The sequence below is a fragment of the Thomasclavelia cocleata genome (assembly GCF_900102365.1).
Taxonomy (GTDB): Bacteria; Bacillota_I; Bacilli_A; order Erysipelotrichales; family Coprobacillaceae; genus Thomasclavelia; species Thomasclavelia cocleata.
Genome location: NZ_FOIN01000002.1, coordinates 1 through 115,343 on the forward strand (window position 1 = coordinate 1; position 115,343 = coordinate 115,343).

General features: G+C 29.4%; 91 protein-coding genes (1 of these 91 running past the window's edge). 18 read left to right on the forward strand and 73 right to left on the reverse strand.

Annotation, left to right across the window (positions count from 1 at the left end):
* From BMW96_RS01325 to BMW96_RS01350, 6 genes are all read right to left on the reverse strand, one after another.
* Window positions 1-4,660, reverse strand: a 4,660-nt coding sequence (locus BMW96_RS01325) for a discoidin domain-containing protein (protein ID WP_143050693.1), incomplete at its 3' end; no start/stop codon positions are given.
* 383 nt (window positions 4,661-5,043) lie between these two features.
* Window positions 5,044-6,042 (reverse strand): WYL domain-containing protein, encoded by a 999-nt coding sequence (locus BMW96_RS01330; protein ID WP_092351722.1) that lies wholly within the window; start codon window positions 6,040-6,042, stop codon window positions 5,044-5,046.
* Window positions 6,043-6,052: 10 nt separating this feature from the next.
* Window positions 6,053-6,688, reverse strand: a complete 636-nt coding sequence (locus BMW96_RS01335; protein WP_244881235.1) for a hypothetical protein — start codon at window positions 6,686-6,688, stop codon at window positions 6,053-6,055.
* A 514-nt stretch (window positions 6,689-7,202) separates the two neighbouring features.
* A complete protein-coding gene (locus tag BMW96_RS01340; protein ID WP_092351726.1) occupies window positions 7,203-8,372 on the reverse strand; it encodes an aminotransferase class I/II-fold pyridoxal phosphate-dependent enzyme in 1,170 nt (389 codons plus the stop codon).
* Window positions 8,372-8,863, reverse strand: coding sequence for an Lrp/AsnC family transcriptional regulator (locus BMW96_RS01345; protein ID WP_092351728.1), 492 nt, complete (start codon window positions 8,861-8,863; stop codon window positions 8,372-8,374). Before BMW96_RS01345 ends, BMW96_RS01340 begins: the two co-directional genes overlap by 1 nt.
* A gap of 210 nt (window positions 8,864-9,073) precedes the next feature.
* On the reverse strand, window positions 9,074-11,446 hold the full coding sequence (locus tag BMW96_RS01350) for a fibronectin type III domain-containing protein (protein WP_092351730.1): 2,373 nt from the start codon (window positions 11,444-11,446) through the stop codon (window positions 9,074-9,076).
* 1,581 nt (window positions 11,447-13,027) lie between these two features.
* On the opposite strand from BMW96_RS01350, the gene BMW96_RS01355 reads away from it, so the two are divergent.
* From BMW96_RS01355 to BMW96_RS01365, 3 genes are all read left to right on the forward strand, one after another.
* Window positions 13,028-14,065 (forward strand): lactonase family protein, encoded by a 1,038-nt coding sequence (locus tag BMW96_RS01355; RefSeq protein WP_092351732.1) that lies wholly within the window; start codon window positions 13,028-13,030, stop codon window positions 14,063-14,065.
* Between the two features lie 6 nt (window positions 14,066-14,071).
* Complete coding sequence (locus BMW96_RS01360; protein ID WP_092351734.1) at window positions 14,072-14,746, forward strand: TIGR00266 family protein; 675 nt, start codon at window positions 14,072-14,074, stop codon at window positions 14,744-14,746.
* Window positions 14,747-14,855: 109 nt separating this feature from the next.
* Entirely contained in the window at window positions 14,856-16,022 is a 1,167-nt protein-coding gene (locus tag BMW96_RS01365; RefSeq protein ID WP_092351736.1) for an AraC family transcriptional regulator, read from the forward strand.
* Window positions 16,023-16,143: 121 nt separating this feature from the next.
* On the opposite strand, the gene BMW96_RS01370 is transcribed toward BMW96_RS01365, so the two are convergent.
* The 3 genes from BMW96_RS01370 to fba all read right to left on the reverse strand — a co-directional run bounded on the left by BMW96_RS01370 (window position 16,144) and on the right by fba (window position 30,953).
* The gene (locus BMW96_RS01370; RefSeq protein ID WP_143050694.1) at window positions 16,144-22,347 is read right to left on the reverse strand and encodes a glycoside hydrolase domain-containing protein; all 6,204 of its coding nucleotides are present in this window, start codon (window positions 22,345-22,347) and stop codon (window positions 16,144-16,146) included.
* Window positions 22,348-23,291: 944 nt separating this feature from the next.
* Window positions 23,292-28,718 carry a discoidin domain-containing protein gene (locus BMW96_RS01380; protein WP_092351743.1) on the reverse strand — a complete coding sequence of 1,809 codons (5,427 nt, stop codon included), beginning with the start codon at window positions 28,716-28,718 and terminating at the stop codon, window positions 23,292-23,294.
* A 1,386-nt stretch (window positions 28,719-30,104) separates the two neighbouring features.
* Window positions 30,105-30,953 (reverse strand): class II fructose-1,6-bisphosphate aldolase, encoded by an 849-nt coding sequence (fba, locus tag BMW96_RS01385; RefSeq protein ID WP_092351745.1) that lies wholly within the window; start codon window positions 30,951-30,953, stop codon window positions 30,105-30,107.
* Between the two features lie 186 nt (window positions 30,954-31,139).
* On the opposite strand from fba, the gene BMW96_RS01390 reads away from it, so the two are divergent.
* The gene (locus BMW96_RS01390) at window positions 31,140-32,462 is read left to right on the forward strand and encodes a class II D-tagatose-bisphosphate aldolase, non-catalytic subunit (RefSeq protein ID WP_092351747.1); all 1,323 of its coding nucleotides are present in this window, start codon (window positions 31,140-31,142) and stop codon (window positions 32,460-32,462) included.
* Between the two features lie 386 nt (window positions 32,463-32,848).
* On the opposite strand, the gene BMW96_RS01395 is transcribed toward BMW96_RS01390, so the two are convergent.
* From BMW96_RS01395 to nagA, 3 genes are all read right to left on the reverse strand, one after another.
* On the reverse strand, window positions 32,849-38,239 hold the full coding sequence (locus BMW96_RS01395) for a beta-N-acetylglucosaminidase domain-containing protein (RefSeq protein ID WP_092351749.1): 5,391 nt from the start codon (window positions 38,237-38,239) through the stop codon (window positions 32,849-32,851).
* Window positions 38,240-38,400: 161 nt separating this feature from the next.
* The gene (locus BMW96_RS01400) at window positions 38,401-38,940 is read right to left on the reverse strand and encodes a hypothetical protein (RefSeq protein ID WP_092351751.1); all 540 of its coding nucleotides are present in this window, start codon (window positions 38,938-38,940) and stop codon (window positions 38,401-38,403) included.
* Window positions 38,927-40,078, reverse strand: coding sequence for an N-acetylglucosamine-6-phosphate deacetylase (nagA, locus tag BMW96_RS01405; protein ID WP_092351753.1), 1,152 nt, complete (start codon window positions 40,076-40,078; stop codon window positions 38,927-38,929). The genes BMW96_RS01400 and nagA overlap by 14 nt, the downstream gene beginning before the upstream one ends.
* A gap of 237 nt (window positions 40,079-40,315) precedes the next feature.
* On the opposite strand from nagA, the gene BMW96_RS01410 reads away from it, so the two are divergent.
* The 3 genes from BMW96_RS01410 to BMW96_RS01420 are packed head-to-tail and all read left to right on the forward strand — an operon-like array spanning window position 40,316 to window position 42,228.
* Window positions 40,316-41,503, forward strand: a complete 1,188-nt coding sequence (locus BMW96_RS01410) for an SIS domain-containing protein (RefSeq protein ID WP_092351755.1) — start codon at window positions 40,316-40,318, stop codon at window positions 41,501-41,503.
* Between the two features lie 5 nt (window positions 41,504-41,508).
* Complete coding sequence (gene agaF, locus BMW96_RS01415) at window positions 41,509-41,943, forward strand: PTS galactosamine/N-acetylgalactosamine transporter subunit IIA (protein WP_092351757.1); 435 nt, start codon at window positions 41,509-41,511, stop codon at window positions 41,941-41,943.
* A 3-nt stretch (window positions 41,944-41,946) separates the two neighbouring features.
* Window positions 41,947-42,228 carry a preprotein translocase subunit YajC gene (locus BMW96_RS01420; RefSeq protein ID WP_092351759.1) on the forward strand — a complete coding sequence of 94 codons (282 nt, stop codon included), beginning with the start codon at window positions 41,947-41,949 and terminating at the stop codon, window positions 42,226-42,228.
* 95 nt (window positions 42,229-42,323) lie between these two features.
* Here the strand turns inward: BMW96_RS01420 and BMW96_RS01425 are convergent, their stop codons facing one another.
* The 5 genes from BMW96_RS01425 to agaV form a co-directional block, all read right to left on the reverse strand.
* Window positions 42,324-42,977: an HAD family hydrolase gene (locus BMW96_RS01425; protein ID WP_092351761.1), complete on the reverse strand. Its 654-nt coding sequence runs from the start codon at window positions 42,975-42,977 to the stop codon at window positions 42,324-42,326.
* 20 nt (window positions 42,978-42,997) lie between these two features.
* The gene (locus BMW96_RS01430) at window positions 42,998-43,645 is read right to left on the reverse strand and encodes a hypothetical protein (protein WP_092351763.1); all 648 of its coding nucleotides are present in this window, start codon (window positions 43,643-43,645) and stop codon (window positions 42,998-43,000) included.
* A gap of 96 nt (window positions 43,646-43,741) precedes the next feature.
* Window positions 43,742-44,650: a PTS system mannose/fructose/sorbose family transporter subunit IID gene (locus BMW96_RS01435; RefSeq protein WP_092351765.1), complete on the reverse strand. Its 909-nt coding sequence runs from the start codon at window positions 44,648-44,650 to the stop codon at window positions 43,742-43,744.
* Complete coding sequence (locus BMW96_RS01440; RefSeq protein ID WP_092351767.1) at window positions 44,640-45,461, reverse strand: PTS mannose/fructose/sorbose/N-acetylgalactosamine transporter subunit IIC; 822 nt, start codon at window positions 45,459-45,461, stop codon at window positions 44,640-44,642. The genes BMW96_RS01435 and BMW96_RS01440 overlap by 11 nt, the downstream gene beginning before the upstream one ends.
* A 43-nt stretch (window positions 45,462-45,504) precedes the next feature.
* Window positions 45,505-45,981 carry a PTS N-acetylgalactosamine transporter subunit IIB gene (gene agaV, locus BMW96_RS01445; RefSeq protein WP_092351769.1) on the reverse strand — a complete coding sequence of 159 codons (477 nt, stop codon included), beginning with the start codon at window positions 45,979-45,981 and terminating at the stop codon, window positions 45,505-45,507.
* Between the two features lie 596 nt (window positions 45,982-46,577).
* Here agaV and BMW96_RS01450 point away from each other — a divergent pair.
* A complete protein-coding gene (locus BMW96_RS01450; RefSeq protein ID WP_092351771.1) occupies window positions 46,578-47,063 on the forward strand; it encodes a QueT transporter family protein in 486 nt (161 codons plus the stop codon).
* Window positions 47,064-47,114: 51 nt separating this feature from the next.
* Here the strand turns inward: BMW96_RS01450 and BMW96_RS01455 are convergent, their stop codons facing one another.
* From BMW96_RS01455 to carB, 3 genes are all read right to left on the reverse strand, one after another.
* On the reverse strand, window positions 47,115-47,384 hold the full coding sequence (locus BMW96_RS01455; protein WP_092351773.1) for a DUF1905 domain-containing protein: 270 nt from the start codon (window positions 47,382-47,384) through the stop codon (window positions 47,115-47,117).
* A 141-nt stretch (window positions 47,385-47,525) separates the two neighbouring features.
* Window positions 47,526-48,023 carry a DUF6568 family protein gene (locus tag BMW96_RS01460; RefSeq protein WP_092351776.1) on the reverse strand — a complete coding sequence of 166 codons (498 nt, stop codon included), beginning with the start codon at window positions 48,021-48,023 and terminating at the stop codon, window positions 47,526-47,528.
* A 238-nt stretch (window positions 48,024-48,261) separates the two neighbouring features.
* On the reverse strand, window positions 48,262-51,480 hold the full coding sequence (gene carB, locus BMW96_RS01465) for a carbamoyl-phosphate synthase large subunit (protein WP_092351778.1): 3,219 nt from the start codon (window positions 51,478-51,480) through the stop codon (window positions 48,262-48,264).
* A gap of 301 nt (window positions 51,481-51,781) precedes the next feature.
* Between carB and BMW96_RS01470 the strand changes: the two genes are divergently transcribed.
* Complete coding sequence (locus BMW96_RS01470; protein WP_092351779.1) at window positions 51,782-52,252, forward strand: DUF1003 domain-containing protein; 471 nt, start codon at window positions 51,782-51,784, stop codon at window positions 52,250-52,252.
* A 53-nt stretch (window positions 52,253-52,305) separates the two neighbouring features.
* The gene (locus BMW96_RS01475; RefSeq protein WP_092351781.1) at window positions 52,306-53,181 is read left to right on the forward strand and encodes a glycoside hydrolase family 25 protein; all 876 of its coding nucleotides are present in this window, start codon (window positions 52,306-52,308) and stop codon (window positions 53,179-53,181) included.
* Between the two features lie 50 nt (window positions 53,182-53,231).
* Here BMW96_RS01475 and ilvA read toward each other — a convergent pair whose 3' ends face one another.
* The 33 genes from ilvA to BMW96_RS01640 all read right to left on the reverse strand — a co-directional run bounded on the left by ilvA (window position 53,232) and on the right by BMW96_RS01640 (window position 88,818).
* Window positions 53,232-54,434: a threonine ammonia-lyase gene (ilvA, locus tag BMW96_RS01480; RefSeq protein WP_092351783.1), complete on the reverse strand. Its 1,203-nt coding sequence runs from the start codon at window positions 54,432-54,434 to the stop codon at window positions 53,232-53,234.
* Between the two features lie 96 nt (window positions 54,435-54,530).
* Window positions 54,531-54,710 carry a DUF4250 domain-containing protein gene (locus tag BMW96_RS01485; protein WP_092351785.1) on the reverse strand — a complete coding sequence of 60 codons (180 nt, stop codon included), beginning with the start codon at window positions 54,708-54,710 and terminating at the stop codon, window positions 54,531-54,533.
* Window positions 54,710-55,528, reverse strand: a complete 819-nt coding sequence (locus BMW96_RS01490; protein WP_092351787.1) for a Cof-type HAD-IIB family hydrolase — start codon at window positions 55,526-55,528, stop codon at window positions 54,710-54,712. Before BMW96_RS01490 ends, BMW96_RS01485 begins: the two co-directional genes overlap by 1 nt.
* Before the next feature lie 143 nt (window positions 55,529-55,671).
* A complete protein-coding gene (locus BMW96_RS01495; RefSeq protein WP_092351789.1) occupies window positions 55,672-56,109 on the reverse strand; it encodes a DUF188 domain-containing protein in 438 nt (145 codons plus the stop codon).
* Window positions 56,097-56,678 carry a rhomboid family intramembrane serine protease gene (locus BMW96_RS01500; RefSeq protein WP_092351790.1) on the reverse strand — a complete coding sequence of 194 codons (582 nt, stop codon included), beginning with the start codon at window positions 56,676-56,678 and terminating at the stop codon, window positions 56,097-56,099. The genes BMW96_RS01495 and BMW96_RS01500 overlap by 13 nt, the downstream gene beginning before the upstream one ends.
* Window positions 56,679-57,479, reverse strand: coding sequence for an immunoglobulin-like domain-containing protein (locus BMW96_RS01505; protein WP_092351792.1), 801 nt, complete (start codon window positions 57,477-57,479; stop codon window positions 56,679-56,681).
* 349 nt (window positions 57,480-57,828) lie between these two features.
* Window positions 57,829-59,268, reverse strand: coding sequence for a glutamate--tRNA ligase (gene gltX, locus BMW96_RS01510; protein ID WP_092351794.1), 1,440 nt, complete (start codon window positions 59,266-59,268; stop codon window positions 57,829-57,831).
* Between the two features lies 1 nt (window position 59,269).
* On the reverse strand, window positions 59,270-59,752 hold the full coding sequence (gene ispF, locus BMW96_RS01515) for a 2-C-methyl-D-erythritol 2,4-cyclodiphosphate synthase (protein ID WP_092351797.1): 483 nt from the start codon (window positions 59,750-59,752) through the stop codon (window positions 59,270-59,272).
* Window positions 59,753-59,824: 72 nt separating this feature from the next.
* Complete coding sequence (locus BMW96_RS01520; protein ID WP_092351799.1) at window positions 59,825-60,526, reverse strand: DUF2238 domain-containing protein; 702 nt, start codon at window positions 60,524-60,526, stop codon at window positions 59,825-59,827.
* A 186-nt stretch (window positions 60,527-60,712) separates the two neighbouring features.
* Window positions 60,713-62,317: a CTP synthase gene (locus BMW96_RS01525; RefSeq protein ID WP_092351801.1), complete on the reverse strand. Its 1,605-nt coding sequence runs from the start codon at window positions 62,315-62,317 to the stop codon at window positions 60,713-60,715.
* Between the two features lie 406 nt (window positions 62,318-62,723).
* Window positions 62,724-63,977 carry an HdeD family acid-resistance protein gene (locus tag BMW96_RS01530; RefSeq protein WP_092351803.1) on the reverse strand — a complete coding sequence of 418 codons (1,254 nt, stop codon included), beginning with the start codon at window positions 63,975-63,977 and terminating at the stop codon, window positions 62,724-62,726.
* 80 nt (window positions 63,978-64,057) lie between these two features.
* Window positions 64,058-66,706 (reverse strand): bifunctional acetaldehyde-CoA/alcohol dehydrogenase, encoded by a 2,649-nt coding sequence (gene adhE / locus BMW96_RS01535; RefSeq protein ID WP_092351805.1) that lies wholly within the window; start codon window positions 66,704-66,706, stop codon window positions 64,058-64,060.
* Between the two features lie 179 nt (window positions 66,707-66,885).
* Complete coding sequence (locus BMW96_RS01540) at window positions 66,886-67,575, reverse strand: glycerophosphodiester phosphodiesterase (protein WP_092351807.1); 690 nt, start codon at window positions 67,573-67,575, stop codon at window positions 66,886-66,888.
* Window positions 67,576-67,584: 9 nt separating this feature from the next.
* Window positions 67,585-68,526, reverse strand: coding sequence for a calcium/sodium antiporter (locus tag BMW96_RS01545; RefSeq protein WP_092351809.1), 942 nt, complete (start codon window positions 68,524-68,526; stop codon window positions 67,585-67,587).
* A 120-nt stretch (window positions 68,527-68,646) separates the two neighbouring features.
* Entirely contained in the window at window positions 68,647-69,438 is a 792-nt protein-coding gene (locus BMW96_RS01550) for a Cof-type HAD-IIB family hydrolase (protein ID WP_092351811.1), read from the reverse strand.
* Between the two features lie 53 nt (window positions 69,439-69,491).
* Window positions 69,492-69,965 (reverse strand): superoxide dismutase family protein, encoded by a 474-nt coding sequence (locus BMW96_RS01555; protein ID WP_092351813.1) that lies wholly within the window; start codon window positions 69,963-69,965, stop codon window positions 69,492-69,494.
* A gap of 69 nt (window positions 69,966-70,034) precedes the next feature.
* Window positions 70,035-70,787 carry a hypothetical protein gene (locus BMW96_RS01560; protein ID WP_092351815.1) on the reverse strand — a complete coding sequence of 251 codons (753 nt, stop codon included), beginning with the start codon at window positions 70,785-70,787 and terminating at the stop codon, window positions 70,035-70,037.
* Window positions 70,788-70,789: 2 nt separating this feature from the next.
* Window positions 70,790-71,098 (reverse strand): PadR family transcriptional regulator, encoded by a 309-nt coding sequence (locus tag BMW96_RS01565; protein ID WP_092351817.1) that lies wholly within the window; start codon window positions 71,096-71,098, stop codon window positions 70,790-70,792.
* 5 nt (window positions 71,099-71,103) lie between these two features.
* A complete protein-coding gene (locus tag BMW96_RS01570; RefSeq protein WP_092351819.1) occupies window positions 71,104-71,844 on the reverse strand; it encodes a hypothetical protein in 741 nt (246 codons plus the stop codon).
* A gap of 140 nt (window positions 71,845-71,984) precedes the next feature.
* The gene (locus BMW96_RS01575) at window positions 71,985-76,976 is read right to left on the reverse strand and encodes a discoidin domain-containing protein (RefSeq protein ID WP_092351821.1); all 4,992 of its coding nucleotides are present in this window, start codon (window positions 76,974-76,976) and stop codon (window positions 71,985-71,987) included.
* Window positions 76,977-77,328: 352 nt separating this feature from the next.
* Window positions 77,329-78,756: a C40 family peptidase gene (locus BMW96_RS01580; protein WP_092351823.1), complete on the reverse strand. Its 1,428-nt coding sequence runs from the start codon at window positions 78,754-78,756 to the stop codon at window positions 77,329-77,331.
* Window positions 78,757-79,392: 636 nt separating this feature from the next.
* Complete coding sequence (gene nusG / locus BMW96_RS01585; protein ID WP_092351825.1) at window positions 79,393-79,950, reverse strand: transcription termination/antitermination protein NusG; 558 nt, start codon at window positions 79,948-79,950, stop codon at window positions 79,393-79,395.
* 1 nt (window position 79,951) lies between these two features.
* Window positions 79,952-80,140, reverse strand: a complete 189-nt coding sequence (gene secE / locus BMW96_RS01590; protein ID WP_092351827.1) for a preprotein translocase subunit SecE — start codon at window positions 80,138-80,140, stop codon at window positions 79,952-79,954.
* A gap of 11 nt (window positions 80,141-80,151) precedes the next feature.
* Complete coding sequence (gene rpmG, locus BMW96_RS01595; protein ID WP_092351829.1) at window positions 80,152-80,301, reverse strand: 50S ribosomal protein L33; 150 nt, start codon at window positions 80,299-80,301, stop codon at window positions 80,152-80,154.
* A 48-nt stretch (window positions 80,302-80,349) separates the two neighbouring features.
* On the reverse strand, window positions 80,350-80,964 hold the full coding sequence (locus BMW96_RS01600) for a sigma-70 family RNA polymerase sigma factor (protein ID WP_092351831.1): 615 nt from the start codon (window positions 80,962-80,964) through the stop codon (window positions 80,350-80,352).
* Between the two features lie 17 nt (window positions 80,965-80,981).
* Window positions 80,982-81,707, reverse strand: a complete 726-nt coding sequence (gene rlmB / locus BMW96_RS01605; protein WP_092351833.1) for a 23S rRNA (guanosine(2251)-2'-O)-methyltransferase RlmB — start codon at window positions 81,705-81,707, stop codon at window positions 80,982-80,984.
* Between the two features lie 37 nt (window positions 81,708-81,744).
* The gene (locus BMW96_RS01610; RefSeq protein WP_092351835.1) at window positions 81,745-82,122 is read right to left on the reverse strand and encodes a Mini-ribonuclease 3; all 378 of its coding nucleotides are present in this window, start codon (window positions 82,120-82,122) and stop codon (window positions 81,745-81,747) included.
* On the reverse strand, window positions 82,122-83,459 hold the full coding sequence (cysS, locus tag BMW96_RS01615; RefSeq protein WP_092351838.1) for a cysteine--tRNA ligase: 1,338 nt from the start codon (window positions 83,457-83,459) through the stop codon (window positions 82,122-82,124). Before cysS ends, BMW96_RS01610 begins: the two co-directional genes overlap by 1 nt.
* Window positions 83,460-83,719: 260 nt before the next feature.
* Entirely contained in the window at window positions 83,720-84,241 is a 522-nt protein-coding gene (locus BMW96_RS01620) for a hypothetical protein (RefSeq protein WP_092351840.1), read from the reverse strand.
* A 77-nt stretch (window positions 84,242-84,318) separates the two neighbouring features.
* Window positions 84,319-85,098 (reverse strand): Cof-type HAD-IIB family hydrolase, encoded by a 780-nt coding sequence (locus BMW96_RS01625; RefSeq protein WP_092351842.1) that lies wholly within the window; start codon window positions 85,096-85,098, stop codon window positions 84,319-84,321.
* 44 nt (window positions 85,099-85,142) lie between these two features.
* Window positions 85,143-86,570: a glycogen synthase GlgA gene (glgA, locus tag BMW96_RS01630; protein WP_092351844.1), complete on the reverse strand. Its 1,428-nt coding sequence runs from the start codon at window positions 86,568-86,570 to the stop codon at window positions 85,143-85,145.
* A complete protein-coding gene (gene glgD, locus BMW96_RS01635) occupies window positions 86,570-87,679 on the reverse strand; it encodes a glucose-1-phosphate adenylyltransferase subunit GlgD (protein WP_092351846.1) in 1,110 nt (369 codons plus the stop codon). Before glgD ends, glgA begins: the two co-directional genes overlap by 1 nt.
* 14 nt (window positions 87,680-87,693) lie before the next feature.
* A complete protein-coding gene (locus BMW96_RS01640; RefSeq protein WP_092351848.1) occupies window positions 87,694-88,818 on the reverse strand; it encodes a glucose-1-phosphate adenylyltransferase in 1,125 nt (374 codons plus the stop codon).
* A 224-nt stretch (window positions 88,819-89,042) separates the two neighbouring features.
* Between BMW96_RS01640 and BMW96_RS01645 the strand changes: the two genes are divergently transcribed.
* The 3 genes from BMW96_RS01645 to asnB all read left to right on the forward strand — a co-directional run bounded on the left by BMW96_RS01645 (window position 89,043) and on the right by asnB (window position 91,785).
* Window positions 89,043-89,465 (forward strand): cell wall hydrolase, encoded by a 423-nt coding sequence (locus tag BMW96_RS01645; protein WP_092351850.1) that lies wholly within the window; start codon window positions 89,043-89,045, stop codon window positions 89,463-89,465.
* 12 nt (window positions 89,466-89,477) lie between these two features.
* A complete protein-coding gene (locus tag BMW96_RS01650; RefSeq protein WP_092351852.1) occupies window positions 89,478-89,825 on the forward strand; it encodes a spore coat protein GerQ in 348 nt (115 codons plus the stop codon).
* Window positions 89,826-89,964: 139 nt separating this feature from the next.
* Window positions 89,965-91,785 (forward strand): asparagine synthase (glutamine-hydrolyzing), encoded by a 1,821-nt coding sequence (asnB, locus tag BMW96_RS01655; protein ID WP_092351854.1) that lies wholly within the window; start codon window positions 89,965-89,967, stop codon window positions 91,783-91,785.
* Between the two features lie 68 nt (window positions 91,786-91,853).
* Here the strand turns inward: asnB and BMW96_RS01660 are convergent, their stop codons facing one another.
* The 18 genes from BMW96_RS01660 to BMW96_RS01745 all read right to left on the reverse strand — a co-directional run bounded on the left by BMW96_RS01660 (window position 91,854) and on the right by BMW96_RS01745 (window position 107,497).
* The gene (locus BMW96_RS01660; RefSeq protein ID WP_092351856.1) at window positions 91,854-93,014 is read right to left on the reverse strand and encodes a bifunctional folylpolyglutamate synthase/dihydrofolate synthase; all 1,161 of its coding nucleotides are present in this window, start codon (window positions 93,012-93,014) and stop codon (window positions 91,854-91,856) included.
* A gap of 92 nt (window positions 93,015-93,106) precedes the next feature.
* Window positions 93,107-93,769 (reverse strand): uracil-DNA glycosylase, encoded by a 663-nt coding sequence (locus BMW96_RS01665; protein ID WP_092351858.1) that lies wholly within the window; start codon window positions 93,767-93,769, stop codon window positions 93,107-93,109.
* Window positions 93,759-94,589 carry a Cof-type HAD-IIB family hydrolase gene (locus BMW96_RS01670; RefSeq protein ID WP_092351860.1) on the reverse strand — a complete coding sequence of 277 codons (831 nt, stop codon included), beginning with the start codon at window positions 94,587-94,589 and terminating at the stop codon, window positions 93,759-93,761. The genes BMW96_RS01665 and BMW96_RS01670 overlap by 11 nt, the downstream gene beginning before the upstream one ends.
* Window positions 94,589-95,410, reverse strand: a complete 822-nt coding sequence (locus BMW96_RS01675) for a Cof-type HAD-IIB family hydrolase (RefSeq protein WP_092351862.1) — start codon at window positions 95,408-95,410, stop codon at window positions 94,589-94,591. The genes BMW96_RS01670 and BMW96_RS01675 overlap by 1 nt, the downstream gene beginning before the upstream one ends.
* Before the next feature lie 52 nt (window positions 95,411-95,462).
* A complete protein-coding gene (locus tag BMW96_RS01680; protein ID WP_092351864.1) occupies window positions 95,463-96,239 on the reverse strand; it encodes an alpha/beta hydrolase in 777 nt (258 codons plus the stop codon).
* 39 nt (window positions 96,240-96,278) lie between these two features.
* Entirely contained in the window at window positions 96,279-96,563 is a 285-nt protein-coding gene (locus BMW96_RS01685) for an FtsB family cell division protein (RefSeq protein ID WP_092351866.1), read from the reverse strand.
* Window positions 96,515-96,943, reverse strand: a complete 429-nt coding sequence (gene yabQ, locus BMW96_RS01690) for a spore cortex biosynthesis protein YabQ (RefSeq protein ID WP_092351868.1) — start codon at window positions 96,941-96,943, stop codon at window positions 96,515-96,517. Before yabQ ends, BMW96_RS01685 begins: the two co-directional genes overlap by 49 nt.
* Window positions 96,943-97,239, reverse strand: a complete 297-nt coding sequence (gene yabP, locus BMW96_RS01695) for a sporulation protein YabP (protein ID WP_092351870.1) — start codon at window positions 97,237-97,239, stop codon at window positions 96,943-96,945. The genes yabQ and yabP overlap by 1 nt, the downstream gene beginning before the upstream one ends.
* 48 nt (window positions 97,240-97,287) lie before the next feature.
* Window positions 97,288-97,806, reverse strand: a complete 519-nt coding sequence (locus tag BMW96_RS01700; protein WP_092351872.1) for a GrpB family protein — start codon at window positions 97,804-97,806, stop codon at window positions 97,288-97,290.
* A gap of 362 nt (window positions 97,807-98,168) precedes the next feature.
* Entirely contained in the window at window positions 98,169-99,536 is a 1,368-nt protein-coding gene (locus BMW96_RS01705; RefSeq protein WP_092351874.1) for an aminopeptidase, read from the reverse strand.
* A 109-nt stretch (window positions 99,537-99,645) separates the two neighbouring features.
* A complete protein-coding gene (locus tag BMW96_RS01710) occupies window positions 99,646-99,912 on the reverse strand; it encodes an RNA-binding S4 domain-containing protein (protein WP_092351876.1) in 267 nt (88 codons plus the stop codon).
* Between the two features lies 1 nt (window position 99,913).
* On the reverse strand, window positions 99,914-101,554 hold the full coding sequence (locus BMW96_RS01715) for a putative manganese-dependent inorganic diphosphatase (protein ID WP_092351878.1): 1,641 nt from the start codon (window positions 101,552-101,554) through the stop codon (window positions 99,914-99,916).
* Window positions 101,555-101,563: 9 nt separating this feature from the next.
* Window positions 101,564-102,229, reverse strand: coding sequence for a helix-turn-helix transcriptional regulator (locus BMW96_RS01720; protein WP_092351880.1), 666 nt, complete (start codon window positions 102,227-102,229; stop codon window positions 101,564-101,566).
* 192 nt (window positions 102,230-102,421) lie between these two features.
* Window positions 102,422-103,294 (reverse strand): helix-turn-helix domain-containing protein, encoded by an 873-nt coding sequence (locus BMW96_RS01725; RefSeq protein WP_092351882.1) that lies wholly within the window; start codon window positions 103,292-103,294, stop codon window positions 102,422-102,424.
* A gap of 409 nt (window positions 103,295-103,703) precedes the next feature.
* Window positions 103,704-104,288, reverse strand: a complete 585-nt coding sequence (locus BMW96_RS01730; RefSeq protein ID WP_092351884.1) for an NAD(P)H-dependent oxidoreductase — start codon at window positions 104,286-104,288, stop codon at window positions 103,704-103,706.
* Window positions 104,289-104,457: 169 nt separating this feature from the next.
* Window positions 104,458-105,846 carry an NADPH-dependent glutamate synthase gene (gene gltA / locus BMW96_RS01735; RefSeq protein ID WP_092351886.1) on the reverse strand — a complete coding sequence of 463 codons (1,389 nt, stop codon included), beginning with the start codon at window positions 105,844-105,846 and terminating at the stop codon, window positions 104,458-104,460.
* The gene (locus BMW96_RS01740; RefSeq protein WP_092351888.1) at window positions 105,846-106,694 is read right to left on the reverse strand and encodes a sulfide/dihydroorotate dehydrogenase-like FAD/NAD-binding protein; all 849 of its coding nucleotides are present in this window, start codon (window positions 106,692-106,694) and stop codon (window positions 105,846-105,848) included. Before BMW96_RS01740 ends, gltA begins: the two co-directional genes overlap by 1 nt.
* 218 nt (window positions 106,695-106,912) lie before the next feature.
* Complete coding sequence (locus tag BMW96_RS01745; RefSeq protein WP_092351890.1) at window positions 106,913-107,497, reverse strand: accessory gene regulator B family protein; 585 nt, start codon at window positions 107,495-107,497, stop codon at window positions 106,913-106,915.
* A 183-nt stretch (window positions 107,498-107,680) separates the two neighbouring features.
* Between BMW96_RS01745 and BMW96_RS01750 the strand changes: the two genes are divergently transcribed.
* The 4 genes from BMW96_RS01750 to BMW96_RS01765 all read left to right on the forward strand — a co-directional run bounded on the left by BMW96_RS01750 (window position 107,681) and on the right by BMW96_RS01765 (window position 111,787).
* The gene (locus BMW96_RS01750) at window positions 107,681-108,385 is read left to right on the forward strand and encodes a LytR/AlgR family response regulator transcription factor (protein WP_092351892.1); all 705 of its coding nucleotides are present in this window, start codon (window positions 107,681-107,683) and stop codon (window positions 108,383-108,385) included.
* A gap of 125 nt (window positions 108,386-108,510) precedes the next feature.
* Window positions 108,511-109,647: a tRNA guanosine(34) transglycosylase Tgt gene (gene tgt / locus BMW96_RS01755; RefSeq protein ID WP_092351894.1), complete on the forward strand. Its 1,137-nt coding sequence runs from the start codon at window positions 108,511-108,513 to the stop codon at window positions 109,645-109,647.
* 1 nt (window position 109,648) lies between these two features.
* The gene (gene queA, locus BMW96_RS01760) at window positions 109,649-110,674 is read left to right on the forward strand and encodes a tRNA preQ1(34) S-adenosylmethionine ribosyltransferase-isomerase QueA (protein ID WP_092351896.1); all 1,026 of its coding nucleotides are present in this window, start codon (window positions 109,649-109,651) and stop codon (window positions 110,672-110,674) included.
* Between the two features lie 204 nt (window positions 110,675-110,878).
* Complete coding sequence (locus BMW96_RS01765; RefSeq protein WP_092351898.1) at window positions 110,879-111,787, forward strand: PD-(D/E)XK nuclease family transposase; 909 nt, start codon at window positions 110,879-110,881, stop codon at window positions 111,785-111,787.
* 199 nt (window positions 111,788-111,986) lie between these two features.
* Here the strand turns inward: BMW96_RS01765 and BMW96_RS01770 are convergent, their stop codons facing one another.
* The gene (locus BMW96_RS01770; RefSeq protein ID WP_092351900.1) at window positions 111,987-113,498 is read right to left on the reverse strand and encodes a hypothetical protein; all 1,512 of its coding nucleotides are present in this window, start codon (window positions 113,496-113,498) and stop codon (window positions 111,987-111,989) included.
* Between the two features lie 166 nt (window positions 113,499-113,664).
* On the opposite strand from BMW96_RS01770, the gene BMW96_RS01775 reads away from it, so the two are divergent.
* Window positions 113,665-114,294, forward strand: coding sequence for an epoxyqueuosine reductase QueH (locus BMW96_RS01775; RefSeq protein WP_092351902.1), 630 nt, complete (start codon window positions 113,665-113,667; stop codon window positions 114,292-114,294).
* Between the two features lie 40 nt (window positions 114,295-114,334).
* Here BMW96_RS01775 and BMW96_RS01780 read toward each other — a convergent pair whose 3' ends face one another.
* Window positions 114,335-115,343: the 3' portion of an FAD-dependent oxidoreductase gene (locus tag BMW96_RS01780; protein ID WP_092351903.1), read on the reverse strand. The gene runs 356 nt beyond the window's last position; only the last 1,009 of its 1,365 coding nucleotides appear in the window; its start codon lies beyond the right edge, outside the window — the gene reads right to left on this strand; it ends in the stop codon at window positions 114,335-114,337.

Consider the following 115,343-nt stretch of genomic DNA (forward strand, 5'->3'; position numbering starts at 1 on the left):
TAACATCATCTAGTACTGCATTTGCTTCTACTAATGCTTCTTGCAATGCTGACCATGATTCAGGTGTATAGTTTCCTGCTACTAAATCTGCAGTTGAATCTACTAGGTCTTGCAATTCAGTTTTATCACCTTTTAAGAATTCTAACATATGCATTGCTACTGATAATCTTGCAAATGATGCATCCACTTCTTCTTGTGTTGCATTATCATTAGCTAAGATAGTTCTTGCTTCTTCTAATGCTGCATTGAATTCAGTTACTACTGCTGGTACTACTTTATCTAATTGTTCTTCTGTTACAGCACTTGCCAAATCAACAGCTATTTGTAATTTTGTCTTGCTTACATCTTTTACTTCTTCAGTTAGTACTAATTTAACCATTTTTTCTATTAAATTACGTTTAGTAATTTCAATTTCATTAGCATCAGGATTTTGAGAATTTGTAAGCTCTTTAGCTACTAAAATTTGATTTTGAAGAGCAGTCCATGATTCTTCACTATATCCTGTATTTTTAATACTTTCTGCTTTTTCAATCAACGCATTTAATCCATCAACATCAGCTGGAACATCAGCACGATGTAACTTGATTTCTGAAGCACTACCATTATTGTTTACAGCCTTAACATAAACAAGGCGAACAAATTTAGTTGTAACAGTATCAAACTCAATCACTTTAGTGCTAGAATTAGAACTTAAAGTTCCTGTTTTAATTGTATTCCAGTTTTCACCATCATCACTAATTTCAATTCTATATTCAGTTAAATTACCATTAGAACCAGTTTGACGAGGTGTATAACTTAAACCATTAATTGCTGTTGGTTCATCAATTTCAAGTGCAATCCAGTGAGGCATAGTTGTAATTGACCAATCTGTATGCCACATTGTTCCAGTATCATTGTCTAATACATTACTTGGATTAGATCCATCACGTTGATAAGATGATGCTGTAGCTGTAAGTTTAGAATTATCAACATAATTTACATTAAGTTGTGCTTTTAATTCTAGATTTGCTAAAGCATTAGCTAACTGAATAACATAACCATCAACAGTTTCTTGCATTGAAGCTGGAAGATCTTCACGAATACTATCAATTACATTTTGTAAACGTGCTACTGATGCATCAGTAAATACTGATAAATCATCTAACACTAAATCCAAATATTTATTTACACGACTATAATCTGCTTTTGCATAATCAATTGTTTTAATAATATCATTAATTTGAGTAGTTAAACTTTCAATTTCTTCACTACTTGGATCATATAATTCAAAAATTACTTTAGCTTGGTTAACTAATGTTTCTAACTCTACATTATTTTCTTCTTTTAATAAGGCATTAGCTGTTAATACCGCATAATCAAGATTCATTGTAGAATTAAATGTTTTATTTTCACCAATACGAACATCATCTACATAACCAATGAAAGCATTTGTTTTACTTCCAATTCTTTCAATTGGGAACATTGTTGTTGCAAGTAATGGTCTTCCTTCAACTTTTTCACCATCACCTAATACATCAACTAATTTACCATTAACATAAAGTGATGTTACATTATGTTCATTTTTAAACTCAAGTTCAACCCATTCATTAACAGGTAATTCATAATCAAATGAATAATCATGATTTTCTCTTGAGAATCCAACTTTTCCAGTATCTTTTTGAACAGCTTTAATTGTACCATAGCTGCTTTCAAATAAAACTTGTTCTTCACTACTGCTTGATGTACGTTTAACTTTTACTCTTAAATCATTTCCTAACCCTGCTGTAGCAACTGGAGAATTTACATAGCTTTCACTACCATTTAATTTAAGAGCTTTTTTTCCATCTACAGATGCAATAGAAGCATTATTTCCAGCTGTTAAGTCACGATTATTTTCACTATTTTCTACTAGTGAATTCATTGGATAATTTGCAATAATACCATCTTTACTGTCTACATCATATCCAAAATTAGTTCCAGGAGCATCACCCAATGTAGCTCTAGTAGTATTTGCTTCATTTAATGATTTAGTTCCTTTACCCCATAGTTTAGCACCAAACAATGGAATTGCATTTTCAATACGATCATAAACATCATATTCACTAACACCATTTTCTAGATAATCTGTCATATCATTCCATACTGCAAATGCTCCACCAATCATTTGTTTATCACCTGCAGGAATAGTAACACCACCAATAGTATTGATATCAAGATTATAAAGAGTATTGTCATTTAAATAATCATAGTAATATCCTGCATTAGGAACAACATAATAATTTCCATCATTACAGTTGATCAAATCATAACCTTGTTCATACATTTCATCCATGTTAGCATATCCAAAGTTCCATAAATTCATTTGAACGCCTTCACTTCTTACTGGAGTTGTTCCACGACATTGTGATAAACTTCCCCAAATACGAGCTGTACGTCCAGTATCTTGAACAAATCCTAACATATCATCTGAGAATTTACGATATGCTTCTTTATCAGCATTATATTCATCAGCACCAACATGTACAATTGTTTGATCATCAAATACTGGATTATCATCGGTCATATATTCGTTAAAAATATCCTTAACAAATTCGATACATTCATCATATTTATCACGTAATGCTAAATGATCATTGTTTCTTCCATTTGTACCATGACGTAAATCAGGTCTTACTTTAGTAAGAGCTAATGAGTGGGCAGGAGTATCAATTTCTGGTACGATATCTACACCATAAATTCTAGATTCCTTAATAAAATCTCTAAATTCATCTTTTGTATAGAACATATCTGTACTAGTTAAATCCGCTTGATTTAATCCGTTATTACCACCTGCTTTAACATCAGACTCTAATCTAAATGCTGAATAAGCACTCATTGGATCAGCAACATTTTCTAATCCAATCAAGTTATCATTTAAATGTACTTGAAAATCATTCATCTTATACCAAGACATTTGTTTAACAACTTGTTTTAAATAATCTAATGTAAATGTTTTTCTACCTACATCTAAAATGAAACCACGAACTTTATACAATGGATAATCTCTTGTAGTACCACAAGGGATATCATTTGTTTGTTTTAAACTTTGTAAAATAGTTCTAGTAGCCCAATAAGCACCAGTTGTAGTTTCTGCTTCAACTTCAACATATTCATCAGTAGTCATCAAATAACCTTCGTCTTGAAGTCCTTTACTTGTATCATCAGTTAGAGCAAAATAGAAATCACCACTTTGTACATCTGATTTACTACCCTTAACAACAGTTAATTTTTTACCTGTCATTTCTTTATAATCAGCAGCTAATGCATCTGCAACATCTTGCAATTCATCACCAGCTATAACAATACGACTATTGCTTGAAACAACAAAGCTTCCTTCTTCACCTTTCCATTCGGCTAATTCAGGTAAAATATTTGGAGCCTCATTATCACTATTTTCAACTTCATATTTACCAGGTACAGTAATTTTAATTTCTTTGAATTTGTAATCATTTGTTTCTTCATCAGTAACCTTAAATGAAACAGATACTTCTTTATCAACTACTGGTTGATAAATAGTTAAATCATCATCAATTACTTGCTCAAAATCAGTACCATTGTACTCAACTTTATACCCTTCAACTTCAGGTAAATTAACTGATAACTTCTCATCCCCTTTTTCAGGAGTATCTACAGTAATAGCATTCAATACTTCACCAATTGCTGGTTTAATATCTGGATTTCCACCATACACTTCAATTTCATAAATAGAAACAGTGTTCCATGCAACTCCCCCATCAGGGTCTGCAGATGTATGTGAATCAATCAATAAGCGTACATAACGAGCTTTATACACTTGATCTAATACAATTTTTTCATCTATAGATGCTGGACGATCATTGAACTCTTTAACAGTTGTCCAATCATCCTCACTCATTGGATCACTTAATTCTTCAGCAATTTGAAGCTTATAGCTAGTTGCTTTTCTATTTTCCCAGAAAATTTTAACAACATTAACATTTAACTTTTCACCCAAATCAACATAAATCCAATCTGGTCCATCACCAAGATTACTTCCCCATCTTGAACTTCTTGAAGTCGTATCTCCATCAGTAGCATTAGCAGCTCTTACAGAATCTGCCTCAATTGAACTAGCAACAGCTGTTTTATTTAAAGCAACATTTTGAGTTGGATCTTGATACTTTTCATCAGTATTTAATACCTTGAAATCACGGCAAGAAACACTAGGATATCCTTTTACCTTTGTTACTTCAAGTTTAACATAGCGTCCACTAACAGCTTGAGCTAAAAGATCTTCAGAAGTCTTACTATTATTCTCAGTTCTAACAACAACCGCACTACCCCAATCATTTATGTCATTTGATACATAAATATTGTATTCTTGAGCATAAACTGAATCACTTTCCCAAATCATCTGGAACTTGTTCATTTCATATTCTTGTCCTAAATCAACATATGCCCATTGTGTTGCATCTCTTTCTGTTGACCAACGGCTATCTTCATCAGCATCAGTTAAATTAGATGCTGGCATCGTACTATATTCAGCACTAGCAACAACTGGCTTGTTTAACGCAAGATTATTACTAACTTCTTCAGCTGATAAGTTGATACTTAAAGAAAATACGCTTGTAAGACATAAAACCAAAGCGATTAAACTCTTGCAAACCTTGTTCATAACTTTCATCGTTTCTTTCTATCTCCTTTCTTTGAAAAATGATTACATATAAGTTTCCATTTTCCCTTTAAGAACTAATTAAATATCTGCTCGCTATAATTTTTAATCTTTAAAATATTTAAAATATTTCTAAAAAACAGTATACAGAACCTTAAAAATCATGTAATCCCTTTCACCTAAATTATCTATTATTTAATGAAAAATTACAAGTTATTTTATCTACAAAATTATTTATATTGTGTGATATCTAAAATAGTCATTACTATATAATCATTTATTTTTTTAGTACTTCAACTTTAAAAACTGCCCCTATTCAAATTTACTTATAAGTATAATGTTCCCTTGATAATACTAACAACACTCATTCCCCTCTTAGATTAAAAACAGGAAACTTACTCAGTTTCCTGTTCATACATCTTTAACATTAACTTTAATCTTTTTCTAATCATCTCTTTTAATCCAAGTGGTAATATTACTTGGATATTTGTCTGTAGCATCATCAGCCAACCTACTAATCCATCAGATAAAGCAACATTTTTTATTTCTGCTTCAATTTTACCATCATAGGTTTTACTTACAATAATATCTTTACCAAATTGATTTACTACCTCTTTTAATACATTTTGATTAAATCTAATTTTCAAATCAATTCTCTTTTTACTTATATACATATTTACAATCTTATCAAACTCTTTGGCCATATCAAATTGTTCTCTTATTTCCTCAAACTTACTATTATGATTTCTAACCAAGCGCATTCGATCGACTCGATAAACACTTAAACTATTTTTTCTTTTATTAAAATAACCAATAAGATAATAATTAGAACCTTTTAAAATTAATTTATAGGGTGAAATTATATATGTTTCACTATCATGATTACCATTATTATGATAAACTTCTACCAAACAATTATCATCAATATCATAACTTATATATTTAAAAGCAATATTTTTGTGATTATTAACAGCCTTAATAATAGTAGTAAGACTTATTAAAGGATCATAAGTTAAAATATTATTATTTCCATCTTCAATATTTAAACGTTTAATTTGTTTATAAGAGCTTAATAATGATAACTTTTCAACCATTATAGAAGCTGAATTTTTATCTAAATTAGGATTAAAAATAATACTATCCATTAATAACTGTAACTGACCGTCATCAAAAAACTCATCCTCAATAACAAAACCGCTTCTTCTAATAGTTTTTATTAGATATTTACCTGTTAAACAATGATAAAAATCATTAATTCTTTTAATAAGGCTATATATCGTTTTAATATTAAGATCATATCCATACTGTTGTAAATACACTAGTATCTCTTTACCCTTAATCGGCTGATCACTATCATTTATGACTTTATAAATATAATACATTTTTTCACCCATAAAATTACTCCTATATTAATATTGAATTTAATGGCATATCGACTTTTTTTAAATATTTATTATATAAACGTGGACTATAATTATAAAGTGCTGGTAAAAAACGCTCAAATTCTTGATCAATAATAACATACTCTAAATGCAAATATGCTTTTTTATAGTTTTTCTCTAATAATAAAATATAACAAGTTAAATAATGATAACGCTCCATACTCAAGTTTAATCGATTTGCTAGAGCATCAACAAATGATTCAATAACTTTTTCATTAAATTTAATTAAATGTCTAAGCAAACAATATGTTTCAATTGAAAAACCACCATTATCAATAATATAGTTTAATAAATTATATTTATATACCAATACAAGCCGATAATACGAACTTAACAAAATATTCATAAAAACCAAATGATTTTCCATTTCACTTAAACTAACACTCTTATCAATTAACTTTTTTATTTTACTAAAAATTACCAACTGTAAATCTTTTCTTTTATTAATCTTTTTCTTAATAATCTTTATATCCATACTCTTATTAACAATATCATGAATATCTTGCATCCAATAACTTTCACTAATATCTAACAAATACCTTTTAACATCAACAATATCCTTATCAATAACCTTTTCATAACTTTGTGTTTTCATCATCAATCACTCCTTTAATTACCTATATTATAGTTAATTAAAAATATTTATGATTTGATTTTTTTAATTATAACACCGTTTTTTCGGTTTTAAAATTAAATTATTGAAAAAAATAAAAATAAACCTACTTTAATAATCCAAGTCTATTAAATATATATTCTTCGAATTATATAATAAATCCTTCTTTTAAGAAAAAACTATAAACAAAACTAACCATATAAATTAAATCATATCTAATACTATATATTATTATTCATACAAAGCCATCTAATTTTAAAACCAGTGATACTATCATTATTGTACTGCCAAATACTTTACACCATTCTAATAAAAATACCTAATACGTAAAATTGAATAATATAATTTGAAACATCTGTTTAAAAGCATCACTTCTTTAAACCTCCAATAATTATTTTTTCGATCTATAACATGACAAATTTTAATCTATTAAAAAGTTCAAACATAAAAAGCTTATTCTATAAATAAATTCTATAGAACAAGCTTTAAAATCAACTCATCAGTTATTTAATTTATCTAAAAACCTTTTAATCCTTGTAGTTGCTTCCTTAATCTGATCAATTGAATAAGCATATGATACTCTTATATACCCTTCTCCAGCTTCACCAAAAGCAGTACCTGGTACGCAAGCTACTAATTGATCTTTTAATAACTCTTCACAGAATTGTTCTGAAGTCATACCAGTGGATTTAATACATGGAAATACATAAAATGCCCCTTGAGGTGTAAATGTATGTAATCCCATATCATTAAATGCTTTAACAATATAATTACGTCTTAACATATATGCTTGACGCATTGTCTCAATTTCATTATCACAATGACGCATTGCTTCAATAGCCCCATACTGAGCACCTGTAGGTGCTGACATAATTACATATTGATGAATTTTATTCATTGCTTTAGTAAGTATTTCATTAGCTAAAACATATCCTAAACGCCATCCTGTCATCGCATAAGCCTTTGAATAACCACTAACCAAGATTACTTGATCTTTGATTTCATCAAAAGATGCAATAGAACAGAATTTTTGTTCATATGATAATTCTGCATATATCTCATCAGTTATGACAATAATTTCATGCTCTTTTATAATTGGTACAAGTTTTTCATAATCTTCTTGTGTCATAAAACCACCCGTAGGATTACTAGGATAATTTAATAAGATTGCTTTAGTTTTTGGAGTTATTGCTGCCTTTAACAATTCTGGAGTTAATTTAAACTCATTATCTTCTTTAAGTTCAATATTAACAACTTTACCACCAGCCAAAGCTACACCTGGTGTATAGGCAACATAACTTGGCTGCAATAAGATCACCTCATCACCAGGATTAATAATTGCTCTAAAAGCTAAGTCAATTGCTTCAGATCCCCCTACAGTAACAATACACTCTTTATCATAATTATAATTCAAACCAAATCTTCTTTTTTGATAACGACAAATTTCTTTTCTTAATTCAACTAAACCCTGATTAGCAGTATAGAATGTCTTTCCTTGTTCAATTGAATAAATAGCTGCTTCTCTAATTTTCCAAGGTGTATCAAAATCAGGTTCCCCAACTCCTAAAGATATAACACCTTCCATTTCATTTGCTAAATCAAAAAATTTACGAATTCCACTAGGTGGTATATCTCTTACGATATTATTTAATACTTTATTAAAATCCATTATGGTGTTACCAACAATCTTTCAGCAGCTTCTTTGTCATTATCATCAAAACTTATTCCATTATTTTTATATTGTTTTAATACAAACATTGTTGCAGTACCAGTTACACCTTCCAATGGCGCCAATTTAGAGGCAACGAAACGGGCGGCTTCTTGCATTGTATGTCCTTTAACAATCGCAACGAATTCAAAACTTCCACTTAATAAATACATTGTATCTACTTCTGGAAAAGCATAAATCTTTTTAGCAATACGATCATAACCATATTCACGTTCAGGAGTAGCATTAATTTGAATCAATGCCATTACATTATCTACATTAGTACGATCCCAATTAATAATCGTATGATAACCACAGATAACTTTATCCTTTTCTAATTGGTTGATAGTTTTGACAACATTATCTTCTGTTTCATTTAATGCCATGGCAAGATCTGTAACTTCCATTCTTGCATTATTATGAAGTAATGTTAATAATAAGTTCTCATCCATATTTCTGTCCTCCAATTTATTTTGTTTATTATATAACATTTTAAATATAAGGTAAAGATGAATGATATATAAATTAAAAGAAACACATAAAATAAATATGACTATTTTTTCAAAATAAAAGAACATAGACTATTATATACCATAATAATTTATGTTCCTTTTATCCTATTTATTAACTACTATATAAAAAACATTCAAGTTCCTTATTCATTAGTCTTCTTTTCTTCTATAGTTTACTAGAACTGCAGTCACACTTAATAACCCAAGTCCTACTAATCCTCCAATTAAACTATTATCACCAGTCTTAACTGATCCCTTAGCTTCTTCATCTTCTGTCTTCAATACCAATTGACTTATTGCCTTTGTTAATGATGCTTCTACAGCTTTTATTTCTGCTTCACTTGCATCTGGATCTTCAAATACTGCTTTTGCTTTTAATACTTCTTCCTCTAAAACTTTCCATGTCTTTTCTGTATAATCTGCACCATTTAATCCATTTGCTTTACTAATCAAACTAGCTAATAAATCCTTACTTGATTTTAAATTTTCTGCATCAGGTGTACCTGCAATACTTGCTGTTGCACCAGCACCACGACTATTAACAGCACATACACAGAATGAATATTCTGTACCATTAATCAAGTTATTAAAAGTATAACTATTATCAACAGTATCTATCCATGTTATACCATCACTTGATATTTGATAACCAGTTATAGCACTACCTCCATTAATTTTTGGTGTTTCCCATGATAAGGTTGCAGTTTTATCTCCAGTAACAATTAATAAATCCTGTGGTTTTCCAGGTGCTTGAGTAATATCTATTTTTCTATAAAGTGAAAATTGCTTACCACTTGCATAGCCACTAAATATTCCTTTACTAGAATCACTTAGCTGATAATTAGTATTGTTATCTGTCAAATATAGTCCACTCATACCATCTGTAATCTTAATTACATGATCAGCAGCTCCATTTAAATTAACATCATTACTTGTAATACTTAAAACCCCTTTGTCACAACTTATTACATAATTACCTTCCAAACTAGTAAATGTCCATTCATAACTACTATAATCACCAGTAAGATAATCAACATCACTATTTAATCCAACATCTTTTGGTACTAATCCTGTTCTTCCAGCATTAGTCATAACTTCAGTCGATACAACGTTATATTTAGGTAATGTATTTTTAGTATCAGTAAATACCATAAAATATTTATCACCACTTACAATATCACTAACTTTATTGACTAATGTGTAAACATCACCATCAGTCACATCTACAGCAGTTGCATTGAAAGAAGCTTTAATTACAGTTGAGTCACTTCCATCAGTTACATTTAAATTAATTGTTGCATCACCCTTACTTGCTGCACAAACTAAAACAGTGTTTCCATTACCCTCAACAGATAAAATATCAGGATTACTGCTTGACCATTCAAATGTTGGATTTTCTACATTAGAAACCTCTGCAGTTAATGAAATTGCACCACCAACTGGAACAATATCCATTCCATCATTTATAATCTTAACAGATGGTCTAGCCTTAACTTTATTTAAATCAATATCATCAGGGCTTGTAATAATACGAGTATCTAAATCATATCCACTTTCATTTTTATAACTGTTTCTTACCCCTTTACTCTTAAGGTTATATTTACCACTTGTAGTATAACGATTTACTTCTACTCTATTTTCATAAATTGTAAACATTGTCGAAGAAAGTATATCCTCAGCACTAGTATTAACCTGATTATAATAACCAGTATATCCTGGATTCATATATGTAAAGTTTAAAGTTTCAGCTTTCCATTCTGTACGACTTGATTGAGCGATATTAATACTATCTCCTTTAGCAAGATATATACAAGAACCTCCAAGATAATCATCCCAACCATTTGAATGATCATGTCCAAATAGGAAAATAATATTTAATCCCTCAGCACCAGCTTCATTAAGTACATCAAATAATAAATTCGCATATTGAGCATCACCATCATTACGAGTACGCATACTATAATGTAATGGTAAATGAGATACTACAAAAATAGGTTTACTATAACCCCCAACAAGTTTATCATCAAGGTAACCTTTCAAATTATTTGCTGTTCTTTGAATTGTTCCCCTATCATTGTTAAACCACATATAATCAGATTCATTAATAACAAATACACCATAATCCTTGGCATCATTTGCACCACTTGAACTAATTCCTGGTGTACTAGCAGGATCATGGTTTCCCTTTGCAAATACCATATTATCCTCACTAAGAGATGACCATTTTGAATTAAACACATTTTTGATAGAATTTATACCATGCGATGTATCACTTGGCATATTATAATCGTAATCCCCTGCATATAATGCACCATCTACTGTTGTATGTCCATCATCTATCATAGTATCAATGATAGATCCAAGTATTCCTTCCCCTTCAGCATCACCTGTTTTTGCTTGATAATCAGAAGCCGCAAAAACTCTTGTTATCGGTGTATCAGCAAATATTGGTGTAACTGTACTCATGCAAAGCATGAAAATTAATGCAATAGATGTAATAAATTGAAATCTATTACGTTTCATAAGTTGTACTTCTGGTATATTATAAATAACTTTATTATACCTTTTCCTTTCTCTAAATTTTTCAAATTACGAAAGTGATGTGTACAATGACTTATTTTTATTATAAGTTTGAAAATTTTTGAAAGAGTTTCATTACTGTTTTCAATTGAAAACAGTTAGTTTAATTGCTAACCTTACATTTTTCATTAAATCTTATTAATATTTATCTACTATTATATTTAGACATAATTTAAGAACATATTATTATATTTTATTTCTACTAATTTTTATGATATTATTTTTTCTTAAAACCGCAATAAAAGATTCAATGTTTTTTAAATTATAGAAATATGATAAATTACTATAAATAAAAAATCTATTAGTAAAAACAGTAACATTATAACCCTAGAATCAAAACTTTATTAATAGTGTGGATAAAAAATAAGGAAATCAGCTACTAGTATCAGCTCTCTTATTTAGACCCTTTTAGTATAATTATCTATACTAAAATATATAATTCAAATGAAACTAATAATATACAATACTTTATTACATAAAAATCATTACTAATCTAAATATTATAAACACTCTACCATTCATTATCAAAATTAAAATCCCAATTAATCCTTCAGTAAATATTTATAATATAATTTTAACTCCCAAATAACTATTATAACTCAAACATTCATAAGATCTTACAATAAGAAAGTTATTAAAAGTAACTTTTATATAATTTAGTGTAATAATATTAATCAATACTACTAAAATTATTATTCTCAGTGTACACTTTTATTCACTTTTTAAAACTATAAATACTAGCCAATCTTATTTAAATATCATTAATTAAAAATTAACAGTGTCAAAAAAGTTATCATTTTTACAATAAATCCCATTATATTTCTATTTCTTTATTTAACATGATTTTTTCTAAAAAAACATATAAACTTAACAATCTCTTCCCATACAAAAATAATATCTACTACAATTATTATTAACCAAACATAAATAACAAGAAACACATTATTAAAATCATATTATTTTTATTAATTAGTTATATTATTCAATAATTAATACCATAAACTAAATATAAATATTTTTGAATAAAACATAAAATCATTCAATCTATAATATGCTTTCTAAAAATATTTTCTTTAAAGTTATAAACTTTTCTTAGAAATACTATTAATTATAAAATATTTACCATAAACATTTTAAAATCTCACATATAATAAAGAACAGTCCAAATAAAATTTATTCGTATACCTATTCTACTATCTATATGCATCAATTTTTCTAAAAAAATATAACCCTAAATTATAAACCCTTCTTATAAAACTAAATTTTCATAACTATATTAACACTATCCTATATATTAACTTATTTATCACATATAACAAAATCCACACATTTGTAAATGACATAGTTATATATATATTTAATTATAGCACGAAAACGCTTACATAACAATGATAAAACATATGATGATTCTAAAAAACATCAAAAATTAGCCTTAATTAAATGCATAAAATCTTTTAAAAAACTCATGATACACCTCCTTTTATTTCATATTTGTGTTAAAATAAGATTTAGGGAGGTTTGAATATGATAACATTTTATGTATCTAGTTATGGTAAAAATGATGATAAAGGAATTTATATTATTAATTTAAACGAAAAAAAACAAGAGTTTTCTCTTGTTCAGCACATTGTTACACAAGATTATCCATCTTATATGATCACTAAAAATAATACTTTATACATTGCTTACAAAAATGCTAGTCGTTCAAATAATAGTGGTGGATTAGGGACTTTTTCAATTTATAAAGATGAATTAATAATTAATAATAATTATAATTCTAATGGGCGTTCATATACCCATTTATGTGTTAGTGATAACTCACGTTATCTCTTTGCTGCAAACTACCTCGTTGGATCAACTGCTTCTTATTTATTAGAAAATAATTATATTAAAGAAAAAATAGGTGCTATTCATCATACTGGCCTAGGACCTGATCTACTTAAAAGACAAACGGGACCTCATTGTCATTGTGTAGGAATCACACCTGATAAAGAATTTATCTATGCAGTTGATTTAGGGGCTGATAAAGTGATAATGTATTCTTATAAATATGGTAAATTAGAAGAATCACCAAATCATAATTTAAATATTGTTCCTGGTTCAGGACCTAGACATATGATTTTTTCTAAAGATGGGCGTTTTGCATATCTTGTTAATGAAATAGCTAATAATATTATGGTTTTCAAATACTATGATAAATATTTTAACCTAATTCAAGTTATTCATACTACACCTCGGCATTTTCATGGATTTTCTAGCGCAAGTGCTATTCGCTTAAGCAAATCTGGAAAACATTTATTTGTTTCCAACCGTGGACATAATAGCATTGTTTTATATCGAGTTAATCAAGAAACAGGTAAATTAACATTGCTATACATGGTTCACACTGGAAAAAATCCACGAGATTTTAATATTCTTGAAGATCAATATCTAATAATTGGTGCTCAAGATGATAATGAAATTGAATTATTTACATTTAATGAAGAAAGAGAAGAACTGGTAAGAACTGCTAATACCCTAGCAATCCCTTCACCAGTATGTATTACAATTAAGGAGGAATAAATTATTATGAAATATGAAATTAAAGGGGATAATCTTCCCATTGTTATTTGCCATCTTGTAGAAGGAGAATCAATGATAACAGATAGTGGTGCAATGAGCTGGATGGAACCTGGAATGAAAATGGAAACAATTAGTGGGGGCATATCAAAAGCTTTTGGTAGAATGTTTAGTGGTGAAACAATATTCCAAAACCGTTATACAGCTACAAATGATGGAATGATTGCTTTTGCCTCATCTTTTCCTGGAAATATTAAAGCAGTTGAAGTAAAACCAGGTCAAGAAATCGTTGTTCAAAAATCTTCATTTTTGGCTGGAACTAGTGATATCGAAATGTCTGTATTTTTTAACAAAAAATTTTCATCAGGTTTCTTTGGGGGTGAAGGTTTTATCATGACTAAAATCGGAGGTACTGGTACTGTCTTTTTAGAAATTGATGGTTCTGCAATCGAATATGATTTACTACCTGGTCAACAAATGATTATTGATACTGGTTATCTAGCAATGATGGATGCAACCTGTTCCATTGAAATTCAAAGTGTAAAAGGCATAAAAAACAAATTATTAGGCGGTGAAGGCTTTTTCAATACTGTCATTACTGGCCCTGGAAAAATTATTTTACAATCAATGCCAATTAGTGCAGTAGCATCTAGTATAATTCCATTCCTACCTACTGGAAAATAAAATAATTTTATATAAAATATTTACAAAAATCACCACTGAAAGTATATTATATATGTATATATTCTAGTTATGTATAATTAAAATATCTAATTATACAAGGAGGTTTTCTATGATTAATAAGACATCAAGTATTGAATTCAAAAAATATGGTTCTACTTATGAAGAACATTTATCATCTAAAGACAATAATCTAATATGTAGAAAATTAAATACATCTAGCCAAGTTATTAGTCATATGTACTGTTTTTCTTGTGAAGTATATATTGAACTTACAGAAGGAATTGCTTCTATTTTAATTGGTGATAGCTTAGATCCTGAAAAATTAGAAACATTTGCGATTCACCATTATTTAAAAATAGAAGCTAACAAATATTTTAATATTATTCCTCTATCCCAAGAAATTGAAAGTTACCTAATAACTCCTTCAAATTATAACCTAAAAACTGAATTTTTAAATCCTCCCTATGTTTATAAACCAATTGTATCTAAGTTAAAAATTAAAGAAATTCTTGGTTATTATTATGTAATCAAAAGTCCAAATTACCGATTTAAAGGAGAAACCCATAAACATTATGAATTAACATATGTTGATCACGGAAGTCTTGATACAACTGTTGAAGGTACAACATACACATTAAATAGCTATGATCTAATGTTATATGGACCAAATCAATTTCATACACAACAAATTACAATCAATAAATCATGTTCATATTTAACTGTTATATTTGATATGAAGATAATTGAAGATGATATGATCCTCAATCGTGTTTTTCACTGCGACAATGAACTTCATAACATATTTAATAAATTTGTTAAAGCTAGTTCTAATTCATTACCATATTCTAAAACATTAATGTTATGTTATTTACAAGAAATTATTATATTACTAACTCAACACGATTCTTCTATTGATCTCAAACATATCTCTACTGGCTCAATGCAGCATTTTCAAGATGAATTATTACAAGAAATCTTAGACTATATGAATTCAATGATTACTGAACCACTAACAATCGAAGAAATTTGTCATAAATTTTCTATTTCACGTTCATCTTTACAAACATTATTTAGAAATAATTTAGAGATTTCTCCTAAAAACTATATGGTTCAAATAAAATTAAAAAAGAGCAAAGAGCTTATTCGTGAAAATAAATATACTATTAGCGAAATTGCATTTATGCTAGGCTTTAGTTCAATACACTATTTTTCAAGAACATTTAAACAACATTTTAATCTTACACCAAGTGAATATGCTAAAAAAATATATAAATAAATTAATAATCTTTACCTATAGTCTACTTAGTTTTATATATAGGTTATATTTTAAATCTAAAAAATGGTCAAATACTGTTATACAGCTTTGACCATTTTTTTATTTAACTCTATTTATCCTTTTAATTAATTCTCTTTCTTTTTTTACTTCCATAGACTCCTAATGAAGCAATTGCTAAACCTAGTAATGAATACATCATATTTGTTGTATCTCCAGTTTTTACACCTCCTGGTTTTACTAATGTACTAGTATCTACTGTACTTCCAAGTTTCGCTTCTAATCCAAATAATGCTTTTGTTAGAGCTGCAACTGCAACTTCTACTTCTTCTTTTGTTGCTTCTGGATTATTTAATACTTCATTTGCTTTTACCATTACATCATCTACTGCTTTTAATGATGTTGATGTGTAGTTTTCTCTATTTATTCCATTTGCCTTGTTGATTAAATCTTGTAATAAATCTTTATTTGGTTTTAATCGTAGATTGACAAATGCTTTTACTAACTCTGTATATACTTCATCTACTTCTTCCTGCATTGCATTTTCGTTACCTAATACACCTTCTGCTTTTTCTAATACTGGTAACATTGCATTCCATGTAGATTCTATGTATTCACTTGCTGTTAAGTTTGCTATTTGATCTACTATCTTTTGTAATGCTGTTTTATCTCCTTTGAAGAATTCCAGCATATGCATTACACTAGCTAGTCTATCAAACGCATTATCTACCTCAGCTTGTGTAGCACTAGCATTAGCATAAATAGTTTGAGCATTTTCTAATGCTGCATTGAATTCTTCTACTACTGCTGGTACTACATTTTCTAAACTTGCACTTTCTGCCATTTCTATTGCAATAGCTAATGCTGTTTTATTTGTTGTTTTATCTACAGATTGTAAGTTATTATATGCCACAACTAATGTTTCTAGTGCATCATCTACTTGAACTTGTTGCGAAATACTATCAGAATTAATTGAAATTGCTTTATCTAAAGCTGCTTTAAATTTAGCAAAACTTTCCTTTGTATAAAGACTACTATCTGTATTTTCTACTTTTATAATAAATTCATTTAAAGCATCACGATTTACTAAATTACTAGCATTTTCAATTTCACCCAATTTAAATTTAGCTTGCTTAATATAACATAAATCAGTAGTAACTCCATTAGGCCAACTTAATGAGAAATCTTTATCCCAATGACCATAAGAATTCATAATAAAGGTTCCATCTTCTAAAACCACTACCCCAGCATAACCAGTATCACCTGATTTAGCATTATTAGCCCAATCTTCAGCTAATAAAATATGGTACTCACCATCATTTTGCTCCATTAAATCCTCATAAGTTCCTACCCAAGCTATCCAATCACCACAAGTCCAATCATTATATCCATCAAACTGATTATTACCATTTAAATCATATTTAATTTCTCTAAATGTAATTACTAAGCGTCCACTAATTGGATCATATGAAGCTTTATGTCGTTCACCAGCCAATGATCCTGGTAGATCCATTGGTTCACTCCATGTTTCTCCTTCATCATCAGAATAAATTAACGTAGCTGGATTATTATGAGATTGACTTCTTGCAAGACCAACTATACGTTTTCCATCTGGTGATCTAAACATTCCAATTTCACACATTTGATAAGTTGATTCAATTGAACGATACTCATTTAAATAAGGAACTGGATCCGTCCATTGCTCATCACCATTTTCATCAAACGTTAGATATGTTTTAAAGTTTACATAATTATAACTATGATAAACACCCATCCATTTTTGAATATAATTTCCATCTTCGTCTTTTAGTTGAACTAAGCTTGCCATAGCAACTATCACATCATTATTAGCATTATCATAACTTCTTCTTGAATACCAATGATTATATTCATTCCATGTCTCACCATTATCATCAGAATAACTTGTATTCCATCCATATTGATTACCATCATTGTCTGTTCCCCAACCTGGACATGCTGTAATTAATAAAATTCTTTCAGTACCATCAGCTAAATTTAAGATATACATAGTTGGTGTTTCCTGAGACCCTATCCATGATGATGGTGTATCAGTTTTTTCCGTCCATGTTTCACCATTATCATCACTAATTCGCATGATTAATGGTCCTTTTCCATGTCCTTTAGGATATGCTGTAATTAATCTACCTGTTTTTGTGCGTACCATATCTGGCTGTCCTAAATATTGTCGATCAGTATTAGGAGCTTTTTCAATATCAGATAAGTTATTTTCAGATAATTGATACATTGGTATTTTACTTGTAATTGAAATATTTTTCTTTACTGTAATTAGTACTTCTTCTCTATATCCACCAGCTTTATTTTCTACAATAATTTTTACTGTTCCACGTTTTAACGCAGTAACAACTCCTTGTTCATCTACAGAAGCAATTTGTGGATCATTTGATGTATATGTAATACTTTTATCATCATTATCGCTAATTAAATTAGTTTCGATTTGATAAGTATCATTAATAAACATTGTCTTACTAGTTTCTGTTAAATTCAAACCATTCAATAACATATTTGCATTAATTTCACTAGTATTTAACACTCGATTATATACCTTAATCTCATCAATATATCCAGTAAATCCAGTACCACCAATAATATCTAATGGCAACAATGTTTTATTTGTTTTAGTCCAAGCATTAGTATTTACTAAAGTACCATTTACATACATTGATAGACCATCACTTTTACTTTGAGTCCAAGTAATATTATACCATTCATTTTGATTAAAATCATATGTAAAAGTTAATACATCTCCACTATTTTTTCCAACATGATACCCTGCACTACGATCACTAGCTAATTTTAAATCAAATGAATAATCTTTATTAGAATCCATTAAAACTGAAATACGATCAGTAATAGGTGCAGTTGATTTTACCCAATAACTTATTGACCAAGAATCATTTTCTCCAACACCTGAACCACTATTAAATGTAACATTTTTATTTTCTTCTTCAATATACAATGCATTACCTGATTTACCTTTAGCAAAATCAGCCCCATTCACTGTACCATTTCTACTACCCCAATTATCAGTTGCATCATTATCATCAAATGAATAATAAGCTACTCGAGCAATTTCCTCAATTTGAGGTGCAGTAACTGTAACTGTAATAATATCCTTTTTAGTTGGATCTTGATTTGATACTGCTGTAATTATGGCACTACCCATACCATTTGCACTAATTAATCCACTATTTGATACACTAACAATATTAGGATTTGAACTACTCCAATCAATTTTTGTATTAAGTACATTTGATGGATTTACTGTTGCATGAAGTTGTTTTGAATTTCCAAGTGCAAGTTGTAAATCATTTTCCAAAATATCTACAGATTCTACTTCATCTGTACCACTTTCTTTTAAAATTAAATACTTTTCTGTTAAAGCATCAAGATCATTTTTAAATATACTCATTTCTTGAGCTAATTTTGTAACATTTGCTTTACTTAAATATTGTCTACTTGTATTAGCAGTTAACGTTAGCTTCGCATACATAGCATCAACATCATCTTGTAATCCAGGAATAGCAGCTACCATTTGTTTAATTTTATTAACATCTCGTATCCCCTGAGCCATTTTCTCTAAACGAACTGAACTCTTTGAAACTGGATTTTCAGCATCTTTTAAATCTGGATAAATCAAGAAACAATCTCCAGGTTCAAAAGCATTATGAGTAGCATCATTTAATGGATCAACTACCCAAGCATCATATGCCCAACGCAAGAAACCAGCAGTTTCCAGACCAGCATTAATAATTGACCAATAACTTTCTACTGGAGCACTTAAAGAAAAGTTTCCAGGCTGATGTTCTGTACATGAATATAAAGTTGTTCTATATCCTAATGCTTCACGATCTTTAACTAATTGTGAAAATTCTACTGGATGCGCATCTGCAGCTGTATCACCAACATTTAAATCAGTAACTCTTAACGCTAAATCATGTTTGTTTACAAATCCATCCATAGCCCCTGCTGTTTTTAAAGGCTGATCATGAATATTTCTTACTGAATCAATCAAATCAAAAGCAACACTGCTAAATCCTCTTTCATCAATTCCTATATATGACTCATCAAACCACCCTTTTTCCATTAAATGATCAATAAGCTTTCTTAAAAAATCTGTCCAAACTTGATTATAACGAGCACTACCTACTGTATATCTTTCATATACAAGTTGGTCATTTTCCCAATATGTAAATGAGTTATGCCATGGTGCAATACTGTATAGTACAATTTTATCACCTATACCTAAATCCTTATTAAATTGTACCCATTTATCAAAGTCAGTAAAATCATATGTAAAGCTTCCATTTGCTTCTTTTGTCCATTTGATCATTGAAGGATAATGCACATCATTTGCACTGTATGTTTGACCAGCCCAAGCTTCCTCACTAATTGTAGTAGTAATTGCATGTCCACCTATATTCTTATAAATTTCCATTCCAGAACGCATAATATTTAAATGTTCTTCTGAGAATGGTTCAACATTATAATATTCTGCTGAACTATATGGATATTGCCATAATTCAATATCAAAAGTATTTTTATATGTTGAAACATCGTTTAATATTTCGTCTTGAACATTTATAACATATGTAAATTCTAATGGTGCATCTAAACCATCTGCAGTTACTGTTATAGTTGTTTGGTAACTTCCTGCTTTTGCATCACTAGGAATAGTAATTTCTACCCAAACTGGTTGAACTTTATTAAATTCAATATTAATAGGGTTAGTTTGATATAAAATATCAGAACTTTCTGAACGATTCGTACCATTATCAGCTGGAATCTCACGATTTGGATCACCATATCCTAAATATGAACCATTATAAGCCTTAGTAGACTTAATAAAAGTTGTTTTTACATTTTCTTTATCAATAACATTGTCACCATCTACAAGATCTCCTGAAATAATAGTAACATTCTTTAATTTGCAATCTTTAGATATTAAAGCAATTTCAGAAATTGCTTTATCATTTTTCCATACTGTTAATTCTTTAGAAATAGTACCCATTTCCTTAACTTCATTGTAACGATCTTGAGTATATTGAGTGTCAGTATCAACAATACTTCCTCCCATATTAGCAACCGCCTCAGTTACTGTAACAGTTACTGTTTTAGTAATATTAAATTTAGGTAAATAAACTGTAATTACCGCTGTTCCTTTACCCTCTGCTAAAATTATCCCCTCATTACTAACACTAGCAACCCCATCATCACTCGAAGTATATTCAACTTCATTTACAACTGCATAATCAGGTGAAACAGTATAATTAATTTGTTGTTTTGCACCTTCCATTAATGTATATGAAGAAGATTCTAATGTAATATCTTCAACAGTATATGGAGCATGATATACAATAACCTTTGCACAATCAATTAATGAATTAGTTGAATTTGTATCTCTTTTTCCAGTAGCAACAGCCTTAAAAGTATGTGGCCCCTCATCCAATCCATCAAATGAAGTTATAAAAGTAGAATTAATATTGCTTGAATTATACAAGCTGTACTCTCCCATTTCTACATCGTCAATATAATACTTTACCATTCCCATTGGTCGATTTTTTCCTGCATAAACATCTATTTTATGACCAATAAAATCAACCTGATACCAGATTGCTTCTGGATTATTTACAGATGGTGTATCTGACCAAATATGTTCACTATTTCCCCCTGAAGACCACCCTGTATCAGAGAAAGTAAATTTATTTGTTGTTCCAGTTGTTTTAGTATGTGGTATAACTAATCTTTCAACTTCTCCCAATCTTGAACCAAAAACCTTTGCATAACTAATTTGTAGTCCTTTTTGATTTCCATCATTAGGTAAAGTAACAGTTACTGTATGTTCACCATATACTAAATCTTTTCTAGAATATAATACAGATTCCTTTTTTCCAGTTGTTTCAATCGCTAAAGTCTGAGCTGCTTCATCATCCAACTGGAATGTATTTTTATCAGAACCTGTTGGTGTGATTCCAATTAATTCTACACCTGTCCCTATAAAAGTAAAACAATAACTATGTTTACTTGCTTCTGTATTATCTGTAGTCCAAACCCAATGCTGTGTATTTAATTCACCTGTACCATAATTAGCATCACTATTCGACCAGCCAGTAGCACCATCTACATCAACTCCAGCAGAGTAAGTAAAATAATTATCTTCTGTATCAGAAGTTACAGAATCATCAATAATTAAAAACTCTTCATTTGCTGATACTTTTGATGAAACAGGAGCAACAATACTCATTACCATCATCAAACATAGCATTAACTTAAAAAAATTATTTTTCATTCTTATCCCCTTTCCAAAGCCATTAATCATCAAAAAATATATTTACACCTCCTCATCTTATATAAAATATTTTTATCTTTACTATATATTCACATACAACACAACAGAAGTAAATAATATCAGAAATTTTTAAATATAGTCCATAAAATATTATACCTATTTTTGTGTTTATTACCTTTTAACCAAGTCTTTGCTTACTATTTGATTTATTTTTCACCTTATCATTATTATCAAAATAAAATTCGAAATTTAATATTATTTTTCAATACTATGCTCTTATATACTAATTCTTAATCTAATATACCCATTACTTTAAATACAATAATATTCCTATTTCCTATGAACATATATTCTTTAATCCCATTACATATTTATTTATATTTTTCAAATTCCATATCACAATGAACTCTCTTAATATTGGTTAATGGTTAACAATTGCGATATTACCCCACAATAAACTTTCATCCCTAGATATACCCGATAGGGTATTCAGTGATTTATTGCCCCTCCCATTGAACTGTACGTATGGGCTCTACATTTATATCGCTATCACAAACTCTTAAGATAGTAGTTAAGGGGATGGACTAATCCTGGTCTATCCCCTTTTCCTATGCTTAGAACTTTCGGTGATAATATAAAGTTTACGACATCCATGCCACTTCTTCTATACCACCCTAATCTTGTATTTGCACATTTATAGATTTCTTCTTCACTAAACCTGCATCGACATGCTTTGTTTAGCCTCATCAGATTTCTGTTCGTAACCTCGAAGATTTTGTTACACCACTTCCTTCACCCATAACATCGCTGTTAACGGCTTGTGATTCACTACACTTGGCGGTAAATACCCGTGGTTGGACTTTCACCAACTAGATGTATGCCATGCTCGGCACACTTAAAAAAACGATTATGAATAAGATTCATTCATAACCGTTTAATCATTATTAATCTTCTTTTTTTCTTAGTAAACTTAGCCCAGCTAAACTTAACATTGTTAATCCTGCAAAGACTATCATTAAACCATTATCTCCAGTTTTTATACTTGTTGTATCTCCAGCTTTTACTGGTGTACTAGTATCTACTGTATTTCCTGGTTTTGCTTCTAATCCTTCAAGGGCTTTTGTTAATGCTTTCTTGGCTGCTTTTACTTCTGCCTCACTTGCTTCTGGATCTTCTAATACTGCTTGTGCTTTTATTACTTCATCTGCTACTACTGCCCATGTATTAGCTGTATAACTTGCAGCATTTAACCCATTTGCCTTATTAATTAAATCCGCTAATAGATCTTTATTTGGTTTTAATCTTAAGTTCAAGTATCCTCTTGTTAATGCATCACATGCTTCATCCACTTCTGCCTGTGTTGCTTTTTCATTTCCTAATACTTCTTGAGCTGCTTCTAATTCTGGTAACATTGCTTGCCACGAAGATGCAACATATTTATCTTCTTCTAATCCTAATACTTTATTTACCATTGCTTCCAATAATGATTTATCTACTACTTCCACTTCTTCTAAACCATTTATTGCTACCTGTAAATTATCATATGCTTCATCTACTTCTTCCTGCATTGCATTTTCATTGTTTAATACTGTATTTGCATTTGTTAATGCCTCTTGTAATGCTGACCAGCTTTCTTCTGTATAGTTTCCTTCTACTAATTCAGATGTTGAATCTACAAGAGCCTGTAATTCAGTCTTATCGCCTTTTAAGAATTCTAACATATGCATTGCTACTGATAATCTTGCAAATGATGCATCTACTTCTTCTTGTGTTGCACTATTATTAGCTAAGATAGCTCTTGCTTCTTCTAATGCAGCATTGAATTCAGTTACTACTGCTGGTACTACTTTATCTAAATCTTCTGTTGTTACATTACCTGCCATTTCAACTGCAATTTGTAATGCCGTTTTGTTTATGTCTGATACGTCAACTGCCACTAAAGCGTTTTTAGCATCTATTAATATCTGTTTTATTTGATCAACATCATCTTGAGAACTATTACTATTATCAGCAATAATAGCTTTAGCTACATTTAAAGCAGATGTATAAGTTACCCAAGACTCAGCTGTATAATCACTTTCTTCTAAATCATCATATTCATTAACTAATGCTACTAAACTATCAATATTACCACGCTTAATTAATATATTTTCAGCATTCATTAATGATTCTAACATATCATCCACTTCTTCTTGTGAACCTAAATTAGCTACTAAATCCTTAGCCTCTTCTAATAATTCCTCAAAAACTTCAACACTTGATACTGTAAAATCAGTTCTACTAATAACATCTAATTCTTCTATTTTTGCCACTAAAAAGCTAATATCAATTTGCTCTTCACCATAAACTTTAAATTCAGCTGCCGTTACAATTGTATTAGAAGCCTCAGGTCGCCAATGATATGTACTAGTTCCACCTAAACGTACATATCTAGCTTCAACTCGAGAATCTAAAATTATATCTGTTATTCCATGACCAGTTCTAGCTGTAGCCCCAGTTGCAACTTGATTCCAATTTTCTCCATCCATACTTATTTCAATAATATATTCTAAAATATTACCTGTGCAATTTATACCTTGAGTTTGATCATATCGTGGTATATATTGAAATTTATTTAAAATATATGAACTTCCTAAATCATATGTTAGATATTGTGGAATTTCAGTATTGTTCTCATTTGCAGAACTTGCCCAATACGTATTTGTATTATCATCGTTAGCCCTATCTGGTGTTGCACTTTCACCGCTATCATATGATGTTGCAGTTGCAGTAATTCTATCTTGTGGAATCAATCCACTTTCTTCATTAGTTACAAATTCGTTATATCCTAACGCAGTATCTAATACTTTTAATCCAATTATTCCTTCAAATCCTTCACTACCAATTACTGTTTTACCAGCATCAATTACATAAGTCTTATTTTCTAATTTATATGCAGAACTTTGCAAATTTCCATCTACATATAACTTTAAAATACCATTATTTTCTTTAACAGCTTGAATTTTATGATTTTCACCATTATTAACAACTGCTTTTGATGTAGCTGTTACACCATTTAAAGTAAAATAAGCTTTTCCATCCTCATTGATCCCTACTTTGTAACCATTTGTTTGCTTAGCTAAAATCTTATTACTATTTGTACTATTAATATCTACAAGAACACTAAAGCCATTATTATCACTTAATGAGTTAGTAGTAGTTCCAACTGTTTTTTCTCCAATTAAAGTATCAGTTTTAACTGTCAAAGCTACATTATTTTTATGATATACAACGGTTTTTTCTAAATCCTTAATTACATTTCCATTTAAATCAACAATATCATTTGCTTTTACAACAATTTCCTTACCATTTAATAGTTTATTTGCTAAAACAATTTCATAAGTTATTTGATCAACACTCTTATTAACTTGTTCAATTTCAACTTCTTCACCACCAACTTCAACAGAAAAACTATTTCCAACTACTTTTTCATTAAATTTAGCTATAAGTGTTTTATCACCATCAGTTGCAAGTTTAACATAATCTGGTGCAATCACATCCTGAGTTGTTGATAAAGACCAAATTCTTGTTTCACCTGGTTGTAAAGTAACAGTTACTTCATCACCATAATTAAATGTTTGGTATACATTGTTTCCATTTTCAGGCATACTATAACTATGAGTTAATGTATTATATAATGTTTTTCCTTGAATAGATTCTGATAAACCGATATTTCGATCTAAAATAAATGTTATTGTCTTAGCTGTAGTATCTGGATTTCTCATTGAAATAATTCCATCTTCACCATCCCAAGCTGAAAAACCATAAGTATCATAAGTTGTCGAAGACCCAATGCCACCTAACTTAACACCATTAGCTGGATTTCCACCAATCATTTTTGCATTTTGTAAAATATGGAAATTTTCTTCAGCCCAAGCTAAAAATTCAGCATTGACCTCATATTTACCTTTAGTCATAATTGAATCTGAATAATATAATTCCCAGAATCCTGTTCCTCTAGTTGACATCATGTATAAATAATTTTTAAATTGTTCATCTGTCATAGAATTAATATTAATACCTGTACCCTCTACGCCATATACAGGATCATGATTGTAAAGATTAGCAAGAGGAAATTGAAATTCATGCGATTTAATAAAATCATAATATACAGCTTCACGATATGTTAACATTGTATCCATTTTATTATTAATAGGTCCAGTATCTCCTCTATCATGTGTACATTGAATCCATACACTGTTAGCCCATTGTAAATACCAAGGACTAGGATTTACATAACAAGTCAAAGAGATCCATAAATTATTAATATTATCGTCCTTTTCACTTTGACGAACAGCTTCCATTAAATCAATCCATGCTTCCCACAAATCAGTCACATGATACATATTTTTATATCCACCTGTCATATGATTATTTGCATATCCAGGTACTCCCTCAATAGCTGGAAAAGCATTATATTGATATGTATCTGCAAAACCATCCCATTTCCAATAGTTTACCTTATATTCTTTTTGCCAATTAATTGCCATTTCTTTAAAGTTTTCTACGTACACTCTATCAGCAACATCAATTGAACCCCCAGCCTTACTACCTGTTCCATTCTTGGTTAAGATATCAGCTAAGCTGCCATAGAAATTATATCCACCACGTGGTCCAATCCAAACTCCAAAATTACTTCCAAAGTTATTAACCAATTCACTTGATGTAGTTAAACCATTAGGAAATTTACTATTAAATTCCCAAAAACCAGTAGAATTTAATGTAGTTCCTGAACGTGCCGCATCAACTACTCTTGTATCATTATAATTATTCCATCCATCATCAACAACATACGAATCTAATGGTCTAGTACCTGTTGCATTTAATTCACGATCTATCTCAATAAAAGAGTTAAGAATATTTTCATCATCAATTAACATCATATTATCAAACCATGAATTATACTGTATTCTAAATTCTGAAGGTGTCGCAATAGATTTAATATATTCAAAAAAATCACTTTGAATTACAGCATTTTCAGTACTTCTTGCAGCACCAGCAACAGTTTGCCAAGTCATATAATTAATTTTACCATCAACATTAGCTGCTTGATTATCTTCAACTAATTTGTTAAAAGATTTTCCTGAATAATATCGCATATATCCATTATTATCTATAATCTGTGTATCAGCTACTGGAAATTCACATCCCATAAACATTCCCTGAATATAAATTGGCTGTCCTAAATTTGCTTTAAATTCATCCATCGAAACAACTCCACCTTTGCCAGTTGGAATAGTCCAAGTAACATCATTTTCATTTATATCAAAAGATTCTAAATCAATATAATCAATCACCGCATTTTCTGCTTGATTTTCAGGAATACTAATTTCCATATACTTACGCATGAAGTGATCTCCCTCATACATAACAATTACTTCATTAATTGTATATTCAACATTTTTAAACTCACATGGTTCAAAAGAAAAAGTTACTTTTTTACCAACTTTTTCAACTTCATTAATAGTTGCTGTAGTATCTTCAACTTTTACACCATCATCTTTTAATGTTAAATCACTAGCTTTAAAAGAACGATCATCTACTATTTCTGGAGCCTTATCTTTATGTAAATTAAATTCAGCACCACCTGCAAAAGATGCTCCATTATTTGCAGAAATTGCTACTAATTTAATTTGTGTAGCTGTAGTTTCTTGCGCTAAATTAACATAAATCGGATTAACTCCATCATAAATAAAATTACCTTCAGCAACCTTTTGCCATTGGTTAGAATCAAAAGCTAGATCTTCAGTAATTGTTCCATTATAAACCCAAAGCTCATAACCCTTAAGATTTCCATTTGTTGCCTCACCATTTTGCCTAGGTGTATAGGAAAATGATTGAAAAGTTGTTTGATTATGTAAATTAAATAATACATTATATGGGAAATTTCTACTACCTGTTCCCCCACCATAATTACTATGCCAAATCGAATCAAGATTACCATCAATTAAATTAGCTGCTGGTCCATCACTAGGCCCAGAAACATTTTGATAACTATCTGAAAAAGCAGACCAGTTAGTACGATCAATCGCTTCTAAAGAAATTAGATCTCTTTCTTCTTTAACTGTTTTAATAATAAATTCTTCACTACCATTAGCAGGTGTAAAAACTGTATTTCCACTTTCAGTTCGCTTATTTATTATATTTGTTGTTTCTAGCTTATTATCAGCAATTGAAAACTGTCTTTCAATATACTCATTTCCAATAACAACTTGATTATCTGTAGCTGTTACATTAACATTACTTGATAAAGCCTCGATTTTATTATTTGTTAAAGGAAAACAAGATAATGTAAGTACCACTGCCAATGTGCTCCTTAAAAACTTATTCATTTATTTTCTCCTTTTATATATTTATAGTGTCAAAATAACCTCAATTACAATCTTATATATCTAATTTGTCACTATCTAATATAAATAAATTTTCTATTTATATAACACCCCAACTATCTATATATACTTATTTACAAAACTTATTATCTTTTAAAAAATACTATTTTATAAAATACAATAAATTATATATTCGCACCACCTTTCCTGAATAACAACAAAATTATTTAATAAACCTATCAAAAAAACAATCTCTTATTATTTCAATTCGTTTTACTTTAACCTATACATATCAATATCTCTTTAAGTTAACTTTTCATTACTAAACTTAAATATTATTCAATAACTATTAGAATATTTTTTATATATAAAACAGCGAATTTACTAAATAATTTATAACTATTCTATCTTTTCCATAACCTAACTAAAAAAGATAATATTTCATTCAAAATGTTATTTAAAAATCATATATTTAATTTATAGAAAAGAGTAAAAAATTTAAACATATACATTTAATTAACATAAAAATACTATCCTATATAAATTATAATATATATCGAAATTATTAAAACTATCAAATATCTGTAAATGTTAAAAAAATAGTAACACTTAAACTTATATGTTACCTTATAATAAACATTATTATATAGAGGGAAAATAATTATACTTTAGCACCCCTCATTACACTTTATGTATGGGTCTTGTATATGACGCTACATTTATATGTTAATACAACTTTACTCTCTTGAATACCTCATCTAGATTTTCATCTCTTAAAATTTTTTTAATTAATCCCATATTGCTATTTCTCCCACCTTTTGTAAATCTATTTAGAATCATTCTTTCTACCTTTATTCCCATAAGTTTATGATTCTCATTTATGAAACTATCCTTGATTTCAAATTATCCAAACATTGCTCATAATAAGAATATACCATACAAACAATAAGTCCTTCAGGATTAGATACCTAATACAACCTCAAATAACTTCTTGTGATTATCTTTTTCGTCCAATAGTATCATCACTGTTTTTAAAATTTATTGGATTACATCATCTCCAAGACCTCCCAGGTATAATTTATGAATCCTATTTCTTTCACAATGTCTTAGTTTTAGGTTTACCTTTTAGACTTATATTCGTGAGACAACCCCATCGACCATTTAGTCTTATATCAAGTTTCTTTTCATACACTCGAAAAAAATCGCTACACCATTTCCTTCATCCTCAATATCACTATTAACAACTTGTAGTTCACTACACTTGACGATAACTGCCTATGATTGGTTTATCTCCAACTAAATTAGCACATCTTCAAATAAAAACAGCACAATTACTTGTACTGTCTTTAAAATATTATCACACCATTTTAATATAAAATTAAATATTTATTAAGCCTTATTCACACTTCCAACAACATGCATTTTTGACATTACATACTTTTTAACTTCTTCCTGTCCAACACTACAATATTTCTTTGGATCAATAGCATCAGGATTTTGAGCTAAATATTCTTTGACTCCTTTTGAAAAAGCAATTCTTAAATCAGTTGCATAATTAACTTTACAAATACCACGTCTAACACATTCACTAACTGTTTCATCAGGTACTCCTGAAGTACCATGTAATACTAATGGAATAGAAACAACTTCTTTAATTTCACTAAGACGATCTAAATCCAACTTAGGTTCTCCTTTATAAACTCCATGAGCTGTTCCAATTGCAACAGCTAATGATCCAACACCTGTTTTTTCTACAAATTCTTTAGCTTCTAAAGGATCAGTATATCCACCATCTCCTCCATCTAAATCATCTTCTTTACCACCGACTTTACCTAATTCAGCTTCGACACTTACCTTAGAAGGTGCACAAGCATCAACAACCACTTTAGTAACTTTGATATTATCTTCAAATGATTCATGTGAACCATCAATCATAATTGAAGTATATCCAACTCTTAATGCCTGCATTGCAAGTTCAAAACTATTTCCATGATCTAAATGAATAGCAACTGGTACACTTGCTTTTTGAGCTGCAACTTTTGCATTAGCATAAAAGTAATCTAAACTAGCATATTTTACTGTTGATGGTGTTGTTTGTAAAATTACTGGTGATTTTAATTCCTCAGCAGCGGCAACAACAGCCATAACCATCTCCATATTTTCTACATTAAAAGCTCCTATTGCATACTTATTTTTTTGAGCATCTAATAAAATTTTTTCTGTTGTAACTAATGGCATAATTTATTCCTCTTTTCTTATAAATTTTCTATTCGATTATAACATAATTTTATTATTTATAATAATATTTTGCTAAGATATTTAATATATCTTAAATCCATGTAAAAAGTGCAAAATAATTTTTAACAATTCTAAATACTATTCAAAATATAATTGCTATTATATTGGCGAAAGGAGATGGAAATAATGAATACTAATCCATTAAAAAAACTTGTAACTCTTCAAAAAGAAGGTAAAACTGTCGGAATTTATTCAGCATGTAGTGCCAATAAATATGTAATTGAAGCTACATTAAAACGTGGGAAACAAGATGGTTCATGTGTATTAATTGAAAGTACTGCTAACCAATGTGATCAAAATGGTGGTTATACAGGCATGACTCCATTAGATTTTAAAAACTTTGTTTTAAAAATTGCTGAAGAAGTTGGTTTTGACAAAAATAAATTATTCCTTGGAGGAGATCATTTAGGGCCTCTTACTTGGACTGATCTTAATGAAGAAGAAGCAATGAAAAATGCAACTGAACTAATTAAACATTATGTAGGTGCTGGATTCACTAAAATTCATATTGATACAAGTATGAAAGTTAATGATGATAATCCTGATACTCGTCTAAGCGATGAGACTATTGCTAGACGTGGAGCATATTTAGCTAAAGTCGCTCAAGAAACTTATGTTGAGTTATTGAAAAAAGACCCTAATGCTATTGCTCCTATTTATATTGTTGGTAGTGAAGTACCAATCCCTGGTGGAGCTGTAGGTGCTGAGGATAATGGTGTTGCAGTAACAAAAGTAGAAGACTTTAAAGCAACTGTAGCAACATTTGAAAAAGCATTTTTAGATAATGATTTACAAGATGCTTGGGATAATGTTATTGCAGTTGTAGTACAACCTGGGGTTGAAGAAAAAGACTCTGGATGTACTGAATATGATCGTGAAAAAGCTAAAGAATTAATGGCTTCAATTAAAGATTATCCTAATTTAATTTTTGAAGGTCATTCTACAGATTATCAAACAAAAATCAAATTAAAAGAATTAGTTGAAGATGGTGTAGGTATCTTAAAAGTTGGTCCAGGTTTAACATTTGCTATGCGTGAAGCATTATTTGCATTAGCACATATTGAAAAAGAACTTTTATATGGTATGGATGTAGAAACAAGTAACCTAATTGATGTTTTAGATAAAGCAATGTTAGAAGATGAAAAATATTGGAAAAAACATTATCAAGGTACTGAATTAGAAATTCGCTTAAAACGTAAATATTCTTTCTCAGATCGTTGTCGTTATTACATGCCTTTGCCTAATGTAAATGATGCTATCAATACAATGATTAATAATTTAAATACTTATGGGATACCATTAAATCTTTTAAGCCAATTTATGCCTATTCAATATACAAAAGTACGTGAAGGATTACTTGAAAATAATCCTGAAGCATTAATCATTGATCGTATTATTAATACAATTGATGAATATTTATATGCAACTAATCAAAAAGAACTATTATAATAATTTTATTCCTTACAACAACATTATAAATTATCAATAATAACTCTTTATAATAGTTCATAATATAAAAGAGCTAGATGACTTAACCTCAATCCAGTTAACATCAGCTCTTTTGTTTAACACAAAACTTTGAATAATTTTACAACAAAATATATAAAATTAATTTTCTTTACCAGGTGATATGAATATCACCTTTTTTGTTGTTAATAAATAACTTAAAAATATGTTATTTTACAACTTTGCAGTAAATACAGTGCTAAAACCTTTTAACCAAAAACACTTTTTCACTATTTTAAAAAAACTTACTAAACATAAAAGTTATACCAACTATCACTACACAAAAAAACAAGACCCATTAATGGGCCTTGTAGAACATAAAATTATATTTATTTATGTTTTCTTTTTTTATTTCCATAAACTCCTAATGAAGCAATTGCCAAACCTAGTAATGGATACATCATATTTGTTGTATCTCCAGTCTTTACACCTACTGTTGTATCTCCTGGTTTTACTGGTGTACTAGTATCTACTGTACTTCCTGTTTTTGCTTCTAATCCAGATAATGTTTTTGTTAGAGCTGACACTGCAGCTTCTACTTCTTCTTTTGTTGCTTCTGGATTATTTAATACTGCACTTGCTTTTTCTACCTCAACATCTACTGCCTTTAATGATGCTGATGTGTAATTAGCTCTATTTATTCCATTTGCCTTGTTGATTAAATCTTGTAATAAATCTTTATTTGGTTTTAATCTTAAATTAATAAATGCTTTTACTAATTCAGTGTATACTTCATCTATTTCTTCCTGCATTGCATTTTCGTTACCTAGTACTTCATTTACACTTGGCAATACTGCTTGTAATGCATTCCATGTAGATTCTATATATTCACTTGCTGTTAAATTAGTTATTTGATCTACCATCTTTTGTAATGCTGTTTTATCACCCTTGAAGAATTCTAACATCTGCATTACACTAGCTAATCTATCAAATGCATTATCTACATCAACTTGTGTAGCATCAGTATTTTCATATACTTCTTTTGCATTTTCTAATGCTGCTTTAAATTCATTTGCTACTACTGGTACTACTTTATCTAACTGCTCTTGAGTTACAGCTTCAGCCATATCAATTGCTATTGATAAAGCAACTTTATCTACCTCAGTTACCTTTTGTTCTAAACTATCTTTAGCACTAGTTAATTTATCTAGAGCTTTAATAAATACATCAGGATGTACTGGAGTTATTTCATTATCTAAAAGCAGCTGTTCAAGTTCAGTTTTAGCATCTAGATAATTTTGCCATGATGCTACAGTATAGATATCTTCTGGATTTGTTATTGAAGCAATGAACTCGTTTTCACTTTCAATTGTAATAATAGCTTCTTCTTGATTTGATGGATTAAACACTAACCCATTACGAGCATGATTAAGATTATTAATCAATACTAAAATATCATTTTCTGATGTATTATCTGCATTTTCAATAGCATTTCTAACTGCGTTAATTGCTTTATTGTAAACTAACCAGGTAGAAGCTGTATAATTATTTTCATCAGTTAAAGCATTATCAAGTAAATCTTGTAATTCTCTAATATCACCTTTTAATAATTTATTTGTGATTACATTATTTATTGCTTGTATTGCATTATCAACTGTTGTTTGTGATACATAATTACTTTCAAGCACAGCTTTACCAGCGTTATATACTGCATTGTAGGCTTCAACAGATGCCATGATCCATGTTGATGTATTTTCTTTATTATCAATTAATGATTGTAAATTATCTTTATTAACATCACTAAATGATGATTGATATGTTGATAATTCTGTAATATTTGGAATTACATCACCCCATTCAATCTTTACATCAAATAAAATCGTATCCTCACTTAATACAAATTCATTAATTGCTTGACTTAGTGTTCCTAAATTGATCCACTGAGAAGCTCCTGTATTATCTAATACTCTAGCTTGAACAGTAGCATTAGAAATAACAGCAGCATTTTGAATAATCTTTATAGTATTAACATTGTTTTTAGTTGATAAAGAATAATTTACATAACTATTTGCATCCTTAGGGATAAACATTGTTGATATATCCCCATCAGTCATATAACTAAATAAACCATTCCTTGTTTCTTGAGTATTTGAAGTAAATGTAGGATTATTTACAGATGGTATATATTCTCCATCATTTATTTCTAATTCCTGGAATCTAACCCATTTATCTGCTCCAACTTTTGTTCTAGTAATTTCAAATTTTAAATATCGTGCTTTAACATTTAAATTAGTTACTTTTTTAGTATTATATGATATTTCATGGTCTGGTAAAACAAATCCAATTTCATCAGTATTTTCAGCTTCACCAGGATTAACTTCATTTTGATTACCTAAAGTCATAATATCAACCCAGTTTTCACCATCTACAGACACTGAGAATTTACCATGACGAGGATAATCCCACTCACTATCTGTACATACAGCTTTAAATGAAGTCATATCAATTTCTTGACCTAAATCATATACAAAATACTTACCAGCATTTTGTGAACTTTGATAAGCAGTTGCTGTTGTCCAATCACCATCAAATACATTTAATGGATCAGCTACTGAAAAATTAGTACTGCTAATTTTCTTTTCACCAACTTCAACTGTATTAACAACAAATTCATTGATATTAAAAGTAACACTCATATCTTGATTATTAATAATTCTAATATAGCGTGCATCTTTATAGATATCACCAGTTGTTACTGTTTCCCATTCGTAATTATTTTTAGAAACCTGAATAATAACATCATTATTAGTTAAATCACTAACAATATTTTTAATTTCATGAATACGATCTAATTTTAATCCAATATACTCATCTTTTGCTAAAGTAATATCTTGAACTGGTGTAATATTAGCTGTATCGTCAAAATAATCAGCAGTTAAAGTGTTATATTCACCAACATTCGTAAACACTTTACCATTATGATAAACTTTTGCATCAACACTAAATTCTCTAATTGCAAACCAGTTATTTTGATTTTCAGTATTAACTAAGCGAACATATTGAGCTGTAATATTTTGATCTGATAAATCAACTACTACATTGATTGTATTTCTATAAATATCTCCAACATCAATCCAATCTTCTCCATTTAAAGAATATTGTAATTGAGCATTTTTCATATAATCATTATCACTATCATTGCGTCCTTGAAGAATATTAATTTTTCCTAAAGTAATTGGTTTTGATAGCTTAATTCCAATATAATCACCTGGAATCATTGAATTAGTTGCATCAGGATAACCTGTTTGTCTTACATTAAAATGTACTGAAGAATCTAAATTACCATCAATAATATTATTTAATTCACTTTGACTTGCAGTCCATCCATCTTGAGTATAAATTACTTCTTTGGTAAACCCTTCTTCTTGTACAGGTTGCGTAATTACTGTAAATTCTCGCATTGCTGGCCATTTTCTACCACTGCTAGTTTCTGTACAAATATAACGAACAGCAACTACATTTTCAACTTCTATATTAGATACATTTACTTGTGAAGCATATTCTCCATATACTTCATTATTTAAATCTTGGAATGTAGTTCCATCAGTAGAATATTGTATTTTAGCAAATCCAAATGTATCTTGTGGTTTATTAGTAGTACCATTTAAAATATCAATACCATAAATAGTAGTTGGTTTACTTAAATTAACTTGAAAATATTGTCCAACTGTCTCATAACCATCATGCCATGCTGCTGTTGAGTTATTTCCATCAACAATATCCTCAATTTTACCAGAATACCAAGAAGTAATATTTGATGATGCACTAATAACTAAAGGTTGTTCAACCTCACCACCTGCTACATAATCATTAATTGGTCCTGATAATTTTTCTTGTAATGTTTGTGCTAAAGGAATTAAATGAGTTGAGCCAGGACTAACCATAGCTGTACCATTTAATAATTTACGTACATGATTTTGACTATTAATCAAACTTGATGATGCATTAGAATACTTATTAAAAGCTGTAACCATGTCATTTTTTTCAATCGCAATTGAAGATTCTGTAAAATCTTTGATTGCAGTAGTCAAATCTTTTAAAGAATTTGTAAAAGGCAATAATTCTTCCTTCAAATTTTCATTTTTACTATTTGCATGGAAACCATCACAAGCATCAATAATTATATTCATTTCATTAATCAACTGATTTCCGATCTCAATTATTGACTCATTATTAACTAATTTATTTTTAAATTCATTAATTAATGGTTGTAATTCCTCTGATTCTGCCAAAACCAAACCATGTCCATTTGGTTGTGGATTAGACATATGTTTAGCTAATGTGTGTAATTCTTTATTAGCTTCCTTATCTATATATTTAAATGAATCTGCCCAACTTTGATCATCATCAAAATCTTTAACATTCCATGAATAATCAGCTACTGCAAAAATTGCAATTTTAGAAGCTTCTGCTTCTTGCATTGGATTAGTTACTACTCCATTTAAATCTTCAATATTAATATCAGTATGCAATAAGCTACCTTTACCCATCATTAAACGACTACCATTAATATCATTAACTGGCCAATTTAACCAAAATAATGGACTTCTTCTTTTAGATGCACCCTCTGGAAGAAGATAATCCCTAAAATGATCTAGTGTTCTCTGTTCAACTGGTTGACAAACTGCTTCTCCAGTCCAAAAAATTTGAACATCATCTGGAAACTCAGTATCATAGTCATTTAATTCAGAATAATTTCCTTGCCAAGAATGGTTATATCCCGCTGGACAAAATACAGAATCATAAACGTCTCCTTTTTCTTTAGCCCAATTAGATACAGCGTTCATCATTTTAATTACTACACTACGATCAAGATTACCAACATCATCACCTAATACTCCAAATTGACGTACACCAGCATCATATAATTGATCAAATTTATTAAGTAATGCTGCAATTTCTTCATCATCCCTTGAAGCATCAAAACCTCCCATAAATGGGTGAGCTGTCCATACAAAACGACATTTTGAATCAATTCCTACTTGTACCATTTCTTTAATAGCATTAAGTTCTTCTTCTGGATATAATTCACGCCATAACTCCTTATGGTATGAATCATCTTTTGGTGCAAATACATATGAAGTCATTTTGAAATCGCCACCAAATTTCATCAATGACATTCTATCTTCATTTGACCATGGAATCCCATAATACCCTTCAATAAAACCACGTGTATTGGTATCAGCATAATCTTTAATTTCAAAGTTACGAATAGTAGATCCATCCATTTGATTAAAGATATGCTTCAATGAAGTAATTCCATAAAATGCTCCATCTGTATCTTTTCCTAAAATAATGATTTCACCATTATTTGAAGCTACAAAATTTGCTCCAAACTTATCAAATAAACTTTCTTCAACATTATAATTGGCTTTTACATAATTATCTACATATCCATTCGAATTATGTGTACCAACTAAAATATTTGTCTTTCCAACTACTTTTTGATTCGAAGTACTAATTTGTTTATTTTTTAATTCTAATACTTCTGTCATTCTTTTTCTAGTTGATTCATCAATTTCATCTTCAAATACCACATTTACTTGCGAACGAATAACATAGTCATTACTATTGTAAATTAATTCGTGTGGAGTTGGATAAATTTCGTACTTTACTTCTTCAGCTTCAACCTTAATGCTTGGTGAAACTAAAAATAGTGTACTAAATACCACCAACAGTGCTAATGAAGACTTTAAAGCCTTATCCAAAAATTTTATCATTTTTCTCCTCCATAAAAATTTTATAAATGAATTAATTAAAAAACCGACATACAGTAAAAAAGCTGTATATCGGTCTTGCCTAATCAAATAGTAACAATCCATTTACCCGGAGAGTTTATCATAATAAGCATTATAATGTCAATAAAAGGTTTATAAACTTTTTATTTCATTTTAATTAATGCAATTACATTTATAACTGCACAGTAACTAGCCACAATACATAAAAGGATACTAACAGTCATAATAGCTAGATCTGCTTTTATCATCAATGCATTAACAACAATTAAGATTGCAAAAGCACAATACAAGACAACTCTTAAAAGGGCTTTTCTTGGTTCATTAGACTCAATAGTCGCTAATAACATTGTTTGACGTTTTCCACGATCAAATTTTTTTGTTTCTCGTAATCCTCTTAAAAATTTGAATCTAAAATATAATTCTGTAAAGATACAAATCGCTATCCCTGTAATAGTCGCTTGTACCCAACTACTAAAATATTCACCAAATAGTATTATAACAATCGCAACTAGGAAAAAACGATTTTTTAATAGATAAAACTTACTTTCAACTTTACTATCAATTATATATCCTTTTTTTGTTAAAACATCATAAAAAACAGTCTGTCCATGATTATCTAAATAAATATTTCTACCTGTGATATTTCCACTGTTATTATTTTTTCTACTTTTATTTTGTGCCATTAATCATTTCCTTTCCTTTACAATAGGTTTGAATCACTTCATAATCTTTATCTAAAACAACTAGATCACCATCATATCCTACTCCAATAGCACCTTTATGATCATCTACTTTTAAACATCTAGCAGGATTAATTGTACATGAGTTAATTGCAGTATTAATAGGCACTAAAGCTTCCTCAATCAAAATTCTTAAACCTTGATTTAATTTTAAAGTAGATCCAGCTAAACCACCTGTACTAGTTAAATGAGCACTTCCATCTTCATAAATTTCTATTTCATTTCCACCAAAAATAAATTTAGAACCTGCAGGAGAACCTTTTGCCATTAAAGCATCAGATACCATAATACTATAATTTGGCCCCTTAGAAGTAAAATAATTATTTAATGCAGCCAAAGTAGAGTGGTTACCATCACAAATAATTTCTCCATACATATTTCTAATTCTATATGCCCCACCAACTAATCCATTAGCTCGATGATTAAAAGGTGTCATACCATTATATACGTGTGTCATTGAACGAGCTCCATATCCATAAGCCCTAACTGTTTGTTCATAAGTAGCCGCAGAGTGACCAATACTTACAACAACACCATTTTCAACACAATATCTAGTAAGTGCAAAATCATCATCTGTTTCAGTAGCCATAGTAATGTATTTAATCAACCCATTAGCTGCTTCTTGATATCTTTTAAATTGTTCAATTGTTGGTTTAACAATATGTTGTTCAGGTTGTGCACCTTTATAAACCATATCAAGATAAGGTCCTTCAAAGTGGATACCTAAAACTTCTGCACCTTCATAACCATCTTTTACTACTTTAGCAACATTAGCTACTGCATTTGTTAGTACTTCTTCACTTTGAGTAATTGTTGTAGGAAGCAAAGCAGTAACCCCTTCATTAACGATATTTTTTAACCAATATCTTAATCCATCTTCCTTGGCATCATTTGTATCAAAGCCATAAGCTCCATGACAGTGTATATCAATGAATCCTGGTAACACCCAATTATCACCATAATCTCTATCAACAGCTTTTTCATTATAATCATAAATACCAGTAATTTTTCCATCTACAACTTCAACTTGTCCAGACACAAATTGATCTGCTAACCAAATCTTCTTACTTTGAATAATCATCTTTTATTTCCTCCTATTTAAGATTTGAAGCTCTTAACTTCAAATTTATTTTTTTAACAATTCTATTATATCACTTTATTTATTATTTTTTAGCTTAAATGGTAAATATTTTAATATTTAATAAATTTTGTAATTTTCAACAAACTAATTATCACTTTTAGTTTAACTATTGTTTATTTGAATTTGCTTGATATAATGTGAGTTGTAAACAATACAAAATAGAAAAGGAGAAGAAAAATGACAAAAACAATTTTCGATATTAACGAAACTCAAATGAGTGAAACAAAAAGTACTTACACTCTAACTGAAATTTATCAACAACCTGCTACTTGGAAAAAAACTTGTCAACAAGTAGCTTCAATGAAAGACGAATTAAAGGTATTTATTAATCAAGTAATCACTCAAGATGATTTCGATGTTATCCTAACAGGAGCTGGAACTAGTGAATTCGTAGGAAATACATTATTTTCATATTTAAACAAAAAATTAAATTATAAGGCTAAATCATATGGAACTACAGATTTAGTAGCTACTCCAGAAAACTACTTATCTAGAACTAAACCTACTTTATTAATTAGTTTTGGTAGATCTGGTAATTCACCAGAATCAGTTGGGGCTATTGATGTAGCTGAAGAAGTATGTGATAACTTATATCATTTATTTGTAACATGTAATAAAAATGGTGCTCTATCTAAAAAAGCAGCTGATAGTGATAATTGCTTTGCAATTAATTTAACTGACGAAACTCATGATCAATCATTTGCTATGACATCTAGTTTCTCAAATATGTATTTAGCAACTTTCTTAGCATTCAATTTAGATAATCTTGATGAAGCTATTGCTGAAGTAGAAAAAGTTGCTGCTGCTGGACAAAACTTCTTAGATAATCAATATGCTATGGCTAAAAACATTGTTGAAGGATATAACTTTAAACGTATTGTGTACCTTGGAAGCAATGCTTTAAAAGGTATTTCTCAAGAATCTGCATTAAAAATGTTAGAATTAACTGCTGGTGAAGTTGTAACTATGTATGATACTCCATTAGGATTCAGACATGGTCCTAAATCAATTATTGATGATGACACTTTAACAGTTGTATATATCAGTGATAATGAATATTCTCGTCAATATGAAATTGATTTAATCAAAGAAATGAGCGGTCAAAGAAAAGGAAATAAGATCGTTGCTGTAATGAATGGTGAATGTGATGAAATTAAAGATTTAGTAGATTATGTAATTACATTTGACATTGATGATAAATTTGATAATATATTATTAGGTTTTGATTACATCATTGCTGCACAAGTAATTGCTGTATTAAAATCATTATCTATGGGTAAAACACCTGATAACCCTTGTCCAACAGGAGAAGTTAACAGAGTTGTTAAAGGTGTAACATTATATCCATACAGTAAAGGAGAATAGGAAAGATGTTGGGATTAATTGTAACAGGTCATGGAAATTTTGCTACAGGATTACAATCTTCATTAAGATTGATTGCTGGCGAAAAAGAAAACATGTGTTTTGTTGATTTTGAAGAAAAAGATAGCGTTGAAGATTTAGCAGGTAAATTATCTGTTGCTATCGATTCATTAGCTGATGTTGATGGAATTTTATTCTTATGTGATTTAACTGGTGGTTCACCATTTAAAACTGCTGTAGAGCTTTCTGTAAAAAATGATAAACCAATGGAAGTTATTGGTGGTTCAAATTTACCAATGGTTATAGAATTATCTATGGCTAAAGATTTTATTGATTCTTTAGAAACATTAACTAATATGGCCATCTCTACAGGAAAAGATAGCATTGTTAAATTTGCTTTCACTGCTCATAAAGAAGACAATAATGATGAGGATGGAATTTAAAGAATGAATTGGGAAGTCATTTTATGGACTTGTATAACTATCAGCGTTCTACTTCTTATTTGTGGAATTGTAATTATAATCTTTTCTACTGTTAATATGAAAAAACGTCGTGAAATAGTTAGTGAGGTTCACACTACATTAAAAGTTGGAAGCAAAGTTATTTTTGCTGGTGGTCTTTATGGTCGCGTTGTAAAAATATCAAAAGATGACACAATTGATGTAGAAATTAGTAAAGGAAATATTGTAAAAGCTTCAAGATACAGTATTCAAAGTATTGAAAAATAGAATTTACTAATTATAACTTATAAAACGAGGATAACTTCCTCGTTTTTATTTACATAAATATAAAAAAAGGAAATGATTCCTAGTCACTTCCAAAATTATAAATATTCACCACTATCAAACTCAGTAAAATCAGTAATACAAAAATCCGCACCATATTTAGATAACACCTCAAAATCACTACCAATTCCAACAACCAAACCAGCACCAACTTCTTTTGCATATCCAATTCCAGTTTTACTATCCTCAAAAATAATACAATCTTCAATTTTGACATTTAAATTTTTTGCAGCATCATTAAACATACTAATTTTATTAACATGATTTCCATCATCATAAATAATTTTATCAACATTAAACCACCTATCTAATCCAAATGTCTTAACAAAAAAATCAATGTTCTCTTTAATTGACGCACTTGCAATAGTAAATGGAATATTATGTTTCACTAAATAATTAAAAAACTCTACTGCACCTTCTAATAAATGTAATTTATCTGGATGTTCCAAACAAATATCACGATATACTTTCTCCTTATATTTTGAATAATAATCATTATTCTCTTTAGACATATCTGCTTGAATACAATACAAAATATCTTTATTATTTTTTCCATGCATCTTAATTCTTAATTCATCATCTAAATCCTTACCAGTTATTTCTTTAGTTATCCTTTGCCATGCAATATTATGAAATGGAGTATCATAGAACAATGTCCCATTAAAATCAAAAATAATTCCTTTAAATTTCATTTTATTCCCTAAAAAGCATTCTACTTTAACATTTCAATATGCTCTTTCGCTAATTTAACATATCTTTCTTTTGGATTAAAACAAACAATAGCATTTTCAAAATATGTAATAGCACGTTTATTTTCACCCAATCGTTCATATTGAATAGCAATCATATATAAGATAACTCCTAAAGAAAAACCATAGAATTTCTTTGAATCAATCTGTTTATCCATTTCCTCTATCAAATCATTACGCTTATTAATCATAACTTCGTAAGCTTGTTGATTATACTTAACAATATTTTCATCCTTATTTTTACAAATCTCATTTAATAAAATATCAGCATACTTTTTATTTTCCTTAAGAATAAAAATATGATAATACAAAATTAAAAAAGACTCTTTATCATCAGGATTCTTATAATCTGTATTAATGATATGCTCTAACATTTTATCGAACTTTTCAACATTTTTATCCAAATAATAAGCCTTTACTTTATATAAGTCACAAGTATAATCACCCAAAAATAATCTTGATAGTGGCATATCAGATAATTTTTCGGTTAAAGAAAAATCCTTTTTATTAATCGAATTATCTAAATTACTTAATTGAAACTTCTTTAAAAGCTGGATAATAAAAAAAACAAGGAATAAAATGAAAATAACTGTCATTGTAATTGCATTCATACCAATAATTCACTCCTTTTATAAAACAAAGGGCTACGGATCCAATTGAACCATAACCCCTTTTTGTTCTTGTTGTTAAATATTTTACAATTTATTTTATTCTTCAGCAGGTAATTCATACCATTCAACAAGTGGAGTATATCCACCAGGAATTGTATTTCCTTCAGCATCCATAGCTTTAGAATCACCAGCAAAGATACCAAATGCACATCCAACGATACCAACAACTAAGATTAATAAGATACATTTAACTGGAGTCCATCCTTTTTTAATTAAAGCATAGATTCCTAAAGTGATTAATAATGGTAATAATTTTGGTAAAATACCATCTAATAATCCTTGAATGTTAATTGCTGGATCCCCAACAACAATACGTAAACTAGTTGTACCATAGTTTGCAATTAATCCACCTACAACGAAAATACCTAAGATACTAGCTGCACGTGTAAATTCTTTTGCATTAGAAGTAAGCATAGTAACTGCTTTTGTTCCAAGTCCATATGACCAGTGCATTAGCCACCAACGAACAGCAAATTGTGCTACGTTGAAAATAACTAAGAATAAGATTGCCCCAAGGATTGAACCATCCATAGCAATATTTGCAGTTAAACCTGCAGTAATTGGTACTAATGTTAACCAGAATAATGCATCACCGATACCACCTAATGGTCCAGCTGCAGAAATACGTACTGAACGAATTGTACTTGTTTCAGCTTTATTTTGTTCTAATGATAAAACGATACCCATAACGAATGTTACTAAGAATGGGTGAGTATTAAGGAAATCTAAGTTATGAGCCATAGAAGCTTTTAAGTCTTCTTTATTAGTATGAATTTTTTGAAGACCAGGTAAAATACCCCATAACCATCCACAAGCTTGCATTCTTTCATAGTTGAATGATGCTTGTAAGAAACATGACAACCAAACCATTTTGTTTAGAGTCTTTTTATCCAACTGTGGAGCTGGTGTTAAATCTTGATATCTTTCAGGAATATTATATGCCATCAGACTCACCTCCTGTATTTGTTCCTACACTGTTTTTAAGTTTTGTATGGATTAAGAAGTCATAGATAGCAATTGCAACACCTACAAATGCACATAATAACAATGTTGCACTAGCAGTAGTTGGGTTAGCACTACAGATAATTGACATTGCAAAACCTGCAAGTAAGAATCCCCACATTTCTGATGACATCATAACTTTCATTAAGATAGCGAATCCTACGAATTTCATAGCTCCACCAGCTGCATCTAAACCAGCCATTACCCATGAATAATCGAAAGCGAATTCTTTTAAAGTAGTTCCTAAAGCAGTACCACCATATAAACCAGCTACAGCTAAAACACCAAATAATGTACCTAAGATACCCATTTCAATAAAGTTGATGTTACGGATACCTTTTACATCAGCATTTTCTGCACATTGATCAGCTTTAGCCATCATACCTGACATAATTGTAAATGTTAAAGTTACAGCATATTGTCCAAATACTGCAAATGGAATAGCTAACCCCATTGCGGCACCTACACCATCAGCAGTTGCTTCCATGTTTAAAGAAATTGCGAAAACTGTTGCCATAATTCCACCTAAAATCGCATTTGGTGGTTGAGCTCCACCGATTGGCATACTACCAATCTGAATTAATTGATATGCACCACCAACTACAATACCTAATTGGAAATCCCCTAAGATTGCTCCAATAATAGGACATGTTACGATTGGTTGATACAATGATTCCAAGAAGCTGAATTGGTCAATCCCCATAATAAATGCAACGATAAATACCAATATAGCTTGGATAAAGTTTACATCCATCTTCGTTCTCCTTTCAATTGTCTGTTAATACAGAATCTTTTTCCTATTTAAATAATTTGTCGATGCTTTCAGCAGGTGTATCTGGAACACGTTTAATTTCCAATTCAACTCCTAAATCCATCAATTTCTTAAAAGCTGCTACATCAGCGTCATTAACTGCAACAGATGTAGCTACTTGACGTTTTCCTTCAGCCATATGCATGTTACCAATATTTAATTTTTTAATTGGTACACCACCTTCGACTAATCTCAAAACATCATGAGGGTTGTCACAAATGATAAAAATCATTTGTCGATCTGCTGCCTTATGAATCGTATTAATTGTTTTTTCAATTGTCCAATAGCGTGTTTGAGCATAACTTGGTGCAGCCATGTCCATTAACCCTTGTCTAAAAGTGTCTTCAGCAACTTTATCATTGGCAACTAATAATAAATTTGCTCCAACAACTCCAGACCATTGAGTAGCCACTTGTCCATGAATCAAACGTTCATCGATTCTTGTTAGAACTATATTAGGCATATAAATTCCTCCCTTCGCTAGACCTAATTGTAAGCCCTTTAATCTTACATCATATATTTTAACAATATCTGTTAAACTAGTCTTTGTACTTTTTATTTATGTTTTTATCTTTTTAAACATTTCCACTTATATAAATCCATAAAACATTAAATATTTTATTTTTTTATATAAAATATTTTTGTATAAAACTAAGTTTAATAATTTTTGTAAACATAGATGTATATTTAAGACTTATTCTGCCAACACTTATAATTATAATATTTTTTTTCAATAATTCATAATAAAATTATAAATTTTTTCAAAATTTTATTTTTTTATTATATTTATAAATTTTTTTACTTTTCTCAACATTAACATCACCGGCTAATTATCGTAATTACACAACATATATATTACAGATACTAGTGTTTAATACCATATAAACAATTATTTAATTCACTTTTTTTATTTCTGAAACTATTTACTACAGATTATATCAAAATTTATAAAAAATATTTTTTTAAATCTAGTTATTTTATAAAAAATCATATATAATATTTCTGTTTTCAATGAGGTGACATATAAGTGAAAATAGTATAACGAAAGGAAAAAAACTAATGAATAAACATATTTCAGTAAAACTAATTGTGATCAATGCAATGATTGCAAGTATTTATGCTGCACTCACTTTAGTAATCTCACCTATTGCATACTCAGAAATTCAATTTAGGCTATCAGAAATCATGGTCTTTTTAGCTTTCTATAACAGAAAATACATCCCTGGTTTAATAATAGGATGTATTGTAGCCAACCTCTTTTCACCCATGGGATTACTTGATGTAATCTTTGGAACAATTAGCACTATAATAGTTTGCATAGCTATGTACTTAATCAAAAATAGATATTTAGCTGCTATAACTGGCGCACTAATAACAGGTATAATTATTGGTGGTGAACTTTGGTATGCATACCAAATCCCTTATTTAATTAATGCTCTTTATGTAGCAATAGGTGAATTAATCGTCCTAATTATTGGTGCATTTATATTTAATGTATTAGAGCATAATAACCGATTTATGAATATACTTATAGATCACATATAAAAAAGCTTATTTGTATTGTATTATTAATCAATACATAATAAGCTTTTTTAATCATTCTCTTTCCTTAATTGTAACATGTACCATATCACCAGGCTGTTTTTTTATAACTTTTCTAATATCTTTGCGTAATCCTATAATATGATTAGGAGTTTTCATTTTCACCAAACTTCCTTGGTACTCAACACCATCAAAAGTAGCAATTACTTTAACACGCCCTTTATTAAATTCCTTCTTTACATCAAAAGGAAAATCAACATATGCACCATCAATATCTGGTACCTTTTTTATTATTGCATCAAATTCATATACCTTTACATTCATTGTATCACGCCTCCTTAAATAATTATAACCTGCTAAAAAAGAAATAATTCTACATTTTTTCTAAACCCATAATCCATTTCAACAAAAACATATCTTTTTATCGAAATATTATAAAAAAACAGCTGAAAAACAACTGTTAATTTATTTTTTATCAAGTTTATATTTTTGTACCCACTCATCAATAACCGTTTCATTCATACCAGATACAGAAAAATTCAAATAATTTTTTTCTTTACCTTTTTCTGCATAAAAAACTCCAGGGGTTGTGGTAAATTCAGGAAAATATTTTTTTATAATTGCAAGATTCTCTTGTTCACTACGATCTTCATTATCAAGAATAACTTCATACATAACTACATGGTGTGTTTTAATATATTCATCAAATACTGAATGAAAATCACGACAATATAAACAATAAGTAGTAGAAAAGATAATTGGAAATGATTCTTTCTTTTTCAATTTAGATTCCATCTCTTCTAATGTAATATAAATTATTTCTCCAGGGGTTGAATCTCTTTTATATTCAGTAACCTCCTCTTGATCCTTATCCTTTTTATCAGGTTTTTCATTAATATTTTTATTACAAGCCGTTAATCCTATGATCATTAAACAGATCATCACTATTTTCATAAACTTCATATCTACATTGCCTCCATTATATAAATCATTTACATATTTTAACACTTTTTGCTACAACAATAATATATTATAAAACAAATAATCAATTATTGATATACTTTTTAATATTTTATTATATCAATAAACACATATTAATAAAAACTCTTATAAAGAAAATAATAACAATTTTGATAACTAATACTTAAATACATTTAAAACTAAACAAAATAAAATACAGCCTTATGCTGTATTTTACTTATTATTTAATTGAAGCATGATAATCTTGTAACGATTTAACCTCATGGCTACCATGAATCTTCATTTCCATAATCCCCTCAAGCGAAGCTTTAGCAGCAGCAATATTTGTCATATATGGAATTCTCATCTTAATAGCTGATTTACGAATATAACTATCATCATGTACACTTTGTTTACCATTAGGTGTATTAATAATCATTGCCAAATCTCCATTAGTTAATGCATCAGTTATATTTGGGCGACCTTCATGAATCTTTTTAATCTTTTCAACAGGTATTCCGTTTTCCTTAATTAATTCATATGTCTTACCAGTTGCAACAATTGTAAACCCTGCATCATAATACCCTTGCGCAAGTGCAACAACTTCTGGTTTATCCAAATCACTAACACTCATTAATACTTTACCTTCAGTTGGTAAAATAGATTTAGCACCTTCTTCAGCCTTATATAGGGCTGCTCCATATGAACTTGCAAGTCCTAATACTTCACCAGTTGAACGCATCTCTGGTCCTAAAATCGGATCAACTTCAGGGAACATATTGAATGGGAACACTGCTTGTTTTACCCCAATATGCGGAATTTTCTTTTCTGTTAAAGATAATACTGGTGAAGGACGTCCTGTCAAATCACTAGTAATAATATCTGTAGCAATTTTAACCATATTAATATTACATACTTTTGATACTAGAGGTACCGTTCTTGAAGCTCTTGGATTAGCTTCTAATACATATACTTTATTATCAGCAATCGCATATTGCATATTCATTAAACCACGAACATTCATTTCTTTCGCAATTTTCTTTGTATATTCTTTAATTGTTTCTAAATGACGAATTGGAATATGTTTAGAAGGTAAGATACAAGCTGAATCACCTGAATGAATACCTGCTAATTCAATATGTTCCATAACAGCAGGAACAAATACATTTTCACCATCACTAATTGCATCAGCTTCACATTCCATTGCATTATTTAAGAAACGATCAATTAAAATTGGACGATCTGGAGTAACACCAACCGCAGCATTCATATATTGTTTAAGACTTTCGTCATCATAAACAACTTCCATTCCACGTCCTCCTAATACATAAGAAGGTCTTACCATTAATGGATAACCAATTCTCTTAGCAATATCTAATGCTTCTTCAACATTTACTGCCATTCCTGATTCAGGCATTGGAATTTCTAATTTTTCCATCATTTCATTAAACAAATCACGATCTTCTGCCATATCAATTGTTTCTGGAGTTGTTCCTAAAATATTCACACCATTTTTCTTTAATTGTGCTGCCAGATTCAATGGTGTTTGTCCACCAAATTGAGCAATAACCCCAACTGGTTTTTCTTTTTCATGGATACTTAAAACATCTTCTAAAGTCAATGGTTCAAAATATAATTTATCAGAAGTATCATAGTCAGTAGACACTGTTTCTGGATTACAGTTAACGATAATTGTTTCAAACCCTAATTTCTTTAATGCTAGAGCAGCATGAACACAGCAATAATCAAATTCAATCCCTTGACCAATACGGTTAGGTCCACCACCTAAAATCATGATTTTCTTTTTATCATGATGGATATCACTATTATCTTTGGCATTATATGTTGAATAATAATAAGCACTATCTTTTGTTCCACTTACATGTACTGGTTCCCAAACTTGATTAATATCATTAGCTAGTCTTTCTTCTCTAATAATATTTTCTTCAACATTTAAGATCTGGCTTAAATATTTATCTGAAAAACCATTTTGTTTTGCTTGTTTTAATACATCAACTGGTAAATCTTTACCTTGATATGTTTTAATATTTTCTTCTTCTTCAACCAACTCTTTCATTTGTTCAATGAAATAATGTTTAATTTGTGTTAATTCAAATAATTCTTCAACTGTGGCCCCTTTTCTCAACGCCTCATACATAATAAATTGTCTTTCACTAGTTGGTACAGTTAACATATGTAATAATTCTTCTTTAGATAACTTATTAAAGTTTTTAGCATACCCTAAACCATAACGTCCAATTTCTAATGAACGAATTGCTTTTTGAAAAGCTTCTTTATAAGTTTTTCCAATACTCATTACTTCCCCAACAGCTTTCATTTGAGTACCAAGTTTATCTTCAGCTCCTTTGAATTTTTCAAAAGCCCAACGTGCAAACTTAATTACAACATAATCACCATCAGGTACATATTTATCTAAAGTCCCATATTTTCCACATGGAATATCTTCCATCGTTAAACCAGCAGCTAACATTGCTGATACTAGTGCAATTGGGAATCCAGTTGCTTTAGAAGCCAAAGCAGATGAACGAGAAGTTCTTGGATTAATTTCAATAACAACGATACGATCACTTACTGGATCATGAGCAAACTGAACATTAGTTCCACCAATTACACCAATTGATTCAACAATTCTAAATGCTTGATCTTTTAAACGATCTTGTACTTCTTGGCTAATTGTTAACATTGGTGCACTACAGAACGAATCTCCAGTATGAACTCCCAATGGATCAATATTTTCAATAAAGCATACTGTAATCATATTGTTATTAGCATCACGAACAACTTCAACTTCTAATTCTTCCCAACCTAAAATAGATTCTTCAATTAAACATTGACCAACTAAACTAGCCTTTAACCCACGAGATACAACTGTTGTTAATTCCTCAACATTATATACAAGACCTCCACCGGCACCACCCATAGTATAGGCAGGGCGTACAACTACTGGATACCCCAATCGATCAGCAATCGCTAAAGCTTCTTCAACTGTTGTTGAAATTTCACTACGAGCCATTTCGATTCCTAATTTATCCATTTCTTTTTTAAATTCCAAACGGTCTTCACCACGTTCAATAGCATCAACTTGAACCCCCAATACCTGAACGTTATATTTATCTAAAACACCAGCTTCATTTAATTCAGAACATAAATTTAGTGCTGATTGCCCCCCCAAGTTAGGAAGTAAAGCATCTGGTCTTTCTTTTTCAATAATCTGAGTTAATCTCTCTACATTTAATGGTTCAATATAAGTAACATCAGCTGTTTCTGGATCAGTCATAATTGTTGCAGGATTTGAATTTACTAACACAATTTTATAACCTAATCCTCTCAATGCTTTACAAGCTTGAGTTCCAGAATAATCAAATTCACAAGCTTGACCAATAATAATTGGACCTGAACCAATTACTAGTATAGTATTAATATCTTCTCTTTTTGGCATTTTTGTTCCTCCATATAATCTTAATCAATGTCATAAAAAAACATATCAAGTAAATGATATGCTAACTATAAAAAATAGAAATATAAAAGAATTGAAAATGATTCATAATAGTTCTAACAGTCTGTTTAACAAATACTTTAAACATCATAATCTCTCCTTTATAACTTTATCTTCACTATTATACATAAATCCATTACTAAATTCAACATTTTTTATAAATATTTATTATCATGAAAAATCTTCATATTTAAATATGTCTAAAAATAAATAAAACTGTTAATAATTATCATAAGGTGATTTAATGAAAAACTTAACACATAACAAAATTATTAAAGAAATTATTGAAAATGTTCGTGATGATATGCAAGATGAAGAAATCATTCACCTTGTTCTAGAAAAACCAATTTCAAGCAACAAACAAGAAAAAGAAACTTATGGTCAAAAAATAGCTGATAAAATTGCTCATTTTGGTGGAAGTTGGCATTTTATTATTATTTTTACAGTATTACTAATTTCCTGGATGGTATTTAACCATTTTATCAAAGATAGCATTGATCCTTACCCCTTCATCTTATTAAATCTTATCCTTTCTTGCATCGCCGCCATTCAAGCTCCAATTATAATGATGTCCCAAAACAGGCAAGAACAAAAAGATCGGCAAAGAAATGAAAATGATTACAAAGTCAATTTAAAAACCGAAATAATTATTCAAGACCTTCACAATAAATTAGATTTAATTTTAGAAGAATTAGAAAAAATAAATCAGGAATAAAATATCGCCATATATCGACAACTATGCTAAAATCTAGTTGTCGAGGTGATATCATGAAGAAAAAAAGATACTTTAACAAAAAAAATATTTTATATTTATCATTAATAAGCAGTATTACTTTTTCATGTTCGCTATATTATAAGAGATATCTACCAGATTATTTAATTCACAGCATTGTTATATTTTTAGTTATTTTATTTTTCTATTTTTCATTTTTATTAAACAAATATAAAAAACAACACAATTTTATTAAATCAATTTCAATAATAATATCAATTTGTTTATTCATTTCTAGTATCATGATTTTTAATCATAATGATAAATTATCTAAAGATGGTATCTATATTGGCATTGATATCTCCAAATGGAATGAACAAGTTGATTTACAACTAGCCATTCAAGAAATTGACTATGTAATTATTCGCTGTGGTTATACCTCATCAACTGATGGAACAAAAACTATCGAAGACCCTTATTTTAAAAAAAATATTAGACAATGTGAAGAATTATCAATTCCTTATGGTATTTACTATTATTCACTTGCCCGTGATAATATTCAAGCTAAAAAAGAAGCACTTTTTGTAAATTCTTTATTAAAAGATAAAACTCCTGATTTAGGTGTCTTTATCGATTTAGAAGATGAAGAATTTCAAGGAAACCTTTCAAATGATACCCTAAGTTCCATAGCTATTAATTTTTTAGAAAATATTCCCAATTACAATAAAAAAGGTATTTATGCTAATCACCACTGGTGGACAACAAAATTAACAGATAACAAGTTAAATACCTATATAAAATGGAAAGCCAGGTACAATGATACTCCTACCATCGAAAAAGACTATCACATTTTACAATATAGCGAAACAGGAAAAATTAAAGGAGTAATTGGAGATGTTGATTTAAATATGATTTCAAATAAATATTGGTAACTAAAAAGGTAAAATTTTCCTTAATTTTACCTTTTTAAAATACTTCTACATTAATTGATCTTAGTAATCTTATAACCCAATTTATCAAATTCATTAATAATCATATCAATATGAGAATTACCATTTGTTTCCACTGTAACTCTTAACTCTACTTCAGAAAAACGAGCAAAATTCTTAAACTGGTTATGATCAACTGCAATAACATTAGCATTACACTGATTCAAAACCTTAGATACCAACTCCAACTGCCCTGGCTTATCTTGTAATTGTACCGAAAAAGTAAAAATTCTTCCTCTTGAAATTAACCCCTTATTAATCATTGAAGAAATAGTTAAAACATCTATATTTCCTCCACTAATTAACGAAACTACCTTTTTATTCTTCTCATACAATTTCTTCAATCCTGCTAACGCTAAAATTCCAGATCCTTCAGCTACTAATTTATGCTTTTCAACCAATAATAAGAAAGCATCCATCAATTCATAATCATCAACAGTAATAATACCATCAACATATTTTTTAATATATTCAAATGTTTTATTACCAATTGTCTTAACCGCTGTCCCATCAGCAATTGTATTAGCCTCAGCTAAAGTTACTACCTGATCTTCATGAATAGAGGCCAAAGCACTTGCAGCACCTTCAGGTTCAACACCATAAATCTTAACATTTGGATTTATTTGCTTAGCAGCACAAGCAATTCCAGCAATTAAACCGCCACCTCCAATTGGAACTAAAATTACATCTGCATCTGGTAACTCCTCTAAAATCTCTATTGCAATTGTTCCTTGTCCTTCAATAACATCTTCATCATCAAAAGGATGTACAAATGTATACCCCTCACTTTTTTGTAATTCTACAGCCTTAGCATAAGCTTCATCATATACCTCACCATATAAAACCACATCTGCACCATGTTGCTTTGTAGCATCTACCTTTATTAAAGGTGTATGGGCTGGCATACAAATAGTTGCTTTGACTCCTAATTTTTTGGCAGCATATGCCACACCTTGAGCATGGTTACCTGCTGATGATGCAATCAACCCTTTTTTCTTTGCTGTATCATCAAGTTTAACGATTTTATTAAAAGCCCCTCTAATTTTGAAAGCACCTGTTTTTTGTAAATTCTCTGGTTTAATATAAACATCATTTCCACATTCACTAGAAAATGCATCACTATGAATTAAATGGGTTTCTTCAATTACTTCATCTACTCTTTTTTTTGCTGTTTTAAAATCCTCTAATTTTAACATTCTTACTTCCCCCTTAATCATACACCATTATATCACCTCTAATCTAAAAATAAAATAATGTTTGTTCTTACACTTAAAAAAGCAGAACAAATTGTCCTACTTAACTTTTATTTGATTACTTGCTTTATCAAAAATAAATCCATGTCTTTGTAGACGTTCCATAACCATATCAACATCTGCATCATTTATCTCCAATAAATGTTCTAAAGACATATCATCATCACGAAGTTTTGTATTTAAAAAACTCACTAACATATTAATATCATTTGGCAACATCAAATCTCACCCTTTTCATTTAATAATTTTAAACATTCATAAATGCCCTCATCATCATTAGATAATGTAATATAATCAGCACATTGTTTCACCTGGTCAACAGCATTTTCCATTGCCACTCCCATTCCAGCAAATTCAATCATACTTAAATCATTGTAACCATCACCAAAACTAATTACTTCTTCTTGTTTTATCCCTAGACGTTCAATCAAAGCCTGTAATGAGGCTGCTTTATCAATCCCTTGCGCCATAACTTCAATAAAAAAAGGTGCTGAACGATAAATACTCAAAGAATCACCATAAGGCTCTTTAAACTCATCAATAATTTTTTCCACATACTCAGGTTTCCCTGTCAATAAAACCTTATTCACTGAAAAATCAACTGTTTCTTTAAAATTCTTTACTAACTTAATTGGCAAGTGATTAATTTCACTTTCAATAATTACATATTCATCATCTATATCTTCTGTAATAATCACTCCATCAGCATAAGTCATTACAGCAAGACCATACTTTTTAGCACGATCATAAACATCATGCGCTATTTTTGCATTATATACTTTTTGATAAATAGTTTCCTTAGTTTGATAATCAACCACTTTAGCTCCATTAAACGATAAAAGATAACCACCTGTTTCATTTAACTTCAGTTCATCGGCTTCTTTATACAAACCAGCAGTTGGTCGCCCTGAGGCTAAAACAATCACTACCCCTTGTTTAGCTAACTCTTGTAATATTATTTTTGTCTTAGGCAAAATTTGTTTATTAGTACTTTTTAATGTACCATCTAAATCTAATGCAATTAATTTATATGTCATTTTTCTACCTCTCAATATATACAAAGTTTATTAAAAGATAGTTATTTTGTCAAATATTATTAAAAAAGATATTTGACAATCTTATTATAACCTAATAATCTAAAATTTATTTTATAACTTTAAAAATACTAGTTCATCAAAAACTAGCATTTATTTATAATCAAATTCTTTAATTGTCTTAAAAAATAATCCTGCATTTCATTAGTTCTCTTTGTAGGTCCTTTACAACGCTTACCAGCCCGTCTTTGCTTTGCACCAAGATATCTATCCATTAACAATTGATTAATATTATCATTGGTAATTATTTTACCTGATGGATGCAATACACCAGCACCTCTAAGTAAAACAAGACTAGCTAAACCATAATCCTGACTTATTACTAAATCACCTTTTTTACATCTATCAACAATCGCCTGGTCAACACTATCAACACCTATTTCACAAAAAACAACTTCAAAATAATCATCCTGTATCAAATGAGCATAATCCACAAAAACAATCATTTCAATCGAATGATATTTAGCTATCTCTTTAATCTCCATTAATCCTGGACAACCATCACCATCAATTAAAATAACCATAATTTACAACCAATTAAAATTGTCATTGCTAAAAAACCTCCAACTAACCCACCTAAATGTCCAGCCTTAGAAACCTGACGATTAAAAAAAGTAAAAGCTATATTTATAGCAATAATATACATATATGATTTAAGCAGCACATAAAAACCGCCTCCAACAAAAACCCCAAGTGATATCATAGCTCCTAAAAAACCATAAAAAATCCCACTAGCACCTAACGTTACTGTATCATAAGCATTAATAAACTTTTTACCTTGATAATAACAAGCCCCACTAGTTGCAATACAACTAATTAAAACTAAATAAAGATACTGCCCAGTTCCTAAAAGAGGTTCAAAAAACTGCCCTCCTAAATAATATATACTATAAACATTCATAAAAATATGTACAATATCAACATGTACAAAATTTGCTGTTATAAAACGCCAATATTCCTTTCTCACATCAACTCGCGGCATATAAAATGCCCCATATTTAATAGCTAAAGATACTTTATCATCACTCTTATCAATAAAATTAATAATCAAAAAGACAATTATGGAAATAAGTATAATCATATTTGTTATCATTTAACGCCCTGCCTTTTCTGACTTTACAACTGTTACTCTTCTAGTTCTTTGTAAAGTACGTCCCTTATCATTTGTAACTGAATAAATAACTTCATACTCACCTATTTCATTAGTGTTAACATTATTTTTCAATATTTTTATTTTTGTAGTAATATTATTACCATTACCATCAGTAGCCACAACTCCATCCAATGGATCAAAAAGACTCCCCTTCAAAATTTCCATATTATCTATCCCAGTTAAAGTTGGTTTATTACCATTTTCACCAGCAACAATTTTAACTCTTAATGTCGCAGACTGGTTCCCAGCCTTGTCTTCTACCACGATCCATTCTACATAAGAACCTTTTTCCTTGAAAATTTTATATGTGTTTTTTTCTCCGTCATCATCTTTAAAATATGCTGTAATCTCTGAATTATCTTCCACTTTTTCAATCAAATCAATTGCATAAACTTCAGTGTTTAACATCACATTAAATATTGAGGCTTTTAAAGTAACAACAGGTTTCGTAGTATCAACAATTCTTATATAAAAAGGATAATCTATTCCTAAATATGTTGCAGACACTTTATAAAGCCCTATTTCATTCTTTAATTCCGAAAAATTTAAAACTACTTGTGACAAAATAGTTTCATTAGCATTTATGTAATGCTGTGGAGCTGTTGATATTTCACTACCATATTCATATATAAAAGTATCTCGTTTAATTGTTAAAGGGGTAATATTAAAAGCACAAATAATCATAATCGCATTAATAAAAACAAAAAATACTAATACAACTGCAACTATCCGATTCTTCATAAAATCACCTACTCCCTATAACTAATTATAACATCTTTATATAAAAATTGCGTCAATTATGCTAATGAATATTCACGAACTATATTATGCCTTTTATCCATAAAAATCAATCACATTTAAACATAATTAATAAATTTTAAAAATATAAATTATCAAGAAAATTGTTTATATCTTACCAATATTAATAATCTGTTATTTTAAACAATCCACACTCAAAAAAACAACAAATATTTACTGTTATATCCCCTTGTTTCACAAACATATTTAAACTTCAGATCTGGCTTTGACGAGCATCATACCAATTACAATTCATAATACCCTTATATTAACAATCATCAAAAAAGAACAGTTAAAACTGTTCTAATCTTGATAACACTTTTTCTTTACCTAATAAACAAATCGAACTAGCCAAATCAGGACCATGCATAATACCTGTTGTTGCTATTCTTAATGGCATATATAGCATTTTACCACGTACCTTAGCTTCTTTTTGTGTTGCTTTTATACACATTTGAATACTTTCTTTTGTAAACTCATCCAAGTTAGCTAATTGATTTTTAAATACTTTCAAAGTATTTGGAATACTTTCATCTTGCATAAATTCTTTTGCTTCGTCATTTAAATTTAATTCATCATTAAAAAATAAATCAACTAATCCAACAATTTCTTTTCCATAAGATAATTGATCATGATATGTAGCCACTAACATATTTATCCATTCATCACTTCTATTTGATAAATCATAAGCTTTTTCTAAAAATGGTTTACATAGATCAATTACATTTTCTAATGATCTATCTTTAATATAACGATTATTAACCCATGTCAACTTATCCTTATCAAACATTGAAGGTGATTTAGACAATCTATTTTCACTAAATTCTTTAATTAGTTCTTCCTTAGTAAAAATCTCTTTTTCCCCCTCTGGTGACCAACCAAGTAACGCCATAAAATTAAACATTGCATCAGGTAAATATCCCTCATCTTTATATTGAGAAACAAATTGCATAATACTTTCATCTCTCTTTGACAATTTCTTTCTTTGTTCATTAACAATCAAAGTCATATGTCCATATGTAGGTGGTGTCCATCCAAGCATTTCATAAATCATCATTTGCTTAGGAGTATTACTTAAATGCTCCTCACCTCTAAAAACATGTGTAATATCCATTGTATGATCATCAATAACTACTGCATAGTTATAAGTAGGAATGCCATTAGCTTTGACTAAAACCCAATCACCTATATCATCTGATTCAAATGAAACATGACCACGAATCATATCATTAAATTCATAAGTTTTACCAGCAGGAACTTTAACTCTAATCGTATAAGGTATACCAGCAGCCTCTTTTTCCTTCACCTCTTCTGGGGTTAAGTCTCGACATTTACGATTATACATTGGTGCTACACCAGCATTAACCTGACGTTCATGTTCTTTATCTAACTCTTCTGGTGTACAAAAACATTTATACGCAAGACCACGATCTAATAATTCTTGTGTATATTTTTGATAAATATCTAAACGCTCCATTTGACGATATGGCGCATATTTTGGATTAGGATTTAATGGCGATTCATCTGGAACAATCCCTAGCCATGCCAGATTATCCAACTGACTAGCTTCGCCTCCATCAATATTTCTTTCCACATCAGTATCTTCTAAACGAAAAATGAAATCTCCTTGATGATGTTTTGCAAATAAATAATTAAATAATGCTGTTCTTGCACCACCAATATGTAAATGTCCAGTAGGACTAGGCGCATATCTTACTCTTACTTTTTCCATTTTAAAATCCTTTCTTTTTTAACATAACCACGCATTGACTAACCACACCCTCTTGGCGTCCAATAAAACCTAGTTTTTCACCACGTGTCGCTTTAATATTAACATCAGCAATATTACATTTTAAAATATTACTAATATTTTCTTTCATTTTCTGAATATGGGGTGCCATTTTAGGTTTTTCAATTATAATAATTGCATCAAGATTATTTATCTCATAGCCATGTGCTGACATCATTTCATATGTTTTTTCTAATAAGATTAATGAACTTATACCTTTATACTGGTCATCTGTATCACTAAAATGTTTTCCAATATCGCCTAAGCCTAAAGCCCCTATAATACTTTCAATAATCGCATGACATAGAACATCTGCATCACTATGACCTAATAATCCATACTCAAAATCAATTTCTACCCCACCTAAAATTAGTTTTCTATTTGCCACCAATTGATGAATATCTATTGACTGTCCAATTCGATACATTTTCTCACCCCTTCACGCCATATTCTAGCACAATCGCCTTGTATATTCTAGGGAATTTTAAAAGAACTCTTTTTAACCGAGTTCCTTTTTTACCTTATTCTTACGTCGATCTTCTTTTAAATACTCAGCCATCCCTACTATTGAAGCACCAGCTAAATCTAACATTAAATCCTTCATTGTATCATTTAAAGCCTCATGTCCTAACAACGGCTCATCTTCTTTACCATATAAAGTTCCTCTAGTCGACTTCATATACTGCTGATTATTTGTACCAAAAATATCATCAACCAAATATTCACCAATTTCCCATATGGCACCTAAAGCCAGTGAAAACAGTACTACACTTACACAAATATACATATGGCCCATTGACAAATTAATACTATCTCTCTTAACAAAATAATCTATTAATACAAAACCAACATATGCCAAAATAATCCCTGAAAAAGCATGTAGAATTGAATCCCAAACAGGAATCTTTTTATAAAAATCAAAAACATCCCCTAAAACAAAACCACAAAACGCAAATATTGTTAAAGATGTCTCTAACATGATTGGTATTTTTAACCCTAATTTATCTTTAAGGTGATCTGGTAAAATAATTATTCCCATCATCAATAATAACTGTACAATCGAAAATATTAAACGTCTAATTTTTTTACTATCATCGACAATAAACAAAAATACTATAGCCGCAATTAACATAATCATCGTTAAAGTACAAATAATAGTTTTTATTATTTTAAGCCTTTTAGTTGATTTAGTCTCTAACATCCTAATATCCTCCATAATTTATTGTATTATAACAAAATCTTTTAAAAAATCCCATTAATAAATAATAAACAAGTTATTAATTCAATAAATTATATCTAAAATATCAATCTTTATTACCATGAATTCATTATAAATATATAAATTTTTTTAATTCCTTTCCAATTCTATATAAATATAGATCTAAACCTATCTTTGATACTTACGATTACAAGCAGCACTAATTAATCCTTGAAACAATGGATGCGACCGATTGGGACGACTTGTAAACTCTGGATGAAATTGACAAGCAACAAAATATGGATGTTCTTTAATTTCTATAATTTCAACCAAATCTCGTTCCAGATTAACCCCTGCAACAATTAATCCATTTTCTATCAACAACTTCCTATAATCATTATTAAATTCATAACGATGCCGATGACGTTCTTTAATTTTTGATGTTCCATATAATTCTCTTGCTTTACTACCTTCAAATAATTCACAATTATAATCACCTAATCTTTGAGTACCTCCCATGTCTGTTAATAACTGATCTGTCATTAATGTAATAACAGGCTGTTTTGTTGACTCATCAAACTCTAACGAACTAGCATCTTTCAAACCACAAACATTACGTGCATATTCAATTGTTGCCAATTGCATTCCTAAACAAATTCCTAAAAATGGAATTTTATTGATTCTAGCATATTTGATAACATCTATCATTCCATCAATTCCACGATTACCAAACCCACCAGGAACAATAATCCCATCTGCTTCTCTCAACTTTTTTTCAACATTATCACTAGTTATATCTTTTGAATCAATAAAATCAATATTTACAATACTATTTTCAAAATATCCTGCATGTCTCAATGCTTCATTAACAGACAAATATGCATCTGGTAGCTGGGTATATTTACCAACTAATGCAATCGTCACTTCATGTTCTAACCCTTTTATACGTTCGATTAAACTTTGCCACTCTTGCATATCTGCTTTTGATGCTTCAATTCTTAAATGTTCTAATACCAAATCATCCATATGTTGTTCTAATAACATCATTGGTAATTCATATAATATTTCCACATCATAATTTGAAATAACATTTTGAATAGGAACATTACAAAATAAAGAAATCTTCTCTTTTAGTTCTTTTTCAATATATTTTTCACTACGACAAACAATAAAATCTGGTTGAATTCCTAACCCTCTAAGTTCTTTAACACTATGCTGAGTTGGCTTAGTTTTTACTTCATGACTTGCCCCTATATAAGGCAATAAAGTTGTATGAATATATAAAGTATTTTCATATCCCAAATCTAAACGAATTTGACGAATTGCTTCTAAAAACGGCAGACTTTCAATATCGCCTGTTGTTCCACCAATTTCTGTAATTACAATATCAGCATCAAAACTAGATGCCCCAGCATAAATTCTTTCTTTAATTTCATTAGTAATATGTGGAACCACTTGTACTGTTACACCTAAATAATCACCATGACGCTCCTTGGAAATAACCTCTCCATAAATACGTCCAGTTGTAATAGACGAATTGTAGTTTAATTTTTCATCAATAAACCTTTCATAATGGCCTAAATCCAAATCTGTTTCTGCACCATCTGCAGTAACGAAAACCTCACCATGCTGATATGGAGACATTGTTCCTGGATCAATATTAATATATGGGTCTAATTTTTGCATATATACTTTCAAACCACGCTGTTTTAAAATTCTCCCTAATGATGCTGCTGTTAACCCTTTGCCTAATCCTGACACAACTCCACCTGTTATAAATATGTATTTTGCCATTTTCCATTCTCCTTATGTTTTATATCAAAATAAAAACGCCTTCTTTTAGAAGACATTTAATTGCCCTCTTACATTTTACCAACTTTTTATTATCTAGGCAATAATTTTTTTTCATCATAATATAAAATAAAAGAAGGCGTGGGGAACACCTTCCATATGTATAGGTCGTTCTTGGGGAAGAAGGGGGGGTGACCTATACTTATATATTATCTTGTCTTGACGACATATGTAATAATATAAAATAAATATGAACGGATTATGAACTTTACAGTAAATTGTACAAAAAAAGAAACAATTTCTTGTTTCTTTTTTGGCATAGGTGATTATATGGGAGAGGGGTCACCTATGCAAGTATTATTGTCTTTCTTTTACATAACCATAATACATATATGAATATACCTTATTTTCATTTAATTGTCAATATATTATAAATATTTTTAGTAATAATTGTACCATTAATCCTTTGGTATTCTTTTTCCAGATAATTCTGGTAAGTCCCTGGAGAAATTATACCATTCAAATCAATTATATCCATTCCAGCTTTTCCCATAATCGTTTCTGCAAGCTTTACACAATTAGATCCTAAAACAAAATAAGTTTTAAAACGCCCTTTTTTAAATTTATAAAATTTTGTTTTAGTACGTAAATATAATTTACTAGCATAATCATTACAATCATCTTTATTTTTATATGAATGTGGATACCATTGATAAGTATTCTCAAATATTTTTCTAATCTCTGCCTTTACACTTTCTAATTGTTTTGCAGTTAAACGTACACCATAACTAAAAATAGTTTTTTTATCTACTTCTATACAAAAAGGAATATAACTTTCTCTTGGAGCAACAAATATAACACCATCACCAATTGATTCACACAATCTAATTGAATCATAATCATAATTACCATATGAAATAACATTATTATCAATACAAATATCACAATGCCCAATTGTTCCAAACCCATCTGGACTAACATGTATAAATATCTCTACATTTGCATGATCATGATCATCTAAAAACTTTTCTTTAGGCTCTACTGCTAAACGTTCATTAATATAATCCATCATTACTTTAGGAATAATTGCTGATATAAAAATTGGAACAGGTATCCGAATTCTACGCTTTAAACTATCCTTATGTTGCTGTGGAACTACAGTAAAAACGCCATCAATAACATAGTTTATTCCTAAAAATAAACCATATACACCAATAAAAATCATCATTACATTCGCATCAACATATCGCCCCAAAAACAATGCTAATCCATATATTATTAAAAATATCGCTCCACATAAAACTGGAAAACGTCGATCAACTTTATCCTTTTTATAATTAAGATAAGTGATAAACTTAACAACTCCGTTTAAAGTAATATATAAAGCAAAAATTGCAAATAATAATCTTATTGGAATAGTTGTATAAATAATAATAAAAAAACCTATCACAATATTAATAATAATATTAAATAAATCCCCTTTTAAATGCCTCTTAATAAAAACCCCTAATCCATGAAACCCATTTATAATTAAAATCCATCCTAAGACATCAAATACACGCATTAAAAAATTATCACGTTGAATAATCGCCATAGTTGAAATAACAATCAGAATTAGACCCAAAACACAATAATAAACTGAATTGTAAATATTTCGTTTCACCTAATCCCTCCTTTGATATATTATATCACATAGCAAAAAAAGAGACTACTCATAATGAGTTGTCTCCTTGATTATAAAAATTATTTATCAAATTTATTTTTGTAATCCCAAATAGTTCTTAAAATTGCTTCCATATCATGTACCATTGGCATTCTTGGGTTTGCTGGAGTACATTGATCTTCATAAGCATTCATAGCCATTCTGTGAATTGCTTCATCCCATTCTTTTTTATCAATTCCTTGAGATTCAATATTAGAAGCTAATCCTACTTTATGACATAATTCTTCACAAGCATCAGCAAACATTTGAACACCTTCTGCAGGAGTTTTTGGATTTAACCCGATTAATTGAGCTAATTCCATATATTTAACATCAGCTTTATAATTTTCAATTTTTGGCCAAATATTTAATTTAGTTGGGATAGTTCCATTATATTTAATTACATGTGGTAATAAGATACCATTTGTACGTCCATGTGGTACATGGAATTCTCCACCAATTTTATGAGCTAATGAGTGGTTCATACCTAAGAAAGCATTAGCAAATGCCATACCTGCAATTGTAGCAGCATTATGCATTTTTTCTCTAGCTAAAGGAGTTCCTTCTTTAACTGATTCTTCTAAGTAATCAAATACTAATTTAATAGCTTGTTTAGCCCATCCATCAGTGAAATCAGAAGCTAAGATAGATACATAAGCTTCAACTGCATGAGTTAATACGTCAATCCCTGTATCAGCTGCAATACTTGCAGGTAAAGACATAACAAATTCAGGGTCAACAATTGCTACTGTTGGAGTTAAAGCATAGTCAGTTAAAGGATATTTTTTGTTACAAGATTTATCAGTAATAACTGAGAATGGTGTAACTTCTGAACCTGTACCTGAAGTTGTTGGGATACAGATTAATTTAGCTTTCTTTCCTAATTCAGGGAATTTGAAAGCACGTTTTCTAATATCCATGAATTTTTGTTTAATATCATCGAAGCAAACTTCTGGGTTTTCATATAATAACCACATAACTTTTGCTGCATCCATTGAAGATCCTCCACCTAATGCAATGATTGTATCAGGTTGGAATTTATTCATTAATTCAAGACCAGCTTGAACTGTATCGAAACTTGGATCTGGTTCAACATCAAAGAATAATTCTAAATCTACTTGATTTCTTCTTCTTCTAATTACATCTTCAATTTTTTCTACATAACCAAGATTGTACATACCTCTATCTGTAACAATCATGGCTTTTTCCATAATTTTCATATCTCTTAAATATTTAATCGAATTTTTTTCGAAATAAATTTTTGGAGGAAGTTTAACCCATTGCATATTGTTATTACGTCTCCCTATTCTCTTAATATTGATTAAGTTAACAGCACTTACGTTATTAGATACAGAGTTATGTCCGTAAGAACCACAACCTAATGTTAATGATGGAATAAATGCATTGTAAACAGAACCAATACCACCGAATGTAGATGGAGCGTTTTCGATAATACGGATTGCTTTACAAGCATGTCCGAATTTTTTAGAAATTTCATGATCTTCTGTATGAATTGCAGCAGAGTGACCTAAACCATTAAATTCAACCATTTGAGTTGCTTTTAAGATACCATCTTCTGTACTTGTAGCTTTTAACACAGCTAATACAGGAGATAATTTTTCTCTTGTTAATGGCTCATTAGGACCAACTTCTTTACATTCTGCACAAATAATCTGAGTATCTTCTGGTACCTTGAATCCAGCTTGTTCAGCGATCCAAGTTGCAGGTTTACCAACTACATTTGGATTTAACTTAGCAGCATTAACATTATCACTATATGATACTGCTCCAAACATAAATTGTTCTAATTTAGCTTTTTCATCTTTATTTACAAAGTATACTTTAAATCTTTTGATTTCTTTCATGAAAGCATCATAGATTTCAGCATCAACAATAACAGCTTGCTCAGAAGCACAAATCATACCATTGTCAAAAGATTTTGATAATACAATATCATTTACAGCTCTTGGTAATACACAAGTTTTTTCTACATAAGCAGGAACGTTACCAGCCCCTACACCTAATGCAGGTTTTCCACAAGAGTAAGCAGCAGCTACCATTGCATTACCACCAGTTGCTAAGATAGTAGCAACACCTGGATGTTTCATTAATGCAGTAGTTGCATACATTGATTTTAAATCTAACCATTGAATACAATCCTCTGGAGCTCCAGCAGCAATTGCAGCATCTCTAATAACTACAGCAGCCATTACAGAACATGCATGTGCACTAGGATGGAATGAGAAAATGATTGGATTTCTTGTTTTTAAACAAATCAATGATTTAAAAATTACTGTAGAAGTTGGATTAGTTGTTGGAACAATACCACATACAACACCAACTGGTTCAGCAATTTCAGTTATACCTAAAAGTGGATCTTCATTAATAATCCCTACAGTTTTTAAGTGACGTAAATTGCTTGTTACATATTCACAAGCAAATAAGTTTTTAACTGCTTTATCTTCAAATACACCACGTCCAGTTTCATTTACTGCCGCTTCAGCTAATGTACCATGAGCATCTAGTCCAGCTACAGAACATTTAGCTACAATGTAATCTACTTGTTCTTGAGTAAATTCTTCAAATTTTGATAAAGCTATTTGAGCTTTTGCAACTAGTTGATCAACATGAGCATCAATTTCTTCATTAGTTGGTTCAACTACTTTGTTAACAGCTTTTTTTTCTGCCATTATTTCTTCCTCCAATTCATTGTGAAATATTTAATTTGTTTCCATTGATAGTGTAACCCAAATCAACAAAAAAGACAAGCAATATTGTGCATATTTTCACAACAAAAACCCTACATTTACATGAAAACGCTAACATCCAATTAAACCCTTTTATAAAAAAATCTAAGACAAAATTTATCTTAGATATCACGATTAGTAATTATTACCTTAACTCCTTCTTCAAATAAAAAATCTTTAATTTCATCATTATTAACAGTCCATGTATTAACATCTATCCCTTTACTATGATAATCATTGATTTCTTTTTCATTTAAAAATACATACTTAGGATGAGCTGCATTAAATTTATACTCAAATACTTTTTCTTTATTTATTTCATAATTATCTTCAAATAAATAACCTAAATATAATGTCTTATCTATTTCTCTAAGTTTTAATAAGCTTTCTAAATAAAATGAAGAAAAAATTACTTTCTGCAATAAACCCTTTTGTTTAACCAAATCATATGTCATTTGCTCAATATTCTTATAATGAATCTTATCTGTCTTAATCTCAAGATTTAATATAACATCCTTTTCACTACAGTAATCTAGCAATTCTTCTAATAACGGAATTCTTGCTTCAACATCTTTGAAGTGATAATTAAAATTAAACTTACAAAGTTCATTATAAGTATAATCTTTAACATATCCCTTTCCATTAGATGTACGATTTATTTTTTCATCATGAATCAATACTAATTTGTTATCTTTAGTTAAATGAATATCTGTTTCTATCCCATCAAAATTACCTTCAATCGCTTTTTTAAAAGCAATCATTGTATTTTCAGGATATTTTTCACTATAACCTCTATGTCCTAATTTAATCATTATCAGCCTCTATAAAACACTTATAAAATAAGCTATATATCCTATCAACATTATTACAGCACCGCTTTTCTTTAAACAATATCTATTATCAATAAATGTATACAATAAAAATAAAGCCCCTATCGCTACAATTCCATCTATAATAAAACCACTTTCAAATATTATTGGAGCAGGTGATATTAAAGCAGTTGTTCCTAACACAAATAAAATATTAAAAATATTACTACCTATGATATTACCTATTGCTAAATCACTTTTTCCTTTCCATGCTGCTGTCATTGAAGTTACCAGCTCTGGAAGAGAAGTACCAAATGCAATAATAGTAAGTCCTATTAGTCTCTGACTAATTCCAATTTCTTTTGCAATATATGTTGCTGAATTAATTGTCATATTACTACCTATTACAATTGCTCCTATTCCTAAAATAATCATTAGTCCCAAACGAAACAATGTATCTTTTTCATCTAATTCCTCTACTTCGTCAATTGGAACATCCTCCCCCCTTTTAACAAGACGATATAAATAAAATAAAAACAATAAAAACAAGGCCCATAAAATAACTCCGTCAAGTCGATCAACCGATCCTCCAAATTTCCCCAACATTAATAAAATAAGCGTTATTACCATCACAAAAGGAATTTCATATCGATATGTATTATTATTTACCTTTAACTGTGCTATACACCCAGAAATCCCTAAAATAAGTAAAACATTCATAATATTACTACCTATTACATTTCCTATAGCTAAATCAACATTACCACTCATCGCCGAAGTAATTGAAATTGCAGCCTCTGGAGCACTTGTACCAAAAGCTATAATTGTAAGTCCAATTACAATTGGCGGAATATTTAATTTCGCAGCTAACTTTGAAGCTCCTTCAACAAATATATCGGCACCCTTTATTAACAGGATAAAACCGCCAATTAAATAAGCTATCTGTATTAACATATTTTTTAATATATTCTCCTTCCTAATTTAAGTTTATATCAATCTTATAATTTTAGTCCTATCATATCACCAATTTTATAAAAAAACTATAACTTACACATAAAAAGCAGCACTTGGCTGCTAAATTAACTCAAATTTCTTTAAAGCTTTCTGTATACCATCATCTTCAATTCGAGCAGTTTCATAATCAGCTACTGCTTTTGCTTCAACAACAGCATTTCCCATCGCAATGCCCAAACCAACCGCTTCTAACATTTCAATATCATTTCGTCCATCTCCAAAAGCAATCGTATCTTTAATATCTTTATTTAACTTTCTTACCAGCTCACTTATCCCAACTGCTTTAGAAACTCCTCTTAAAGTCAAATCAAACGAACAATCACTTTGGTGCCTTTGAACATCAAAATAAGGACTTAATGCCTCTACCATCATTGGGATATCTTCCTTTTGATTAACCACGATCATTCCAATATATGTTTCAATTTCATCAGGGTCAAATTTATCAATTACTGTTTCTGGTTTCATACCCCAGGTTTTACAAAACTCAATGTGTTTTTTATCACTACTATCACGAACATAAATATAATCAGTACTTTCAAAATAATAGTTAAAATTGTGTTCTTCACAAAACTTCATCGTTGCCTTAATTGCTTCACTAGGAATAATTGCTTTATAAACAGATTGTCCATTATATTCAACATAAGCACCATTACATGTTACATAACCACTAAACGGATAACTCATTACCCCATCTGTAATAAAACATTTACATCGTCCTGTCGCTAAGAATACATCATGTCCATTTTGTTTTAATTCATCTAAAGCTTGTTTTGTACTATCAGTAATTGAATATATACCTAAATTACATTCTATCAGAGTTCCATCAATATCGAAAAATAATAATTTACTCATAAAATACCTCCGCTTATATATTGTAACACAAGTTAAATATATTTAGGCTTAGTTTATTGGTATAATTCAATTATTTCTCCACATGCTATCATTTTACCTGCATTTCCTGATGGCTGAGTCGTAAAATCATCAGCTCTTTCATGAATAATTATTGTTCTTCCAATAATTTGCTCTGGTACAAATTTTTGAATATATAAACTCATCCATGCTTGACCATTCATCGAAAATAAAGGAGGCAGATCACCACTATGATAAGGATGTGGACAATCATTCATACTAAAATGACTCCCTGCATCACTAAAAGGATTTTCTTTTGTTCCTGTACACGTTGCACCTTCATGGATATGCAAACCATGAACCCCCTGATTACAATCAGTATCTGGCAATCCCTGAGCCTCAACAACCAGCACACTTCCCTTATCATAACTATAAACTAGCAGCATTCCTTCTACACCATTTCCTTTAATAATAGCATATGCTTTTGGAGCATCATTATATAATATATTAATAATTTCAAATGTATTCATTATCTTCCTCCAATATTTAATATATGAAGATCATTAAAAAAAATGACAGCCCACCTATATTAGATGAGCTTATATTTTATACACTAAAGTAGAATATAAAGTAATAATTATAATTACTATTTTATAAATATTTAAATATTGGATTTTTTTCAACATAAAAGATTCATCACGAATTATATCAATTGAAACAAGAAACGTTATTAATTCAAAAAACATCGATAAATAAAATGGAAAATAACTGAAACAAAATGCCACTGCATAATTAATAAACAAAACCTTTAATATCTGATCAGATATTAATTGTTCATGTTTAATCCTCCAAACACTTATAACAATAATATATATTAAAAATACTGATTGATAATAAAAGCTTTTAGAATGATTATCAAAGATAAAAATTAATAATGTTAAAACAAACAAAAACGTAATTATTCCTAACCATTTTTTATACAATTTTAAATTATTATCATAATCCTTTTGCTCTATTTGTTTATATTCTTCATCCAGAAAAAAAGGTGTTGATTCTTTAACATCATCATGAACCCATATACCAATACCATCAGTAAAACACTGCAGCTTCCAGCCAGAAAGTTTTGCTATATCAAAACGTTCATTATCTTTATCAAAAAAACATCTATTACGTGTATATAACATTGAATAATCAATTCCATAGACATATTCACTAGAACTTTTTATAAATTCTGCTTTTTCCTTTTTAAAATCAATTGATTTAACAATATACCCTTCCTGTTTCATATTATCTAAAAATTGATACACTTTTTTATACTCAGTTGGATAAAAACAGCAAGATTTATATACCATTTTTATTTCTCCAAAAAATCAGAATCATCTATTTGCTGTTTTAATAATCGACGTTCCTGTTTTAATAATTCTAATCCCTTAGACGTTATCTTATAATATTTTTTTCTCGCTTCTACACCTGTTAATTCTATGATTCCATCATTCATAAAACGATCCAACAAATTATACATCGTGCCATTTCCAACTTTAACCCGATTATGAGATAACATTTGAATATCCTGCATCATTGCATAACCATGATTTTCTTCAATTACTGTTAACAACAAATAAAACATCGGTTCTGTTAATCTTTGATATTGTTCTCTAGCCATTTAATTTAACCTCCAAATACAAGTTGTAAGACAAATAAAATAATCCAAAAAATTAAAAATAATCTAAATAATACTTTTTTTAATATCAATGAATTATTCTTTAAAATTAAAAAACAAGCAAAAATACACATTATTTCAATTATCATTGCATATATAAATTCTATTTTTGATACTAAATACATTGATGATACATAACATTCACTAACAAACACAATCACCAGTTCTGGACACTTATCTTTACTATGTATTATACCATATATCAAATAATAATATATCACAAGAAATGGCATTCCATAAAACACATCAAGCCCGCCTTGCGAAATAAAGTGAAATAATCCTAAAATCAATAACAAAGTATTAAATATTGCAGTTCGTTTAATTGAACGCATTCTTTTTTGATAATCCTCTTTTTCCATCCTTAAATATTCTTCTTCCAAAAGAAATGGTACTGCATTTTCAACATCCTCATTTATCCATATTCCCATTCCCTCAGTTATAAACTGTAATTTCCAGCCATTTAACCTAGCAATATCAAAATATTCATTTTCATTACTGATACTATTATTATATAGATTTGAATAATCAATTGAATAAACAAAATCTTTATCACAACTTTCAAAAGTAGCACTCAGCAATCCTCCATCAAATTCTAAATCCCTTACTACATATCCTTCATTCTTTTTTTGATTTAAAATTTCAATAAGTTTAGTCCCTTCGCTTTTGTAGCAGCTAAAAATCTCTTTCATTTTATCACCCCTTTATCCAATAACACATATGTCAACTATCGTCATATATATTATAACAAAAGTTCTTATATTTATCAATTATCCTTATATCAATAAAATAAAAAGATTAGCTATAAATAATATAACTAATCTCATTAAATTTATTCTTTACGTGTCTTTTTACGATTAAACAATAATCCAATTAAACCTAGAACTGTTAATCCAGCAGTTGCTCCAATTGCACTATCATCACCTGTTTTTACACTTACTGTTGTGTCGCCAGATTTTATTGTTTCTACTGGTCTTGCTTCCAATCCTGCTAATGCTTTTGTTAGAGCTGATACTACAGTTTCTACCTCTTCCCTTGTTGCCTCAGGATTATTTAATACTGCTTTTGCACTTAATACTTCATTTGTTACTGCTGCCCATGTTTTAGCTGTATAACTTGCACTATTCAATCCATTTACCTTGTTGATTAAATCTGCTAATAAATCTTTATTTGGTTTTAATCTTAAATTAATAAATGCTCTTACTAATTCTGTATATACTTCATCTACTTCTTCCTGCATTACATTTTCATCTGCTAATACCCCATTAGCTTCTTGTAATGCTGGTAGCATTGTGCTCCATGTAGATGGGATATATTGTTCTTCTACTAAACTATTAATTTGATCTACTAGTTTTTGTAACAATTCTTTATTTCCTTTAAAGAATTCTAACATATGCATTGCATTTGCTAATCTAGTAAATGCATTATCTACTTCAGCTTGTGTAGCACTAGCATTTGCGTTAACTGTTTGAGCATTTTCTAATGCTGCATTGAATTCTTCTACTACTACTGGCACAACATTTTCCAAACTAGCACTTTCTGCCATTTCAATAGCGATTGATAGTGCTGTTTTATTAACTGTTGTTTCTTCTTTTCTAACTAAGTTTTCTTTAGCATTAATTAACTGATCTTTTACTCTATCTACATCTGCCTGAGAACTATTACTATTATCTGCAATGATTGCAATAGCATTATCAAGAACTTGTTTATACACATTCCAAGAATCTACTGTATATTCATTTTCTACCAAACTGCTGTAATCTTTTACCAAAGCATCTAATTCATTTACATTTCCGCATTCTACTAAACCATTCAAGAATTTTTGAATTTGATTACAGATTTCAAATAAATCGTCTTCACCAGCAGCTTCATTATTAATCACTTCATCAGCTTTTGATAACAAATCATCCATCACTTCTTGATCAAATGATGATGCTGTATAATCATTTTCATCTAATTGATTAACTGTTGTAATTAATTCCATTAATACTGTTCTATCAACTTCATTATTTTCTTCATCAACAGATGCAAAGAAACTAAATTCTGCAGCTGAAGCAAATTTATTGACTGTATCACCGTGTGAACCAGTGATTACCATACGAACTGATTTAACAGTTTTTGAATCAAATTTTACTGTTTTTAATGAGCTATCACCATTCCAAGTATAGTTTTCAATAATTTTAGATTCAATGTTATTTTCATCAGTTATATATAAATCAAATTTTGTAATATTACCATTAATTCCATTTTGACGTGGTAAATAATCCAATCTTGCTACTTCTGTTGGAGTATCAAATGTAAATACTACTTCAATAGGTAATGTTATTGAACTATCATGCCAATCTGAATGCCAAATTGTATTTGGATTATTATCTAATGTATTAGCAATCACTTCACCATTAGTAGTGTTTTCTGTTGATGCTGATGCACTTATAATACCATTATCTATTTTACCCTTTTCTTCATTACTACGAGCAATCTTAATATTATCTATTTTACCTTTAATTGCATTTGTTTTAGAACCAATTCGATCTAATGATAAAGCAAAACTACTATTAGTAATACCTGTCTTTTTAACCATATCGTTATGAACAAATTGTCCTGTTGCATTACCCACAAATCCACCATTTACATATAATGCTGTTTTTAAATCTGATGTTTTAATTGTTAAATTTGTCCATTTATTTAAAGGTAATTCATAATTAAATTCATAATTATACAATTCTCTTGTAAAACCTAGTTTACCATTTTCAGTAATACGAATATCATGACTACCATAAGCACTATCTGTTTCAAACAAAATTTGTCCTGGTTTTATTTCTTCTAATTTTAAATCAAATGATAATTCATTTCCATCACCTAATTTATCAAGTGGAGTTTCAACATAACTGATTCCACCCTCTAATTTAATTGCATTAGAAGTTTTTCCTTTTGTATATGTAACATTTGTTGCATCAGATAAATCACGATCATTAGCAGAAGTATCATTTAATTCATCATTTTCTTCAAATGTATAATTTGCATAAACTCCATCTACGTTTGATTCTTCAAATAACGGATTACTGTTAGGAGCTAAACCTACTTGATCACTAGCAGCTTTAACATTAGCCAAACTTCCTTTTTCTTTACCATTTGCCCATGTTTTTTCCGCAATTACTGGCAACGCATCTTGAAAACGTTTATACATATCAGCTTCACTTAAACCACTAGCACGTTTATCAATATTATCATTCCAAATTGCAAAAGCTGCCCCTAAGGTTTGATCATCACCAGCTGGAATATTCTTCCATCCTGATTTAGTACTAACAACATTAGGTTCAAAATTATTAAATAAATTATTAGTATTTAAATAATCATTATATGATCCTTGATTTCCACTACCATTAGGCACCATGTACATATAAGTATCTATTGTATTAATTACTTTATAACCCATATCATACATTTCAATTCCATCAGCCCAATCACGTGACCATAAATTCAATTCTACATTTTCAATTGCATCCTTATTTATCTGTGTTTCAGGATTATCTTTGATCCAAGTCAATCCTCCCCACATTCTAACCGGATTAGTTTGTTTTACATGTGGCACAAAGTCATTAATAAAATTACGATAAGCAGTATAATTTGCTAAAAACTCATCTGCTCCAATATGTACTGTTGTTTGGCTATCAAAAGTTGCGTTTTCACCATTTGTATATTCATCAAATATTTCTTTAACTTTTGCTATTGCTTCAGGTTTACTAATATCAATATGATCTATCAAAGGTCTTCTTGCAGCTGTTGAAGAAGTCTGATCTTTCACCATAATTTCTGGAAATACTTTAGTAAATGAATTTGCATGGGCAGGAATATCTATTTCAGGTACAATATTTACCCCAAATTTTCTTGAATCCTCAATAAATTGTTTAAACTCTGCTTTTGAATAAGCATAATCCTTTGCAGTTGCCGATTCACCCTGAGCATTTTTAACATTAGATTCTAATCTAAATGCATCATATGCTTTAAACCCTTCATTTTCAGTATCATGAACTCCATAATCTTCTAACCAAATATAGTTATCACTTAAATGAACTTGAAAATCATTCATTTTATGCCAAGCCATATTTTTAGCAATATCTTTTAATATATCCATTGAAAAAGGTTTACGAGCTACATCAAGTACAAATCCTCTAACCTTATATTTTGGATAATCTCTTGTTTGCCCATATGGTAAAACATTTTTATCATTACTTTGAGTCAATATTTGTAAAATAGTTCTTGTAGACCAATAAGCACCTAATTTATTAGTAGCTGACACATTTACTTGATCATCTATATTAATAAAATATCCTTCATCACCCATAAAACTATCAGTACTATTTAAGGTAAAGTAAAAATCGCCAGGGTTAGCACTATCATTATAAACTATATTAATTTCATGACCTGTAATATCTTTATAATCATTTTGAAACTCTTTTGCCATGTATTCTAATTCTGATTTAAATACAGGATCAATTACAATTCGACTACTTTGGGTAGCAACAAAACTTTCATTACTATCACTATACCACTCTGCTAATTCTGGAGAGACAACTGGTTTTTCATTTCCAACATTTGATTCATAAATACCTGGAATTATAACAGAATAATCACTAGTTATCTTTTCTTCTCCAGTAATATTATTTTTAATCTTTAATGATATTTTAACTTCTTTATCTAAAAGCGGTCTAAAGACATTAAAATCTTTATCAACTATTTGTTCAAAATCAGCACCATTATTTTCGATCGTATATCCTGCCACTTTTGGCACCACTACTTTATTCATTTCTGCATCATAGCTTGGACGTACATCGTCAATAGTAATACCAGTTTCTGGAGTCACTTCACTAAAAGGATGATCATATAACTCAAATTCAGCAATTCCTCCATTATCCCAAACACTACTCTTATGAGTTTTTGTCACTTCCACTCTAACATAACGACCACTAACACTTTCATCAAATAGATGTGTACTTAAAATAGTTTCATTATCCATAGTTTCAGTAATTGATGGATCATTTTCATCAAAAACTTCATCTTTTGAAACAGTAACCTTATATTCCTGAATATTATTTTTTGGAGCATCTCTTCGATCCTCTGCAAACATTCTAATATACTTAATATCTTTTTCTTCCCCTAAATCAATATCTAATATAGGCTTTGTATTCCTGCCAGATGCTAACTTAGTGGTATAATCACCATCTATTGCTTTATCATATGTATTACCATATCCTTCTGTGTTTTGACCTGTTGCTGTCGCACCAAGTGATAAATTAAATGGTTTTTCATACAATTCAAATTCGCAAATCCCTGCATTATCCCAAACAGAATCGTTATGTGTTTCCAACACCTCTAATTTTACATAACGAGCAACTATTGTCTTCGATAATAATACATCATCCCTACATGTACTAGAATCAAGCGTTCTTTCAACACTTGCCTTTCCCTCTGTAAAATTTTCATCAGTTGCAAAAATCACTTTATAACGTTTAACATTATTTAAAAGACCATCTTTTCTTTCTTCTAAAAATAACCTCATAAAGCTTATTGCTTTTTCTTCCCCTAAATCAAGCACTAAAGTTGGTTTTGTATTTCGTGATGATGACAAACGTGTACTATAATCACCATCTACAGCTTTATCATATGTATTTCCTTGTCCCTCTGTATTTGTGCCATCAACACTTGCATTTAAAGCAAAATTGGGATTTTCAGGTGTTGTAGCTATTACTGGCATAACAACATTAGATAATGCCATAGTTAAAACCAATTGTCCCGCACATATCTTTTTAAAATAGTTATTCATTTTTCTTTTTCCTTTCCTAATACCTTTATTTTAAAATCAAAATAAGCATTACTTTATCGATAATTCTTAAAACACTAAAAAACAAGACAAAAAAGACTTTATTTATTAGTGTCTTTTTGGTCTTGCCTACTTAAAGTAACAATCCTATTACTATAAACATTTTAACATATAATTATCAATAAAGAAATTTATTGTGCTTAATAAACATTATAAATATAATTTATATATTTTAACTAAACTAAAACACTAAAAAAAGTGTAGTTTTTATCATTTATAAAACCTGATTGCCTTAATTTTTCTCAAACAAATAAAAAAGGTATTAGACTTAAAATCTAATACCCGATAATAAATTTTATAAATATCTTCTTGCTGTAACATAGTTTTTATGAAGCGAAGATACCTTTACTACATCACCTGTTTGAGGTGAATGTACCATTTGTCCATCCCCAACATAAATTCCTACATGAGTAATACGCCCTGCACTAGAACCAAAGAAAACTAAATCCCCTGGTTGAAGATCCCCACGCTCAACAGGTGTTCCTCCTTGAGATTGAGACTGAGCAGTTCTAGATAATGATATCCCATGTTGACGATAAACCCAAGATGTAAATCCAGAACAGTCAAATGAGTTTGGTCCAGTAGCTCCCCATGCATAAGGACTACCTAATTTTGTATAAGCAGTTTCTAAAATTTTTGTTCCTGGTGTATAAACCTTGACATTTAATGTTGCAACAGACTTATTACCTAATGTATCAGCAACAGTGTAAGTTACTGATTTATCACCTGTTGAACTAGTATCAATATTACTAATCATAACATTAGCTGTAACATCACCATCTTTATTGTCAATCGCAGAAACTAAATATGAACGAGGATCAAATGAATCTCCTTTAACCACTTCTGTATTAGTTGTAGTTAAATTAATTTGAGGACCACTGATATCCTTAACAGTGAAGTTCAATATAGAAACCACTTCATTTTCAGCTTCATCTTTTGTACTAACTTTTATAGTTTGAACTTCATTTTCTTTTCTAGTATCAACAGTACCAGTAACAACATTAGTTACTGTACCCATATCATCACTAGCTACTAAGTAATTATCTAGATTAAATTCACTACCATAATCAATAACAATATCCTTACCTTGTGTCAAAACAACACTTGGTGGTGTCAAATCAGAAACAGCAAATTCAAACATTTTTTCATTCACATTCCCAGATGAATCAGTTACTGACAATGTGATATCTTGAATTCCAGGTTTAGTGGCATCTAATTCTTTATCAGTTTCAATAAACGGTGATACATCACCATCAACATTATCAATTGCTGTGATATAACTTGTAACATCACTACTTCCATTAATCGGAACTTGAACAACATAACCTTTATCAGCCCCAACAATTTTAAATTCTGGTGCCTCATCATCTACTACTTCAACAGCAATTGTTTTAGTAGTTTCGTTTAATGAACAATCAGTAGCACTAACTGTTAATTCATATGTACCTAACTGCATTACATTAACATTATTAGCTTTAATATCAACGATTAATTCATCTCTTTTATCATGATTATCTGTAATATCAATAACATTTAAATCTAACTTTTCTCCATATGCAACCTCAATTCGATTAGAAACTATAATTGGAGATTCTTTATCGACTGCGGCATAACCTACTAACATAAATACTGATACCCCAAGGATTGGGATAAACATTGCTTTCCGTTTGATAATATTTTCATTAATAAAACTATTCAATTTTTTGTTAAGTTTTTCTTTCATTAACTCACTTCCTATCTAAAACGTACATTCGAAGTATAACATATATTAATAATTAATGCAAATTTGGTTGATTTAATCAATTATTTTTAAATTATTAAAGAAGATGTTTAATATATAAAACATAAAAACCACTATTATAAGAGATAAATTTTAATTTATAATCCTATTTTTACCCATTTTCTTTTCAATAAACATAATCCCATAAACTTACAAGTATTTATCCCTAATTTTTAACATAATTTTACTATTATCAGCTAAAATAAATCCTTTCTATCAAATAATAAATCATCATAAATAATCTATCATTCTTGTTATACATTTAAATAATGATTTATTTATAAAACATCTTTCCATAACCAAATCAGAACTTTTCATTTGTAACAATAAATATACTATTTGAAGATATTATTAAAATTAAACCAGATAGAAAATCATTCATCTATCTTCTCACACTCTTTTTAAATAAAAATTTATTTTCATCATTTCCTAATAAATTTTTATGATTGACTCTTGAACTTTCCTGCATTGGCTCAACTCGTTTGCTTAATACTTCTCACTATTCGATTCAGATACTTTAATTTTATTACTAATTATCATCATAAATGCAAAAATGCCATGTTTTACAACATGACATAATTATAAATCTACTTTTTCTAATTGAACTAATTCAATTTCCATTGGTGTTAAATTCCCTAAAAAGTCAATTAATACTTTAGCAGTTTCTTTTTCTGTATCAATTGATTCAACCTTACCACTTTTACCAGCAAAAGGACCACTAATTACATTCACTTCATCACCAACTTGATAATCTATACTAACTCCTATACTACTCAAGCCCATCTTTTTCAAAATCGGATCTAATTCACTTTTTTGAAGCGGAAAAGGTTTTGCACCCCCACCTGAAGAACCAATAAATCCAGTTACACCAGATGTATTACGTACAACATACCAGGCTTCATCAGTCATAATCATTTCGACTAAGACATATCCAGGAAACATATTCTTTGTTTTATTGATTTTTTTACCATCTTTAATTTCTGTTTCCACATGTTCAGGAATAACAATTTGAAACAAAACGTCTTGTAAACCCATTGATTCAACACGTTTTTCCAAATTCTCTTTCACCTTATTTTCATGACCTGAATACGTATTGACAACATACCATTGTCTACCTTCATCATTCATTCCAGTCATCTTAGTTCATCCCCAATGCTTTAAAAATAAATGCAATGATTGCATCACCAGCAAAGAAATACACTCCTAAAACAAAGCAGAACAACAACACAATTGCAGAGTTCTGTGCTAATTGTTTCTTACTTAACCAACTAACTTTTTTAATTTCACTACGAATTCCTTTTAAACTGAACCAATCTTTAAATTTCACGCCTATACCTCCTACTTCGTTTCTTTATGCAGAGTATGCTTCCCACATTTTTTACAATATTTGTTTAATTCTAATCTTTCAACATTTACACGTCTATTTTTGGTAATTGTATAATTTCTTGATAAACATTCACTACAAACCAAAATTACTTTTTGTTTCATATAATCAGCTCATTTCTACGCTATTACAATTTATCACAAATATAGCAACTAGTCAATTAATTTTAGTTTAGACATCTTTTTTTGAATTCGATAATTAGCATTATATACCTTTTTAACATCTAATTCTAATATTTTAGCTAATTCAATGTCCTTATATCCACATTCATGACCTTTAATTACAGATTGTTCAAAAGGTGAACATTTTTCTAAAATATACTTTTCAATATCTTTTTTATGTTGTTGCTGTAATACCTGAATATCAGGTTGATATTCAATACGATCATCTTTAACAACATCCAAATAACTTATTTTACAATCTTCACTGCAATAACTATTTAATGAAAAACAAATAATTTTTTCCTTTATTAATTTTCTTTTTTGACTAACTAAAATAGAGCTAATCGCCCGCTTAATAATCAATGACAAATAACTTCTAACTAACATTCCCTTATCTGGCCGATAACTATCCAAATTTTTAACACATCGTATAACAACATCTTGAATACAATCATCTCTTTCGTTTCGATAATTTTCATTATAAAAATAATATGCAGGTAACATTAGCTCTACTTGCCAATAACAATATTTGATTAAAAGAGCCTCAGCAATAAGACTACCTTGTCGATACAAATAATACAATTCTTCAATATCGTAACCATCCATGGTTACCTCCTTCCTGCTTATAAAGGATTACGAGAATTGTATACCTGGTATAAAATTACTGCTGTCGCTACAGACGCATTTAAAGATGTAACATGTCCTACCATTGGCAAAACAACATTAAAATCACAACTCTTTTTTACCAGCCTAGATATTCCAAAACCTTCAGAACCTATAACAATCACTAAGGGCAAATTATAATCAACTTGTCGATAATCTTGCGATTGATCAAGATCACAACCCACTATCCAAAAAGAACGTTTTTTCAAATCTTCTAAAGTTCTAGTAAGATTTGTTACTTGAGCAACTTTTACATAATCAATAGCACCAGTTGACACCTTAGCAACTGTTCCATTTAAGCCAACGCTTCGATTCTTTCCAATTATCACACCATCAACACCCAAAGCATCACACGTCCTCAATATTGCACCCAAGTTATGAGGATCTTCTAATCCATCAAGCATCAATAGCAGTGGAGTTTTTCCCTCAGGAATACTGTTAAGTATCTCATCAATACTATAATAACGATATTCCTTTACCTCTGCCATAACCCCCTGATGTTTTACATTACCTAATTTCTTGATAAATTCAGACTTATCAACCAATTCAAAACGTACTTTTTTTCTTTTGCATAGTTCAATAATCTTGTTATCTTTTAAATTGTTTTGGATATACACAGTATACACACTCTTCTCTCCCCTTAAAGCCTCTAATATTGTGTTTTTACCATATATATATTGTTTCATATTTTTCACCTATTTTCGTCTCAAATTTATCTCAAATTTATTTACCATTTACATATTCTTTATAACGATTAAAAATCATTTCTAATCTTTCATAATTCTCTTCTAAATATAAAGTCCCAATAATTGCTTCAAAACCTGTTGAATGTATATGATCAAGATTTTCCTTTTTACTTTCCTTAGTATTGCGACCTCGTTTATATATACCAATTTCTATATCACTAAAAAATCCTTCATCCATCATCACATGCATAAATTTTGCATGTGATGAAGCCGAAACATACTTAATAGCTTCTTTTTGAAAATCATTAAGTTTTACTAGTCCACTTTCTTTAACTAAATAATCTCTAACCATCATTTCAAAAACACTATCTCCTAAATACGCTAAAACAGCTGCATTAATTAATTCTGGACGCATTAAATAATCTCCCATTTAATTAATTCCATTCGTAACCTATCTGCTGTTTCAAAATCTTTAGCTTCTTTAGCACTTAACCAGTTTTGATACAATTCTAATTCCTCCATTGTTAACTGCCGTGACTCAAAAACAAAACCAATTACAGCTGTCATTTTAAGAAGAGTATTATAATTTCTTAAAATAGTTTCATTATTTTTTTCTTTAGCTCTTATTAACTGATTTAAAGATTTAACCTGATTTAAAATTTGTGTTAACGCAAGTGATGTATTTAAATCATCTTGTAACGCCTCAACCATCGTATCAACTGTTTCTTTACAATAATCATCACCTGAAACACCATTAGTTTGTAAATATAGAGATGTTGATTTAACTACATTATCAACCTTTGCAACCTCTTTCTTCACACTACCAAGTACTTCATCAGTTAAATTCAACGGATTACGATAATGACTTGATAACATAAACCATTTATAAACATTACATCCCAGCTCATGAATCATATCTTTAGCCCAAACAACATTTCCTAAAGATTTAGACATCTTTTGATTATCAATATTAATCATTTGATTATGCATCCATGTATGAGCAATAGGATGGTGATGACAAGCCATAGATTGAGCAATTTCATTTTCATGATGTGGGAATTTTAAGTCTTGTCCTCCTCCATGAATATCAATTTTACCACCTTCAAAAATATCATTTATCATAACAACACATTCAGTATGCCATCCTGGACGTCCTTTAGACCATGGACTATCAAATTGAATTCCTTCATCAGTTTTTTTCCATAATGCAAAATCAGTTGATTCTTCTTTCTTATCATTTTCATCAACTCTTTCACTAGCACCTGCAACCAAATCCTCTATTTTAATTCCTGATAATTGTCCATATTCTTTTATTTTTGAAACCTTAAAATACACATCTCCATCAACTTCATATGCATATCCAGTTTTAACTAAGCTATCAATAAAACTAATTATCGCATCCATAGTATTTGTTACTCGAGGTGCATAAGTAGGAAACAACAAATTCAAATCATTTCGTACATCTTCATAAGCTTTAATATACTTATCAGTTAATTCTTTTTCACTAACACCTTCTTGTTTTGCTGCTTTAATGATTTTATCATCTACATCAGTAAAGTTTGATACAAAAACCACTTTATATCCTACATATTCAAACATCCTTCGTAAAACATCAAAAACAATCATTGGGCGAGTATTTCCTATATGAACATAGTTATATACTGTTGGCCCACAAACATAAATACTTACTTCACCTTCACGTATTGGTTTAAACTCTTCTTTTTTGTTTGTAAGAGTATTAAATAATCTCATAGTTACCTCCATAAATAAAAAAGCATGATATTATCTGGACACATATTGTGTTCTTCCACCTGATAATAGATGCTTTAAAATCACCATTAACGCTAGTTCACGTTCTTTCTTTTCAAAAGACTCAGATAAGGGCATTTCAACCATTTCCATTTAGCCATTTCCACCATCAAGCTATCTCTATAAATTTCTAATAATTTACTTAACTTATCTATAATTTAAATATATGTACTATCTTAACAAAATAAAACTTAAAATACAACTTATTTGCCTGTTGACTTTGAAAAACTTTGTAAATAAACACTCATATCTTTTTTATTAGCATCAAAATCATCTTTTGCAGCTCGATAGCCATAAATATATGTATGATTCTCACCAAAGTAAACGATTTCCATCATTTTAATTCCTGTATCGCTATAATTAAAAAGATATTGATATACACTCAAACCACTATCTAAAGCCGGCCTTGAAACTTCTATTGAATTAGCACCGCTTTGTTCAAGTTCTCCTGTATATAATTCATCTTTATCTTCTACAACATTATCAGTTTTATCATCAACAACAATAAAATACAATGTATTATTATTCTTTGAAAATTCTACTGTTTTTGTATCTTTAGAATTCAAATTAATTACAAAATCACTAGGATAGTAAAAACTAACCCCCTCATCAGTGTTATACTTTTTCCCTGTTTTTTCCAAATTAACTTCTTGATCACGTGCTCCACAAGCAATCACAAGGCCCAAACATAAAGTTGTAACAATTATTAGAATTATCTTTTTCATTACAACCACTCCTCTACTAATCTAATTTTACACAACTCTAACTATTATTACAACCTTAATTAACAAACATTTTTTATCTAAATTAAACTAAAATAATCTAACGCTGTCACAATTCCATCTTCATCAACACTTTTTGTTATAAAATCACTAACTTTTTTTGCTTCCTTATGTCCATTTCCCATACAAACTCCAATACCTGCAAGCATCAACATTTCAATATCATTATGTCCATCACCAAACGCCATTATCTCACTTTTATCAAATCCATAATATTCCAACATTGCTTTTATCCCCTCATGTTTACCACCTGCTTTAGGTATAACATCATAACCATATTCATACCATTGGGTATACTTACAATGTTTAGTTAGTGCCATAATATTTTTAATTTCATCTGATGTTACAAAAGGATCAATCTGATAAATATCATTATTTAATACCCTAGTTATATCCTTAACCAGTGGCAGAGAAGTATTTAAAAATATTTGTGCCTCAATAACCAAATCATCAATTTTATTTAAATACATATCATCAGTTTCAACAAAACTACAAGCCAAATTATGTTCTATTGCATATTCAACAATTCTAATAACATCATCTTTATTAATTGGATTACTGTAAATCGCTTCTTTATGATTAAAACAGTATCCCCCATTCAAAGTTAAATATCCATCAAAAGTAAATTGTTTATTTATTCCTAATTTTTCTAGTTCAATATAATGACGTCCTGTAGCAATAAACAACTTAATTCCTTGTTCTCTAAGTTTTTTTAACACTTCTATAACACTATCACTTATATATGATCGTTTTCTTGATATCAATGTACCATCAACATCAAAAAAAATACCTCTAATCATAAAACCCTCCTTTTTAAATACGAAAAGACAGATTCCTCTGTCTTTTACCCCATTAATGAATTAAATACTTTTAAATATTGATCCGCACTAGCATCCCAATCCAATTTAGCATTCATTGCTCTAATCATAATTTGTCTCCACGCTTTAGAATCATCATATACTTTTAATGCATAATCAATGGTTTTCATCATTTCGTGAGCATTATAATTAGCAAAACTAAATCCCGTACCAGTATTAGCATATTCATTATATGGTTGAACACTATCTTTCAACCCACCTGTCTCTCTTACAATTGGAATCGTTCCATATCTAAGCGACATCATTTGTGATAATCCGCATGGTTCAAACAACGATGGCATCAAAAACATGTCACAACCAGCATAGATACGACAAGATAAACCAAAGTCATATTTTAATTGTAAAGATACTTTATCTGGATGATGGTATGCAATACCTTTTAATGCATCTTCATACACATGATCACCAGCTCCTAAAATCACAATCTGGACATCTCTACTACACATTTCACTAAATTGATTAATTATTAAATCCAATCCTTTTTGTTTAGTTAATCTAGTTACTATTCCAATTAAAGCAACATCCTTATTCTCAGGTAATCCTACTTCTTTTTGAAGTGCTAACTTATTAACAACCTTATCATCAAACACTGTTTCAATATTATAGTTTTTAACGATTTGTGGATCAGTCTCAGGATTTATTACATCATAATCAACACCATTTAAAATACCATACAAATCATACTTACGCATTTCTAAAATACTTTGTAAACCTTCTCCATATTCAGATGTCAATATTTCTTTAGCATAAGTTGGTGATACTGTTGTAACAATATCACTATAAAAGATAGCTGCCTTCATCATATTTAAACATCCATCGTTACGACAATTACCATTATAATATAAATAATTATCTAACCCAAATAATTCACTTAATAACTTAGGATCAGCTTTCCCCTGGAATGCAATATTATGAATTGTAAAAACGATCTTAATATTATCATAATGTTCATAATAACAATATCTTTCTTTATACAACATTGCAATCATTGCAGTTTGCCAATCATGTAAATGAATAATATCAGGTTTAATATCTAAATGAGAAATTAATTCAAGAACTGCAAAATCAAAGTATGCAAATCTTTCATAATCATCATCATAACCATACAATCCTGGACGACGATAGTACTGTTCATTATCAATAAAATAGAAACGCACACCATCCACTACATAAGTAAAAACTCCACAATATACTTTTCTCCATCCTACCCAAATATCAAAATTAGTCACAAATTCAATTTTATCTGCTAATTTCATATCTTGATATTTTGGTAAAACAACAATACTTTCAACACCCTTCTTTACCATTTCCTTTGGTAAAGAACCCAATACATCAGCAAGTCCTCCAGACTTAATGAAAGGAGTTGCTTCTGATGTTGCAAACAAAACTCTCATTAAACTACATCTCCTTCTTTGATGTACAATGGTGTATAACTACCACCTTTAAGTTCTAACTGTCTTTGTACTTTAGAAGTTTTATCCATAATTACATTTTCAAGATTAGCATTTGCATTAACAACTGCACCTGACATCAAAATACAATTTTTAATAACTGCACCACTACCAATTACAACATTACGACCAATAATACTATTTTCTACAGTACCATTAATCATTGCACCATTTGCAACAATACTCTTTTTGACATTAGAACCAGTCAAATATTTAGCAGGTGGGGTATCATTAGTAATTGTATAAATTGGCCAATTACTTTTAAATACTGCTGATGAGATATCCAAATCTAAAAATTCTAATGAATATTGATAATAATGTTCTAAAGAATCCATACAACGTGCATATCCTTTATATTCATAAGCATTGATTTGCTTTTCATCACATAAATAAGCTAAAACATCTCTCAAACTAAAGAATGAACTTATTTTTACAGCTTGTTTCATGACCTTTAATAAAGTCTTTGTATTAATAACATAAGTCTCCAAAGAAATACTACGATCTTTTCGACTACCTTTATTACGTTCCACTTTAGTAACTACTTTATCTTTTATAGTTAAACAATCACATCCAATATACGCCTCATTTGCATCATGTACTTTTTTATAAACCATAGTAATATCAGCATCAGCTTTTTCATGGCATTCAATCACATCACTATAATCCATTGTAGTAATAATATGTGCTGGAGCAATTACTACATAATCAGCACTATTAGCTTCTAAAAATGCGATATTTTCAATCAAATTGTTAATATCGTGATTATAATTAGGGTTATTAGCATATCTTTCATTATACAAAAAAGATACACCTCCAGCTTTAGAGTTAAAGTTCCAAGAATTACCACCAGCTAAATGCTTAAATAATGAACGTGGTTTCTTTTGAATCAAAACCCCAACAGCATCAATAGTTGAATTAGACATATTTGATAAAACAAAATCAATCAATGCATATCGTCCTAAAAAACTAACTGATGCTACAGGTCTTCTTTCTGTAAGCCCTACAAAATCTACATCAGAGTGTAAATTAACCAATCCTATTGCTTTTACCATCTCTATTTCCTCCCCTACTTATTATCACTTATTAAAGCGACTTTTTTAGCCTCTTCATTAATTTTACTTTTTGCTCTAATTACTACCCCTTCATCAACGATAGCTTTATATACTTCTGCACCTTCTTCAACCAGTACCCCTGGCATTAAGACAGAATCAATAACTTTGGCACCTTCACCAACATTAACATTATTAAATAATACAGATCCCTCAACCTTACCATTAACTAAGCATCCCTGAGTAATCAATGAATTCTTAACTTCTGCTTTATCACCAATGATTTGTGGTTTACCTAAATTATCCTCAGTATAAATCTTCCAATCTTTTTTAATATTATATAAATCTAATTCTTTATCTTTCAATAAATCCATATTAGCTTGCCATAAACTTTCTACAGTTCCAACATCTTTCCAATATCCATCAAATTCATAAGCAAATAATTTCTTATTATCATTTAACATATCTGGAATGATATTCATACCAAAATCATGTTTACTATCAGCTTTTTTCGCATCATCAATCAAATACTTACGCAATTGTTTATAAGTAAAAATATAGATACCCATTGATGCTAATGTTGATTTTGGTTTTTCAGGTTTTTCATCAAACTCATAAATACTTCCATCTTCATTTGTATTCATAATTCCAAATCGGCTTGCTTCTTTTAATGATACATTTAATACAGCGATAGTTGCATCTGCTTTACGTTGTTTATGTGCTGTAAGCATTTTATCATAATCCATCTTATAAATATGATCACCAGATAAAATTAAAACATATTCAGGATCATATTGATCAATAAAACTTATATTTTGATAAATAGCATCTGCAGTTCCTGCATACCAGGTAGCTCCTACTTCCCCTCTTTCACGTGCAGGCAAAATAGCTGCTAAAGACTGTTTACCATCAAGCCCCCATTTTGTTCCAGCACCAACATAAGTACCTAATAATACAGATTCATATTGAGTTAATACTCCAACAATATCAATCCCTGAATTCGCACAATTACTTAATGGAAAATCTATAATTCTATATTTTCCTCCAAAATGCACAGCTGGCTTAGCTACTTTAGCTGTTAAGGCTTCCAAACGAGTACCTCTACCTCCAGCTAAAATCATTGCGACAATCTCTCTTCCCATTTCAAATACCTCCTTGTCTGAATGTAAGCGCTTCAACTATAATTTAATTCTATCACAATTTAGAAATAAATTCGAGTTTAATTATCACAAAATATAATTATATATCTTGTCATATATTATACTCTAAAAAATTTTTTTATTAAAACAATATCATAATAACTTTTTAGATGATAAAACATCATAATCTTTTTAATTTAAACATATATATAGAAAGAGGTGAAAAAATGAGTCCACGGATAGCATATAATGATAAAGAAGTAGATTTATTAGCCCGATTAATAAGATCAGAAGCTTTAGGTGAAGGACAGGAAGGAATGCTATTAGTTGGTAACGTTGCAGTAAATCGTGTCGCTGCAACATGTGATGTCTTTAGAAATGTTACTACAATTACTGATGCTATTTATCAAAGGAATGCTTTTGCAGGTGTAAACACACCATTATTTAATGGCCCAATCAATGCTCTTGAAAGAGAATTAGCTTTAAGAACCATTAATGGTTATAGAAATGCTCCTGCCACATATGCTCTTTGGTTTAAAAATCCAGGGAGAAATGTAGTTTGTCCAGAAGTATTCTATGGTTATTTAGCTGGGCGCTTTGGAAATCATTGTTTTTATGATCCTGGCGAAGATCTAAATTGTCAATTTTAAAGGAGAGATATTATGGATTATTTTGATGACTTAAACCCTTATATGGTAAGACAGCAAGAGGGTGAATCCCTTACAGGAGAGGCTCCAGTAGTACCGCCTGTCAACCCAGGAATTATTGGACAAGCATTTCTTGGAAATGTTATAAAATTAAATATAGGAAAGTTAGGAACTTTTTACTTCAGTTACAACGGCAGTGAAAAATGGCGTGATAAGAGTTATGTAGGAATTATCGAAGATGCTGGTCGTGATTATTTCATAATTAAAGAACCTAATAGTTCAAAGCGTTTCTTATTATCATATGTTTATTTACTATGGAGTGAATTTGACGAAGAATTAAATTATCAGTTTAGCTATCAATAAGGACTAAGTCCTTATTGATTCTTATTTTGTCTTAGTACATCTTAATTTTACCTTATATATCTTAGCATTATTTAATAAAACTTAACTTTCATTTTTTCTATAATTTCACATATTATAATACCTGCATGGAGGTATTTATATGTGCGGAATTCTTGGATATACAAACTGTATTACAAATAATCAAAACGTTATTGAAAATATGTTAAAAAAAATTACACATCGTGGTCCCGATGATCAAGGATACTATCAAGATAACCATATCTCACTTGGGATGCGACGTTTAAGCATTATTGATTTAAACTGTGGAAAACAACCAATATTTAATGAAGATAAATCATTAATTCTAGTTTTTAATGGAGAAATATATAATTATCAAAACTTAAAAAATAAATTGATATCTTTAGGTCATATTTTTACTACTAATAGTGATAGTGAAGTAATCATCCATGGCTATGAAGAATATGGCAACAATGTCGTTAATCATTTAAGAGGGATGTTTGCTTTTGCGATATATAATTTACATACAAATTCTCTGTATATTGCCCGTGATATTTTTGGAATCAAACCATTATTCTATACAATTGTAAACAAACAACTGATTTTTGCTTCAGAAATCAAAGCATTATTTGAATATCCTGGTATAGAAAAAATATTCAACGAAGACTGTCTTGCAAGCTATTTAGCTTTTCAATATAACCCTTTAACAGAAACTTTTTATAAAGGAATCTTTCAACTATTACCAGCTCATTATTTAGAGTTTAATGATACGCTAAAATTAACCCACTATTTTAAACTCAAATATAATATCAATTCACATCTAAGTGAAAACAAAGCAATTAGACTTATTGAAACAACAATGAAAGATTCTATCGACAAACATCAATTAGCTGATGTTGAAATGGGAGCTTTTTTATCAGGAGGAATTGATTCATCATATCTCACTGCTAATAGCCAAGTTAAAAAAACTTTTAGTATCGGCTTTGAAAATCCTCAATGTAATGAGCTTCCCTTAGTTAAAGAATTTAGCCAACAGTTAAAAATTGAAAATTATCAAAAAACAATTACCAAAGAAGAGTTTTGGCAAAGTGTCCCAACTATTTTAAAAATATTAGATGAACCAGTTGCTGATCCCTCAATCATTCCCTTATATCATTTATCAAAATTAGCCAGTCAACATGTAAAAGTAGTATTATCTGGTGAAGGTGCAGATGAATTATTTGGTGGTTATAATATTTATCAAACACCTTTAACTTTAGCCCCAACAAAAGTAATTCCTTTTTATATTCGAAAAAAAATCAAAAATATTCTCTTAAAATCCAATTACAATTTTAAAGGTAAACAATATTTAATTAGAGCTGGTCAAACAGTTGAAGAAAGGTTTATTGGTAATGCCTTTATTTTCCAAAACAATGAATTAAATAAATTAATCAAACCTCAACATCATATCTATCAACCTCAAATCCTAACAACCCCTTATTATCGAGAAGTTGCTCAATATGATGACATTACTAAAATGCAATATATTGATTTAAATTTTTGGTTACGTGGTGATATTTTACGTAAAGCTGACCATATTTCAATGGCTAATTCACTTGAGGTTCGTGTTCCTTATCTAGATAAAGAAGTCTGGCTAATGAGTTCAACTTTACCAACTCAATTAAGAGTTAATAAAAAAGCTACTAAATATATATTTCGCAAAACTGCTGCAAAATCTCTCCCTCCTAAAAATACCCAAAGAAAGAAACTTGGTTTTCCAGTTCCCATTAATGAGTGGTTGAAAGAAGAACAATATTATCAACAAATTAAAGAATTATTCAATGGTCCAATTGCTCAAAAATATTTTAACTGCGACTATTTAAACGAACTACTTGATAATCATTTTCAAAATATACATAACAATGCTCGAAAAATCTGGACTGTCTATATTTTTATAATTTGGTATCATTACAACTTCAACTAAAAATTCTTATTATAATATCATATAGTATTTGATATTATCTTAAATCATTAACAAATCAACCCTCCAAATCAATCCTGGAGGGTTGTTAAAATATATTTACGAACAATGCTAATAAAATGTAAAGAACCAGTAATAATCAGATTATCATATTGTTTTAAATTATCTTGTATCACTTCTTTAAAATCAGTTCCATGTAATTGTAATCGCTCATCTAAAAATGTTGCCTGAATCAAAGGATAATCACTTAACAAACTTTTCATCTTATCAATATCTTTATCACCCAAAGCACTAAAAATAATTAACGGATTCTTTATATTTTGATCATGTAATGTTTTAACTAGAGCTTTAATACCATCAACATTATGAGCCCCATCTAAATAAATTTTACCAATTTTTTCAAATCGCCCTGGCCAACTAAATGTATCTAATGCCACTTGTACTTTATCATGATCTAAATTTATTAAATGATTACACAACGTAATTGCTAGTGCGGCATTATTAACTTGATAACTGCCACAATTACTCAAATGATAACTATGACCAAGACAACTAAATGTATATGGATACTGATAATCAGATTCTACAACCGTTTTAACTACATGACTATTTTTTATTTGAGCAGCTGTTTCAAATATCTTGACTAACTCATCATTTGTTTCACCAGTGAAACAAATCTGATTTTCTTTAATAATCCCTGCTTTATGATAAGCTATTTGTTCTAATGTATCCCCTAGCATAAACTGATGATCATAACCAATATTCGTGATTGCACTACAAACACTATCAATCACATTAGTCTTATCATTTAATCCGCCAATCCCAGTTTCAATGATTCGAAAATCTAAATCCTCTTCATTAAAATAACACAACATAATCAAGGTATCAATTTCAAACATTGACAATTGTTCATTATCAATCATTTCCAATAAACTATTTATAATTTCTAGCAGTTTTTCATCATCAATCATTTTTCCATTAATACAAATACGATCATTATGACAAATAAGATATGGCGAAGTAAATGTTCCTACTCGATAACCATGCTCTATTAAAATATTTTTAATAAAATTTGTTGTTGATCCCTTACCATTTGTCCCTGCAATATGTACCATATTTTTTTGATGAACATTAAAACCATACTTTTCAATCGTTTCTTTGAATTGTTTTAAAGATCGTTTAACTCGTCTTGATTCGATATATTTTAAAGCACTTTCAATATCTCTAAACATCATTTTCTCCTTTAATTATTATAATAGCTTTCAATAAAATTCAAAAAGGTTGTATTATCAGTATGATTACTGTTTAATACAACCTTTTATAATTATTTAATATTATCTATTTGCCAATCAATTGGGGTCATATTATTTTTAATTAAAAATTCATTTGTTTTACTAAATGGCCTTGATCCAAAAAATCCCCGATGAGCTGAAAGCGGTGAAGGATGAGCACTTTCTAAAACTAAATGCTTTGAAGTATCAATAAACTGCTTCTTACTACGAGCATTATTTCCCCAAAGAATAAATACCATTGGTTTTTCACGTTTATTTAACGCCTTAACAATATTTAATGTAAAAATCTCCCAGCCGATTCCTGCATGACTATTAGCTTTTCCTTGTTCAACTGTTAAAACATTATTAAGTAATAATACCCCCTGTTTTGCCCATTTAGTTAAATCTCCATTATTAGGTATAAAAGTTTTAACATCATCACTCAATTCTTTATAGATATTTACCAAACTTGGCGGAATTCTAACCCCAGGATAAACACTAAAAGCTAAACCATTAGCCTGATGAAGCTCATGATATGGATCTTGTCCTAAAATCACCACTTTTACATCTTCATAATCACAGAGATTCAAAGCTCTGAAAATATTTTGACGTGGTGGAAAAATAGTCTTATGAATATATTCATTTTCAACAAACTTATGTAATTTTTTATAATAATCTTGTTCAAACTCTATAGCAACAATATCTTTAAATTTCATTAAATATATACCTCTCAATCAACTCAGCTACAACACCTTCATTATTATTAGCTTGAGTAACATAGTCACAAACAGCTTTTACATTATCCACTGCATTATTTGCACCAACTGCTAAACCTGCCACTTTCAACATTGACAAGTCGTTATAATTATCTCCAACTGCAATTGTATCTTCAATATCAATCCCCAATTTATTTACTAGATCAATTAACCCCTGACCTTTATCAACTCCAACAGCATTGAATTCCATATATCTATTTGATGAATAACTAATAGCCACACACCCATCAGTAATCGATTTTAATTTATCTTCTAGACTCATTAAATATGGTACATCAATATTTTGATAAAGTATCTTTGCAATTGGTACATCCTTTAAAAAATCTACATTATTTTCTTTTGGATAAATAATATCTAATTTCAGATGTGCTAGTCTCTTCTTTTCTGATTCACTTAAATTAAAAACATATAGTTTATCTGGCGTATAAATATGTTGACAAACATCAAAGTTTAATCCCATTTCAAAAATTTCTTTCATCTTTTCAAATGGTAAACCATTAAATTCAATAATACGATTACTCTTATTTTCACTTAATGCTCCCCCATTAAAAGAAATTACATACTCACCTTCAAGATCGTTTAATTCTAACTCTTCGAGTACTGATTGAATCTGCATGAATCCTCGACCTGTTGCTGGTACAAATTTAACTCCATACTCTTTTCTTGCTTTTAATATTGCATCATGATTTTTCTTTCCCACAATATGATCATCACTTAATAATGTTTCATCCAAATCACAAGCAATCAACTTATATCCCATTATTTCTCCTCCAAAACAAATTTTTCTATAACTTCTTTAACCGCTCCTTGATCATAATCTAATTTCGTTACATATTGAGCATTTGCTTTAACATCATCATTAGCACTAATAACACATACACCAAGATTTGCTGCCTTAATCATTTCTACATCATTATAATTATCACCAATTGCAATTGTTTCCTTTATATCAATACCTAAATAATCCGCTAACCATTTTAATCCATAACCTTTATCAACACCTAGAGCATTAAATTCGAGATACCGATTTGATGAATAACTAACAGCTGCTTTACCTTCAATAACCTTAGCCAGATCTTGTCCAATCATCTTTAAATATGACATATCACTTTTTTGATATATTATTTTAGCTATTTGTTCATTTTTTAAATGATCTATACAATAATTATCCATTACTTTAAATGGAGCATTTTGAGCAATTTTACGTTTTACTTCTTCTTCATTAGCATTATATATGTAACACATATCCAATGTAAAAACCAGTACACAGACATCATAATTCTTAGCACTTTCAAATAATAATTCTGTTTGTTCAAAAGAAAGACCTTTAAAGTTTAAAACCCGATTATTTTTATTTTCAACAATCAATCCTCCATTAAAACAAATTGAATATTCTCCTGCTTGTTCATAAGTGCCAATTTCTTTTAAAACATCCAAAATCATATTATATGCCCTTCCTGTTGCAGGGATGAACTTCAAACCATTATGACGTGCCTTTTTTATTGCCTCAATATTAAAATCTGGTACATGATGATCAATTAGTAACGTTTCATCTAAATCCGATAACATTAATTTATACATAACCCCTCCATAATTATAATAACATAATTTACTTTAAACCTCTGCTATTTTCTTATCTATAAAATAATTCCATAAAAATTGGCACTCTCATTCTCCATTGTTCTTCATTATGACAAGCTTCTTCAAAAAAACGACCTTCAATTCGATCACTTTTTTCAATCAGTTTCTGATAAATAATTTCATTACTTTCATAATAAATCCGACTTATATCTTCATCACCATTTCCCTCATTACCGCCTAAGTCAAGGTAAAAACACTCTATGTTATTTAAATTACTCTGCTCAATCAGTTCACAAAATTCATCTACATAAAACCAATAAGCAGTAGAAAGAGAGGCAGTTTTTTTAAATATATCAGCATACTTTATTCCTGCATAACTAGTAATTATTCCTCCCATCGAACTGCCAACCATTGCATTATCATCTTTAATAGTAGGAAAATGTTCATCAATATATGGTTTTAATTGTTCAATTATAAACCTAATATATTTTTCACCTTCTCCTCCAACATCTATACTATCATCGCCATATTCTAATTGTAAGATTTCTTTACCTATCGACCATGGCCCATATTCATCTTCTCGTTTATTTAATCGATTATTGCAAGGAATCGCAACCATAATAATATCTAAATTTGTTTCTTTTACATAATCATAAAATCCCCAGCTAATTCCCATATAAGATTCTTCATCAAAAAAAGCATTTTGACCATCATTAATATACATAACAGGATAACGTTTATTACTTGTCTGATAATCATCAGGAGCATAAATCGTAATTTTTCGCATTCTTCTTAATGCATTCATGTAAAATTTTTTTTCAATAAACACTTTTTAACCTCCATAACAAAAATAAGCACTAGGTGCTTATTATTTAACTCCAGGAATAATTGAAACTTGTTCTCCATCACGGGTAAAAACATAATTTTCACGAGCATAACGTGCCACATAATCTTCATCATTCAATAAATCTATTTCATTTTCTAATGCCTTTTTTTCTTTAACAACAGCTGCTTTTTGTTTTTTTAATGCAACTACCTCATCTTGATGTTGATAGACCATTATCATACTGTTAAACAAAGTCAACAATAACCCACATCCAACAATCATGTACAAGAATCCTTTGACTGTTTTGAAAATTTTTCTTTTGGCCATTTCATCACCCTCTTTACCCGTTTCATTATACCATTAACTTTTCTAAAAATAAATATTATTGGCCTTAAAATATACTTTATCATTCGAACAATTAACTCAATCAGAAAAAACATATAATAGCTATAATAATTAAGATATAAAATATACCCAATCAACATACTAATAAAAAAATATAATCTGATTACGCCATTATTGATCCTCAACAAACCAAGATAGTAAATATACCCAAAAATAATACCAATAATAATCTGTAAAAAAAGTCTAATGATGCGCTGGTGGTATTTATACAACAAACGGTTGATAAGACTATAAATAAAAGTAAAGACAAACCCAAAAACAAATGAATAACTGATTCCTTGAATCTGTTTAACTAAATCCATTATTTAAGTAATTTATTAAATACACTTTCTTTTACTTTAGGGTTCTTTTTATTTGAAACATAAGAAAATGAATCAATATTCCCCTTAATACTAACTTCACATTTTTCTTGATCAAGTCTTGTCAAAGAAAGATCACTCCCCTTAATATTTAAAAAACCTAGTGATGTTTCAATTAAAAATTCTAATGAATCAAAACTTTCAATATTCTTAACACCTGTTAACTCAATATTTTTGCGATCCTTTAAATAAACATTATGATAAGGGGTATGCTCAAAACGTATACTATTATTTTCCATATTATTACCTCCAATAAATAATATGAAAAAACTTTAAAATAAGAACAATTAAGCAACATGAATATTTTTACTTTTATACCATAAACAAGCATCTATTTCAATTTCATTAAAAAATTTTTTCTTTTCCTGATAATACTTATTATTTAAATAACTTTTAATATATGTATCCTTAACCTTCATATATTCAGCAGCTATTTCATGGTGTTCTTTTAAATAAAGAGAAACTGCAAGATATTTTTCAATTTCAGATACCTGATCTTCATAAAATACATATAAACAAAAACTATTATCTTTCTTTTTTAAAGAATAACATCTTGTATTATCACTTTCTTTACAATAATTATAATCCAGCTTTTCAAGCTGAGTTACTAACTCATCAATAGATATAGTCTTTTTAACTACAATTAATATATCAAGCATTTCCCTTGCTCTTATTTCTTTTATCGCAGTTGAACCAATATGATAAATAGAAATAAGATTATTTATAACAGCATTACGAATCTCATTTGCTTCAACAGCATATTTTAATGGCCAATTTTCATTATAATCAACTATCTTAATTATCACCTTTAATCACCGCCTTGAACATTATTATAACACAAATTCATTAATATAAAAATAAGCTATAATTACTAATTAGCACTAACAAATAAATTTTATTAAATTACATTTATCTCTACCATATCTTTATCAATTATCTGTTTTCTAGTTCATTATTCACTTGTATATTATATATCCTTGAGATTTTTAACAGTAGTTTCTTGGAATAATTATTAACAGTTTCACCATTCTACTTTATCGCTATTATCGACTTGTAGTTTGCTACACCTGGAGGAGTGTGCAATTAGACTTCCACTCATTAAATCCAGGCACAAAAAAAGCGTTAATAAAATCAAATAATTGACTTTACCAACGTTTTTTACATTAATCTAAATTTTTTGTAAAAAAGTTCGATAAGCTAAATATGCCTCATAAACATCAACTTTGCTTACAATTTCCATTGGTGCATGCATATTTAATACAGCTACCCCAGCATCAATCACGTTCATATTATAATTACCCAAAATATAAGCAATAGTACCTCCACCGCCTTGATCCACTTTACCAAGTTCTGCAGTTTGATAATTAACATTGTTTTCATCAAGAATATTTCTAATCTGTGCCATATATTCTGGGTTAGCATCATTAGAACCGCTTTTTCCACGTGCCCCTGTATATTTATTAAAAACAATTCCTCTTCCTAAATAAGCAGCATTCTTTTTATCATTGACACTCAAATATAAAGGATCTACACCTGCACTAACATCACTAGATAACATTTTTGAATTAGCCAATGCCTTTCTAGTCTTCACAAAACTGTCAACACCTTGTTTAGCCAATAATTCACTAATTGTATTTTCAAAGAATAAAGACTGAGCTCCAGTAGCTCCAACACTACCAATTTCTTCCTTATCCACTAAAATAGCACAACTTGTATATTCAGGATCATTAATATCTAATATTGCCATTAATGAAGTATATGCACAAACTCGATCATCATGCCCATATCCAGCTACCATACTACGATCTATTCCGTAATCACGAGCTTTTCCACTAGGTACAATTTCAATCTCAGCGCTTAAAAAATCTTCTTCTTCAAAATCATATTTTTCCTTTAGAATTTTTAAAACATTAGCTTTTACTGAATCTTTTTCATAATCTCTTAATGGCATACTTGCAAAAGTTACATCTAAATCTTCTCCTTCAATTACTTTTGCTGCTTCTTTTTTCAGTTGATCAGCAGATAAATGAATTAATAAATCACTAATTCCCACAACTGGATCAGTTTCATCTTCACCAATATTTACATTAATCACAGTACCATCTTTTTTTACTACTACTCCAATTAGTGATAATGGAATAGTTACCCATTGATATTTTTTTACTCCCCCATAATAATGGGTATCTAGTAATGCAAAACCTTCACTTTCATATAATGGATTTTGTTTTAAATCCAATCTTGGCGAATCAATATGTGCTCCTAAAATTCTAAGGCCTGCTTCAATTGGCTTTTTACCAATCACAAATAAAGCTACATTTTTATTCATATTTGTTACATACACTTTATCCCCTGGTTTTAAAATATCTACATCTTTTAGATCTTTATACCCAGCTGCCATTGCTTTTTTTACAGTTTCATTAACACATAATCTTTCAGTCTTTCCTTTAGTAATGAAAGTTTTGTACCCCTCATTAAAATCCATTATTTCTTTTATTTGTTCATCATTATATTTTTCCCATGCATTTTTTGCGTACATAAAATTCTCCTTTCAACTCTCCATATATAGTATACCAATTTACCTAATTTCTCAATCATTATGAATGTAAAAAAATTATACTTTTAATTATAAAAAAGATATCTAATAACTAGATATCTCGTTCAATTCGTTCTTCTTTGATTATTTCATATAACATTGCACTATCTTCTTTTAAAACATGTTCACGAAGTTCTTTAACTTTTATAGTTAAAAGACTACGACCAAATTCAATTTCAATCTCATCTCCAACATGAAGTTTAGTACTAGGTTTTGCAACTTTTCCATTTACCTTAACACGTGAACTTTCACTAATTTCCTTTGATAAAGTACGACGTTTAATTATTCGTGACACTTTTAAAAATTTATCTAATCTCATCTTATTTACTCATCACTGCAGTAATTGCAGGAACTACTTGTTTTTTACGAGAAATTACTCCCTTTAAAGTTGCCTGATGTTCATTTAATTTAATATTAAATGCTTCTTCAACTAAATATGATTTTGGACCTGCTACAAAGATTTCACTATTAGCATTAATTACATCTGTTAAAAGCAATAGTGTAAAATCCAAACGATTATCTTCTGCAAATTTATTCATATATTCAAGCATATCTGCTTTATAAGGCATAAAACCTTCAATATCCATAGAATTAACTTGACCTACACCTACTGTTCCTTGCTCAAATGGAAACTTTTTAAAATCTTGATTAAAAATCTCTTCAACCGTTTTACCAGCTAATGATGTTCCTGCTCTAAACATCTCCATAGCAAAAGTTTCTATATCAACATTTGCAATTTTAGCTAATTTACGTGCCACTTTAGTGTCAATAGGTGTACATGTTGGTGATTTGAATAATAATGTATCTGAAATAACCGCTCCTAATAATGCTCCTGCAATTGATTCAGGAATTTCAATATCGTTTTCTTCAAAAATTCTTGTTACAATAGTTGCTGTAGAACCTAACGGTTCTCCTCTAAACAATAATGGTCCAATCGTTTGGATATCAGCTACTCTATGATGATCAACAATTTCAAGAATATCAGCTTCTTCGATTCCTGGTATTGATTGTCCTCTTTCATTATGATCAACTAAAACGACTTTTTTTCTTAAACCTTTTAATAAAGCAAATCTAGAAATACTTCCAACACAACGATTATTTAAATCAAGCACAGGATAACTACGATATCTTGTTTCACTCATGACTTCTTTAACATGATCTAAAGTATCATCTGTTGTAAATAGCTTCAAATCACCTTTTTGCATAATATACTCTACTGGAATAGCTTGAATTATCTGTTGTGAAGTTAAATAAGTGTTGTAAGGTGTAGAAATAACACTAATACCTTTTTCTTTTAATTTATCTAATACATCAATTTCAACATCTAGAGATCCTGTTAAAATAATCAATGATACATTTGCTTCAATCATTGAGCTAACAGCATCTTCACGATCTCCACCAATAATAATAATATCACCTGGTTTTACACGTTTTTTTGCCTCTTCACCACGCATTGCTGCAATATGTAAATCACCCTCAATGAATTTTAAATCATGGTTTAGATATAACACTGATGCCTCTAATGTATCAACTACATTTTCAATTGGAGTATGTGCATCCTTTAATAAACTACTATTCCATTTTTCCATATAACCTTCAACAATATTTGAAGTTGATAATAACCCTAATAATTGTCCATGATCATCTAAAATTGGTGCTGACTTCAAATTTTGTTGTTTCATCAAAGACCATGCTGTCTTTAATGTCAGTTCTTTAGAAAAAACAGTTACTTTATCATAATTTAAATCTTCTACCTTTTGTTTAACTGTTTTTAAAAGCACTGGTATTTCTAAATGAAATTTTTTTAAAACAAACTCTGTTTCTCGGCTAATTTCACCCAATCTAACTGGAATAGCATTATAACGATCAATCGCTTTTAATAAATAAGCATATCCAATCGCTGAACAAATCGAATCAGTATCAGGATTTTTATGACCACTTACATAAACCAATTCTTTCATTTTATCCTCCTATTTTTCCATCTTTTTTAAATAACGATATACTGTTGGTTCTGAAACTGCTAACTTTTCAGCAACTAACACAATTGCACCCTTAACTTTAAAAGTTCCTTTTTCCTGTAAATATTTTACTACTTTAATTTTCTCATCAACATTTAACCGTTCTGCTAAAAAATAACTAGGGAAGCCCATTTTCTCAAGCGACTCCTTAATATACATATCAATCATTTCCTCTAAAGGAGAAGACAAAATCTCAACTGGATTATCCATCTTGAATTCAATATCCTTTTCATCTTTAATCCCTAAGATTCTTTTTATCGTTGAAGTGAGATACTCTAAATCTGATATATTTACATTAACACATAACATTCCTACAGGTACTTCTTTACCATTTTCTTTAATAAAATATGTAGCCGAACGCATTAATTTCCCATCTGCCCCTGTCGTTTTATAATTTAACACATAATCTTTATCTAAATATTGTTTTTCTTCTAAATAATGTAATGATAAATTAGATAACTTTGCACCTATTTCTCTTCCTGAATTATGATTATTAACAATAGCAACAATTTCTTGTTCCTCTGAAGTTAAATCATGCAATGCAATCTCTACATTATCTCCTAAAGCTTTTCCTAAAAATTCCGTCATTGCAGCATATGGTTCTAGATACTTATACATTTTTATTAATCACCCCTTTATTGCAATTATACACGAACCGCAATAAAATTAGTAGTATTTTTTATCACGATAATAAAAAAGCTAGATTTTACTAAAAAAATTATCATTATAATAATTACGACATAATCTCATACTATTAATTACTATCATAACATTTTAATAAAAAATAATAATATCAAGTATTCCATTAATTTATTCTTCTTTACCCTCAAAAATCAACCAAACTATACCACAAACAATTCCCCCTATTGGGTAAACTATCCAAGAAACACTCCATGCATTAGTCACAAATGACCACCATAAATAAATTATTGTTATAATCATCATAATGATTCCACAATACATAAATACTTTCTTATTCTTTCCCTCTTCAATAATTTTATTACGATCAACACGATCATATTTACTCTTAAGCACTCCAAAATACACAAAAATTCCAGTTGCCATTGTTACAAATATCATAAACAAGCCATTAGCTAAACTCTCATTATATATATTATCAACCAATACCTGAACAACCACTCCAAATAAAATCAATCCAACACCTACAGCAATAGCTAAAGAATATGTCTGATTAAAACTCACTCGTTCATTTTCACTATAAAAATCATCAAATTCTATTTTACGTTCTTCAAAATGAGAATCAATCATCCCAAAATAAACAAAACTAATCACCCCTATTAAAACAAAGAATAAAAACAAAATTTGGGGAATAAACTCATATTTAGTATTTTCCGGGAAATAAATTTCCGTAAACAAATACACACAAACACCTGACAAAATAGAAACAATTCCAAAAGAGTATGCCTTAGCAATTAAATCATAATGTTTTTCATATATCTGTTTAACAGTTGGATCATGATCTGTTAAATCTTTTTTTAACAGATCATCAATAGTACATTCAAATATTTCACTTAGGATAATCAGTGAATCCATCTCTGGCATCCCATTATTAGATTCCCACTTAGATACAGCTTGTCTTGATACATTTAATTGCTCTGCCAATTGCTCTTGAGACAATCCTTTCTGTTTTCTTAATACTTTTAAATTTTCACTTAAACTCATCATTATCACCTCACTATAATTTTAAATGAGCAATTATATTTTTACTACCAACAAACTGTTGCACCCATTAAATTTTTAGCAACTTTTCGTTGCAACCATATAATATCAACATTTTTTAGTAATATCATGTATTTTTAATTACATTCTAAAGTAAGTTTTATTCTATATGATCATGTTCCAGTAAATAACCAAAGCTTGCCTTATTATTAGTTTCATTCCCCTTATTCAATACATAGATCACAATCTTTTAAAATAAGTATATATGTACCCAAACAATCAAAATAATAACTTTCAACAACTATTGTTTTGAGGTTACCCCATTTCAGCAAAAGTATTTTATATACTACATCAACATCATTCCGCTTGAACCTTTTCAATCAGAATATTTTTAAAATACTTTTTACCCATTTTAAAAATCCTTTCCTATTTGATAAGCACGCTTTAAATTATTATTATAATTATTTTCTCTTTCAGGATAATCACGTGACATTCTATCAAATACGATCATTTCTTTCATTTTAGCTCTTTTTCCAATACGATCACCTAACATCACTACTTTCATCGCTTCTACTTGCTGCCGACGAATCGTTTCGTTTAAATCACCGCCCATAGTTACAAGCATTAATACTTTATATAGCTGTTTCATTTCAGCCTTTTTACCATATGCAAAACCATATGTCCAAACTCGCTGAAACCAGCCCACCAATTTACTTGGAGCCTCAGTCCAAAAAACGGGATAAATAAATACTAAGGCATCACTTTTATTAATTAAATTTTGATGTTGTTTAATATCTTCTGGTATTTCTAAATTATCATTATAAAAAGCTTCTCTTAAATATTCTTTTTCACTAAAAGTTTCATTAAATTCTAAATTATATAAATCCAATACATGGTATTCATGATTACTGTCATTCAACCCTTTAATAAACTCATCTTTCATATTAGCAGTAAAACTATCATCACAAGGATGACAATATATTATTAATACTTTCATAATAATCTTCTATTCCTTTCTATCTAGTATTACGATATTTCTAACAAATAACTTTTATTTTTTAAGTTATTAAAAAATTCATATACTAATAATATTCTTATCACAATCAATAGTAAAGTATTTCTATAAAATATGAATAATGCCTAAGCAAACGCTTAGACATTATCTATTATTTTGTTGAAAGATATTCATCCATTGCCTGAGCTGCTGTTTTACCAGCACCCATTGCAAGAATTACCGTAGCTGCTCCAGTAACAACATCACCACCAGCATATACACCATCTTTACTTGTTTTCATCGAAGCTTCATCAACTATGATTCCACCCCATTTTTGAGTCTCTAACCCTGGTGTAGTCTGTCTAATTAATGGATTTGGACTTTGCCCAATAGAAACAATTACTGTCCCTGTTTCTATTATGAAATTTGACCCTTCTTTAACTACTGGTCTTCTTCTTCCGCTTTCATCAGGTTCACCAAGTTCCATTTCAACACATTCCATTGATTTAACCCAACCATCTTCACCTTCAATTTTAACAGGATTTGTTAGAAGTTTAAAAATAATTCCTTCTTCTTTAGCATGATGTACTTCCTCAGCTCTTGCTGGAACCTCTTGAGCCCCACGACGATATACAATATAAACATTCTTAGCTCCCAAACGTTTAGCTGTTCTAGCTGCATCCATTGCGACATTACCAGCACCAATTACACATACTGTATCAGTTATTTTAATTGGTGTTGGATGTTTAGGGAACTCATAACCCTTCATTAAATTAACCCTTGTTAAAAACTCATTAGCAGCATAAACCCCATTTAAATTTTCACCAGGGATATTTTGGAATCGTGGCAATCCAGCTCCACTTCCAATAAAAATACCTTGATATCCTTGTTCTTGAAGTTCATCAATTGTAATTGAACGTCCAACAACTACGTTTGTTTCAAATTTAACACCTAAAGCAGCCACACTATCAACTTCTTTTTGGACTAAATCTTTAGGTAATCTAAACTCTGGAATTCCATAAGATAAAACCCCACCTGTTTTATGAAGCGCTTCAAATACAGTCACCTGGTATCCTTTTTTTGCTAACTCCCCAGCACAAGTGATTCCTGCAGGTCCTGATCCAATTATCGCAACTTTAATACCATTACTTTCTATTTTTAATTCTGGAGCATTTCCATGTGCCATATGATAATCTGCAACAAATCTTTCCAATCGTCCAATTCCTACAGCTTCTCCCTTGATTGCTCGTACACATTTACCTTCACATTGATTTTCTTGTGGACAAACACGACCACAAATAGCAGGTAAAGCATTTTCACTTGTAATAATCTTATATGCTTCTTCAAAATTTCCTGTTGCAACTTCCTGAATAAATTCTGGAATTGGTACCCCAACTGGACATCCATTTTTGCATGGCTGATGTTTACAATTTAAACATCGTGTTGCTTCCTCCATTGCCATTTCTTTAGTATAACCAAGAGCAACTTCATCAAAATTTTTATTCCTTACATCTGCTTTTTGTTCAGGCATAGTAACTTTTGTCAATGACATATTTGGCATTATTTAGCACCTCCCATTAAATTACACATCCGATTTGCATTTTCATTTACTGTATGTTCTTCTTCCTTAAACATTCTTTGACGCATCATTAATTCATCAAAGTCAACCTGTAATCCATCAAAATCCGGACCATCAACACAGGCAAATTTTATTTTACCATCAACACTAACACGACAGCAGCCACACATACCTGTACCATCAATCATAATTGGATTTAGTGATACTGATGTTTTAATATTTTTAGGTTTTGTCACATTGACAACTGCTTTCATCATCGGTACTGGACCAATCGCTATTACTTCATCTATATTTTCACCTTTTTCAATCAAATCACTTAATACAGTAGTAACAAATCCTTTAGTACCTAAAGATCCATCATCTGTTGCTATATAAACGTTTTTACAAAATTTTCTAAACTCATCAGCTAATAAAACATACTGTGCTTCACGTCCACCAATAATCACATCAACTTCTACACCACGATTAGCCAACTCACGAAGCTGTGGATATAATGGTGCACTTCCAACCCCACCAGCTACACCTATTACATGTTTAACCTCATGAAATTTAGTAGGTATTCCTAAAGGTCCAACAAAATCAGTTAATTCATCACCCTCATTTAATTTAGCTAACTCTCTTGTTGAATACCCAACAACCTGATATATAATTGTAATTGTTTCTTTATCTCGATCAAAATCTGCAATTGTTAAAGGAATTCTTTCACCATCCTCACCTACTCGTAAGATGATAAATTGCCCTGGCTCACATTTTCTTGCTACATATGGAGCATGAACTTCCATTAATTCAACAACATCATTAAGTACTTCTTTTTTCAAAATCTTGTACATACTATTTCCCCCTACATTAATTATTCCTACCCATTGTAGCTTGCCTAAACAAAAAAAACAATGCTAATTCAATATTTTTGTATACAATATTATAATAATACTTCTACAACAAGATAATTCCTACTCTAATTTTCATAAAATAATAAAAAACATTTAATCATTTAATAATAATCAAATGTTTATAGTATCTATCTAATTTATTAATAATATTTTAAAAATTAATTTACATAATTTAATAATTCAATTTTATCAATTACTTTTTCACCAACCATTAAAACAGCAACTAAAGAAAACGAATATATTAGAATCGTATATAATGAATTATTCAATAACTTTAATATTAGACATGTAATACTAATTAGAATAGACAATGTAATACTACAGAGGTGATACTTTTTTTGTTCCAATTCATTTAATATTCTATTATTAGACTGGACCGGTGAAAGGTAAACGATGATTCCTTCGATTATCAAAATGATTATACATAGTACTACTGTCGAAAAGTTAAAATAATCTTTCATTATTAAATATAATCCAAAAAAAGCTACATATGTACTTATATTACCCAAATGTGTTATACAACGATATCCCCCTGTATATTTTCTTAAAACAAGAAAAATCACATTGTATATAAGAGCTTCAAAAAAACAGTCTAGGATAAATCCAATTATCATTATTAATAATATTTCTACAAGAATAGATATTAAAATTTCTATTCTAAATTTATAAATCGCACGATTTTTGGATATTATGTTTAACGATTCTAATATTTGTATTGTTTTCTCTGCTAAGAATTCAAACAAATATTATCACCTCCTAGTACCTAAAATAGCATAAATATAATATATAATCTATATTTTTACAAATTCGGTCATAAATCCAACATATTTGGTAAAAAATATTTTTTAGGCCAAATTCAACTATGTTAGACAATCTCCTTATTGTTCGTGTATAATATATAAACACTTAGTAAAGGAGGAAAAGTTTTGTACAATATTGCCATTATTGATGATGAAACCGAAATTCTTGAAATAATCTATAATAAAATTAAACATATCTTTAATAATGAAGGTATCACTCCTATATTTACATGTTTAAACAATCCTCAACAACTAGAAATGAATAAATATTATGATATTTTATTTTTAGATATTGATATGCCTAGCATAGATGGTATTAATTTAGCACAAACCTATTTACAGAAACATAACAATACTATTATTATTTTTATTACTAATAAATATGATTTAGTATTTAATGCTTTTAGTGTTCATCCATATGATTTCATCAAAAAAGAAGATCTTGATGTTGGACTAATTCTACCAATTAAACATCTAATTTCTAAACTTAATAAAGAAAATAAAATTATATCTATTCGTGATAAAAATAATATTATTAATATAAACTGTAAAGATATTGTTTATTGTGAAAGTTATGGTCATAAATGTTATATTCATACGATTAATAATACTATTGAAACTACTAAATATAAATTATCTAACATTGAAAGTATTATTAATTCTCCAGATTTTTATATGATCAATCAGTCATATTTAGTTCATTGGAAATATGTAACTCAAATTGAAAATAAAAATGTAATTATAAAAAATAAAACTAATCTTTTAATAAGTAAAAGAAGACTAAAAGAATCCTTAGCATCTTATCAAAAATATATAATGAGAAATTTATAAACTACTTTTTTTATTTTAATAAAATACAGCTAAAAGCAATCTTTAGCAAGATAGTTTATTTTTAAACAAAAATTGTATTTATAATAATATTAGGGTATAATAATGCTTGCTTTAAGGAGGATATTATGGCAGCAATAAGTTATGAATTAAAACATATTTGTAAACAATCTGGTGCTCGCTATGGAATTTTGCATACTCCTCATGGTGATGTTGAAACACCAATGTTTATGCCAGTAGGAACATTAGCTACTGTAAAAGGAATTTCCCCAGAAATGTTAAAAGAAATGCATTCGCAAGTCATTCTTGCAAATACCTATCACTTGTGGTTACGCCCTGGTGAAGATGTAATTGCACAAGCTGGCGGCTTACATAAATTTATGAATTATAATGGCCCCATGTTAACTGATAGTGGTGGATTTCAGGTTTTCTCATTAGGAAAAACACGAAAAATTGAAGAGGAAGGTGTAAAATTTAAAAGTATCATTGATGGCAGCTCACTTTTTTTATCACCAGAAAAAGCAATTGAGATCCAAAATAAATTAGGAGCTGATATTATTATGTCATTTGATGAATGTGCTCCTTATCCTTGTACTTATGAATATATGAAAAATAGTATGGAAAGAACTCTCCGTTGGGCTAAACGGGGAAAAGAAGCTCACAAAAACACTGATAAACAAGCACTGTTTGGAATTGTCCAAGGTGGTGAGTTTCCTGACTTAAGAGAACATTGTGCTAAAGAATTAGTTGCAATGGATTTTCCTGGATACTCAATTGGAGGAACTAGTGTTGGTGAACCAAAAGATGTTATGTATAAAATGGTTGATGATGCTATTAAATGGTTACCCGAAGATAAACCCCGTTATCTAATGGGTGTAGGAAATCCCATTGATTTAATTGAATGTGCAATTCGTGGAATTGACATGTATGATTGTGTCTTGCCTACTCGAGTAGCTCGTCATGGTGCTGTTATGACAAGTCAAGGACGTTTAAATATTAATAATGAAAAGTTTAAATATGATTTTACCCCTCTAGATCCAGAGTGTGATTGTTATGCATGTAAGAATTATACAAAAGCATATATTCGTCATTTACATAAATGTGATGAAATATTTGGTAAAACATTATTATCTATTCATAATGTTAATTTCTTACTACAATTAGCAAAAGATATTCGTGAAGCAATTAAAGAAGACCGTTTACTTGACTTTAAAGAAGAGTTCTTAAATAAATATGGTCATGATGTATATAAGAGGGCTTTTTAATATGAAACTAAGTGAATTTGATTTTAATCTACCAGAAGAATTAATTGCTCAGACTCCACTAGATAAACGTGATACTTCTCGTTTAATGGTACTAAATCGTAAGCTGCAAACAATTGAACATAAACATTTTTATGATCTTATCGATTATTTAAAGCCTGGTGATATTCTAGTTAGAAATAATACTAAAGTAATTCCAGCTCGTTTATTTGGAATCAAAGAAGAAACTAATGGACATGTTGAAGTATTATTATTAAAAGACCAGGGTAATGATAATTGGGAATGTCTAGTTGGAAATGCTCGAATCGTTAAGGTTGATACGATTATTAAATTTGGCGATGGACTTTTAAAAGCAAGATGTATAGAAATTAAAGATGAAGGAATTCGTGTCTTTAAAATGATCTATGATGGAATATTTTATGAAATCTTGGATCAATTAGGAACTATGCCTTTGCCACCATATATTAAAGAAAAGTTAAATGATCAAAATCGCTATCAAACAGTATATGCTAAAATCGAAGGAAGTGCTGCTGCACCAACTGCTGGTCTTCATTTTACTGATGAAATTATTACTAAAATAAAAGATAAGGGAATTGAAATTCTTGATGTCACGCTACATGTTGGATTAGGAACATTTAGACCAGTAAAAGTTGATGATGTTCTTGATCATCATATGCATAGTGAATATTATATGATTGAGCCTGATGTTGCTAGAAAGTTAAATGCAGCAAAAAATAACGGTCAACGAATCATTGCTGTTGGTACTACTTCAACAAGAACATTAGAAGCAAATATGCAAAAATATGGTAAATTTAAAGCTACACATGAAAACACTGATATCTTTATCTATCCTGGATATAAGTATAAAGCTATTGACTGCTTAATTACTAATTTTCATTTACCTAAATCTACTTTATTAATGTTAATCAGTGCTTTTTCTAATAAAGAATTTATTTTTAAAGCTTATCAAGAAGCTATTAATGAAAAATATCGTTTTTTTAGCTTTGGAGATAGTATGCTTATTATATAAAACTATAAAGTTACATAAAAACAAATTTAAATTAACGAAAATTCTATTATATTTTTAATAACTTAACTAAATATACAAAAAAGAGCTAATACTCTTATCGAAACAAGAGAATATTATCAAGTAAGATATCATTTCTTACTTTTTTTGTTTTATATAAAGTAATATAAATATTTTCTTTGTATATAGTATTAGGAGGTATTTTCTATGTCAAAACAATTTTGTAATGATTTTAAAAATGATGTTCTATTTAAGTATTTATTATGTGATGACTTAGATCCTGACTGTATTTTTATGTTAAAGCTCTTTATCGAAAATATCCTTAATATTAAATGTCATCAAATCACTGTCCTTAATCCTGATCTTAACCCTAAATATGTAAATGATAAAGATATGGTTCTTGATATTAAGGTAAAAACTACTAATGGTGATATCATTGATATTGAAATGCAGAACTCCACCTTTTCCAAAAGTCATTACTGCCGTTTCCAGCAGTATGGCGCTACTTTACTTGCATCACAAAAGGAAAAGGGAAAAGATTATACAGAAACAGCACATCCAGTATATCAGATCATCTTTATAGATGATATTGATAAGGATAATCTGAAACTTATTGATACATACAGAAGTATCAACGATGAAGGAATGGTAGAAAAGTATAATCTTACAACCAGAAGCTATGTCCAACTGCCATATATAAATATTATCAGGAAACAGAAAGGACTAAAAAGGATGACAGGGATAGAAGTGGCACTGTATATATTCAAAAACGGAATAGATAATGATATAATTGGTTTAACAGACCAGGGAGTGATAAATATCATGAAAAAGAAGTTAGAAAAGTTTAATGAAGAAGCCAAGTTAAGAGATATGTATTATAAGAGAGATTTGAACAGGGCAGCAAACGAATCAGAAAAACAGGAAATATATGAAAAAGGATTGGCTGAAGGTGAATTAAAAAGAACTATTGATCTAATTGAAGCAAGATATGGGATAAGAGAAGAGAAATGGGTATTATCGCTAAATGAAAAGCAGTTAAAAACAATTGACAAGATAATCTTTGAAGAAGTTGTATATAAAAGGTTTAAACAATTAATAGAAAAGATAAGTGAATAATAAATGTTATTAGAATTAAGCATCTTGTTGAAAAAATTGGTGGAAACACCCTTTTGAATTGGATTTATTAGGTAAAGCAGATAATTTTTTAGAAAAATTTTTTAATAAAATATGCTATTGCATTGAAAATGCAATAAAAAATAACAAGTTTTTGCTATGTGAAGACATAGTGCCCCCTTACCCCCAGCTTTGACAGGTTTTAAGCAAGTACTTCTTTACCTGTATACAGCTGGAGACGGGTGGTTATTCTTCTGCCCTTGGCTGTAAGATAATAATTATTTTTTCTAGCTACTTTCTTTATTATTCCATGATTCCTTAATTTTGCTAATGTCCTTGTCATTCGATTAATATTCTTTTGATTGCCGCTGTCTTCATATAGTTTTTTTCTGAGCAGTTTGTTATTAAATCCGCTTATCAGATAACTCCCGTCTGATATCTCTTTAAACAGTTTAAGGTCACTTTCATTAAGCAGATTAAATCCAGAATATCTTCTGCCGTTTACTTCTTTAGCTTTCGAGACTTCTTTGATTTCCTTTAATGTGAAAATATCCCTATCTACTGTCGGCAGTGCTTCTATAAATCTTTTAGTAACTGATCCACTAACTTCACTGTAGCGATACAGATTGGCAATACTCTTGCCCATCGGCTTCCATCTCCTACTGCCACTTTCATCATCATTCTTTAGAACTTTAAATTCAGCAGGATTGTTTATTGTAACTTCAATTCTAAGATTATTCCCTTTATCATACATCTTAATCTGATTTTTATTCATTTTGAATTTTATTCGGAAACCCTGGTTACTGTTTCTTAAATCGGAAATAATCTCTCCTTTAAATCTTCCTATATACTCAACCTTTCGTCCAAAGAATGAATAGATATCATGACAGTTAAAAGCAAAATATGACGTTTCGACCAGTTTTTTATATATGATTGATAAATCTTCTCTCTTTTTAAAGTTTATATCGGTCGCAAACTCACACTGATCAAGACACCAGTAATAACTATGCCCCATTGTTTGTTCTATAACAGGCAGATGAACATTAATCTTTTTGATCATTCCGTCAAATGAAGAAGATATTTTTTTATTGAGGATATCATTGGCGATTTTTTGAGCCTTGTCGAAATCATCAATAAAAGAAAATGAATTATGATACATTTGATAATTAATACCGTTTTTGTCAAACAGCTTAGAAAGATATTCCCTGCCGTTAATATATAACTGTACGTTATAGGGAAACCATGTTTGAATCTTAATAAACATCCATCCAAACTCTTCGTCATTATAGTAAAGATAGTAATGCTTGCATTTGGTTTGACGAGAGGCAGTTTCCAGTTTTAGAGTTTGATGATTGGAAACAACAGTCATGGTACGACAAAGCTCAACAGATGAAAAAGCAGCAATCAAACCGGTCCTAGAAGGATCTTTGTCAAAAGCGGCACGAGCAAGTTCATCTTTATTAGTTTTAGGTGAAGATAAATAAGTAATATCAACACCACAGTCATTGGCATAAGAGTCAATATGTAAACATAAAGAATCAGTCTGCTGCTTTGCAAAAGAATGGAAATCAACAAGCTTAACAGAATTAGAAATAAGAAAGAATAAAAACTGACGAGGATTTTGAAGGGATAAAATATATCCGTTGATAATAATACGATCAAAAGAAGATAAAACCCCATTGATTTTATCGCAATAATGTTCTATGATATTCATGTCAAAACAACCTCCTAACTAAAAACAGGGGAGAACGGTCAAACGACCCAGTAGTCTCCGATATGATCAGTATATATAAATTATACAATAAAAAAGGAGTGATGTTTTGACTTTTATTTTACAAATTAGGATGCGGACAACGTCTGCCATATGTTATAATTATTATATGAAAATAAACTATAATCTAAAATTCCAAGAAGAATTACAAAAAATAAAAGATACTAAACCATCTTTACTCTTACATGTATGTTGTGGTCCATGTAGTGGTAATGTGATTAAAGAAATTGCTGATATCTTTAATATTACTATATATTATTCTAATTCTAATATATACCCTTCCGAAGAATATCAACGTCGTTATCAAGAATTATTAGCTTTTATAAGTCAATTCAATCAAGATTTTAATCATCACATTAAGGTTATTGAAGACCCATATTTACCAAAAAGATATCTTGAACAAATTTCTATCTACAAAGATGAACCAGAGGGAGGAAAACGTTGTTATCTTTGTTATCAAAAAAGAATGAAACAAGCTTTTAAATATGCAATTAATAATCATTTTGATTATTGGACCACTGTTTTAAGTGTTTCACCACATAAAAACAGTCAGTGGATCAACGAGATAGGAGCTAGTTATCCTCAAGATAAAACCAAGTTTTTATTTAGCGACTTTAAGAAAAATAATGGTTATCTAAAATCAGTTAAATTTGCTGATAGTTACAATCTTTATCGCCAAAATTATTGTGGTTGTATTTATTCATATCAAGAGATGTTGAAACGCAAAAAAGATATATAAGATATTATTAATAGTTTAAAAACCACATAATATGTGGTTTTTAGTATCTCTTTAACGGTTTAGTTGAAGGTCCACTCACTAAATGACCATAGCAATCAAAAATAGATCCATGACAAGGACAATTCCATGTTTGATCTTTTTCATTAAATTCTATTACACATTTTAAGTGTGGGCAATATGGTGAAAAATAAAAATATCTTTTTCGACTATCTTTATAGATTGCAACTAATCGTCCCTGATATCTTATTACTTTACCTTGATTACAATTTAATTTTAGTTCTTTTGTTGCTAGAATTTGATTTTTAATCATACCATGATAATTATTTTTAACTAACTTTACTATATCATCTTTAGAAGATAAGTATTTACCATATCCTGGACTATATAAAGCAGCATATTTACTATCATTATTTATAATTAATTCATAAATTAACTTACTTGCTACATGACTCAAAGTCATACCCCATTTGTTATAACCATAAGCAACAAATTCATTATCATTAATTTTTCCAATATATGGTATCTTTCGCAGTGGGACACTATCTTGGGCATACCAATATAAATTATTTTCAGCAAATTTTTGTTTTATTTCTAAAATCGCATTATTATCTATTGGTCTTTTAGAATAATTTGTTGTTATATTTAAAAAACTATAGTCAATTTGTTCCTCTTCTTTATAAATAATATGTTCTTTTTCTTGTAAAATTTTAAAAAAGTATCCTTTTTGTAAATTAGGTGGATAACGAGTCATCCAAATTATCTTTTTGGCATTAATTTTATATCCGTTTACTTTTAAATAAATCTTATCATCTACAACCTGTTTTTCTTTTACTAAAGAATGTTCATAGATATCAATTTTATCACATTTTTTCAATAATCCATCAATATACTTTAATGGATGAAAAATCCCCTGATTATGTAAACCCATAGATGTATGTTTAGCATTATCACCTTCAATAACATCTAATCCCCATGATTTAAACAGTTTAATCTGTTTTTTAATTTTGACACTTTTTTGTTCATCTTCAGCTTCAATATAAGCAATATTT

Coding starts and splice junctions, on each gene's coding strand:
- BMW96_RS01330 (WP_092351722.1), bottom strand. CDS start 6,042: ATGGGTGAAAAAATGTATTATATTTATAAAGTCATAAATGATAGTGAT.
- BMW96_RS01335 (WP_244881235.1), bottom strand. CDS start 6,688: ATGATGAAAACACAAAGTTATGAAAAGGTTATTGATAAGGATATTGTT.
- BMW96_RS01340 (WP_092351726.1), bottom strand. CDS start 8,372: ATGGATTTTAATAAAGTATTAAATAATATCGTAAGAGATATACCACCT.
- BMW96_RS01345 (WP_092351728.1), bottom strand. CDS start 8,863: ATGGATGAGAACTTATTATTAACATTACTTCATAATAATGCAAGAATG.
- BMW96_RS01350 (WP_092351730.1), bottom strand. CDS start 11,446: ATGAAACGTAATAGATTTCAATTTATTACATCTATTGCATTAATTTTC.
- BMW96_RS01355 (WP_092351732.1), top strand. CDS start 13,028: ATGATAACATTTTATGTATCTAGTTATGGTAAAAATGATGATAAAGGA.
- BMW96_RS01360 (WP_092351734.1), top strand. CDS start 14,072: ATGAAATATGAAATTAAAGGGGATAATCTTCCCATTGTTATTTGCCAT.
- BMW96_RS01365 (WP_092351736.1), top strand. CDS start 14,856: ATGATTAATAAGACATCAAGTATTGAATTCAAAAAATATGGTTCTACT.
- BMW96_RS01370 (WP_143050694.1), bottom strand. CDS start 22,347: ATGAAAAATAATTTTTTTAAGTTAATGCTATGTTTGATGATGGTAATG.
- BMW96_RS01380 (WP_092351743.1), bottom strand. CDS start 28,718: ATGAATAAGTTTTTAAGGAGCACATTGGCAGTGGTACTTACATTATCT.
- fba (WP_092351745.1), bottom strand. CDS start 30,953: ATGCCATTAGTTACAACAGAAAAAATTTTATTAGATGCTCAAAAAAAT.
- BMW96_RS01390 (WP_092351747.1), top strand. CDS start 31,140: ATGAATACTAATCCATTAAAAAAACTTGTAACTCTTCAAAAAGAAGGT.
- BMW96_RS01395 (WP_092351749.1), bottom strand. CDS start 38,239: ATGATAAAATTTTTGGATAAGGCTTTAAAGTCTTCATTAGCACTGTTG.
- BMW96_RS01400 (WP_092351751.1), bottom strand. CDS start 38,940: ATGGCACAAAATAAAAGTAGAAAAAATAATAACAGTGGAAATATCACA.
- nagA (WP_092351753.1), bottom strand. CDS start 40,078: ATGATTATTCAAAGTAAGAAGATTTGGTTAGCAGATCAATTTGTGTCT.
- BMW96_RS01410 (WP_092351755.1), top strand. CDS start 40,316: ATGACAAAAACAATTTTCGATATTAACGAAACTCAAATGAGTGAAACA.
- agaF (WP_092351757.1), top strand. CDS start 41,509: ATGTTGGGATTAATTGTAACAGGTCATGGAAATTTTGCTACAGGATTA.
- BMW96_RS01420 (WP_092351759.1), top strand. CDS start 41,947: ATGAATTGGGAAGTCATTTTATGGACTTGTATAACTATCAGCGTTCTA.
- BMW96_RS01425 (WP_092351761.1), bottom strand. CDS start 42,977: ATGAAATTTAAAGGAATTATTTTTGATTTTAATGGGACATTGTTCTAT.
- BMW96_RS01430 (WP_092351763.1), bottom strand. CDS start 43,645: ATGAATGCAATTACAATGACAGTTATTTTCATTTTATTCCTTGTTTTT.
- BMW96_RS01435 (WP_092351765.1), bottom strand. CDS start 44,650: ATGGCATATAATATTCCTGAAAGATATCAAGATTTAACACCAGCTCCA.
- BMW96_RS01440 (WP_092351767.1), bottom strand. CDS start 45,461: ATGGATGTAAACTTTATCCAAGCTATATTGGTATTTATCGTTGCATTT.
- agaV (WP_092351769.1), bottom strand. CDS start 45,981: ATGCCTAATATAGTTCTAACAAGAATCGATGAACGTTTGATTCATGGA.
- BMW96_RS01450 (WP_092351771.1), top strand. CDS start 46,578: ATGAATAAACATATTTCAGTAAAACTAATTGTGATCAATGCAATGATT.
- BMW96_RS01455 (WP_092351773.1), bottom strand. CDS start 47,384: ATGAATGTAAAGGTATATGAATTTGATGCAATAATAAAAAAGGTACCA.
- BMW96_RS01460 (WP_092351776.1), bottom strand. CDS start 48,023: ATGAAGTTTATGAAAATAGTGATGATCTGTTTAATGATCATAGGATTA.
- carB (WP_092351778.1), bottom strand. CDS start 51,480: ATGCCAAAAAGAGAAGATATTAATACTATACTAGTAATTGGTTCAGGT.
- BMW96_RS01470 (WP_092351779.1), top strand. CDS start 51,782: ATGAAAAACTTAACACATAACAAAATTATTAAAGAAATTATTGAAAAT.
- BMW96_RS01475 (WP_092351781.1), top strand. CDS start 52,306: ATGAAGAAAAAAAGATACTTTAACAAAAAAAATATTTTATATTTATCA.
- ilvA (WP_092351783.1), bottom strand. CDS start 54,434: ATGTTAAAATTAGAGGATTTTAAAACAGCAAAAAAAAGAGTAGATGAA.
- BMW96_RS01485 (WP_092351785.1), bottom strand. CDS start 54,710: ATGTTGCCAAATGATATTAATATGTTAGTGAGTTTTTTAAATACAAAA.
- BMW96_RS01490 (WP_092351787.1), bottom strand. CDS start 55,528: ATGACATATAAATTAATTGCATTAGATTTAGATGGTACATTAAAAAGT.
- BMW96_RS01495 (WP_092351789.1), bottom strand. CDS start 56,109: ATGGTTATTTTAATTGATGGTGATGGTTGTCCAGGATTAATGGAGATT.
- BMW96_RS01500 (WP_092351790.1), bottom strand. CDS start 56,678: ATGATAACAAATATGATTATACTTATTTCCATAATTGTCTTTTTGATT.
- BMW96_RS01505 (WP_092351792.1), bottom strand. CDS start 57,479: ATGAAGAATCGGATAGTTGCAGTTGTATTAGTATTTTTTGTTTTTATT.
- gltX (WP_092351794.1), bottom strand. CDS start 59,268: ATGGAAAAAGTAAGAGTAAGATATGCGCCTAGTCCTACTGGACATTTA.
- ispF (WP_092351797.1), bottom strand. CDS start 59,752: ATGTATCGAATTGGACAGTCAATAGATATTCATCAATTGGTGGCAAAT.
- BMW96_RS01520 (WP_092351799.1), bottom strand. CDS start 60,526: ATGTTAGAGACTAAATCAACTAAAAGGCTTAAAATAATAAAAACTATT.
- BMW96_RS01525 (WP_092351801.1), bottom strand. CDS start 62,317: ATGGCAAAATACATATTTATAACAGGTGGAGTTGTGTCAGGATTAGGC.
- adhE (WP_092351805.1), bottom strand. CDS start 66,706: ATGGCAGAAAAAAAAGCTGTTAACAAAGTAGTTGAACCAACTAATGAA.
- BMW96_RS01540 (WP_092351807.1), bottom strand. CDS start 67,575: ATGATTAAATTAGGACATAGAGGTTATAGTGAAAAATATCCTGAAAAT.
- BMW96_RS01545 (WP_092351809.1), bottom strand. CDS start 68,526: ATGTTAATACAGATAGCTTATTTAATTGGCGGTTTTATCCTGTTAATA.
- BMW96_RS01550 (WP_092351811.1), bottom strand. CDS start 69,438: ATGAGTAAATTATTATTTTTCGATATTGATGGAACTCTGATAGAATGT.
- BMW96_RS01555 (WP_092351813.1), bottom strand. CDS start 69,965: ATGAATACATTTGAAATTATTAATATATTATATAATGATGCTCCAAAA.
- BMW96_RS01560 (WP_092351815.1), bottom strand. CDS start 70,787: ATGGTATATAAATCTTGCTGTTTTTATCCAACTGAGTATAAAAAAGTG.
- BMW96_RS01565 (WP_092351817.1), bottom strand. CDS start 71,098: ATGGCTAGAGAACAATATCAAAGATTAACAGAACCGATGTTTTATTTG.
- BMW96_RS01570 (WP_092351819.1), bottom strand. CDS start 71,844: ATGAAAGAGATTTTTAGCTGCTACAAAAGCGAAGGGACTAAACTTATT.
- BMW96_RS01575 (WP_092351821.1), bottom strand. CDS start 76,976: ATGAATAACTATTTTAAAAAGATATGTGCGGGACAATTGGTTTTAACT.
- BMW96_RS01580 (WP_092351823.1), bottom strand. CDS start 78,756: ATGAAAGAAAAACTTAACAAAAAATTGAATAGTTTTATTAATGAAAAT.
- nusG (WP_092351825.1), bottom strand. CDS start 79,950: ATGACTGGAATGAATGATGAAGGTAGACAATGGTATGTTGTCAATACG.
- rpmG (WP_092351829.1), bottom strand. CDS start 80,301: ATGAAACAAAAAGTAATTTTGGTTTGTAGTGAATGTTTATCAAGAAAT.
- BMW96_RS01600 (WP_092351831.1), bottom strand. CDS start 80,964: ATGGATGGTTACGATATTGAAGAATTGTATTATTTGTATCGACAAGGT.
- rlmB (WP_092351833.1), bottom strand. CDS start 81,707: ATGAAACAATATATATATGGTAAAAACACAATATTAGAGGCTTTAAGG.
- BMW96_RS01610 (WP_092351835.1), bottom strand. CDS start 82,122: ATGCGTCCAGAATTAATTAATGCAGCTGTTTTAGCGTATTTAGGAGAT.
- cysS (WP_092351838.1), bottom strand. CDS start 83,459: ATGAGATTATTTAATACTCTTACAAACAAAAAAGAAGAGTTTAAACCA.
- BMW96_RS01620 (WP_092351840.1), bottom strand. CDS start 84,241: ATGAAAAAGATAATTCTAATAATTGTTACAACTTTATGTTTGGGCCTT.
- BMW96_RS01625 (WP_092351842.1), bottom strand. CDS start 85,098: ATGATTAGAGGTATTTTTTTTGATGTTGATGGTACATTGATATCAAGA.
- glgA (WP_092351844.1), bottom strand. CDS start 86,570: ATGAGAGTTTTGTTTGCAACATCAGAAGCAACTCCTTTCATTAAGTCT.
- glgD (WP_092351846.1), bottom strand. CDS start 87,679: ATGGTAAAAGCAATAGGATTGGTTAATTTACACTCTGATGTAGATTTT.
- BMW96_RS01640 (WP_092351848.1), bottom strand. CDS start 88,818: ATGGGAAGAGAGATTGTCGCAATGATTTTAGCTGGAGGTAGAGGTACT.
- BMW96_RS01645 (WP_092351850.1), top strand. CDS start 89,043: ATGAGTCCACGGATAGCATATAATGATAAAGAAGTAGATTTATTAGCC.
- BMW96_RS01650 (WP_092351852.1), top strand. CDS start 89,478: ATGGATTATTTTGATGACTTAAACCCTTATATGGTAAGACAGCAAGAG.
- asnB (WP_092351854.1), top strand. CDS start 89,965: ATGTGCGGAATTCTTGGATATACAAACTGTATTACAAATAATCAAAAC.
- BMW96_RS01660 (WP_092351856.1), bottom strand. CDS start 93,014: ATGTTTAGAGATATTGAAAGTGCTTTAAAATATATCGAATCAAGACGA.
- BMW96_RS01665 (WP_092351858.1), bottom strand. CDS start 93,769: ATGAAATTTAAAGATATTGTTGCTATAGAGTTTGAACAAGATTATTAT.
- BMW96_RS01670 (WP_092351860.1), bottom strand. CDS start 94,589: ATGGGATATAAGTTGATTGCTTGTGATTTGGATGAAACATTATTAAGT.
- BMW96_RS01675 (WP_092351862.1), bottom strand. CDS start 95,410: ATGTATAAATTAATGTTATCGGATTTAGATGAAACGTTACTAATTGAT.
- BMW96_RS01685 (WP_092351866.1), bottom strand. CDS start 96,563: ATGGCCAAAAGAAAAATTTTCAAAACAGTCAAAGGATTCTTGTACATG.
- yabQ (WP_092351868.1), bottom strand. CDS start 96,943: ATGGATTTAGTTAAACAGATTCAAGGAATCAGTTATTCATTTGTTTTT.
- yabP (WP_092351870.1), bottom strand. CDS start 97,239: ATGGAAAATAATAGTATACGTTTTGAGCATACCCCTTATCATAATGTT.
- BMW96_RS01705 (WP_092351874.1), bottom strand. CDS start 99,536: ATGTACGCAAAAAATGCATGGGAAAAATATAATGATGAACAAATAAAA.
- BMW96_RS01710 (WP_092351876.1), bottom strand. CDS start 99,912: ATGAGATTAGATAAATTTTTAAAAGTGTCACGAATAATTAAACGTCGT.
- BMW96_RS01715 (WP_092351878.1), bottom strand. CDS start 101,554: ATGAAAGAATTGGTTTATGTAAGTGGTCATAAAAATCCTGATACTGAT.
- BMW96_RS01720 (WP_092351880.1), bottom strand. CDS start 102,229: ATGTATAAGTATCTAGAACCATATGCTGCAATGACGGAATTTTTAGGA.
- BMW96_RS01725 (WP_092351882.1), bottom strand. CDS start 103,294: ATGAGTTTAAGTGAAAATTTAAAAGTATTAAGAAAACAGAAAGGATTG.
- BMW96_RS01730 (WP_092351884.1), bottom strand. CDS start 104,288: ATGAAAGTATTAATAATATATTGTCATCCTTGTGATGATAGTTTTACT.
- gltA (WP_092351886.1), bottom strand. CDS start 105,846: ATGCCAAATATGTCATTGACAAAAGTTACTATGCCTGAACAAAAAGCA.
- BMW96_RS01740 (WP_092351888.1), bottom strand. CDS start 106,694: ATGTACAAGATTTTGAAAAAAGAAGTACTTAATGATGTTGTTGAATTA.
- tgt (WP_092351894.1), top strand. CDS start 108,511: ATGGCAGCAATAAGTTATGAATTAAAACATATTTGTAAACAATCTGGT.
- queA (WP_092351896.1), top strand. CDS start 109,649: ATGAAACTAAGTGAATTTGATTTTAATCTACCAGAAGAATTAATTGCT.
- BMW96_RS01765 (WP_092351898.1), top strand. CDS start 110,879: ATGTCAAAACAATTTTGTAATGATTTTAAAAATGATGTTCTATTTAAG.
- BMW96_RS01770 (WP_092351900.1), bottom strand. CDS start 113,498: ATGAATATCATAGAACATTATTGCGATAAAATCAATGGGGTTTTATCT.
- BMW96_RS01775 (WP_092351902.1), top strand. CDS start 113,665: ATGAAAATAAACTATAATCTAAAATTCCAAGAAGAATTACAAAAAATA.